The 115,343-nt window shown below is 71.9% G+C and carries 95 protein-coding genes, 1 other RNA gene and 1 pseudogene (2 of these 97 only partly in view); 48 read left to right on the top strand and 49 right to left on the bottom strand.

Annotated features, from left to right (window positions below; genetic code table 11):
• Positions 1–818: the 3' portion of an MFS transporter gene (locus ACI2K4_RS16760; RefSeq protein WP_404512231.1), read on the top strand. 748 nt of this gene lie to the left of the window's left edge; only the last 818 of its 1,566 coding nucleotides appear in the window; its start codon lies off the left edge, out of view; the stop codon is at positions 816–818.
• Between the two features lie 70 nt (positions 819–888).
• Here the strand turns inward: ACI2K4_RS16760 and ACI2K4_RS16755 are convergent, their stop codons facing one another.
• Complete coding sequence (locus tag ACI2K4_RS16755; RefSeq protein WP_404512229.1) at positions 889–2,043, bottom strand: glycerate kinase; 1,155 nt, start codon at positions 2,041–2,043, stop codon at positions 889–891.
• A gap of 67 nt (positions 2,044–2,110) precedes the next feature.
• Between ACI2K4_RS16755 and nadA the strand changes: the two genes are divergently transcribed.
• From nadA to ACI2K4_RS16740, 3 genes are all read left to right on the top strand, one after another.
• Positions 2,111–3,280 carry a quinolinate synthase NadA gene (gene nadA / locus ACI2K4_RS16750; RefSeq protein WP_404512227.1) on the top strand — a complete coding sequence of 390 codons (1,170 nt, stop codon included), beginning with the start codon at positions 2,111–2,113 and terminating at the stop codon, positions 3,278–3,280.
• Between the two features lie 236 nt (positions 3,281–3,516).
• Positions 3,517–4,872, top strand: coding sequence for a UDP-N-acetylglucosamine 1-carboxyvinyltransferase (gene murA, locus ACI2K4_RS16745; RefSeq protein WP_404512225.1), 1,356 nt, complete (start codon positions 3,517–3,519; stop codon positions 4,870–4,872).
• A gap of 115 nt (positions 4,873–4,987) precedes the next feature.
• Complete coding sequence (locus ACI2K4_RS16740; RefSeq protein ID WP_404512223.1) at positions 4,988–5,605, top strand: DUF3043 domain-containing protein; 618 nt, start codon at positions 4,988–4,990, stop codon at positions 5,603–5,605.
• Here the strand turns inward: ACI2K4_RS16740 and ACI2K4_RS16735 are convergent.
• Genes ACI2K4_RS16735 through ACI2K4_RS16725 form a run of 3 tightly spaced genes read right to left on the bottom strand, consistent with a single transcriptional unit; the run spans position 5,602 to position 8,283 of the window.
• Entirely contained in the window at positions 5,602–6,639 is a 1,038-nt protein-coding gene (locus ACI2K4_RS16735; protein WP_404512221.1) for an ATP-binding cassette domain-containing protein, read from the bottom strand. The two genes, ACI2K4_RS16740 and ACI2K4_RS16735, sit on opposite strands and share 4 nt — an antisense overlap.
• Positions 6,636–7,457 (bottom strand): ABC transporter permease, encoded by an 822-nt coding sequence (locus ACI2K4_RS16730; RefSeq protein ID WP_404512219.1) that lies wholly within the window; start codon positions 7,455–7,457, stop codon positions 6,636–6,638. The genes ACI2K4_RS16735 and ACI2K4_RS16730 overlap by 4 nt, the downstream gene beginning before the upstream one ends.
• Positions 7,450–8,283, bottom strand: a complete 834-nt coding sequence (locus ACI2K4_RS16725; protein WP_404512959.1) for an ABC transporter permease — start codon at positions 8,281–8,283, stop codon at positions 7,450–7,452. Before ACI2K4_RS16725 ends, ACI2K4_RS16730 begins: the two co-directional genes overlap by 8 nt.
• A gap of 186 nt (positions 8,284–8,469) precedes the next feature.
• Here ACI2K4_RS16725 and ACI2K4_RS16720 point away from each other — a divergent pair, with 186 nt between their 5' ends.
• A complete protein-coding gene (locus ACI2K4_RS16720) occupies positions 8,470–13,644 on the top strand; it encodes a WG repeat-containing protein (protein ID WP_404512217.1) in 5,175 nt (1,724 codons plus the stop codon).
• Positions 13,645–13,779: 135 nt separating this feature from the next.
• Positions 13,780–14,775 carry an aldo/keto reductase family protein gene (locus ACI2K4_RS16715; protein WP_404512215.1) on the top strand — a complete coding sequence of 332 codons (996 nt, stop codon included), beginning with the start codon at positions 13,780–13,782 and terminating at the stop codon, positions 14,773–14,775.
• A gap of 68 nt (positions 14,776–14,843) precedes the next feature.
• On the opposite strand, the gene ACI2K4_RS16710 is transcribed toward ACI2K4_RS16715, so the two are convergent.
• On the bottom strand, positions 14,844–15,641 hold the full coding sequence (locus ACI2K4_RS16710; protein ID WP_404512213.1) for a site-2 protease family protein: 798 nt from the start codon (positions 15,639–15,641) through the stop codon (positions 14,844–14,846).
• Positions 15,642–15,646: 5 nt separating this feature from the next.
• Entirely contained in the window at positions 15,647–15,847 is a 201-nt protein-coding gene (locus ACI2K4_RS16705) for a hypothetical protein (protein ID WP_404512211.1), read from the bottom strand.
• A gap of 105 nt (positions 15,848–15,952) precedes the next feature.
• Between ACI2K4_RS16705 and ACI2K4_RS16700 the strand changes: the two genes are divergently transcribed.
• The 4 genes and pseudogenes from ACI2K4_RS16700 (at position 15,953) to ACI2K4_RS16685 (ending at position 21,532) form a co-directional block, all read left to right on the top strand.
• Positions 15,953–16,924, top strand: coding sequence for a threonine/serine dehydratase (locus ACI2K4_RS16700; RefSeq protein ID WP_404512209.1), 972 nt, complete (start codon positions 15,953–15,955; stop codon positions 16,922–16,924).
• Between the two features lie 308 nt (positions 16,925–17,232).
• Positions 17,233–19,266 (top strand): annotated as a pseudogene (locus ACI2K4_RS16695) (bifunctional adenosylcobinamide kinase/adenosylcobinamide-phosphate guanylyltransferase); the annotation flags it as partial.
• 142 nt (positions 19,267–19,408) lie between these two features.
• Positions 19,409–20,182 (top strand): adenosylcobinamide-GDP ribazoletransferase, encoded by a 774-nt coding sequence (locus tag ACI2K4_RS16690; RefSeq protein WP_404512207.1) that lies wholly within the window; start codon positions 19,409–19,411, stop codon positions 20,180–20,182.
• 66 nt (positions 20,183–20,248) lie between these two features.
• Positions 20,249–21,532: a DUF2314 domain-containing protein gene (locus ACI2K4_RS16685; protein ID WP_404512205.1), complete on the top strand. Its 1,284-nt coding sequence runs from the start codon at positions 20,249–20,251 to the stop codon at positions 21,530–21,532.
• A 32-nt stretch (positions 21,533–21,564) separates the two neighbouring features.
• Here ACI2K4_RS16685 and gcvT read toward each other — a convergent pair whose 3' ends face one another.
• Positions 21,565–22,707, bottom strand: a complete 1,143-nt coding sequence (gene gcvT, locus ACI2K4_RS16680) for a glycine cleavage system aminomethyltransferase GcvT (protein WP_404512203.1) — start codon at positions 22,705–22,707, stop codon at positions 21,565–21,567.
• 185 nt (positions 22,708–22,892) lie between these two features.
• Here gcvT and ACI2K4_RS16675 point away from each other — a divergent pair, with 185 nt between their 5' ends.
• Positions 22,893–24,479 carry a leucyl aminopeptidase gene (locus ACI2K4_RS16675; RefSeq protein ID WP_404512201.1) on the top strand — a complete coding sequence of 529 codons (1,587 nt, stop codon included), beginning with the start codon at positions 22,893–22,895 and terminating at the stop codon, positions 24,477–24,479.
• Between the two features lie 95 nt (positions 24,480–24,574).
• On the opposite strand, the gene ACI2K4_RS16670 is transcribed toward ACI2K4_RS16675, so the two are convergent.
• Complete coding sequence (locus tag ACI2K4_RS16670; protein WP_404512199.1) at positions 24,575–24,898, bottom strand: hypothetical protein; 324 nt, start codon at positions 24,896–24,898, stop codon at positions 24,575–24,577.
• Between the two features lie 225 nt (positions 24,899–25,123).
• Between ACI2K4_RS16670 and lpdA the strand changes: the two genes are divergently transcribed.
• The 3 genes from lpdA (at position 25,124) to ACI2K4_RS16655 (ending at position 29,405) form a co-directional block, all read left to right on the top strand.
• The gene (gene lpdA / locus ACI2K4_RS16665) at positions 25,124–26,512 is read left to right on the top strand and encodes a dihydrolipoyl dehydrogenase (RefSeq protein WP_404512197.1); all 1,389 of its coding nucleotides are present in this window, start codon (positions 25,124–25,126) and stop codon (positions 26,510–26,512) included.
• 72 nt (positions 26,513–26,584) lie between these two features.
• Positions 26,585–28,360, top strand: a complete 1,776-nt coding sequence (gene sucB / locus ACI2K4_RS16660) for a 2-oxoglutarate dehydrogenase, E2 component, dihydrolipoamide succinyltransferase (RefSeq protein ID WP_404512195.1) — start codon at positions 26,585–26,587, stop codon at positions 28,358–28,360.
• A 145-nt stretch (positions 28,361–28,505) separates the two neighbouring features.
• Positions 28,506–29,405 carry a TIGR01777 family oxidoreductase gene (locus ACI2K4_RS16655; protein ID WP_404512193.1) on the top strand — a complete coding sequence of 300 codons (900 nt, stop codon included), beginning with the start codon at positions 28,506–28,508 and terminating at the stop codon, positions 29,403–29,405.
• Between the two features lie 294 nt (positions 29,406–29,699).
• Here the strand turns inward: ACI2K4_RS16655 and ACI2K4_RS16650 are convergent, their stop codons facing one another.
• The 3 genes from ACI2K4_RS16650 to ACI2K4_RS16640 all read right to left on the bottom strand — a co-directional run bounded on the left by ACI2K4_RS16650 (position 29,700) and on the right by ACI2K4_RS16640 (position 32,832).
• Positions 29,700–31,157: a PHB depolymerase family esterase gene (locus tag ACI2K4_RS16650; RefSeq protein WP_404512191.1), complete on the bottom strand. Its 1,458-nt coding sequence runs from the start codon at positions 31,155–31,157 to the stop codon at positions 29,700–29,702.
• A 182-nt stretch (positions 31,158–31,339) separates the two neighbouring features.
• Positions 31,340–31,732 (bottom strand): SCO5389 family protein, encoded by a 393-nt coding sequence (locus ACI2K4_RS16645; RefSeq protein ID WP_404512189.1) that lies wholly within the window; start codon positions 31,730–31,732, stop codon positions 31,340–31,342.
• 53 nt (positions 31,733–31,785) lie between these two features.
• A complete protein-coding gene (locus tag ACI2K4_RS16640; RefSeq protein ID WP_404512187.1) occupies positions 31,786–32,832 on the bottom strand; it encodes an ATP-binding protein in 1,047 nt (348 codons plus the stop codon).
• Between the two features lie 121 nt (positions 32,833–32,953).
• Between ACI2K4_RS16640 and ACI2K4_RS16635 the strand changes: the two genes are divergently transcribed.
• From ACI2K4_RS16635 to lipB, 3 genes are all read left to right on the top strand, one after another.
• Positions 32,954–34,804: a DUF2079 domain-containing protein gene (locus ACI2K4_RS16635; RefSeq protein ID WP_404512185.1), complete on the top strand. Its 1,851-nt coding sequence runs from the start codon at positions 32,954–32,956 to the stop codon at positions 34,802–34,804.
• A 215-nt stretch (positions 34,805–35,019) separates the two neighbouring features.
• Entirely contained in the window at positions 35,020–35,970 is a 951-nt protein-coding gene (locus tag ACI2K4_RS16630) for a hypothetical protein (protein WP_404512183.1), read from the top strand.
• A 157-nt stretch (positions 35,971–36,127) separates the two neighbouring features.
• The gene (lipB, locus tag ACI2K4_RS16625; protein WP_404512181.1) at positions 36,128–36,766 is read left to right on the top strand and encodes a lipoyl(octanoyl) transferase LipB; all 639 of its coding nucleotides are present in this window, start codon (positions 36,128–36,130) and stop codon (positions 36,764–36,766) included.
• Between the two features lie 63 nt (positions 36,767–36,829).
• Here lipB and aspS read toward each other — a convergent pair whose 3' ends face one another.
• Entirely contained in the window at positions 36,830–38,158 is a 1,329-nt protein-coding gene (aspS, locus tag ACI2K4_RS16620; protein ID WP_404512179.1) for an aspartate--tRNA(Asn) ligase, read from the bottom strand.
• A gap of 521 nt (positions 38,159–38,679) precedes the next feature.
• Between aspS and lipA the strand changes: the two genes are divergently transcribed.
• The 3 genes from lipA (at position 38,680) to ACI2K4_RS16605 (ending at position 42,360) form a co-directional block, all read left to right on the top strand.
• Complete coding sequence (gene lipA / locus ACI2K4_RS16615; protein ID WP_404512177.1) at positions 38,680–39,711, top strand: lipoyl synthase; 1,032 nt, start codon at positions 38,680–38,682, stop codon at positions 39,709–39,711.
• Positions 39,712–40,045: 334 nt separating this feature from the next.
• Entirely contained in the window at positions 40,046–41,578 is a 1,533-nt protein-coding gene (locus tag ACI2K4_RS16610) for an NAD(P)/FAD-dependent oxidoreductase (protein ID WP_404512175.1), read from the top strand.
• Between the two features lie 92 nt (positions 41,579–41,670).
• A complete protein-coding gene (locus ACI2K4_RS16605) occupies positions 41,671–42,360 on the top strand; it encodes a DUF4191 domain-containing protein (RefSeq protein ID WP_404512173.1) in 690 nt (229 codons plus the stop codon).
• Between the two features lie 79 nt (positions 42,361–42,439).
• Here the strand turns inward: ACI2K4_RS16605 and ACI2K4_RS16600 are convergent, their stop codons facing one another.
• Positions 42,440–42,808 (bottom strand): RDD family protein, encoded by a 369-nt coding sequence (locus ACI2K4_RS16600; RefSeq protein ID WP_404512958.1) that lies wholly within the window; start codon positions 42,806–42,808, stop codon positions 42,440–42,442.
• Positions 42,809–43,139: 331 nt separating this feature from the next.
• On the opposite strand from ACI2K4_RS16600, the gene glnA (ACI2K4_RS16595) reads away from it, so the two are divergent.
• On the top strand, positions 43,140–44,564 hold the full coding sequence (gene glnA / locus ACI2K4_RS16595) for a type I glutamate--ammonia ligase (protein WP_404512171.1): 1,425 nt from the start codon (positions 43,140–43,142) through the stop codon (positions 44,562–44,564).
• Positions 44,565–44,729: 165 nt separating this feature from the next.
• Here the strand turns inward: glnA (ACI2K4_RS16595) and mptB are convergent, their stop codons facing one another.
• The 4 genes from mptB to ACI2K4_RS16575 are packed head-to-tail and all read right to left on the bottom strand — an operon-like array spanning position 44,730 to position 51,955.
• Positions 44,730–46,208: a polyprenol phosphomannose-dependent alpha 1,6 mannosyltransferase MptB gene (mptB, locus tag ACI2K4_RS16590; RefSeq protein ID WP_404512169.1), complete on the bottom strand. Its 1,479-nt coding sequence runs from the start codon at positions 46,206–46,208 to the stop codon at positions 44,730–44,732.
• A gap of 5 nt (positions 46,209–46,213) precedes the next feature.
• The gene (locus ACI2K4_RS16585; RefSeq protein WP_404512167.1) at positions 46,214–47,932 is read right to left on the bottom strand and encodes a hypothetical protein; all 1,719 of its coding nucleotides are present in this window, start codon (positions 47,930–47,932) and stop codon (positions 46,214–46,216) included.
• Entirely contained in the window at positions 47,925–51,179 is a 3,255-nt protein-coding gene (locus tag ACI2K4_RS16580) for a bifunctional [glutamine synthetase] adenylyltransferase/[glutamine synthetase]-adenylyl-L-tyrosine phosphorylase (protein WP_404512166.1), read from the bottom strand. Before ACI2K4_RS16580 ends, ACI2K4_RS16585 begins: the two co-directional genes overlap by 8 nt.
• Positions 51,176–51,955: a type 1 glutamine amidotransferase gene (locus ACI2K4_RS16575; RefSeq protein ID WP_404512164.1), complete on the bottom strand. Its 780-nt coding sequence runs from the start codon at positions 51,953–51,955 to the stop codon at positions 51,176–51,178. The genes ACI2K4_RS16580 and ACI2K4_RS16575 overlap by 4 nt, the downstream gene beginning before the upstream one ends.
• Before the next feature lie 138 nt (positions 51,956–52,093).
• Between ACI2K4_RS16575 and ACI2K4_RS16570 the strand changes: the two genes are divergently transcribed.
• Positions 52,094–52,969: an LD-carboxypeptidase gene (locus ACI2K4_RS16570; protein WP_404512957.1), complete on the top strand. Its 876-nt coding sequence runs from the start codon at positions 52,094–52,096 to the stop codon at positions 52,967–52,969.
• Positions 52,970–53,127: 158 nt separating this feature from the next.
• Positions 53,128–53,610 (top strand): hypothetical protein, encoded by a 483-nt coding sequence (locus ACI2K4_RS16565; RefSeq protein WP_404512162.1) that lies wholly within the window; start codon positions 53,128–53,130, stop codon positions 53,608–53,610.
• A 175-nt stretch (positions 53,611–53,785) separates the two neighbouring features.
• On the opposite strand, the gene glnA (ACI2K4_RS16560) is transcribed toward ACI2K4_RS16565, so the two are convergent.
• On the bottom strand, positions 53,786–55,138 hold the full coding sequence (glnA, locus tag ACI2K4_RS16560) for a type I glutamate--ammonia ligase (protein ID WP_404512160.1): 1,353 nt from the start codon (positions 55,136–55,138) through the stop codon (positions 53,786–53,788).
• Between the two features lie 291 nt (positions 55,139–55,429).
• Between glnA (ACI2K4_RS16560) and ACI2K4_RS16555 the strand changes: the two genes are divergently transcribed.
• Both ACI2K4_RS16555 and panB read left to right on the top strand, forming a co-directional pair.
• Complete coding sequence (locus ACI2K4_RS16555; protein ID WP_404512158.1) at positions 55,430–57,385, top strand: NAD+ synthase; 1,956 nt, start codon at positions 55,430–55,432, stop codon at positions 57,383–57,385.
• A 116-nt stretch (positions 57,386–57,501) separates the two neighbouring features.
• Entirely contained in the window at positions 57,502–58,377 is an 876-nt protein-coding gene (gene panB, locus ACI2K4_RS16550; RefSeq protein WP_404512156.1) for a 3-methyl-2-oxobutanoate hydroxymethyltransferase, read from the top strand.
• Positions 58,378–58,421: 44 nt separating this feature from the next.
• Here panB and npdG read toward each other — a convergent pair whose 3' ends face one another.
• Together npdG and ACI2K4_RS16540 are read right to left on the bottom strand one after the other, a co-directional pair.
• On the bottom strand, positions 58,422–59,120 hold the full coding sequence (gene npdG, locus ACI2K4_RS16545; protein WP_404512154.1) for an NADPH-dependent F420 reductase: 699 nt from the start codon (positions 59,118–59,120) through the stop codon (positions 58,422–58,424).
• A gap of 41 nt (positions 59,121–59,161) precedes the next feature.
• Positions 59,162–60,709, bottom strand: a complete 1,548-nt coding sequence (locus ACI2K4_RS16540; protein ID WP_404512152.1) for an RNB domain-containing ribonuclease — start codon at positions 60,707–60,709, stop codon at positions 59,162–59,164.
• 155 nt (positions 60,710–60,864) lie between these two features.
• Here ACI2K4_RS16540 and ACI2K4_RS16535 point away from each other — a divergent pair, with 155 nt between their 5' ends.
• The 4 genes from ACI2K4_RS16535 (at position 60,865) to ACI2K4_RS16520 (ending at position 64,825) form a co-directional block, all read left to right on the top strand.
• Complete coding sequence (locus ACI2K4_RS16535; protein ID WP_404512150.1) at positions 60,865–61,728, top strand: hypothetical protein; 864 nt, start codon at positions 60,865–60,867, stop codon at positions 61,726–61,728.
• 445 nt (positions 61,729–62,173) lie between these two features.
• Complete coding sequence (locus ACI2K4_RS16530) at positions 62,174–62,392, top strand: hypothetical protein (RefSeq protein WP_404512148.1); 219 nt, start codon at positions 62,174–62,176, stop codon at positions 62,390–62,392.
• Positions 62,393–62,618: 226 nt separating this feature from the next.
• Positions 62,619–63,668, top strand: a complete 1,050-nt coding sequence (locus tag ACI2K4_RS16525; protein ID WP_404512146.1) for an iron-containing redox enzyme family protein — start codon at positions 62,619–62,621, stop codon at positions 63,666–63,668.
• A complete protein-coding gene (locus ACI2K4_RS16520; protein ID WP_404512144.1) occupies positions 63,665–64,825 on the top strand; it encodes a glycosyltransferase in 1,161 nt (386 codons plus the stop codon). The genes ACI2K4_RS16525 and ACI2K4_RS16520 overlap by 4 nt, the downstream gene beginning before the upstream one ends.
• A 182-nt stretch (positions 64,826–65,007) precedes the next feature.
• Here the strand turns inward: ACI2K4_RS16520 and ACI2K4_RS16515 are convergent, their stop codons facing one another.
• A complete protein-coding gene (locus ACI2K4_RS16515; RefSeq protein ID WP_404512142.1) occupies positions 65,008–65,307 on the bottom strand; it encodes a CDGSH iron-sulfur domain-containing protein in 300 nt (99 codons plus the stop codon).
• A 162-nt stretch (positions 65,308–65,469) separates the two neighbouring features.
• Here ACI2K4_RS16515 and ACI2K4_RS16510 point away from each other — a divergent pair, with 162 nt between their 5' ends.
• Entirely contained in the window at positions 65,470–65,931 is a 462-nt protein-coding gene (locus ACI2K4_RS16510; RefSeq protein ID WP_404512140.1) for a DUF6789 family protein, read from the top strand.
• A gap of 284 nt (positions 65,932–66,215) precedes the next feature.
• A complete protein-coding gene (locus tag ACI2K4_RS16505; RefSeq protein ID WP_404512138.1) occupies positions 66,216–66,875 on the top strand; it encodes a DUF6766 family protein in 660 nt (219 codons plus the stop codon).
• 58 nt (positions 66,876–66,933) lie between these two features.
• Here the strand turns inward: ACI2K4_RS16505 and ACI2K4_RS16500 are convergent, their stop codons facing one another.
• From ACI2K4_RS16500 to ACI2K4_RS16485, 4 genes are all read right to left on the bottom strand, one after another.
• Positions 66,934–67,575, bottom strand: a complete 642-nt coding sequence (locus tag ACI2K4_RS16500; RefSeq protein ID WP_404512136.1) for a DUF3618 domain-containing protein — start codon at positions 67,573–67,575, stop codon at positions 66,934–66,936.
• A complete protein-coding gene (locus ACI2K4_RS16495) occupies positions 67,572–68,021 on the bottom strand; it encodes a phage holin family protein (protein WP_404512134.1) in 450 nt (149 codons plus the stop codon). The genes ACI2K4_RS16500 and ACI2K4_RS16495 overlap by 4 nt, the downstream gene beginning before the upstream one ends.
• Positions 68,018–68,743 carry a hypothetical protein gene (locus tag ACI2K4_RS16490; RefSeq protein ID WP_404512132.1) on the bottom strand — a complete coding sequence of 242 codons (726 nt, stop codon included), beginning with the start codon at positions 68,741–68,743 and terminating at the stop codon, positions 68,018–68,020. Before ACI2K4_RS16490 ends, ACI2K4_RS16495 begins: the two co-directional genes overlap by 4 nt.
• A gap of 166 nt (positions 68,744–68,909) precedes the next feature.
• Positions 68,910–69,629: a TetR/AcrR family transcriptional regulator gene (locus ACI2K4_RS16485; protein WP_404512130.1), complete on the bottom strand. Its 720-nt coding sequence runs from the start codon at positions 69,627–69,629 to the stop codon at positions 68,910–68,912.
• A 32-nt stretch (positions 69,630–69,661) separates the two neighbouring features.
• On the opposite strand from ACI2K4_RS16485, the gene ACI2K4_RS16480 reads away from it, so the two are divergent.
• Complete coding sequence (locus ACI2K4_RS16480) at positions 69,662–69,799, top strand: hypothetical protein (protein WP_404512128.1); 138 nt, start codon at positions 69,662–69,664, stop codon at positions 69,797–69,799.
• Between the two features lie 181 nt (positions 69,800–69,980).
• Positions 69,981–70,715 (top strand): GNAT family N-acetyltransferase, encoded by a 735-nt coding sequence (locus tag ACI2K4_RS16475; RefSeq protein ID WP_404512126.1) that lies wholly within the window; start codon positions 69,981–69,983, stop codon positions 70,713–70,715.
• Positions 70,716–70,819: 104 nt separating this feature from the next.
• Here the strand turns inward: ACI2K4_RS16475 and rnpB are convergent.
• An RNA gene (gene rnpB / locus ACI2K4_RS16470) (RNase P RNA component class A) lies at positions 70,820–71,259 on the bottom strand.
• 92 nt (positions 71,260–71,351) lie between these two features.
• Between rnpB and ACI2K4_RS16465 the strand changes: the two genes are divergently transcribed.
• Entirely contained in the window at positions 71,352–72,098 is a 747-nt protein-coding gene (locus ACI2K4_RS16465; protein ID WP_404512124.1) for a sulfite exporter TauE/SafE family protein, read from the top strand.
• A 36-nt stretch (positions 72,099–72,134) separates the two neighbouring features.
• Positions 72,135–72,569 carry a GNAT family N-acetyltransferase gene (locus tag ACI2K4_RS16460; RefSeq protein ID WP_404512122.1) on the top strand — a complete coding sequence of 145 codons (435 nt, stop codon included), beginning with the start codon at positions 72,135–72,137 and terminating at the stop codon, positions 72,567–72,569.
• A gap of 15 nt (positions 72,570–72,584) precedes the next feature.
• On the opposite strand, the gene ACI2K4_RS16455 is transcribed toward ACI2K4_RS16460, so the two are convergent.
• Both ACI2K4_RS16455 and ACI2K4_RS16450 read right to left on the bottom strand, forming a co-directional pair.
• Positions 72,585–72,773, bottom strand: coding sequence for a DUF397 domain-containing protein (locus ACI2K4_RS16455; protein WP_404512120.1), 189 nt, complete (start codon positions 72,771–72,773; stop codon positions 72,585–72,587).
• The gene (locus ACI2K4_RS16450; RefSeq protein WP_404512956.1) at positions 72,764–73,507 is read right to left on the bottom strand and encodes a DUF5753 domain-containing protein; all 744 of its coding nucleotides are present in this window, start codon (positions 73,505–73,507) and stop codon (positions 72,764–72,766) included. Before ACI2K4_RS16450 ends, ACI2K4_RS16455 begins: the two co-directional genes overlap by 10 nt.
• A gap of 538 nt (positions 73,508–74,045) precedes the next feature.
• Here ACI2K4_RS16450 and ACI2K4_RS16445 point away from each other — a divergent pair.
• On the top strand, positions 74,046–75,023 hold the full coding sequence (locus ACI2K4_RS16445; protein ID WP_404512119.1) for a hypothetical protein: 978 nt from the start codon (positions 74,046–74,048) through the stop codon (positions 75,021–75,023).
• Positions 75,024–75,093: 70 nt separating this feature from the next.
• On the opposite strand, the gene mctP is transcribed toward ACI2K4_RS16445, so the two are convergent.
• From mctP to ACI2K4_RS16430, 3 genes are all read right to left on the bottom strand, one after another.
• Positions 75,094–76,752: a monocarboxylate uptake permease MctP gene (gene mctP, locus ACI2K4_RS16440; protein WP_404512117.1), complete on the bottom strand. Its 1,659-nt coding sequence runs from the start codon at positions 76,750–76,752 to the stop codon at positions 75,094–75,096.
• A 3-nt stretch (positions 76,753–76,755) separates the two neighbouring features.
• Positions 76,756–76,959: a DUF3311 domain-containing protein gene (locus ACI2K4_RS16435; RefSeq protein WP_404512955.1), complete on the bottom strand. Its 204-nt coding sequence runs from the start codon at positions 76,957–76,959 to the stop codon at positions 76,756–76,758.
• Between the two features lie 315 nt (positions 76,960–77,274).
• The gene (locus tag ACI2K4_RS16430; RefSeq protein ID WP_404512115.1) at positions 77,275–77,895 is read right to left on the bottom strand and encodes a hypothetical protein; all 621 of its coding nucleotides are present in this window, start codon (positions 77,893–77,895) and stop codon (positions 77,275–77,277) included.
• 60 nt (positions 77,896–77,955) lie between these two features.
• On the opposite strand from ACI2K4_RS16430, the gene ACI2K4_RS16425 reads away from it, so the two are divergent.
• Complete coding sequence (locus tag ACI2K4_RS16425) at positions 77,956–78,189, top strand: hypothetical protein (protein WP_404512113.1); 234 nt, start codon at positions 77,956–77,958, stop codon at positions 78,187–78,189.
• Here the strand turns inward: ACI2K4_RS16425 and ACI2K4_RS16420 are convergent.
• A complete protein-coding gene (locus ACI2K4_RS16420; protein ID WP_404512111.1) occupies positions 78,186–79,517 on the bottom strand; it encodes a glycoside hydrolase family 18 protein in 1,332 nt (443 codons plus the stop codon). The genes ACI2K4_RS16425 and ACI2K4_RS16420 overlap by 4 nt on opposite strands.
• A gap of 101 nt (positions 79,518–79,618) precedes the next feature.
• On the opposite strand from ACI2K4_RS16420, the gene ACI2K4_RS16415 reads away from it, so the two are divergent.
• Complete coding sequence (locus ACI2K4_RS16415; RefSeq protein WP_404512109.1) at positions 79,619–80,491, top strand: alpha/beta fold hydrolase; 873 nt, start codon at positions 79,619–79,621, stop codon at positions 80,489–80,491.
• Positions 80,492–80,518: 27 nt separating this feature from the next.
• On the opposite strand, the gene ACI2K4_RS16410 is transcribed toward ACI2K4_RS16415, so the two are convergent.
• From ACI2K4_RS16410 to ACI2K4_RS16390, 5 genes are all read right to left on the bottom strand, one after another.
• Positions 80,519–81,658 carry a bifunctional RNase H/acid phosphatase gene (locus ACI2K4_RS16410; protein ID WP_404512954.1) on the bottom strand — a complete coding sequence of 380 codons (1,140 nt, stop codon included), beginning with the start codon at positions 81,656–81,658 and terminating at the stop codon, positions 80,519–80,521.
• Positions 81,659–81,734: 76 nt separating this feature from the next.
• A complete protein-coding gene (locus ACI2K4_RS16405; protein ID WP_404512107.1) occupies positions 81,735–82,475 on the bottom strand; it encodes a zinc ribbon domain-containing protein in 741 nt (246 codons plus the stop codon).
• Entirely contained in the window at positions 82,472–83,359 is an 888-nt protein-coding gene (locus ACI2K4_RS16400; protein WP_404512953.1) for a Nif3-like dinuclear metal center hexameric protein, read from the bottom strand. The genes ACI2K4_RS16405 and ACI2K4_RS16400 overlap by 4 nt, the downstream gene beginning before the upstream one ends.
• Positions 83,360–83,525: 166 nt before the next feature.
• Positions 83,526–84,095, bottom strand: a complete 570-nt coding sequence (locus ACI2K4_RS16395; RefSeq protein ID WP_404512952.1) for a flavoprotein — start codon at positions 84,093–84,095, stop codon at positions 83,526–83,528.
• A 16-nt stretch (positions 84,096–84,111) separates the two neighbouring features.
• The gene (locus tag ACI2K4_RS16390) at positions 84,112–85,341 is read right to left on the bottom strand and encodes a helix-turn-helix domain-containing protein (protein ID WP_404512105.1); all 1,230 of its coding nucleotides are present in this window, start codon (positions 85,339–85,341) and stop codon (positions 84,112–84,114) included.
• A gap of 319 nt (positions 85,342–85,660) precedes the next feature.
• Here ACI2K4_RS16390 and ACI2K4_RS16385 point away from each other — a divergent pair, with 319 nt between their 5' ends.
• On the top strand, positions 85,661–86,347 hold the full coding sequence (locus ACI2K4_RS16385; RefSeq protein WP_404512103.1) for a bifunctional DNA primase/polymerase: 687 nt from the start codon (positions 85,661–85,663) through the stop codon (positions 86,345–86,347).
• A 323-nt stretch (positions 86,348–86,670) separates the two neighbouring features.
• On the opposite strand, the gene ACI2K4_RS16380 is transcribed toward ACI2K4_RS16385, so the two are convergent.
• From ACI2K4_RS16380 to ACI2K4_RS16360, 5 genes are read right to left on the bottom strand one after another with little or no spacing between them, the layout of a single operon-like run.
• On the bottom strand, positions 86,671–87,393 hold the full coding sequence (locus tag ACI2K4_RS16380) for an FAD:protein FMN transferase (protein ID WP_404512951.1): 723 nt from the start codon (positions 87,391–87,393) through the stop codon (positions 86,671–86,673).
• Between the two features lie 55 nt (positions 87,394–87,448).
• Complete coding sequence (locus ACI2K4_RS16375) at positions 87,449–88,069, bottom strand: FMN-binding protein (RefSeq protein WP_404512101.1); 621 nt, start codon at positions 88,067–88,069, stop codon at positions 87,449–87,451.
• 15 nt (positions 88,070–88,084) lie between these two features.
• Complete coding sequence (locus ACI2K4_RS16370; RefSeq protein WP_404512099.1) at positions 88,085–89,773, bottom strand: ferric reductase-like transmembrane domain-containing protein; 1,689 nt, start codon at positions 89,771–89,773, stop codon at positions 88,085–88,087.
• Positions 89,770–91,140 (bottom strand): DUF1501 domain-containing protein, encoded by a 1,371-nt coding sequence (locus tag ACI2K4_RS16365; RefSeq protein ID WP_404512097.1) that lies wholly within the window; start codon positions 91,138–91,140, stop codon positions 89,770–89,772. The genes ACI2K4_RS16370 and ACI2K4_RS16365 overlap by 4 nt, the downstream gene beginning before the upstream one ends.
• A 19-nt stretch (positions 91,141–91,159) precedes the next feature.
• Positions 91,160–93,337 carry a DUF1800 domain-containing protein gene (locus ACI2K4_RS16360; RefSeq protein ID WP_404512095.1) on the bottom strand — a complete coding sequence of 726 codons (2,178 nt, stop codon included), beginning with the start codon at positions 93,335–93,337 and terminating at the stop codon, positions 91,160–91,162.
• A gap of 438 nt (positions 93,338–93,775) precedes the next feature.
• On the opposite strand from ACI2K4_RS16360, the gene ACI2K4_RS16355 reads away from it, so the two are divergent.
• Positions 93,776–94,033 carry a DUF3040 domain-containing protein gene (locus tag ACI2K4_RS16355; protein WP_404512093.1) on the top strand — a complete coding sequence of 86 codons (258 nt, stop codon included), beginning with the start codon at positions 93,776–93,778 and terminating at the stop codon, positions 94,031–94,033.
• Positions 94,034–94,134: 101 nt separating this feature from the next.
• Here the strand turns inward: ACI2K4_RS16355 and ACI2K4_RS16350 are convergent, their stop codons facing one another.
• Together ACI2K4_RS16350 and ACI2K4_RS16345 are read right to left on the bottom strand one after the other, a co-directional pair.
• Entirely contained in the window at positions 94,135–95,133 is a 999-nt protein-coding gene (locus ACI2K4_RS16350; RefSeq protein ID WP_404512091.1) for a hypothetical protein, read from the bottom strand.
• Complete coding sequence (locus ACI2K4_RS16345; protein ID WP_404512089.1) at positions 95,130–98,264, bottom strand: DEAD/DEAH box helicase; 3,135 nt, start codon at positions 98,262–98,264, stop codon at positions 95,130–95,132. The genes ACI2K4_RS16350 and ACI2K4_RS16345 overlap by 4 nt, the downstream gene beginning before the upstream one ends.
• A gap of 135 nt (positions 98,265–98,399) precedes the next feature.
• On the opposite strand from ACI2K4_RS16345, the gene ACI2K4_RS16340 reads away from it, so the two are divergent.
• From ACI2K4_RS16340 to ACI2K4_RS16330, 3 genes are all read left to right on the top strand, one after another.
• A complete protein-coding gene (locus ACI2K4_RS16340) occupies positions 98,400–98,969 on the top strand; it encodes an alpha/beta hydrolase (RefSeq protein WP_404512087.1) in 570 nt (189 codons plus the stop codon).
• Positions 98,970–99,068: 99 nt separating this feature from the next.
• Positions 99,069–100,010, top strand: coding sequence for a GNAT family N-acetyltransferase (locus ACI2K4_RS16335; RefSeq protein WP_404512085.1), 942 nt, complete (start codon positions 99,069–99,071; stop codon positions 100,008–100,010).
• A 178-nt stretch (positions 100,011–100,188) separates the two neighbouring features.
• Positions 100,189–100,395: a hypothetical protein gene (locus tag ACI2K4_RS16330; protein ID WP_404512083.1), complete on the top strand. Its 207-nt coding sequence runs from the start codon at positions 100,189–100,191 to the stop codon at positions 100,393–100,395.
• Between the two features lie 125 nt (positions 100,396–100,520).
• Here the strand turns inward: ACI2K4_RS16330 and ACI2K4_RS16325 are convergent, their stop codons facing one another.
• Positions 100,521–101,636 (bottom strand): polysaccharide pyruvyl transferase family protein, encoded by a 1,116-nt coding sequence (locus tag ACI2K4_RS16325; protein ID WP_404512081.1) that lies wholly within the window; start codon positions 101,634–101,636, stop codon positions 100,521–100,523.
• Positions 101,637–101,748: 112 nt separating this feature from the next.
• Here ACI2K4_RS16325 and ACI2K4_RS16320 point away from each other — a divergent pair, with 112 nt between their 5' ends.
• Both ACI2K4_RS16320 and ACI2K4_RS16315 read left to right on the top strand, forming a co-directional pair.
• Positions 101,749–102,096 carry a PadR family transcriptional regulator gene (locus tag ACI2K4_RS16320; RefSeq protein ID WP_404512079.1) on the top strand — a complete coding sequence of 116 codons (348 nt, stop codon included), beginning with the start codon at positions 101,749–101,751 and terminating at the stop codon, positions 102,094–102,096.
• Positions 102,093–103,208, top strand: a complete 1,116-nt coding sequence (locus ACI2K4_RS16315; RefSeq protein WP_404512077.1) for a hypothetical protein — start codon at positions 102,093–102,095, stop codon at positions 103,206–103,208. Before ACI2K4_RS16320 ends, ACI2K4_RS16315 begins: the two co-directional genes overlap by 4 nt.
• A 27-nt stretch (positions 103,209–103,235) precedes the next feature.
• Here the strand turns inward: ACI2K4_RS16315 and ACI2K4_RS16310 are convergent, their stop codons facing one another.
• On the bottom strand, positions 103,236–104,195 hold the full coding sequence (locus tag ACI2K4_RS16310) for a TIGR03885 family FMN-dependent LLM class oxidoreductase (RefSeq protein WP_404512075.1): 960 nt from the start codon (positions 104,193–104,195) through the stop codon (positions 103,236–103,238).
• Between the two features lie 38 nt (positions 104,196–104,233).
• A complete protein-coding gene (locus ACI2K4_RS16305) occupies positions 104,234–105,628 on the bottom strand; it encodes a BTAD domain-containing putative transcriptional regulator (RefSeq protein WP_404512073.1) in 1,395 nt (464 codons plus the stop codon).
• Between the two features lie 123 nt (positions 105,629–105,751).
• Between ACI2K4_RS16305 and ACI2K4_RS16300 the strand changes: the two genes are divergently transcribed.
• A complete protein-coding gene (locus tag ACI2K4_RS16300) occupies positions 105,752–106,282 on the top strand; it encodes a hypothetical protein (RefSeq protein WP_404512071.1) in 531 nt (176 codons plus the stop codon).
• A gap of 17 nt (positions 106,283–106,299) precedes the next feature.
• Here the strand turns inward: ACI2K4_RS16300 and eccCb are convergent, their stop codons facing one another.
• Positions 106,300–110,682: a type VII secretion protein EccCb gene (gene eccCb / locus ACI2K4_RS16295; RefSeq protein WP_404512069.1), complete on the bottom strand. Its 4,383-nt coding sequence runs from the start codon at positions 110,680–110,682 to the stop codon at positions 106,300–106,302.
• 6 nt (positions 110,683–110,688) lie between these two features.
• Positions 110,689–111,144, bottom strand: coding sequence for a hypothetical protein (locus tag ACI2K4_RS16290; RefSeq protein WP_404512067.1), 456 nt, complete (start codon positions 111,142–111,144; stop codon positions 110,689–110,691).
• Between the two features lie 318 nt (positions 111,145–111,462).
• Here ACI2K4_RS16290 and ACI2K4_RS16285 point away from each other — a divergent pair, with 318 nt between their 5' ends.
• Together ACI2K4_RS16285 and ACI2K4_RS16280 are read left to right on the top strand one after the other, a co-directional pair.
• Positions 111,463–113,004, top strand: a complete 1,542-nt coding sequence (locus tag ACI2K4_RS16285; protein WP_404512065.1) for a CehA/McbA family metallohydrolase — start codon at positions 111,463–111,465, stop codon at positions 113,002–113,004.
• 265 nt (positions 113,005–113,269) lie between these two features.
• Positions 113,270–115,343 carry the 5' portion of a discoidin domain-containing protein gene (locus ACI2K4_RS16280; protein ID WP_404512063.1) on the top strand. Its footprint extends 1,421 nt past the window's final position, so the window shows 2,074 of its 3,495 coding nt (coding positions 1–2,074); its start codon is at positions 113,270–113,272; the stop codon falls past the right edge of the window.

Below are 115,343 nucleotides of genomic sequence, written 5' to 3'. Positions count from 1 at the left end.
TCCTGGTGTACGCCGTGGTCCAGGCGCCCAACGCCGGTTGGCTCTCGGCCCGTACGCTCGGCGCCTTCGCCCTGGTGGCGGTGCTGCTCGTCGCGTTCGTGGCGATCGAGCGGCGGGTGGCCCACCCGCTGGTACGCCTGGGCATCCTGCGCAACCGGGCCCTGGTCCGGGCCAACCTCGGTGCGCTCGCGGTGACCGGTTCCTACATCGGCTTCCAGTTCATCGGCACGCTCTACGTGCAGGTCGTGCTCGGCTGGTCGCCGCTGGCGATGGCGCTCGCGTTCCTGCCGGCCGGGCTGATCGTGGCGTTCGGCGGACCCCGGACCGGAGGACTGGTCAACCGGTTCGGCACCGCCCGGGTGGCGGCCGGCGGGTTCGTCGCCTTCCTCGCCGCGTACCTGCTCTTCCTGCGGATCGACGGCGAGGCCCACTACCTCGGCGTGATCCTGCCCACCATGCTGCTGCTCGGCGCCGGCTTCGCGCTCACCTTCCCGACCCTGAACATCCAGGCCACCTCCGGGGTCGCCGACGAGGAGCAGGGACTCGCCTCCGGGTTGGTGCAGACCGCGTTCCAGATCGGCGGGGCGATCGCCCTGGCCGGGGTGACCGCGGTCCTGGCCAGCGACGCGCCCGCGCCCGGACACGTACCGGACTCGTTCTACCCGGCGATCGGGCTGGTCAGCGGGATCGCGGTGTTCGGGCTGCTGATCGCGGCGATCGGCGTCTTCGACCGGCGGGGTCGCCGCCGGGGCACCCCGACCGACCGTCCCGGGGCCGACTACCGCCAGGCCGAACTGGAGCGCATCGGCCGCGCCTGAAAGCGAAGGAAGGGCCCCTTGTTAACGCATAGCGTTAACAAGGGGCCCTTCCTTACACCGCAAGCGCCGCTCAGCGGCTCCACTGGCGGGCCAGGCGGGCGGTGACCGCGCGCAGGCCCTCGGCGGGGCGGGTCATCGCCTGTTCGACCCCGCCATGCTCCTCGCCGCCGAAGTGGTCGACCAGGCTGTACGCCTCGGTCACCCCGGCCGCCGCCGCCTCGCGCCGACCGGTGCTGACCCGGCCGGCGAGCACCACGCAGGGCACGCCCCGGTCGCGGGCCGCACCGGCGATGCCGGCGACCACCTTGCCGCGCAGCGACTGGTGGTCGAACGACCCCTCGCCGGTGATCACCAGGTCCGCCCCGTCGAGCGCGGCGTCCAGGCCGATCATGTCGCTGACCAGCTTGATACCGGACTCGCAGCGGCCTCCGAGGGCCAGGATCGCCGCCCCGAGTCCCCCGGCCGCACCGGCACCGGGGAGCCCGGCCAGCTCCGGCGGGCAGGTTGACAGCTCCCGCTCCAGTACGGCGGCGAACCGCTCCAGCGCCGAGTCGAGCAGCAGTACGTCCTCGCGGCTGGCGCCCTTCTGCGGGCCGTACACGTTCGAGGCGCCGTGCAGGCCGGTCAGCGGGTTGTCCACGTCCGTGGCCGCGACCAGTTCCACCTGCCGCAGCAGGGGTGTGCCGCCCAGGGACGCGGCGGCGGTCAGCACGGCTCCGCCGTACGGCAGGGCGTGGCCGGTCTCGTCCAGCGGGGCGGCGCCGAGCGCGGCGAGCATTCCCGCACCGGCGTCGTTGGTGGCCGAGCCCCCCAGCCCGATCACCACCCGCCGGGCGCCCGCCTCGACCGCAGCCGCGACCAGCAGCCCGAGCCCGTACGAGGTGGTGACCTTCGGGTCACGCTCGTCGGTGGCGAGCAGGTGCAGCCCGCACGCCTGGGCGCTCTCCACGTAGGCGGTGGGTCCACCCACCGCAGCATCAAGATCAGTGACGAGGATCTCGCCCTCGACCGGACGGCCGAGCGGATCGACGGTCGACACCGGCAACCGGCGACCGGCCACCGCGCTGGCGAGCACCTCGACGAAGCCCGGACCCCCGTCGGCCAGCGGACGGGCGACCATGTCGTCCCCCGGGGCGGTGTCGTGCCAGCCGGCGATCACCGCGGCGGCCACCTCGGGGGCGGAGAGAGTACCGGCGAATTTGTCTGGACAGATCAGAACCCGCATCCCGGCAGTGTGGCAGCCCACATCGGTGAGCGCTGCGGCCGGCCCGTGCTGTGGGACCATGGGGGGCGTGACTTCGACCTGGGTAGAGCCGTCAAACACCGCTGCCGCCCTGCTCCTGCTGGGTCGCGGGACCGACCCGGACAGCGAGCGTGGCGTGGACTGTCCGGGGGAGCTTCCCCCGCCGAGCGACCCGAACCTGGTGGCCCGGGCCACCGCGGCGAAGGCGGCCCTCGGTCAGCGGGTGTTCGTGCTCGGCCACCACTACCAGCGCGACGAGGTGATCCAGTTCGCCGACGTGACCGGCGACTCGTTCAAGCTGGCCCGCGAGGCCGCCGCCCGGCCGGACGCGGAGTACATCCTCTTCTGCGGCGTGCACTTCATGGCCGAGAGCGCGGACATCCTCACCACCGACCGGCAGCGGGTGATCCTGCCCGACCTGGCCGCCGGCTGCTCGATGGCGGACATGGCCGTGCTGTCGCAGGTCGAGACGGCCTGGGAGCGGTTGGAGGAGTTGGGCGTCGCCGGCTCGACCGTGCCGGTGACGTACATGAACTCCTCGGCGGACATCAAGGGCTTCGTCGGCCGCAACGGCGGTGTGGTCTGCACCTCGTCGAACGCCGAGCGGGCGCTGCGTTGGGCGTTCGAGCGCGGCGAGCGGGTGCTCTTCCTGCCCGACCAGCACCTGGGCCGGAACACGGCGGTGCTGGAGATGGGGCTGGAGACGGGCGACTGCGTGCTCTACGACCCGCACAAGCCCGGCGGCGGGCTCACCGCCGAGCAGTTGCGCGGGGCCAAGATGATCCTCTGGCGCGGGCACTGCTCGGTGCACGGCCGGTTCACCCTGGACAGCGTGAACGAGGTCCGGTCCCGGGTGCCCGGGGTCAACGTGCTGGTCCACCCGGAGTGCCGGCACGAGGTGGTCACGGCCGCCGACTTCGTCGGTTCGACCGAGTACATCATCAAGACCATCGAGGCCGCGCCGGCCGGCACGGCCTGGGCCGTCGGCACCGAGCTGAATCTGGTACGCCGGCTCGCCAACGCGCACCCGGACAAACAGATCATGTTCCTCGACCGGGCCGTCTGCTACTGCTCGACGATGAACCGGATCGACCTGCCGCACCTGGTCTGGGCGCTCGAGGAGTTGGTCGCCGGCCGGGTCGTCAACCAGATCACGGTCGACCCCGACACCGCGCACCACGCTCGGGTGGCGTTGGACCAGATGCTCGCACTTCCGTGAGCAGAGGAAATTACCCAAAGTAATGATCGCTGTACCGATAAGCGCGGACGTCCCGATTTCATGCCACTTAGGTCGGGGTGACCAACGCCATTTCGGTCACGGAGCGCTATGCTGCCCAGGCGACACAGAGCCAGCCGTACGACGTGCGGCTGCGCCCCCCGACGGGCTACGGCCGTGAGTGACGCTCAGCCGCCCCGCACCCCTTACCCGGCAGCACCTATCCGCTGGAGGTTGCGTTGACCGACGACGTTCTGGTCGTACACGGAGGTACCCCGTTGTCGGGGAAGATCCGGGTCCGCGGCGCCAAGAATCTGGTCTCGAAGGCGATGGTCGCCGCCCTGCTCGGCGACACCCCGAGCCGCCTGTACGACGTGCCGCGCATCCGCGACGTCGAAATCGTCCGGGGACTGCTGGAGCTTCACGGCGTGAAGGTCAGCGACGGCGACGAGGACGGCGAGCTCGTCTTCGACCCCGCGAACGTGGAGAGCGCCAGCACGGACGAGATCAACGTGCACGCCGGGTCGAGCCGGATCCCGATCCTGTTCTGCGGGCCGCTGCTGCACCGGCTCGGCCACGCGTTCATCCCGGACCTCGGTGGTTGTCACATCGGCCCCCGGCCGATCGACTTCCACATCCAGGCGCTGCGACAGTTCGGCGCGGTCGTGGACAAGGCGCCGGAGGGCATGCACCTGACCGCCCCGAGCGGCCTGCACGGCACCAAGTTCGAACTGCCCTACCCGAGCGTCGGCGCGACCGAGCAGGTGCTGCTCACCGCCGTGATGGCCGAGGGCGTCACCGAGCTGCGCAACGCGGCGGTGGAGCCGGAGATCGTCGACCTGATCGCGATCCTGCAGAAGATGGGCGCGATCATCAAGGTCCACACCGACCGGGTGATCGAGATCCAGGGTGTGCCCCGGCTCAAGGGCTACACCCACCGGCCCATCCCGGACCGGATCGAGGCGGCGAGTTGGGCCGCGGCGGCCCTGGCGACCGGCGGCGACGTCGAGGTGCTCGGGGCCGAGCAGGTCGACATGATGACCTTCCTGAACGTGTTCCGCTCGGTCGGCGGCGCGTACGAGGTCACCGACGCCCGCGCGCCGAAGCTCGGCAACCCCGGCCAGGAGGGCGGCATCCGGTTCTGGCACCCGGGCGGCGAGCTCCAGGCGGTGGCGCTGGAGACCGACGTACACCCGGGGTTCATGACCGACTGGCAGCAGCCTCTCGTCGTCGCCCTGACCCAGGCCCGGGGCCTGTCGATCGTGCACGAGACGGTGTACGAGCAGCGCCTGGGCTACACCGAGGCGCTGAACAAGATGGGCGCCACGATCCAGGTCTACCGGGACTGCCTGGGCGGCACCCCGTGCCGGTTCGGCCGGCGCAACTTCAAGCACTCGGCGGTGATCGCCGGGCCGAGCAAGCTGCACGCCGCCGACCTGGTCATCCCCGACCTACGGGCCGGGTTCAGCCACCTGATCGCCGCACTGGCCGCCGAGGGCACCTCCCGGGTGTACGGGGTCGACCTGATCAACCGCGGGTACGAGGACTTCGAGGCGAAGCTCGCCGACCTCGGTGCCCACGTCGAGCGCCCGTAACCGGATCTTCACCGGACCGGCACCGGGTGCCCGTAGGGCACCCTGACGGCGGTCACGCTGACGCCTCCCGCACCGTGATGTGTGGGAGGCGTCAGCCGCCCGCTACCCTTCATCCGTGCCGTCGTTGTTTCGCCGTAAGTCAACCGACCTCGTCGAGGAGAACGTCACCCTGGTGACCACCTCCGACGAGGCGACCGAAGCCGCCCGCCCCCGGGGCTACACGCCCAGCAAGAAGGAACTCGGCAAGGAGACGCCGAAGCGTCCGAGCGCCGGGCGTCGACCGGGTGCCGTCGAGACGCGGCCACCGGCGAACAAGCAGGAGGCCCGGGAGCGTCGCCGGGCCGCCCGGGCCGAGGCGGCGGCCGAGTTCCGCCGCGAGGGCGGTCCCCGTGACCGGGGCCCGGAGAAGGTGCTGGCCCGTAACGTGGTCGACTCCCGGCGTACGGTCGGCACCTGGTTCTTCGGTGGCGCCCTGATCGTGCTGATCGGCTCGTCGGGTGCGATGCCGCCGGTGGTCCGGCTGGTGTCGAACCTGCTCTGGGGCGCGCTCGCGCTGGGTGTGGTGGTCGACTCGATCCTGATCTCCCGCAGGATCAGGAAGCTGGTCCAGGAGCGGTTCCCGAAGACCGGGCAGCGGATGGGCTCGCTCTACCTCTACGCGATCATGCGCTCGATCACCTTCCGCCGGATGCGGGCACCGACCCCCCAGGTCAACATCGGCGACAAGATCTAACCCTCGCCGCCGACCGCCGCGCGGTCCGGGTCCGTCCCCTGGGACGGGATCGGACCCGACGGCGGGACGGTCGGGGCCGGCGTGCGGTAGAGGCGGCTGACCACGTCCTCGATGTCCGGCTCGACGATCGCGATGTCCCGCAGCGACGCCAGCCCGGCGAGCCGGGCCACCACCGCCCCGGCGGTGACCGACTCCAGCTCGAAGACGAGCCGCCGGCCGTCCGCCTCGATCCGGCGTACCGGCGCCCCGGGCAGCACCGGTGGAGTGGCGAGCGGCTCGTCCAGGTCGACCACGACCAGGCGACGGGAGCCGTACCTGGCGTGCAGCGCCTCGATGTCGCCGTCGTGCACCACCTGGCCGTGATCGATCACCACCAGCCGCCGGCAGAGCCGCTCGATGTCGGCCAGGTCGTGCGTGGTGAGCAGCAGGGTGGTGTCGCCGGTCCGGCCCAGCTCGCCGAGGAACTCCCGGACCGCCTGCTTGCTGACCAGGTCGAGCCCGATCGTCGGCTCGTCCAGGAAGAGCACCTCCGGCCCGTGCAACAGTGCCGCGGTCAGCTCGCCGCGCATCCGCTGCCCGAGCGAGAGCTGGCGGACCGGGGTGTCCAGGAAGCCGTCCAGGTCGAGCAGGTCCCGGCAGCGGCGCAGCCGGGCGGCGTGCTCGGCGGCCGGCACCCGGTAGATGTGCCGCAGCAGGTCGAACGAGTCGCGTAGCGGCAGGTCCCACCAGAGCTGCGAACGCTGGCCGAAGACCACACCGATGCGCAACGCCAGCCGGGTACGCTGCGCCACCGGGGTCAGGCCGCAGACGCGTACCTCCCCGGCCGAGGGCATCAGCACGCCGGTCAGCATCTTCAGGGTGGTGGACTTGCCGGCGCCGTTCGGTCCGATGTAGCCGATCATCTCGCCCCGGGCCACGGTCAGGTCCACCCCGTCGACGGCGGCGACCACCTTCTTCGTCCGGCGCAGCCGACCGGCCTTCACCCGTACCGTGAACTCCTTGCGCAGTCCGCGCGCTTCGATGACGTCAGTCACGATCCCGTACTCCGGTAGTGCCTGATGCCGGTCCGCCAGACGGCGGCGGCGATGACGGCGGCGAGCAGCGCGACTCCGGGCGCGGCCCACCCGGCCCAGGCCGGCAGGCCGAGCGGGTCGGTGCGGCCGAGCAGCGCCAGCGCCGGGTAGTAGGCCACGAAGGCAAAGCCCAGGCCGTACGCGAAAATCGCCCGGAACCATCCACCGTAGACGGTGATCGGGTACGCGGTGAAGTCCCGACCACCGTACGTGAACGCGTTGCCGACCTCGCCCGAGTCGATCCACCAGAACGCCAGGGTGGCCGACGCCACGAAGATCGAGCCGAAGAAGACCGCCCCGGCCAGCGGGGTGACGACGACCAGCAGCGCCCGCCCGGGGGTCCAGTCGACGTCGGCCGCGACCACCGCGACGACCAGCACCGAGAGCGCGAACAGGGCCCGGGAGACCTTGCGCAGCGGCAGGTCCATCAGAAGCAACTGCGGCAGCGCGCCGAGCGGCCGGACCAGTACGGCGTCCATCAACCCGGACCGGACGTACTGCCGGACCCGCTCGATGTTTCCGACGGTCAGGTCGGCGGTGGCGAACGAGCAGGTGGAGAAGCCGACGATGACCATCGCCTCGCGTACGTCGAAGCCGCCCAGGGTCCGGGTCACCCCGAACAGCACCAGCACCGTGAGCACGTCCAGGACGGTGGCGCCGACGTTGCTGACCAGGTCCACCACGAACGAGGTGCGGTACGACGCCTGCGACCTCGCCTGCCCGCGCAACAGTGCCAGGTAGCCGGCGGCCGGGCCGGGGCCGCGTCCCCGGTCAGCCACCCTGCACCACCAGTCGACTCTCGGCCCGGCGTTGCACCGTCCGGCAGGCGAGCAGGATCACCAGGACCCAGAGCAGTTGCAGCCCGACCAGCCCGAGTTGGGTCCGCACACCGTCGCGTTCGACCAGCACGTCCAGCGGGGTCTGCATCAGACTCGGGAACGGCGTGGCCAGCCAGAGCGAGACGTACGCCCAGTCGGGCAGGAAGCGCAGCGGGAAGTAGAGACCGGCGAGGACGCCGGAACAGAGGGTCCAGAGCAGCATCGGACCGCGTACGTCGGCCAGCCAGTAGACGGAGGCGTTCACCAGGTACCGGCAACCGAACGAGAGCACCACCGCGAGCACCATCGAGACCAGGAAGAGCGGCGTCGTCGGCCACCGGGTCGGCAGGTAGACGTCGAAGAAGATCGGACCGGTGAGCACCGGCGGGACGAAGCGGGTGAGCACCGCGTACGCCGCCCGGCCGAGATCGGTGGCGAGGTAGCTGACCACCGGGGAGACCGGACGGAGCAGGTCGCTGGCGATGTCGCCGGTCCGGATCCGATCAGCCAACTCGGTCCAGCCCCAGAGCCCGACCACGGCGAGCAGCCCCTGTCCGACCCAGACGAAGGTGGCCAGTTGGGCCGCGTCGTAGCCACCCGCCCGCCCGCCGGCACCACTCGCCACGGCGAGGAAGATGTAGCAGTGGAGAAACCCGAAGACGATGTTCGTGAAGGCACCCGCGAACGTCGCCTGCCGGTACGTTGAATGGCGCCGGTACCCTGATCCGGTTATCGCAGTAAATGTCCGGAACCAGAGGATGATGTTTCCCGCGATCGAAGGTGGCACAGTGGCGGTGACCGAGCCCACGCCGTTACCCTCCTTCCGCGACCACGCTGCAGCAAGCCGGGTGACGATATCCGGCATCCCGGGCTGCCCACAGAGAATTTTCCGACGAGGTGACACCGCCGTGAGTGAGCGACGCGAGCCGTTCCGACGGCCGCGCCGCGCGCCCCACCTCAGCGGGGTCGAATCATGACGGATCGCTACCGCGACCGGTGGGGCGATCCACCCGAGCCCTCCTGGATGGTCGAACCCACCTCCGAGTGGGAGCCCGCGTTCCCCGGTCAGCGCTATCCCGGCGACCCCGGGCCGCAGCGCCGACCGCAGCGCCCCTCCGGGCGGGCGTCGGTCGTCTCGGGTCGGGCCGAGGTGCATCCGGCCGACGACCAGTCGTCACACTCCGACGAGCCGTACCCGTCCCACCCACGTGGCCAGCAGCAATACGGTCCCCGCTCGGGGTACGCGGACTCGGACCCGGCCGGTAACCGGTACGGCGATCGCGGCCGTGAACCCGCCGCCGGACACGATCGCGGCCGTGACCAGGCCGGTTACGACCGCGGTCGCGACACCGCCTCCGGTCGCGACCGCGGTCGCGACACCGGTTACGGACAGCCTTCCGAGTACGGCCGACCCGCCGCTCACGGACAGCCACCCGGTCAGCGGGATGCGCCCGGCTACGGGCAACCGAACGAGCGGGGACAGCGCCGGCCGGCGGACGGCGGGCCCTCCCGCTTCGACCGCGCCTATCCGCCCTCGGACGAACAGCGGCCACGCCGGGACGACCCGCGTTGGAATGACGACCAACGGCCGCGCCGCGACGATCCCCGCTGGAACGACGACCAACCAGCACGCCGCGACGACCCACGCTGGAACGACGACCAACCAGCACGCCGCGACGATCCCCGCTGGAACGACGAGCAGCCACCGCGCCGGGACGCCCCGCGCTGGAACGACGACCAACCAGCACGCCGGGACGACCCACGCTGGAACGACGAGCGAGCGCCCCGGCGGGAGAACCAGCGGGCGTGGTCGGACGAGCAAGCAGCACGCGGTGACGACCCGCGCAGACGGGCGGAGGAGCAACCGCCCCGGATGGACAGCCGCCGCCCGTCGGCGGAGGGTCAACGTCCGCCGGGCGAGGGCCGGCGTCCGGCCTCCGACGGCTGGAGCCCGCCGACCGCACCGGACCGGGCCGAACACTGGGGCGGTCCACTCCCCCCGCTACGCCCGGTCGGCCAACCGCAGCAGACCGGTCCCGCCCACCCGGTCAGCCCGGCCCATCCGGCAGGTCCGGCGCGCCCGGTCAGCCCGGCGGGTCCGCCGCACCCGGTCAGCCCGGCGGGTCCGCCGCACCCGGTCAGCCCGGCGGGTCCGCCGCACCCGGTCAGCCCGGCGGGTCCGGGACGCCCGGTCAGCCCGGCGGGTCCGCCGCACCCGGTCAGCCCGGCAGGTCCGCCGCACCCGGTCAGTCCGGCGGGTCCGGGACGCCCGGTCAGCCCGGCGGGTCCGCCGCACCCGGTCAGCCCGGCGGGTCCGCCGCACCCGGTCAGTCCGGCGGGCCCGGGACGCCCGGTCAGCCCCGACCGACCGATCAGCCCCGCCTACCCACCGGCTGCCACCGCCCCGGTCAGCCCGGCGCACCCGGCCAGCCCCACCTACCCGCCGGGTCCGGCGCACCCGGTCAGCCCGGCGCACCCGGGCGGATCCGGTCGTGTTGGACCAGCCGGGCCGGGTCAGGGCGAGTACCGCACGGGCGAGCGCCCGGACCAGCCACAACGGCCGGACCGCCGGCCCGCTGCCGGACCGCCGCCGGACTGGGAGCCCCGGGAGCACCCGCAGTATCGGGCTCGGGGCGGCCCCGCTCCCTCCGACCCGTACGAGCGGTCGGCCGGGCGCAGGCCCGAGCCCGGACCCGAGGAGACCCAGGCGCTGCCGGGACGTCGTCCGACCGCACCGGACACGAGGCAGACCGATGCCAGGTCGACCCCGCCGGACAGCCGGTCCGCGCCGCCCGCACCCCGGTCCGGCGCGCCCGACGGCACGGGTCGGCCCCACCCCGCCGCGCCGGGCTGGTCCGCGCCGGAACCCCGCCCGCCGGTCGCCCCGAGCGGTCCCGCCCGCGCCGGTCGGAACGACGGTCCGGTGGAGCGGCCCGATCGCGCCGAACCGGGCTACCCACCGGCCGCCGAGGCCCCGCGCCGACCGGGTCCCGGCACCGGGGGCCACGAGCCTGGCGTCCTGCCGCAGCGTGACCGCCGTACGGGCAACGGGCCCGCACCGGACGCCGCCCGGTCCCCCGACCGTGGTCCGGCCGTACGCCGGGATCCGTCCTCGCCGGACGGTCAGCGCCTGCCCGACCCCGGCCCCCGGCCCCCACTCCCCGAGCGCGGACCCGTCCCGGGTCAGCACCCCACCGCGCCCGTTCGCCCCGACCGGCCGGCGGATCAGGGGCGCGGCACGGAACCGCGCCCCGAGGCGGGTTGGCCGATGCCCGAGGTCCCGTCGACGTACCGGGACCGGTCGGCCGACCCGGTGTCCGGACCGCCGGTCCCGAACGAGCCACTGCTCAGCGGTGCCGACCTCTTCACACCACCGCGCGAGCGGCGCAAGCAGCCGGCCGCCGAACCTCCGGTCGAGCCGGCGGTGCCGAGCCAGCGTCCGGCCGAGCGGGACGGTGACCCGACACCGACCGGTGCACCCGTGTCCGCCTGGCTCGCGCCGAAGACCGAGCCGGAGCCACCAGCCCCGCAGGCGCCACCGACGCGCCCGGCCGACGACGAGCAACCGCGTACGCCGGTCGCCGTGCCACCGGCGGCCGGACTACGCCTGGAGTTCCTGCCCGCGCCCCAACCGCCACCCTCCCCGGCCACGTCCGTAGCCTCCGCCGGCCCCTCCACTCCCGCTCCGGCGGAACCGGCGGACACGCGTACGCCGGTCGAGCCGACGCCGCCACCGGCGGCCCCGCCCGACTCCTTCGAGCAGCCCGAGCCCGCCCCGCAGTCGCCCGCCCCGGCCGTCGCCACGACCACGGAGCCGTCCTCGGTGGACGGCCACTCGGGCGGCCCCACGGACCTGGACGCGAACCGGGACCCGACGGCCGAGGAGCGGTACGACGACGGCACGACCGAACCATCCGCAAGCGCCACGCCCGGCACGACTGCGGAGTGGTACGACGGCGGCACGTCCGAACCCTCCGCGAGCGCCACGCCCGGCGGCGATCTGGGACACCAGTCCGGACCGGACGCCGGGATCACGATCGAGCCGGCCGGCAGCATCGCGGTCGAGCCCTTCGACACCACCGCCGTCGAGCCGGCGGCGGGAAGCGGCCGACCCGGCGAAGCGTCCACCTCCGGCGGACCGGCACGACCCGCTGACGAGGTACGGCAGCCGGCGGACCCGCGTGCGGCGGAGGCCGACGCGACAGCCCCCGGCGCGACGAACTTCGGTACAGCGAAGGCCGATGCGGCAAACCCCGGTGCGACGGAGACCGGGCCGACGGCAGCGGGCGCCGGTGGTCCGACCACCACGATCGGCGACCTGCCGGCGACGGAGGCCCCCTGGACGGGAGCCGGCACGTCTGACGTCGCCCCCACCGGACCCACCCCGCCGGACCCCGTAGGACCAACCGAGACCGGACCAGCCCACACCGGACCGGCCGACACCGAGCTGCCCGCCACCGGACCGGTCGGCAGCGGACCGGCCACCACCGAATCCACCCCGGACGACAACGGCACGCCCGCTCCCGACGAGCACCCGTCGCCGGTCGCACCCGCCTCCCAGACCGCCCCGGCGGAACACCCGACCGGCGGCGGTGAGGACCCGGACGACGGTCCGATGCCGGAGGACCCGGTGCCGGTGTCGGGGCCGCCGCTCGCCACCTCCGCACCGGGCTCGCCGGTGGCCGAGGCAAGCCCGGACACCGTGCTGCCAGCACCGGAGGGTCCGGCCGCCGGTGCCGCCACCGCACTGCGCGCGCCGACCATGCTCACCCCGATCATCACGCCGGACGAGCCGGCCGAGGCGGAGGACTCCTCGACGGAGGAGGCGGCCGAGGCACCGGTCGTGGACCCGGAGCAGGTGCTCTCGTCGTACCGTTGGCGCTTTCACCACGAGACGCTGCGTGAGTTGGTCGAGGACCCGGACGAGTTGCGGGCGATCCGGGACCGGTTGACCGAGAAGCTCGAACCGGCGCAGGACGACCCGACCCGGGCCCGGCTGCTCAGCCTCCGCGCGGTGGTCTCCCGGATTCTCGGCGACCTGGGCAAGGCGCTCGCCGACGGCAAGCTCGCCCTGGGGCACGCGGAGGCGACCGGCCAGTTGCGGCGGATCGCCATCGCCCAGGCACGGCTGGCGCACGTGCTCCAGTGGCGCGGGGACTTCGCCGAGGCCGACCGGCTGTTCGAGGAGGCGAACTCCTCGGAGTTGCCGGACCGGCTGCGGGCGACGATGCACGAGCACGCCGGGCGGTCCTGCTACGACCAGGGCCGTTACATCGAGGCGTGCAACCACTTCGAGAAGGCGCTGGAGCTGCGCAAGGTCGAGGACCCGGACCTGATCGCCCGGACCGAACTCGCCCTCGACGCGGTGTTCAGCAAGGTGGCCCAGCAGGGCTGGGGGCCGTACCCCCGGGACCGGGACGTGATCCTCCAGGTGCACCAGCCGCCGGTGCCGACGTTCAGCGAGAAGATGCAGCGGTGGGGTTACACCACACCGGACGGCGAGCCGGCGGTGGCACCGAGCTACGCCGACGCCCAGCCGTTCCACGGCGGGGTGGCCTGGGTACGCCGGCCCGAGGCCCGCACCTGGGAGCTGATCGACGAGTCCGGTGAGCTGCTGATCGGGTCGGACGCGGGTTACCTCGGCGTCGGTTCCTTCGCCGACGGGCTGGCCTGGGTGTCCCGGGACGGCACCGGGGGCTGGATCGCGATCGACCGGACCAACCGGGTGGTGATCGGGCAGGGCTGCGACGACGTACGGCCGTTCCGGCGCGGTGTGGCGGCGGTCCGACGTGGTGGCTGGGGTGCGGTCGACAAGACCGGTCGGGTGGTGCTGCCGACCCGGTACGCCGCGTTTGTCACCGCCCTGACCGACGGGCGCTACGTCGAGGGTTTCACCGACGAGGGGCTCGCCATCGTGGACCTGGGCGGCCGGAAGGGCGTGGTCGACCGGAGCGGACGGATGATCGTGTCGCCGACGTACCCCGCGATGGTGATCCACCCGGTGGCGTTCCTGATCGCCACACCGGACGGACAGTGGGGAGCGCTCGACCGGCGCGGCGAACTGCTGGTGGATCCGGTCCACGCGAGCCGCAACGACGTGATGGACGAGATCGACCGGCTGCTGGCCGACACCAAGCCGGTGCTGTGATCGGGACGTCCCCGCAGACCGAGCCGATGCTCTGATCTGGAGGGTTCCGGCGGACCGAGCCGGTACTCAGATCGGTAGATTCCGGCAAACCAAGTCGATCATTGAACGGACATCGGCAACCGTTAAGGTCTGGGCATGGACTTCCGACACCTCGGCCGTTCGGGTCTCCGGGTCAGCGAGATCTCGTACGGCAACTGGATCACCCACGGCTCCCAGATCGAGGAGGACGCGGCGCTGGCCTGCGTCCAAGCCGCCCTGGAACACGGCATCACCACGTTCGACACCGCCGACGTCTACGCCGGCACCAGGGCCGAGTCGGTGCTCGGCCGGGCCCTCCAGGGCCAGCGCCGCGAGGGAATCGAGATCCTCACCAAGGTCTACTGGCCGACCGGCCCCGGACCGAACGACCGGGGTCTGTCCCGCAAGCACATCATGGAGTCGATCAACGGCTCGCTGCGCCGCCTGCAGACCGACTACGTCGACCTCTACCAGGCCCACCGCTACGACTACACCACTCCGCTCGAGGAGACGATGGAGGCCTTCGCCGACGTCGTGCACTCGGGCAAGGCGCTCTACATCGGCGTCTCCGAGTGGCGGGCCGAGGAGATCCGCGAGGCGTACGAGCTGGCCCGGCAGCTCAAGATCCACCTGGTCTCGAACCAGCCGCAGTACTCGATGCTGTGGAGGGTGATCGAGGCCGAGGTGGTGCCAACGAGCGAGGAACTCGGCATCGGTCAGATCGTCTTCTCGCCGATGGCCCAGGGTGTCCTCTCCGGCAAGTACCTGCCCGGCCAGCCGCCGCCGGCCGGCTCCCGGGCCACGGACGAGAAGAGCGGGGCCTCCACCATCGCCCGGTTCATGACCGACGGGGTGCTGACCACCGTGCAGCGGCTCAAGCCCCTCGCCGAGCAGGCCGGGCTGAGCATGGCGCAGCTCGCGGTCGCCTGGGTGTTGCAGAACCCGAACGTGTCGTCGGCGATCGTCGGCGCCACCCGGCCGGAGCAGGTCGCGGACAACGTCAAGGCGGCCGGCGTCAGACTCGACGCCGACCTGCTCAAGGCGATCGACGAGATCGTCGCGCCGATCACCGAGCGGGACCCGGCCAGGACCAAGAGCCCGGCCCGCCCGTAACACCGCCGCCGGGTAAGGAAGGGCCCCTTGTTAACGCATAGCGTTAACAAGGGGCCCTTCCTTACCTCTCAGCCCTGCCAGAAGCGGATCAGGTCGTAGCCGAGGGCGTAGAGATTGGCGGGCAGGCCGATCCAGTCTCCGACGGTGAAGACGACGGTGAAGAACCAGCCACTGATCCGCGGATTCCAGAGCAGGGCGAACAGCAGCAGGAACCCGTACGGGGCCATCAGGTCGTAGCCGCGCCGCCACTGCGGCGACAGCCACGGGTAGAGCATGTTGCCGCCGTCGAGCCCGGGAACCGGCAGCAGGTTCAGCACGCTCGCGGTGAGTTGCAGGAAGCCGAGCAGCGCGACGCCGGACCAGAACTCCGGGTGCGCGGCCACGTCCGGGTCGAACGCGAACGGCAGCACCAGCGCCAGGGCGAAGAGCACGTTTGTCGCCGGGCCGGCGAGGCTGACCAGGGTGTGCCGGAGCCGGCCGGGGATCCGGTGGTGGTCGACCCAGACCGCGCCGCCGGGCAGGCCGACACCGCCGAGCAGCACGATCGCCACCGGCAGGATGATCGACAGCAGCGGGTTGGTGTACTTCAACGGGTTCAGGGTCAGGTAACCCCGGTGGGCCACCCCCCGGTCGCCGGCCCGGAAGGCCACGATCGCGTGCGCGTACTCGTGCAGGCAGAGGGAGACCAGCCAACCCGAGACGACAAAGAGGAAGACGTCGAACCGGACGTTGCCGAACCCGTTCCAGGCCATCACGCCGCTCGCCACGAAGAGGGCGACCAGGGCCAGGAAGATGGGGCTGGGCCGGAACGCCTCCCTCGGTACGCCGAGGACGAGCCGGTCCCGTCCCGGCTGTTCGTAGCCCATCAGGCTCACTCGGTTACCGGTTGCAGGCTCATCCGGTACTCCGTCCGGTCGTCCTCCATCAGGATCACGGTGGCGACCCCGGCCGCCGACAACTCACGCCAGGTCTGGCCGATCCAGGACTCGGCGTCGGCCTGGCTGCCGAACGTCTCGTCCGGCCCGCTCACCGCCTGGCCGTCCGGGCCCTCGTACCGCCAGCTCCACGGCATATCGTGTCTCCCCTCACCGATGTCCCCGACGGACCCCGCAAGCCTAGCCGTCCGGGACCCGGCGTCGATCGCCAGCGGCCGCGCGGGCGGACGTAGGGTGCCGGGATGCGATTGGTGAGCGGCTCCGACATCACCGCGGCGATCGACCGCCTGGCCGGCCGGGTCGTACGCACCCCGCTGCTCGGGTCGGCCCGGCTCGGCGACAGCCTCGGGGTACAGGTCCTGTTGAAGGCCGAGAATCTGCAGCACACCGGGAGTTTCAAGGTCCGGGGCGTACTCAACGCGCTGCTCGCCCGACAGGCCCGGGGCGAGCTGCCGACCGGGGTGGCGACGTTCTCGGCCGGCAACCACGCGGCGGCCACCGCCTTCGGCGGGCGGTCGCTGGGACTCCCGGTCGTGGTCTGCATGCCACCCCGGGCCGTGGTGACAAAGGTGGAGGCGGTACGCCGCTACGGCGGCGAGGTCATCTTCACCGACGACCTGCTCGGCACCTGCCGGACGGTGGCGCAGGAGCGGGGCTACCCGATCCTGCACCCGTTCGACGACCCAGACGTGATCGCCGGCCAGGCCACCGTCGGGGCTGAACTGGCGGAGCAGCTCGCGGGACCGGGGGTCGACCCGGCGGAGGTGGACCTGGTGCTGGTGCCGGTGGGTGGCGGCGGGCTGATCAGCGGGGTGGCGGCGGCGGTCCGGCAGGCGCTGCCGTCGGCCCGGGTGGTCGGCGTGCAGCCGACGGGCGCGAACGCGGTGGCGTACGCCCTGCGGGTCGGCGAGCCGGCCACGCTGCCGAACCGTCCGGTGTCGCTCGCCGACGGGCTGACCGCGCCCTTCGCGGGTGTGCACACCCTGGCTCACGTACGGGACCTGGTCGACGAGGTGGTGGAGGTGGCGGAGGAGGCCATCGCACCGGCCTGGTGGGAGTTGCTGGACAGCACGAAGCTCCTGGTCGAGCCGGCGGCGGCGGTCGGGCTCGCGGCGCTGCGTCAGGGCCTGGTGCGGACCCGGCCGGGCGGGACGGTGGTGTTCGTCCTCTCCGGCGGCAACGTGGCGCCGGCCAGCCTGGCCGGGCTCGGGTGATTGACGTTTGATCACGCTGGTCTTGGCTGCGGGGGTGGGGTCGGGGGCGGCGTGCCCCACTCTGGGCGGTCAAGCTTGATCCCGTCGTGGGGCACGCCGCCCCCGGCCCCTGGGGCACGCCAGGTCGTCGGTCCTGGAAGGCACGCCGTCTCGACGTTGCGGAGGAGATGTTCCGGGGGGGTGGGAGGCGTGAGGTGGCACGCTGCGAAGTAGTACAAAACAGCACAGCTCACGGTCGAGGTCGGGTAATCCCGGTCGGTGGCCGACCTCTCAGGTGCGTCCCCGACCGGGCGCTCTAAGGTACGGGCATGTCCGTTGACGGGTGGAGCACGGTTCTCGTACTCGGCGGGATCCGGTCCGGCAAATCCGAGTTCGCCGAGTCGCTCGTTGGCGAGGCAGCCGCTGTCCGTTATGTCGCGACAGCGCGGCGCCCGGAAGCGGACGAACCCGACGATCCGGAATGGGCCGCCCGGATCGAGGCGCACCAGCGGCGCCGGCCCCAGGGCTGGACCACCGAGGAGACCGCCGCCGACCCGTCCCGGCTGGCCGAGTTGATCGCCGGGGCCGGTCCGGACGAGACGTTGCTCGTCGACGACCTCGGCGGCTGGGTGACCGTGCTGCTCGACCCGGTCCACCAGCCGGCCGACGACCAGGCGACCATCGCCGAGCTGGCCGCCGCGATCCGCGACTGCGCCGCCCGGGTGGTGCTGGTCAGTCCCGAGGTGGGGCTCTCCCTGGTGCCGACGACCACGCTCGGGCGGGTCTTCACCGACGCGCTCGGCACCACCAACCGCGCGGTCGCCGAGGTCTGCGACGCGGTTGTGCTGGTGGTGGCCGGGCAACCGGCCTGGCTCAAGCCGGCCCCACCCGCCCGGTCCGCCGCCAACGGATCGAATCAAGCCGCCGCAGAGGGCCAGGTCGCCACGCCAGGCCGGCTGGTGCCGAACCAGTCCGGCCCGGCCCGGCCCGCCGCCGACGCGGCGCTGTCCCAACCGGCGCCGACCGCCTCGCCGGCCGTGCTCACGCCGCACCTGCCGGACCCGGAGCCGGAGCCACCGGTCGACGGTTCGCCGTGGACCGCGCCGACCATGATGCTGCCGATGGTCGCCACCGGCCTGGTCATCCAGACCGGGATGGACCTGCCGATGCCGGACGAGTACGCCGGACCGCAGGCGATCGACCGGCTCGCCACGCTCGACCTGCCCGGTGCCGGGCTCGGCAACCTCGAACGGGTGATCGGTTTCGCCGCCGGCACCCAGGGCACGGCGACCCCGCGCCCGTGGCGGGCGGTACGCGTACTCCTGCTCCACGGTGACCACGACGGCGGCGCGTCGGCCGGCAGCGTGCCCAGCGAGTCCGGCCGTCGGGCCGACCAGGCGCGGGCCGGTGAGGGCCCGCTCGCCCGGCTCGCCGCCGAGGTCGGCGCGAGCCTGCAGGTGGTGGACGCGCCGACCGCCGCGCCGATCGAACACGGACCCGCGTTGACCCCGGAAGCCGTCGAGTCGGCCCTGCGCTACGGCTGGCGGCTGGCCGAGGAGGCGGTTGACGCCGGGGTGGAGGTGATCGTGCTGGCCGCCTGTGGCGCCGGCACCGAGGCCGCGACCGCGGCGGTGCTGGCCGCCACCGCGGGAGCCGAGGCCGCCGCCGTGCTGGGTCGGGTGATCGGCCCCGGCGGCCAGGTGGACGACGCGGCCTGGATGATCCGCTGCGGGGCGGTACGCGACGCGCTGCACCGCACCCGGCGCAGCCCGCGTGGCCCCAAGGACATCCTGGCCGAACTCGGTGGCGGCGACATCGCCATCGCCGCCGGCATCCTGCTCGGCGCCACCGCCCGGCGTACGCCGGTGCTGCTCGACGGCCCGGTCGGGGTGGCCGCCGGCCTGGTCACCCGGGACCTCGCCGGCCAGTCCCGGCACTGGTGCCTGCTGCCCGACCACGGCAACCACCCGGCGGTCCGGCTCGCGGCCGACGTGCTCGGTCTGACCCCCCTGCTCGACCTGCGGATGGACCTGGGCGAGGGAGCGACCGCGCTGGCCACCCTGCCACTGCTGCGTACGGCGCTGACCCTGGCCGGCTCGGTCAGGGAACACCCGTCCCTGGCCGGCTCGGCCGGCGAACCCCCGTCCCCGGCCAGCACCGGCTGGGACGACCCGGCCACCACCGGCTGGAGCAACCCGACGGCTCCCGGGCGGGACGACTTGACGGCCGCCGGGCGGGACGGGCAGGCGTCCGACGACGGAGAGCCGGGACCGGACGACCGGCGGGCCGGTGGCGACCGTACAGCGGGCGGCGGGGAGTTCGGCGAGCCGGAACCGGCTGGTCCGGGACCCGCGCGTACCGACTGGTTCCCGGGCGGCGACGACCCGGCCGAGCCCACGCCGGACGGTGGGACCGACCCGGACCGGCCGTCGCAGCCGACGACCGGCGGTTACGGCACACCGGGAGACGGGATCGACGCGCGGACCGGCGACGGCGCCCCGCGCGGTGCCTGACCGGCTGATCCCGTCCGGCGCCCGGCTGGCGCTCACCACCTTCACGATCGCGCCGGTGCGTGCCGGCCGGGTGGACCGGGCCACGGCGGCGGTGGCGATGGCGCTCGCCCCGGCCGTCGGTGCCCTGCTCGGCGCGGTGCTCGCCGCGATCCTGCTCGCCGCCGCCGGTGCCGGCGCCCCGGCACTGGTCGGCGGCGCGCTGACCGTGACGGCCGGCGCGCTGCTCACCCGGGGGCTGCACCTGGACGGGCTGGCCGACACGGTGGACGCGCTCGGGTCCTACCGCTCCGGCCCGGCCGCCCTGGAGATCATGAAAAAGCCGGACGTGGGCCCGTTCGGCGTCGCCGCCCTGGTGCTCGTACTGCTGCTCCAGGCCGGGGCGCTCGCGGCCCTGCCGGACCGGCGCTGGCCGGCGCTGCTCGCCACGGTGGTCACCGCCGTCGCGGCGGGTCGGCTCGCGGTGAGCTGGGCCTGCCGGCGGGGCGTGCCGGCGGCCCGACCGGACGGGCTCGGCGCGCTGGTCGCCGGCACCGTCGGCCCGGTGCCGCTGACGGTGGCCACCCTCGCCGTCGCGGGCGTCGCGGTGGCGGCCGTGCCGGGCCGCCCGTGGCAGGGACCGGTCGTGGTCGGGGTCGCGCTGGTCGCCGGTTTGGTGCTGTTGCGGCACACGGTACGGCGTCTCGGTGGCGTCACCGGCGACGTGCTCGGTGCCCAGGTCGAGGTGACCACCACGCTGGTCTACCTCGGTCTCGTGCTGACCGGCTGATCCGGACGGCCATCTTCGGTAGCGTTCGCGAAAGAGAATCACTACTTTCGGCGAGCGGGGCGCGTCATGATCATCACGGACGATTTCCTGCCTCTTCCGGTACCGGAGTCGCTCACCGCGACCTACCTGGTACCGGTCTCGACCCCGCCCGAGGTGACCCCGGCCCAGGCCATGGCGGCGCTCGGCGACCGGGTCACCGAACTCGTCCACGACCTGGCCCGGCAGATGCTCGACAGCCCGCTGATGACGGTCGACCTGCGGCCGGTCGCCGAGTTCCCGCAGTTGCCGCCGGACCTGCTGACCGCGTTCGGCGCCACCGACGAACAGCTTGGCCGGCTGGCCAACGCCAACAACCTGGTCGTGGTCCAGGCGAGCTACCGGCCGGGCTGGCCACCGGCGCACGAGTGGGCCGCCCGGGCGGTCGGCGCGGCGATGGCGGAGGCGGTCGGCGGCGACCTGGTCGACGTCTTCGGCCTGCGGTTCCTCGACCCGGCGAGCGCGCTGCGCTCACTGCCCGACCCGGAGGGCCGGGTACGGCTGGTGGACTGGGTGCTGGTGCCGTACTCCACCGCCGAGGGCGGGCTCTGGTTCACCACCAAGGGGCTGCGCCGGTTCGGACTGCTGGAGTTGCAGGCGCAGGAGGTGCCGACCCACCTCACCCGGGGCTGGGGAGCGGTGATGACCGGGGTGGCCCGGCGGCTGTTGCGTACCTGGACGGACGGGCTCTCCGGGATCGAGGTGCCCGCGTTCGTCCAGCTTCCGGTGGTTACCACGGTCACCGACCACGACATCGCCGTGGCGTACGGCTATCCCCGGCAGTCCGACGCCGCCGGCCCGGCCGCGCTGCGGCTGGAGCTGGACCCGGCCACCGACCCCGAGGCCGACTCGTTCCTGACCCTGCTGCCGCCGATCGGCCACCCCGGTCCGGCCAGCCGGTACTTCGCCGGGGTCTGCACCACCCTGTTCGGCGCGCCCCGCTCGGACGTCCGGTACGACCGCAGCGACGACGCGATGGCCCGGGCGGTCGCCACCGCCCGCGCCGGGCTCTCCGCGATCCGCGAGCGGTTCCTCGGCGGTTCGCTCGTCGGTGACCTGCAACTGCTGGTCAAGTACGGCCTCGCCACCGCCGAGGGGCCGGAGTTCGTCTGGGCCGGCGTCGACTCGTGGCAGCGGCCGGAGCAGATCCTCTGCACCAGCGCCTGCGACGCGGTCGCCGACCCGACGGTGCGGATCGGCGCCGCCGTGGTGGTGGAGACCGCCGACGTGGTCGACTGGGCGTTGCTCGACCGGGGCAACGTGATCGAGGGCGGCTGGACCCAGGCGGTGCTCGACGCCGGCCAGCGCGGCTGACCGGACGCCGACCCGGGGAAGGGGAAGGCGGCTCAGCGCACCGAAGGCCGTACGAACGGGGGCTTGACCACCCGCATCACCGAGCGGCGCCCCCGTACGTCGACCTCCACGGTCGCGCCCTCGGCGAGCCCGGCGGCGGTGTCGAGCAGGGCGAGCCCGATGCCGGCCTTGTTGGTCGGCGAGAAGGTGCCGCTGGTGACCGTGCCGACCCCGGTCTCGCCGTCGAGCACCCGCATCCCCGGGCGCGGGATGCCCCGGTCCTGCGCGGCCAGGCCCCAGAGCAGCCGGCGCGGCCCGGCCGCCTTCTCCGCCAGCAGCGCCTCCCGGCCCCAGAAGGCCGGCTTGCCCCAGCCCACCGCCCAGCCGGACCGGGCCTGGACCGGGGTGATCTCCAGGGAAAGGTCCTGCCCGTGCAGCGGGTAGCCCATCTCGGTGCGCAGCGTGTCCCGGGCGGCCAGGCCACAGGCGCGCAGGCCGTACGGCTCGCCGACGGCGAAGAGCGCGTCCCAGACGGCGGTCGCCCCGGCCACCGGGACCACCAGTTCGTAACCGTGCTCGCCGGTGTAGCCGGTCCGGCAGACCACCAGCTCGACCGGCTCGGCGACGGAGGTGGTGAGGGTGGCGGCGGAGAAGCTCATGTAGTCGTGCCCGGTGGGGAGCCCGAGCGTGTCGAGCAGTTCGGCCGAGCGCGGCCCCTGCACCGCCAGTACGGCGTACGCCCGGTGCTCGTCGGTGACGGTGATCCCGGCCGGGGCGGCGGCCCGGAGGCGACGTACCACCTCGGCGGTGTTCGCGGCGTTGGGGATCAGGAAGACGTGCTCGTCGCCGTGCAGGTAGGCGATGATGTCGTCGACCACGCCGCCGGTCTCGTCGTCGCAGCAGAGCGTGTACTGCGCCTGGCCGGGGCCGATCCGGCCCAGGTCGTTGCTGAGGCAGGCGTTGACGAAGTCGGCCGCGCCGGCCCCGGTGACCCGGGCCTTGCCCAGGTGGGAGACGTCGAACACACCGACCGCCTCGCGTACCGCGCCGTGCTCCTTGAGCACCCCGCCGCCGGCGTACTCCAGCGGCATCGACCAGCCGCCGAAGGCGGCGAACTTGGCGCCGAGCGCGGCGTGCCGATCATGCAGGGGCGAGCGGTGCAACTGGTCGGCGGCGGCCGTGGTCAGGTCGGTCATGGGTGGCAACTTACCGGGGCCTGACCTCCTGCCCCACCTCGGCTCGACCTCCTGGTTAGCATCGGCGGAATCCCTTCGGCGACAGTCGCTGGGACATCCGACCTCTCCGGCGGGTAGGTTCGCCGGAGACCTTCGTCGCCGGACCGCGCACAACGCGGCCGGCCAAGCCCGTCCGGAGACGCCGAGTGACATCGCCCAGCACCACCCTCAGCTTGGTCGACACCGACCCCGCCGAGCTTGCCGTCGACGCTCTTGTGATCGGCGTGCACAGCCAGACCGGGTCCGCGGACACCGGGGGTGAGGGGCCCGGCGGGTACGCGGGCACGCTGCTGCTGGCGACCGGGGCGGAGAGCATCGCCGCCGCGTTCGACGGGAAGCTCACCGAGACCCTGGCCCTGCTCGGCGCCACCGGCGCCCAGGGCGAGGTGATCAAGCTCGCCACCCTCGGTACGGTGACCGCCCCGCTGGTCGTCGCGGTGGGCCTGGGCGCGGAGCCGACCGGCGCCGCCCCGGCACCGGAGACGCTGCGTCGGGCCGCCGGGTCGGCGATCCGCGCCCTCGCCGGTGCCGACCGGGTCGCGCTGAGCCTGCCCGTGCCGGACGACGAGGACGCCCCGGCCGCGCTGCGCGCGGTGGCCGAGGGCGCGCTGATCGGTGGTTACCGGTTCGCCGGCTACAAGACCCGCCCGCAGCCGACCCGCCGTAACCCGGTGGCGGAGATCGCGGTGCACGTACCGGACGCCGCCGACCAGCAGGCCGGGGCCGAGATCGCCCGGGCGACCGTGGTCGCCGCCGCCGTGGCCCGGACCCGGGACTGGGTCAACACCGCGCCGAACGAGCTGCGCCCGCCGTCGTTCGCCGAGGCGGTGGCGACCGCCGCCGACGCGGCCGGGCTCACCGTCGAGGTGCTGGACGAGAAGGCGCTCGCGGCCGGTGGCTACGGCGGCATCATCGCGGTCGGCCAGGGCTCGGACGCCCCGCCCCGGATGGTCAAGCTGACCTACCAGCCGCCGGCCGGCACCGCCGCCGCCAAGCGGATCGCGCTGGTCGGCAAGGGCATCACCTTCGACACCGGCGGTGTCTCGATCAAGCCGGCCCAGGGCATGTGGGAGATGAAGTCCGACATGGCCGGCGCGGCGGCGGTGGCGGCGACCATGCTCGCCGTCGCCGAGCTCAAGCCGGCGGTGTCGGTGCAGGCGTACCTCCCGATGGCGGAGAACATGCCGTCGGCGAGCAGCTACCGCCCGGGTGACGTGATCACGATGTTCGACGGCAAGCGGGTCGAGGTGCTCAACACCGACGCCGAGGGCCGGATGATCCTGGCCGACGCGATCGCCCGCGCCTGCGCCGACGGCTGTGACTACCTGCTGGAGACCTCCACCCTCACCGGCGGCCAGGTGGTCGCGCTCGGCAAGCGGGTCGCCGGGGTGATGGGTACGCCGGAGTTCTGCACCCGGGTCCGGGACGCTGGCGACGCGGTCGGCGAGCCGACCTGGCCGATGCCGCTGCCGGAGGACGTACGCAACGGCATGGACTCCGACGTCGCCGACATCTCGCAGGTGAACGCGGGAATGGACCGGGCCGGGCACATGCTCCAGGGTGGCGTGTTCCTGCGCGAGTTCGTCACCGACGGGGTCGACTGGGCGCACATCGACATCGCCGGGCCGAGCTACCACTCGGGCGAGCCGACCGGCTACTGGACCAAGGGCGGCACGGCGGTGCCGGTGCGTACGCTGCTGCACCTGGTCGAGGAGATCGCGGCCGAGAGCTGACCGACGGCACCGACGACGGACCCCCGGCCATCCGGCCGGGGGTCAATCTTGTTCCGGGGCCCGGGGCCCGCGCCGACCCGCACGGCGTACGCCGGTCACCCGGTCCTTCGTTTGCGGCGCTCGTTGAAGTCGCGCATCCGCTGCGGATAGCCGACCAGCCGGACGTCGTAGATCGGGATCGCCATCTTGTGCGCGAACCGCCGGGCGCCCTCCGGGCTGTCGACCCGGCGGCGGGTCCACTCACCGTCGTACGCGATCAACATCACTGTCGTCTCGGTCACGGTCGTGCGTGGTTCGATGAACGCCTCGACACCCCGCCGCGACCTGACGAACTCCTCCAGGTGCTCGAAATCGCCCCGGTTGGCGATGCGGTCACCTGCCGCGCCAACACCCTGCTTGCGCCGCCGAAACCAGGCCACCCGTCAATCTCCTCCCGCCCGCCCGTGCCGGCCGTGTCCGGTGATTGGGCAAGCGTACGTGGAACGGACGTGTCCTTGGGCACCTCAGTTACGCGGCGCGGGAGTACAAGTGACAAGATGGCCCAGGTAGAAGGTATCCGGCCGGAATGCAACGGCCGGTGAGGACGAAATGCCCGTTTCCATTGGCATGGCCCTCGTGGCAGCGACGCGACCTGGGAGTTAACTGTGAGCGAGCCGAACGGCGGAACCTTCGATGTCGTCATTCTCGGGGGTGGCAGCGGGGGGTACGCGGCGGCGCTGCGCGCCGCCCAGCTTGACCTCTCGGTCGCACTGATCGAGAAGGGCAAGCTCGGCGGGACCTGCCTGCACAACGGTTGCATCCCGACCAAGGCGCTGCTGCACGCGGCGGAGATCGCCGACCAGACCCGCGAGTCGGAGCAGTTCGGCATCAAGGCCGAGCTGGTCGGCATCGACATGTCCGGGGTCAACTCCTACAAGGACGGGGTCATCTCCCGCCTGTACAAGGGCCTCCAGGGTCTGATCAAGAGCGCCAAGATCACTGTCGTGGAGGGGCACGGCAAGCTGGTCGGGCCGGACACCGTCGAGGTCGAGGGGCGCCGCTACACCGGCCGCAACATCATCCTCGCCAGCGGTTCGTACGCCCGCAGCCTGCCCGGCCTGGAGATCGACGGCGAGCGGGTGATCACCAGTGACCACGCCCTGGTGATGGACCGGGTGCCCAGCTCGGCGATCGTGCTCGGCGGCGGCGTCATCGGCGTCGAGTTCGCCAGCGTGTGGCGCTCGTTCGGGGTCGACGTGACCATCATCGAGGCGCTGCCCCGACTCGTCGCCGCCGAGGACGAGGAGTCCTCGAAGGCGCTCGAGCGGGCCTTCCGCAAGCGCGGCATCAACTTCAAGACCGGCAAGCGCTTCGAGAAGGTCGAGCGGACCGAGTCCGGCGTGAAGGCGACCATCGAGGGCGGCGAGACCTTCGAGGCCGAGGTGCTCCTGGTCGCCGTCGGCCGGGGCCCGACCACGGCCAACCTCGGTTACGAGGAGCAGGGCATCAAGGTCGACCGGGGCTTCGTGCTGACCGACGAGCGGCTGCGTACCGGCGTGGCGAACATCTTCGCCGTCGGCGACATCGTGCCCGGCCTCCAACTCGCCCACCGCGGCTTCCAGCAGGGCATCTTCGTCGCCGAGGAGATCGCCGGGCTGAACCCCGCCGTGATCGACGAGAACGGCATCCCGCGCGTCACCTACTGCGACCCGGAGCTGGCCTCGGTTGGTCTGACCGAGGCGAAGGCCAAGGAGAAGTACGGCGCGGAGAAGGTCTCGACGTACAACTACAACCTGGGCGGCAACGGCAAGAGCCAGATCCTCAAGACGGCCGGCTTCGTCAAGCTGGTTCGGGTCGAGGACGGTCCGGTGGTCGGCGTGCACATGGTCGGCGCCCGGGTCGGCGAGTTGGTCGGCGAGGCCCAGTTGATCTACAACTGGGAGGCTTACCCGGCCGAGGTGGCGCAGCTCGTACACGCCCACCCGACGCAGACCGAGGCGCTCGGCGAGGCGTTCCTCGCCCTGGCCGGCAAGCCGCTGCACGCGCACGCCTGACACGACAGATCTTCCGCGACACCCGGCGGCAACCGGGTGACGATCGCACAGGCCACGAAGGAGTCTTGAGAGATGCCGGTATCGGTCACCATGCCCCGGCTCGGCGAGAGCGTCACCGAGGGCACCGTCACGCGCTGGCTGAAGCAGGAGGGCGACCGGGTCGAGGTCGACGAGCCGCTGCTCGAGGTCTCGACCGACAAGGTCGACACCGAGATCCCCTCCCCCGCGGCCGGCGTGCTGAGCCGGATCGTGGTGAGCGAGGACGAGACCGCCGAGGTCGGCAGCGAGCTTGCCGTCATCGCCGGTGAGGGCGAGTCGGCGGGCGAGAGCACGCCGGCCGCCGCCCCCGCTCAGCAGGCCCCCGCCGAGGACGAGCCGGTCGCGCAGCAGGCGCCGGCTCCGCAGGCGGCGCCCGAGCCCGCCGCGGCCGAGCCCAGCCCGGCGCCGACCACGCCGGCCACCGGCGGCGGCACCGTGCTGAAGATGCCCGCACTGGGCGAGAGCGTCACCGAGGGCACGGTCACCCGCTGGCTCAAGGCCGTCGGCGACCAGGTCGAGGCCGACGAGCCGCTGCTCGAGGTCTCCACCGACAAGGTGGACACCGAGATCCCGTCCCCGGCGGCGGGCACGCTGCTGGAGATCAAGGTCGCCGAGGACGAGACCGCCGCCGTTGGCGCCGACCTCGCGGTGATCGGGACCGCCGGTGCGGCTCCGGCCGCCACCCCGGCGCCCGAGGCGAAGCCGGCACCGAAGGCCGAGCCGGCGGCGGCCGACCCCGAGCCGGTCTCCGGCGCGTCGTACGCCGCACCGGTGGCCGAGGCGGAGCAGTCCACCAAGCCGGCGCAGACCGAGCGGGCGGCCCAGCCGGCCCCGGTGAGCCAGCAGGCGGCTCCCCCGGCGCCCGCGCCGACCGGCGACGAGGCGGGTTACGTCACCCCGCTGGTCCGCCGGCTCGCCAACGACCAGGGCGTGGACCTGTCGACGGTGACCGGCACCGGTGTCGGTGGCCGGATCCGCAAGCAGGACGTGCTGGAGGCGGCGGAGAAGGCCCGCGCCGCCGCGGCCCGTCCGGCGGCGGCCCCCGCCGCAGCTCCGAAGCCGGCACCGGCGAAGGCCGAGCCGAGCCCGCTGCGGGGCCGGACCGAGAAGATGACCCGGACCCGGGCCACCATCGCCCGGCGGATGTTCGAGTCGCTGCAGAGTTCGGCACAGCTCACCACGGTGGTCGAGGTCGACGTAACCAAGATCGCCCGGTTGCGCCAGCAGGCCAAGAACGACTTCGTCGCCAAGCACGGGGTCAAGCTCTCCTTCCTGCCCTTCTTCGCGCTCGCCGCGGTGGAGGCGCTGAAGACGTACCCGGTGGTGAACGCCTCGATCGACCTGGAGGCGGGCACGATCACCTACCCGGCGGGCGAGAACCTGGGCATCGCGGTCGACACCGAGAAGGGCCTGCTCGTCCCGGTGATCAAGGAGGCCGGCGACCTCAACCTGGCCGGCCTGGCCCGGCGGATCGCGGACGTCGCCGAGCGGACCCGGACCAACAAGATCGGTCCGGACGAGATCTCCGGTGCCACCTTCACGATCACCAACACCGGCAGCCGGGGTGCGCTCTTCGACACCCCGATCGTGCCGGCACCGCAGGCGGCCATTCTCGGCACCGGCGCGGTGGTCAAGCGGGCCGTGGTGGTGAACGACCCGGAGCTGGGTGAGATCATCGCCCCGCGTTCGATGGTCTACCTGGCGCTCTCCTACGACCACCGGCTGGTCGACGGGGCCGACGCGGCCCGCTTCCTCACCTCGGTGAAGGAGCGGCTGGAGGCCGGTAACTTCGAGGCCGAGCTGGGCTGACCGGCTCGATCGGCAACCGGGGACCGTGGGGCGGACGCCTCGCGGTCCCCGTCGTCTTGCACCCTGCCGCACCCACGACCTTCGCTGTCTCGCGCTCTGCCGGGCTCGGGGTCCCCGTCGTTTTGCCCTCTGCCAGGATGGACGCATGCGGATCCTGGCCGCCGGCGTGTCCGGCTTCCTCGGCAGCCGACTCGTCGACCGGCTGCGGGCCGAGGGCCACGAGGTCGTCCAACTGGTACGCCGACCGGCGCCCGGCGCCGCCCAGGTGCGATGGAATCCGTCGGCCGGAGAACTCGACCCGGCGGTGGTGGCCAACGCCGACGCGGTGGTCAACCTGGCCGGTGCCGGTGTCGGCGACCGCCGGTGGAACGACCGGTACCGCGAGTTGTTGCGGACCAGCCGGGTGGACACCACCCGTACCCTGGCCCGGACGATCGCCGGACTGCCGGCGGCCGACCGACCGAAGGTGCTGCTCAACGCCTCCGCGATCGGCTGGTACGGCGACACCGGCGACCGCCCGGTCACCGAGGAGACACCGGCCGGCGAGGGCTTTCTCGCCGACATGTGCCGGGTCTGGGAGGCGGCCACCGGCCCGGCCGAGGATGCCGGCGTACGCGTGGTCCGGCTCCGTACCGGATACGCACTGGACCGCGAGGCCGGGTTCCTCAAGCCGCAACTGTTGCCGTTCCGGCTCGGCATCGGCGGCCCGCTGGCCGGCGGTCGGCAGTGGATGCCCTGGATCTCGCTCGCCGACTGGCTCGCGGCGGCGGAGTTCCTGCTGGTCCGTGACGACCTCGCCGGATCGGTCAACGTGGTCGCTCCGGCCCCGGTGACCAACGCCGAGTTCACCCGGGAACTCGGCCGGGCGCTGCACCGGCCCGCGGTGATGCCGGTTCCCGCCTTCGCCCTGCGGATCCTGCTCGGCGGGCTGGCCACCGAGGCGCTGACCAGCGCCCGGGTGCTGCCCGGGGTGCTGCCCGAGGCCGGCTTCAGCTACCAGCACCCCGACCTGCGCTCCGCGCTGCGGGTCGCGCTCGACGGCTGACCCCGCACCACCCCGCTCCTCGGATCGCGCTCGACGACTGACCCCGCACCACGCCGCTCCTCGAATCGTGCTCGACGACTGACCCCGCACCACCCTGCCCCTCGGACAAAGCGGACCCCCTGCCGTCGCCTTCCGGCTGGCAGGGGGTCCGTCGTGATCGGGGGTCGATCGGCCGGTGCCGACGATGCGCTCGGCCGGGGTGTCGACCGTTTCAACGGCGGGCTCGGCCGGGGGTGGGCCGCCCGACCCGGTGGCGGGCTCGACCGGAGGTGGGCCGCCCGATCGGTGGCGGGTTCAGCAGCCGATCACCCAGTAGTTCGGGCCGGTCTGCTTCAGTGCCGAGGTGTAGAAGGTGTTGTAGAGGCCCATCCGCTGGCCGGAGCCGTTGGCATAGGCGTAGCCGCCGGACTGGTAGGCCCGACCGGCCTGCACGTGCGCGTAGTTGGTCGCGGTGACGCAGACCGGGGGCGTACCACCGCCGGTGGTGGTGGCGGAGACGGTGGCGGAGCGGGCGCTCTCGGTGCCGGCGGCGTTCACCGCGCTGACCGCGTACGCGTAGGTGGTCCCGGCGGTGAGGCCGGAGTCGGTGAAGCCGGTGCTGCCGAGCGCCGCCGAGGTGACCCGGGTGCCGTTGCGGTAGACGTGGTAGCCGCTCGCACCGCTCGACGCGCCCCAGCTCAGCGAGACCGAGGTCTCCGTGGTGCCGCTGACCGCCAGGCCGCCCGGGGTGGCCGGGGCACCCGGTTCGCCGGGGTTGCCCGGTCCCGAGGAGCCGCCGTCCAGGCCGAAGAAGAGCGCGTCGCGGTACGCCGAGCAGATGGTGTCCAGGAAGAACGCGGCGGCGGTGCCGCACTGGTCGGCGCCGGTGCCCGGATCGACCGGGGTGCCGTGACCCATGTTGGCGACCCGGTAGAGCCGGACGGCGTCGTTGCCGTACACCTCGAGGCTGGTTCCGGCCGGCAGCGACGAGGTGCTGGTCGGGGTCTGGGAGACCCCGGCGACGTTGGTGAACTGGTCACGCAGTTCGGTGCCGTTCGCCGGCACCACGACCGCATCCGAACTGCCGTGCCAGATCGCCACCCGGGGACGCGGGCCGGTGTAGCCGGAGTGGCCGGCGCGGACCAGGTCCCCCCACTGCTGCGGGGTCTTGCTGACCGCGGAGTACATGCAGGTGTACGCGTTGGTCTGGGAGGTGGCGCAGCGGTACGGCAGCCCGGCCACCACCGAGCCGGCGGCGAAGACGTCGGGATAGGTGGCGAGCATGGCCGCGCTCATCGCACCACCGGCGGAGAGCCCGGTGACAAAGACCCGGGCGGGGTTGGACCCGTAGTTCGCCACCGAGTAGTCGATCATTTGCTTGATCGAGGCCGGCTCGCCCTGGCCCCGGCTGGTGTCGCCGGGCAGGAACCAGTTGAAGCAGGCGTTGGCCCCGTTGGCGGCACTGGTCTGCGGGAAGACCACGGTGAACTTCCACTGGTCGGCGAACTTCTTCCAACCGGAGTTGGTGTAGTAGCCGTTCGCGTCCTGGGTGCACCCGTGCAGCGCGACCACCAGGGGCGCGTTCGACGGCAGGCCGTCCGGACGGTAGGCGTACATGCTCAGGTTGCCGGGGTTGCTGCCGAAGCCGGTGACCTGGGTGAGGCTGGCGGCCTGGGCGGGAGCGGCACCGGTGAGGACCGCCGCGGCGACGAGCACGGGTACGGCTGCGGCGCGGGCGATCCGGGTGAGTAGTGCGGGTGGGCGGCGGCGCACGGGCGGTCTCCTGACTACGAATTGTGAACTGAGTCACCCCCGAGTTGCCGAGACGTTACGTCCACATCACGACGTCATGACATGGCTGCCGCTCACACATTCACCCGCCCCACCATGTGCCCGGGTGTAAGGAAGGGCCCCTTGTTAACGCTATGCGTTAACAAGGGGCCCTTCCTTACACCTCAGCAGTCGCGGAGGTCGGGGGACTGGTTGCGGACCTGGGCGGTCGGCGAGATGAACCGCTGGTACGTCTCGCCACCGACCGCGCCGAGCTTGAACGCCGCGACCCGGTGGCAGTTCTGGAAGGCCAGTTTGACCCCGAAGTGGCGCTCCAGCCCACCCCGGATGGCGTCGCTGGCCAGCGCGCGCAGCAGTTGCCCGCGCTCGGCCTCGCTCGGCGGCGGCACCGCGTGGTCGGCGAACTCGGCGCCGGTCTGCGCCGAACGGGCGGCAACGTCGGAGACGACGGTCCAGGCGTACGGCAGTGACGTCCGGACACAGTCGACGAACTCGGCGTCGTCGACCTGACCGGCCTCGGCCCGCTCCAGCAGCGCGGCGGAAACCTCGAGGGACATGTTCTCTCCTTCTGTACGGGCTGTACGGATCGTGTTCTGGCGGTACGGGATCGCTATCCCGCCCGACCGGCGAGGTCAACCGCGGTCGGGCCGAGTACGAAGTCCGGGTCGACCTGGCCGGCGAGGTCCTCGCCGACCCGGTCGTTGGCCCAGGCGGTCGCGTTGCGCAGGTGGAACTCGACCGCCTGCCGGGTGTACGTGGCCCAGTCCTTGGTTCCGGAGTCGACGGCGCCGCGCATCAGGTCGAGCGCGTCACGGTTGGCCGGCTCCAGGGCGGTGATCGGCTGCGGGGTGCCCCGTTCGGCGGCTTTGACGTACGACGACCGGCCGATCCAGGTGAGCAGGTCCTCCCCCACGTGCTCGGTGAGGAAGTCCACGTCGGAGGCGTCGTCGACCTTGTTGCCGACCACGTGTACGCGCACGCCGTACTCGCGGGCGTGGCCGACGTACTGGCGGTAGACGCCGATGCTGCGCAGGGTCGGCTCGCAGACCAGGAAGGTGGTGTCGAAGCGGGTGAACAGGCCGGAGGCGAACGAGTCGGCGCCGGCGGTCATGTCCACCACGACGTACTCGCCGGGACCGTCGACCAGGTGGTTGAGCAGCAGTTCCACCGCGCCGACCTTCGAGTGGTAGCAGGCGACGCCGAGATCCTCGGTGGCGAACGGCCCGGTCACCGCCAGCCGGATCCCGCCGACCTCGCGGACCAGGCTGTCGTAGAGCGGGTTCGCGCCGCCGACCCCGAGCAGCCGCGATCCCCGGCCGGGCGGGGTGGTCTTGACCATCGCGGCGGCCGAGGAGATGAGCGGGTTGTCGCCGCGCAGGTATTCCTTGATCTCGCCGAGATGGTCACCGAGGGCGGGCAGCAGGACGGCCTCGTGCTCGCTCGCGCCGAGCGCGGCGGCGAGGTGCTGGTTGATGTCCGCGTCGATGGCGAGCAGCGGCGCCGTCGTACCGGCGAGCAGCGGCGCCGGCATACCGACGGGCAAGGGCGCCGTCGCGTCGGCGAGCAGCGGCGCCGTCGTGCCGGCGAGGTGCCGGGCGAAGAGGGCGGCGAGGGTGGTCTTGCCACTGCCGCCCTTGCCGACAAAAGAGATTTTCACGATTTGCTGCCCTTCCCGTACCCGAACCGGTTGTCAATTGAATTGATAGTCATTTTCAGTAACTACGTCAAGGCTAGGCTGCACACGGGCGTGTCGGACGAAAATTGGTAACGTCCGGCGGGTGCCGATCTCCTCGTCCCTGGTCGCCGGGCCGACACCGGCGGAATCCGACCCGCCCCGCCCGCCCGCCGGGTCCACCGGCGACCGCTCCGGCCGCCGGGCCGACCTGTTCGCCCTCGTCGTGGCGGTGCTGCTCGCGATCTGGGTGACCAGCGGCCTCTGGCGCGACCCGAACGGCCGGGCCATCACGGTGAACTCCAGCGACCAGGCCCTCTTCGAATGGCTGCTGGCGTACGGGGCGCACGCGCTCACCCACGGCACCGACCCGTTCTTCACCTCGCTGCTCAACGTCCCGGACGGGGTCAACCTCGCGGTCAACACCTCGATCACCGTGTACGCCGTGGTCTTCGCACCGCTGACGTACCTGGTCGGGCCACCGGCGACCTTCCTGGTGGTGCTCACGCTCAACCTGGCCGCGACCGCCCTGGCCTGGTACTGGCTGCTCTCCCGCCACCTGGTCCGGCACCGGGTGGCGGCACTGGTCGGCGGGCTCTTCGTCGGCTTCGCGCCGGGCATGGTCTCGCACGCCAACGCACACCTGAACTGGACCGCCGGCTGGCTCGTCCCACTGCTGCTCTGGCGGGTGCTGCGACTGCGTGAACCCGGGCGCTGGGTACGCAACGGTCTGCTGCTCGGCGTACTGGTCGCGGTGACCTTCTCGATCGCCGCCGAGGCCCTCTTCTTCACCGCCCTGGCCTGCGGGGTGTGGCTGGTCACCTGGGCCCTGACGCCGAGCCAGCGGGACGAGGCACGAGCCGCGCTCCCCACCTTCCTGCGCGGACTCGGGGTCGCCGGGGCGGCGGCGTTCGTGCTGCTGGCGTACCCGTTGTGGCTGCACTTCCTCGGCCCGCAGCGGTATCACGGCACCGGATTCGACCCCCGGATCCACGCCGAGGACATCCTCGCCTTCGGCGCGTTCCCGGCCCGCTCGCTGGCCGGCGTGGCCGGACTGGACAGCTCGCTCGCGCCGAACCCGACCGAGGAGAACTCGTTCTTCGGGGTGCCGCTACTGATCCTCGCGGTCGCCTGCGTGGTGCTGCTCTGGCGCCGGGCCGCACCGGGCCGACGGGCCACCGTACGCGCCCTCGCGGTCACCGCCGGTCTCTTCGCCGTCCTCTCCTGGGGACCGAGGATCAAGGTCGACGGGCACGTCATCGACGTTCCGCTGCCGTACGCGCTGCTCGGCAAGCTGCCGGTGTTCGACGCGGCACTGCCCTCGCGACTCGCCCTGGTGGTGGCACCCGTGATCGGGCTGCTGCTGGCGTACACGGTGCAACAGCTCGCCGCGACCAGCCCGCGCCGACCGGCCCGGATCGGCTGGACCCTCGGGTTCGCCGTCGCGCTGCTGCCCCTGCTGCCGGTCAGTCTGCTCACCGTGGCCCGGGAACCGGTGCCGACCTTCATCACCTCCGGCGACTGGCGGGAGTACGTCTCCCCCGGCGGTGTACTCACCCCGCTGCCGCTCACCCTCGACGTGACGCCGGACGGACAACGCTGGCAGGCGTACGCGCTCGCCCACCGGCAGGGCGAGTTCGCCATCCCGTCCGGCTTCTTCCTCGGCCCCGGCGGCCCGGACGGGCGGGGTCGGATCGGACCCGTGCCCCGGGCCACCGACGCGCTGCTGGCGACGGTGGCCGAGACCGGCGAGGTGCCGTCGATCACCGACGCCGACCGGGCCGCCGCCCGGGCCGACCTGCGGCACTGGCGGGTCGAGATCGTGGTGCTCGCCGACCGGGTGCACGGCGCCAAGTTCCCGGTGCACGTCGACGCGCTCCGGCAGGCCGCCACCGACCTTCTCGGCCCACCCGAACGCGTGGGCGACGTCTGGCTCTGGCGCGTACCCACCTCGTAACGACCACGAGCCTCATAACGACCGCGAACCTCAGAACGACCACGAACCTCATAACGACCGCGAACCTCGTGGTGATCGTGAAGAGTTCGGCCGGCTGTGGCGAGCCGAACTCTTCACGATCATGGGAGGAGCCGCCTGTGGACGAGGCGGCGTGTCGTCCACAGGCTGGCGGGAGCGCGTCGCCGCCGTGATGGCGGCCGGACAGGATGTGCCGCGTGTTCGACGAGTTGATCGCGCGGCAGCACGGCGTACTGACCCGACAGCAGGCGTACGCGTGCGGGCTGAGCAAAGCGCAGGTCGAGGCCCGCCTGCGGGGTGCTCGCTGGCGGTTTCTCTTCGGCCGGGTGCTCGCCACCTTCACCGGTCCTCCGTCCCGGACCGCGCTGCTCTGGGCTGCGGTGCTGCGGGCGGGCGACGGCGCGATGCTCAGCCACGAGACAGCGGCGGAGGTGCAGGGGCTGGCCGACCGGTGCATCGCCCCGATCCAGGTGACGGTGCCGGCCGACCGCAGGGTCAGTCCGGTCGCCGGGATCAGGGTGCACCTGCGCGGCCGGGCCGGGGTCGCCCGGCATCCCAGTCGACTGCCGCCCCAGACCCGGGTCGAGGAGACGGTGCTCGACCTGGCCGAACGCGCACACACCCCGGACGACGCGCTGGGGTGGCTGGCGAGGTCGTTGGGGCGACGGCTCACCACCACCGAGCGGCTGCGCCGGGCGATCGGGCGGCGGGTGAGGATGCGCTGGCGTACGGAACTGCTCGCCGCGCTCGCCGACGACGCGGGCGGTTGCCACTCGCTGCTGGAGCTGCGTTACCTGCGCGACGTCGAGCGGGCCCACGGCCTGCCGCCCGGCGTGCGTCAGGCGGTTCGTCCCCGGCGCGGCGGGCGGTGGTACGACGATGTCAGCTACCGCGACTACCGGACCCGGGTGGAGTTGGACGGACGGGCGGCGCATCCGGCCGAGCGACGCTGGCAGGATGCTCGCCGCGACAATGCGGCGGCCGCCGAGGGCGAAACCACCCTCCGGTACGGCTGGACCGACGTCACCCGCTCGCCCTGCACGACCGCCGACCAGGTGGCCCAGGTCCTGCGCCGCCACGGCTGGCTGACGCCACCCCGACGCTGCGGCCCGTCCTGCATGATCGTGAAGAGCCCAACCGCATCGTGAAGAGCCCAACCGGATCGTGAAGAGCCCAACCGGGATCGTGAAGGGTTCGGCCGGCTGTGGCGAGCCGAACTCTTCAGGATCATGAAAAGACCGGGGTGTGGGGGCGGTGAGGATGGTCACCGGGGGCGGAGGGGGTCGGCGGGATTACTCTGGGGGCGTGACCAGCACTATTTCCGGCCTGAAGGCCGTCCACGTCGGCGAGATCGACTATCTGGCCGCCTGGGAGGAACAGCGCCGCCTGCACGCAGCGGTGGTCGCCGGTGAGCAGCCGGACACGGTGCTGCTCCTGGAGCACCCGAGCGTGTACACCGCCGGCAAGCGCACCAAACCGCAGGACCGGCCCTTCGACGGCACGCCGGTGATCGACGTCGACCGGGGCGGCGAGATCACCTGGCACGGGCCGGGCCAGCTCGTCGGCTACCCGATCCTCAAGCTCCCGGCCCCGGTGGACGTGGTGGCGTACGTCCGGCGTACCGAAGAGATGTTGATGGAGGTCTGCGCCGAGGTGGGCCTGGCCACGGTCCAGATCGAGGGTCGCAGTGGTGTCTGGGTGCCGCAGGACGACCGAGGCCCGGCCCGCAAGGTCGCCGCGCTCGGCATCCGGGTCTCCCGTGGGGTGACCCTGCACGGCTTCTCCATCAACTGTGACTGCGACCTGGCCGCGTTCGGCCAGATCGTGGCGTGTGGCATCCCCGACGCCGGGGTCACCTCGCTCACCGCCGAACTCGGTCGTCGGGTCACCGTGGCCGAGGTGCTGCCGCTGGTCGAGCGCCGCCTGCCCAACCTCCTCGGCTGAGGTGTAAGGAAGGGCCCCTTCTTAACGCTATGCGTTAAGAAGGGGCCCTTCCTTACACCCGGGCTACGGGGTGAGGCGGTGCAGGTCGCGGGGGAAGGCGGAGACCTCGCGTACGTTCGCGGCACCGACGAGCCGGGAGACAAACCGTTCCAGGCCGATCGCAAAGCCCCCGTGCGGCGGCATGCCGTGCTGGAAGGCTGCCACGTAGTCCGCCACCGGCCCGAGCGGCTCACCCCGGGCGGCCAACGCGGCCAGGTAGTCGCCGTGCCGGTGCAGGCGCTGCCCGCCGGTGACCAGTTCGACCCCACGGAAGAGCAGGTCAAACCCGTTCGAGTACGCCGGCTCGGCGTCACCCGGACGTAGCGGCGGGCGGTGCTCGACGCTGCCCGGACGGGCCGGGTGGGTGTAGAACGGCCGCTTCGCCATCGGGTAGCCGGTGACAAAGAGGAAGTCCGAACCGTACGTCTCGCGCGCCCACTCGCCGAGCGCCCGCTCGTGCGCCGGGGCCAGGTCCGGTTCGTCCGGCGCCGCCCCGCCGATCCGCAGCGCCTCGGTGAAGTGCACCGAGGGGATCTCGGCCGGCACCGACGGCAGTTCCACCCCGAGGGTGGCCAGCGCCCCACCGGCCCGCTCGGCGACCGAGGCGAGCATGCCGGCCAGCACGTCGCGCAGCATCGCCATCACGTCCCGGTGGTCGTCGACAAAGCCGAACTCGACGTCCAGCGAGGTGTACTGCGCCAGGTGGCGGGCGGTGTCGTGCGGCTCGGCCCGGAAGACCGGCCCGACCTCGTACACCCGCTCGAAGACGCCGACCATCAACTGCTTGTAGAACTGCGGCGACTGGGCCAGGTACGCCGGGCGGCCGAAGTAGTCGAGCGCGAAGACGTTCGCCCCGCTCTCGGTCGCGCTGGCCACGACCTTCGGGGTGTGCACCTCGACGAAGTCGCGGGCGTCCAGGGTGGCCCGGAAGCCGGACACCGCCGCCGCCGAGATCCGCAGCGCGGCCGAACGGGTGGGATGGCGCAGCGCCACCGGGGCGTGGTCGAGCTGGGTCGGCAGGGTCGCCGCCAACGCCGGTCGGTACAGGTCGAACGGGGGCGGTACGGCGGGTTCGCCGAGCAGTCGTACCGATGGTTCGACCAGCTCGACCCCGGCGGGCGCGGCCTCGTTCGCGGTGACCTTCGCGGTCACCTCCAGCACGGTCTCCTCCGGCACGTCGGCCAACCAGGACCGCAGCTCCGGGTCGCCGACGACCACCTGGGTCAGCCCGGCGGCGTCGCGCAGGATCAGGAACGCCACCGACTTGAGCATCCGGCGGCGGTGTGTCCACCCGGCGACGGTCACCACGTGACCGACGTGGCTGGGCAGGGAGGTGGAAAGGACGCGTCGCATGTGGTGTTACCTCCTCGTCAATCGCAACGCGATCCCCAGGGAGGCGTGGGCGAGCGGGATCCTCGCGGTACCACCACACCTTCACCGTCGGTGGCCGGAGCCGCCGACGGCCTCGTTCGTCGCCCGTGACGGGGGCCAGACGGCGGGCTCTACTGGGCCGCGCGACCGGTGGTGCGGCTCTCCGTCGGTCGCGAAACCGTTCTTCCCGCAGCTCAGGAGGGTCTTCACGGCACGGGCCGGGGTCACCTTCGCAGCTACCGGTGACTCTCTCGTTGCCCCGCTTGTCGCACCGCTACTCGGCTCCGTCGTCGCCGTTGCGCCAGACCATAGCAGCGCCGCGGACCGGCCCGGTACATGGTTTACCGCCGGGCCGGTAGGCCCGCCTCGAGGCCGCCACCCGGGGCGACAGCGGGGTGAACAGCCGGGCGTACGGTGGCTGGTGAGGGCGATCACAACCCGCCGGTAGTGAGCCCCGTCGCCTCCGCCGCCACCGACGCTCCGCTACGCGTAGGCTCGGATTCGTGACCATCGAGCAATCCGGAACGCCGACTGCCGCGCCGCAGCCGGCAGGCAGCGTCGCCACCGCTTCGGCCCCTCGGACCACCGGCCCGGCCGCCCCCGAGGGACGTCGTCTGCTCCGCGTCGAGGCGCGCAACGCGGCGACGCCGATCGAGCGGAAGCCGCCGTGGATCAAGGTCAAGGCGAAGATGGGTCCGGAGTACACCCAGCTACGCGGCCTGGTCTCCCGCGAGGGGCTGCACACGGTCTGTCAGGAGGCCGGCTGCCCGAACATCTACGAGTGCTGGGAGGACCGCGAGGCGACCTTCCTCATCGGCGGCGACCAGTGCACCCGGCGTTGCGACTTCTGCCAGATCGACACCGGCAAGCCGGCCGAGTTCGACGCCGACGAGCCCCGCCGGGTCGGCGAGTCGGTGGCGTCGATGGGCCTGCGGTACGCGACCGTGACCGGGGTGGCCCGCGACGACCTGCCCGACGGTGGCGCCTGGCTCTACGCCGAGACGGTCCGCCAGATCCACGCGTTGCAGCAGGGCTGCGGTGTCGAGCTGCTGATCCCCGACTTCAACGGTGACCCGAGGCAGCTCGCCGAGGTGTTCGGTTCCCGCCCCGAGGTGCTCGCGCACAACGTGGAGACCGTGCCCCGCATCTTCAAGCGGATCCGGCCCGGATTCCGCTACGAGCGGTCGCTCGACGTGATCACGCAGGCCCGTGCCGCCGGTCTGGTGACCAAGTCCAACCTGATCCTCGGCATGGGCGAGGAGCGCGCCGAGGTGTCGCAGGCCCTGCGGGACCTGCACGCCGCCGGCTGCGAGCTGGTGACCATCACCCAGTACCTGCGGCCGACCCCCCGGCACCACCCGGTCGAGCGGTGGGTGAAGCCGGAGGAGTTCGTGGAGCTGGCCGCCGAGGCGGAGCAGATCGGTTTCGCCGGGGTGATGAGCGGGCCGCTGGTGCGTTCGTCGTACCGGGCCGGTCGGCTCTACCAGCAGGCGCTCGACGCCCGGCAGGGCAACGTCGCCGCGCTGACCAACTGACCTTCGAGGAGTCGTCCCGCCGGGTGCTTCCGGCGGTGCGGCCGGCCGCCGGGTCCGACGGCAACCGGCCATCAGGCCGACGAGGTCGGGCCGGGCCACCAAGACGATGACAAGCATCGATGTCCTGGGCCCCCCACGGGTTCCGGGACATCGTGCGTCGGGACAGCGAAAAACGACATCGGGACCGGCCGGAGATTGCGGTTGTAGCCCGGTCGAAACGCGTTGGACGTGTTAGATTCCGGCCGTCCAGCCCCGATCCCGCAGACCCACGACCGCCACGCACCGCGCGGATGGCGGCCGGTTGGGTCGCGGGATCGCCGCCAACGCGTCGAAGGTGACAGATACCAACATGGCGACCTCGCCCCGTACCGTGATCATCGGAGCCGGCCCGGCCGGGCTGACCGCGGCGTACGCGCTGACCAAGCGAAACGCCTCGGTGGAGGTGTTCGAGGCCGACGACGTGGTCGGTGGGATCAGCCGGACGGTGGAGCGGGACGGGTGGCGGTTCGACATCGGCGGGCACCGCTTCTTCACCAAGGTCTCGCAGGTCGAGGCGTTGTGGCACGAGATCCTGCCGGACGAGGACTTCCTGCTCCGGCCCCGGATGAGCCGGATCCACTACGACGGCAAGCTCTTCGATTACCCGCTCAAGGCCGGCAACGCGCTGCGCAACCTGGGCGTGTTCGAGGCGGTCCGCTGCGTCGGCTCGTACGCGTGGGCCCGGATCCGGCCGCCGAAGGACCAGAGCCACTTCGAGGGCTGGACCACGGCCCGGTTCGGCACCCGGCTCTACGAGAAGTTCTTCAAGACGTACACCGAGAAGCTCTGGGGCATGCCGGCCACCGAGTTGCAGGCCGCCTGGGCCGCGCAGCGGATCAAGAACCTCTCCCTCTCCAACGCCGTGGTCAACGCGCTGATGCCGAAGCGGAACCAGAAGGAGATCACCAGCCTGATCGAGGAGTTCCAGTACCCGAAGTTCGGCCCCGGCATGATGTGGGAGCGCTGCGCCGAGCACGTCACCAAGGCCGGCGGCACGGTCACCATGAACACCTGGGCGACCGCCGTACACCGGGGTGACGGTGGCGCGGTCGCGGTCACCGTGACCGACGCCGTGGGCAGCCAGCGGCACGAGGCCGACCACGTGGTGTCGACCATGCCGCTCTCCCAGCTCGTACGGATCATGGAACCGCCCGCGCCGCCGGAGGTGCGGCAGGCGGCCGACGCGCTGCGTTACCGCGACTTCCTCACCATCGCCCTGGTCGTCCCGGCCGAGGCCGGCTTCCCGGACAACTGGATCTACGTGCACACCCCCGGCGTACGGGTCGGCCGGATCCAGAACTTCGGCTCCTGGTCGCCGTACATGGTCCGGGACGGGTTCACCTGCCTGGGGCTGGAGTACTTCGTCTTCGAGGGCGACGACCTGTGGGAGAAGGCGGACGAGGACCTGATCGCGCTCGGCACCGCCGAACTGGAACAACTCGGCCTGGTCAGCCCGGGCGCGGTCAGCGCCGGTTACGTGGTCCGGATGCCGAAGGCGTACCCGGTCTACGACGAGGGTTACGAGCAGGCCGTCGACACCATCCGGCACTGGCTCGCCGACGAGGTGCCGAACGTGCACCCGGTCGGCCGCAACGGCATGCACCGCTACAACAACCAGGACCACTCGATGCTCACCGCCATGCTCACGGCGGAGAACATCCTCGACGGCACCGACCACGACGTCTGGCAGGTCAACGTCGAGGAGGAGTACCACGAGGAGAAGGGCTCGGATTCGGCGGGCGGCTCGGGCAACCACGGCACCGGACGGTCCGCGCCGGTCCTGCCGAAGCAGCCCGGCGGCAGCCGGACGGCCGAACGGACGAGTTGAGCGACGCCGACGAGACGGGGCCGGCGGGCGGCCCGGGTGCACCCGGTAGCCACGGGTGAACGAGATCCGAGCCGCCCACTACACTTCCACGCATGGCAAAACCCGAGGAGAAGGTATCGTTCGGCCAGCGGCTGAAGCAGATCGGCATGGTGTTCTCGTTCACCGCCAAACAGGACAAGTGGTTTGTCCCGCTGGCCGTAGCCGCCGTGCTGATCCCGCTCGCGCTGACCGTGGTCGCGGTGCTGGCCTGGGGTTGGATCTGGATTCCGATCGGCATCCTGCTGACCGTGCTCGCCCTGCTGGTCGTGCTGAACCTGCGCTCGAACCGGGCGATGATGAACGCCGCCGAGGGGCAGCCGGGCGCCGCCGCCTCGATCCTGGAGAGCATGCGGGGAGACTGGCGGGTGACCCCGGCGGTCAGCTCGACCACCCAGATGGACATGGTGCACCTGGTCCTCTGCCGGGCCGGCGTGGTCTTGCTGGCCGAGGGGAACCCGCAGCGGGTCCGTGGGCTGCTCGGCCAGGAGAAGCGCCGGCTGGCAAAGGTGATCGGCAACGCCCCGCTCTACGACTACACGCTCGGCCAGGGCGAGGGTGAGCTGCCGATCCGCAAGCTGCGGATGACGCTGATGCGGCTGCCGCGCAACCTCAGCGGCAAGGACGTCAACGCGCTCGACCGTCGGTTGAAGGCGCTGACCGCCCGGCCGCAGATGCCCAAGGGCGCGATCCCGAAGAACATGCGTCCGGCCAAGGGCGCCTTCCGGCAGACCCGGGGTCGCTGACCGGCCCGGCCCGGTGACCCGGCCGAACGGCCGGGTCAGGGTCCGCTCCGGGCGGCGTCGACCAGTCGGGCTACCCCGGTCAGCCGCCCGTGGCGGGCCTGGCCGGTTCGAGCGGCACGATCACCGAACCGACCGCCCGATCCTGCCAGCCACGCCGACGCCCGTCCATCACCAGCACCGGAATCACCAGGCAGACCAGTACGCCGCGCAGCAGTCCCCGGATCACCCCGATCCGTCCCCCGTCGGCGTACGCGACACAGCGCAGTTTGGTGACGAACATGCCCGGGGTCTGGGCGAAGAGTCCGACGAAGAAGCCGTACACCCCGATCAGCACCAGGACCGGTGGCCAGCCGTCGCGCACCGGGTCGCCGAAGAAGTTCGCCACCAGCAGGCAGAGCACCCAGTCGATGACCAACGCGCCGAACCGGCGGGCCAGGGTCGGCGGCACGAAGTCCGGGTCCGACGCCGGGCTCGGGGCAATGAATTCATCCTGTCTCGCCACGGAGAGTCAGGGTATCGGTGCCGATCCGGCGCCCGCGCACCGGCCGGCACCGGGACGGCTCGGGTCCGCTCCGGTCCGCGACACGGAGGCCGAGCACTCCTGCCGCGCGGGCCGGCGGAGTATCGTCCGAGCGGGGGACCCGAGCATGGCCGGCCAGCGGGGATCACGCTCCGCAGATGACGTAACACGGCAGAAACGTAAGAGACATGCTCGGGCAACCGGGTGGTCATAACGTCCCCACCAGCCTAGCCACCCCGTGGACGTGCCAGGAGGATGTGTGTTCGCCAATCCCGAGGAACTCCTGCGATACCTCAAGAACGAGGACGTGAAGTTCGTCGACGTACGTTTCTGTGACCTGCCGGGCGTGATGCAGCACTTCAACCTGCCGGTCGAGTCGTTCGACGACAGTGTCTTCACCGACGGTCTCGCCTTCGACGGATCGTCGATCCGTGGTTTCCAGGCGATCCACGAGTCGGACATGCTGCTGCTCCCCGACGTCGCCACCGCCTTCATCGACCCGTTCCGGGCGCAGAAGACGCTGGCCCTCAACTTCTTCATCCACGACCCGTTCACCCGCGAGGCGTACTCGCGTGACCCGCGCAACGTGGCGAAGAAGGCCGAGGCCTACCTGGCCGCCAGCGGCATCGCCGACACCGCCTACTTCGGCGCCGAGGCCGAGTTCTACATCTTCGACTCGATCCGGCACGAGACCTCGGCGAACCAGGCCTTCTACTACATCGACTCGATCGAGGGCGCCTGGAACACCGGCCGCGAGGAAGAGGGCGGCAACCGGGGTTACAAGACCGCGTACAAGGGCGGTTACTTCCCCGTGCCGCCGGTCGACCACTACGCCGACCTGCGTGACCAGATCGTGCGCAAGCTGGTCGACACCGGCTTCACCGTCGAGCGCTCGCACCACGAGGTCGGCACCGCCGGCCAGGCCGAGATCAACTACCGGTTCTCCACCCTGCTGCACGCGGGCGACCAGCTCCAGCTCTTCAAGTACATCGTGAAGAACCAGGCCTGGGCCGCCGGCAAGACCGCGACCTTCATGCCCAAGCCGCTCTTCGGCGACAACGGCTCCGGCATGCACACCCACCAGAGCCTCTGGCTCGGCGGCGAGCCGCTGTTCTACGACGAGACCGGTTACGCCGGCCTGTCCGACACCGCGCGCTGGTACATCGGCGGTCTGCTGCACCACGCCCCGTCGCTGCTCGCGTTCACCAACCCGACGGTCAACTCGTACCGCCGCCTGGTCCCGGGCTTCGAGGCGCCGGTCAACCTGGTCTACTCGCAGCGCAACCGCTCCGCCTGCACCCGCATCCCGGTCACCGGCAGCAACCCGAAGGCCAAGCGGGTCGAGTTCCGGGTGCCGGACCCGTCCGCCAACGTCTACCTCGCCTTCTCGGCGATGATGATGGCCGGCCTGGACGGCATCAAGAGCAAGATCGAGCCGCCGACGCCGATCGACAAGGACCTCTACGACCTCCCGCCGGAGGAGTGGGGCTCGGTCAAGCAGGTTCCGGGCTCGCTGCCCGAGGTGCTCGACTCGCTCGAGGCCGACCACGACTACCTGCTCGAGGGTGGCGTCTTCACCCCCGACCTGATCTCCACCTGGGTCGACTACAAGCGGACCAACGAGGTCGACCCGGTGCGTCTGCGCCCGACCCCGCACGAGTTCGCCATGTACTACGACTGCTGATCACGCAGCTCGATCAGAAAGCGAGCCACCGACCGCCCCGGATTCGGCGCGGTCGGTGGCTCGCTTTTTCGTGATCGCGAAGAGTCCGGCCGGCCACAGCGAGCCGAACTCTTCACGATCATCACGGAACCCGCCTTCTGGTGCCGTCGAGGCCGTGGAGGGAGATCATTTGGCGGCGGTTCGCCCCAGCTCGACCGGACGGGGTGAGGCGGGGCGGTGGCGTGCCTGGCGGAGGGCGAGCAGGGTCAGGGCCAGCGCCAGCGCGGTCATCCCGAGGGCGCCGGGGAGTTTGGTGAAGCGGGCCAGGTTGGTGCCGTCGGGCAGGGTCAGGAACGAGATCAACAATCCGGGTACGACCAGCCAGCGCCCCGCGATCGTGGTCGCGGCCAGGACCGCCAGGGGCCAGGTCGCGTACCAGGGGTGGAAGACCGGGGCGAGGGCGACGGTGGCGGCCAGCGCCAGTCCCGCGCCGAGCAGCGGGTCGCCGTGCCGGGCCCGCCACCAGAGCAGCACCAGCAGTACGGCGAGCACTCCCATCCCGACCAGCCGGGTCACCGGTACCGCGTCGGTCTCCGCCCCGAGGAGCCGGGCGGCGTAGTCGACGGTGAGCCCGAACGCGGTCGGCGGCGAGGTCCACTGGACCGAGTCGCCGCTGCGGGCGAGCCCGTCCACCCAACCCCAGCCGAGCCCGGACGCCCCGGTCACGGCGAGCACGGCGGAGAGCGCCCCGGCCGCCACCGGTACGCCGTCGCGCAGCAGCGCCCGCAGCCGGTACGGCCCGGTCAGCGCGGCGAGCACGGCGAACGGGACCACCACCCCGGCGGTCGCCTTCACCCCGATCGCGAGCCCGAGCAGCACTCCCCCGGCGTACAGCGGCAGCGGGCGGCCCGGTCGGGCCAGCACCACCAGCAGCCCGGCGGTGACCAGGCCCAGCATCAGCGCGTCGTTGTGTGCCCCGGCGACCAGGTGTACCGCGACCAGCGGGCAGCCGAGCAGCAACCAGAGCGCGCGCTGGGGTGGCACTCCCGCCCGGCGGGCCAGGGCGGGCAGACAGGCGGCGGTGAGCGCCACCCCGAGCAGGGCGTACAGCCGCAGCACCGCGAGGGTGCCGGCGAGCGTGCCGCCGACCAGCACCGCGAGCCCGGCGAGCAGGACGAAGACCGGACCGTACGGTGCCGGGGTGTCCTGCCAGGTCGGCGAGACCGAGTCCAGCCACGGGCAGCCGAGTTCGCGTACGCCGCTGGTGTACGGGTTGCCGCCGTCGGCCAGCACCGCCCCCTGGCAGGCGTACGAGTAGACGTCACGGCTGCCCAGCGGCGGCGCGGCGAGCAGCGGCAGCAGCCACAGCCCGACGGTGACGTACGTCCAGCGGGTCGACGGGACCCCGTGCCGGGCGGCCCACCAGGCGCCGGCCAGCAACGCGGTGCCGACCAGCCAGGTGGTCAGGATCAGTGGGCCGTGTTCGCCCTGCCAGATGCCGACCGGGGTGACCCCGGGCCGCCACTGCGGCAGCACCCCGCCGAACCAGGCTCCGACCGCCAGCAGGACCGCCCCGGCCAGGCCGGTGTAGCGGACGAGACGGTACCGGGGCACGGCGACCATCGTTTCATGCCGGCCGGATTGCCTGGTCGGGGGCGGTGTCACGGGGCTCAGCAGCGCGGCCCGGGATCGAGCAGGTCGCTGCCGAGCCGGTGTTCGCCGGGTGCGGTGACCCGGACCGTGGTCCAGCCGTCCGGGGTCTGTCCCAGGCAGGCGCCCGGCCCGGTCACGGTGAGGAAACGCGACCAGTGCACCCGGACCAGCACCTCGCCCGGGGCATCGGCGACAAAGCTCACCGCGTGCTGGTCGGAGTCGACCAGCCGCCCCGGCGCGCTCACCAGCGGTGACGACTCCGATACGGCGTACAGTCGCCAGTTCGCGTTCCGCCACACCTCACGCAACCCGGGCAACCCCGCGTCGACCAGGGTCGCCTCCTGTCGGGCGTACCGGTCGAGCGGGCTGTCCGGGGCGGACGCGACAAAGCTGACGGCGTTGCGGCGCAGCCAGTCGACGTACTCCGGCGGGTCGAGCCGGTCGCGGTAGAACAGCGGGTTCCGGTCGACGTCGACCTGGCGTTCCCAGCCCCGGGCGAGCGGGGCGGCCGGTGCGACGTACGCCGCTTCCCAGTGGTCACGCAGCGGCACCACCTCGACCCGACCGACCGGGTCGCGCCGGTCCAGTTCGTCCAGGAGCGGCCGGTAGAACCCGGCCTGGTTCTCCCGCGCCCCGGCGTTGGTGAGGTCGCCGACCATCACCGGGTTCTGCCACCAGACCGCCGCCACCAGCAGCGGCACCAGCCAGCGCCAGCGCAGGTCGGCGAAGGCGGCGAGCACCGGCAGCGCGAAGAGCATCGACAGCCGCAGCGCGTTCGAGCCGATCGGGCTCTCCAGGTAGTACGCGCCGACCAGCAGCAGGGCGGTCAGCCCGGCACCGATCCGGATCACCGGCCAGCGGCGCGGCACGACCACCAGCACCACCAGCGCCAGCACCACGTTCGTCCGCATCGAGGGGAAGCTGTACGGCTGCACCCCGCCGTTGCCGAACAGCAGCGCCATCGGGGCCAGCGCCACCGCCGGGGCGAGACAGAGCACCAACGTGCCGACCAGGTGTCGCCCGGTACGCCAGCGCACCGGCCGCCATCGCCCGGACCGCCGTACGCCGGCCGGTGGTGGCCCCGGGCGCACCGGGCGGCGCAGGTTGGCCAGGAGCGCGGCGCCACCGGCCAGGCCGACGAAGAGTCCCGCGACCGGGCTGGCCCAGGTCGCCAACGCGGCCAGCACCCCGGCCGCCACCAGCCAGCCAACCCGGGCACGTCGCCGGCCCTCACCGCCGGCCGCCAGCACCGCGCAGAGGGCGAGCAGGCCGAGCAGGAGCCCGACGGCGAAGGTGATCCGGCCGCTGACCAGGTTGCCGACCAGCACCACCGCACCGAGCAGCGCACCGAGCAGCGGGCGCCGGGCACCGGCCCGGACCAGCAACCAGGCGAACGCCAGCGCCGACCCGACCGCCGCGACCGCGCCGAGCACGCGTACGCCGAGCGTGGCGCCGAGGGCGGCGGTGAAGAGGCTGTAGCCGAACTGGTTGATCCCGCCGTACCAGCCGAGGTCGATCGGGGTGGCGCCGTACCGGTCGACAAAACCGGCCCGCGCCACCTGGGCGGCCAGGTCGGTGCCCATGGTCGGGGCGAGCAGGAACCCGACCGCCAGCAGCAGCCCGGCCAGCCCGGCAAGTTGCACCGGCCCGGCCGGTCGCGCCGGCCCGCCCGCGCCCAACCGGCCAGCCGCGGCAGGGGCCGGGCCGGTCACCGCCGGACGGCGCCGGTCAGGCATCGAGTACGCGCTCCACCGCGGCCCGGGAGCGCCGCGCGGTACGCAGGTACTCGTCGAGCCACTCGCCGGGGTCGTCGCCGCCGAGCAGTCGCACCACACCGGCCAGCTCCACTCCGTGCCGGGGCAGTTGGTCGCCGGCCCGGCCCCGGACCAGCATCAACGCGTTGCGTACCCGGGCGGCGAGGGTCCAGCCGGCGGCCATGACGTCCGCGTCGGCCGGGTCGATCAGCCCGGCGTCGCGGGCGGCGGCGAGCGCGTCGAGGGTACGGGTGTCGCGCAGCTCCGGTATCTGCCCGGCGTGCCGGAGCTGGACGAGTTGCACCGCCCACTCCACATCGGCCAGTCCGCCCCGGCCAAGCTTGGTGTGGGTGGCCGGGTCGGCGCCCCGGGGCAACCGCTCGGTCTCCACCCGGGCCTTGATCCGCCGGATCTCGGTCACCTGGGCCCGGGTCAGGCCGTGTTCCGGGTAACGCACCGGGTCGACCATCAGCTCGAACTCGCGACCGAGGTCGGCGTCGCCGCAGACGTACCGGGCGCGCAGCAGCGCCTGCGCCTCCCACACCTTCGACCAGCGGGCGTAGTACTGCTGGTAGGCGGCGAGGCTGCGGACCAGCGGCCCCTGGCGGCCCTCCGGGCGCAGGTCGGCGTCGACGCCGAGCGGTGGGTCGGGTGCGGGCATGCCGAGCAGTCGGCGCAGTTCCTCGGCTACGGCGTGCGCGGCGGCACTGGCCTCGCTCTCCGAGGCCCCGGCCGGCGGGTCGTAGACGAACAGCACGTCGGCGTCGGAGAAGTAGTTCTGTTCGTAGCCGCCGAGCCGGCCCATGCCGATGACGGCGAACCGCAACCCGGGCAGTTCCGGCACGACTGCACGGGCGACCTGGAGCGCGCCGGCCAGGGTCGCGTCGGTCACCGCGCTCAGCGCCGCCCCGGTGGCGGTGACGGCGACCTCGCCGACCCGGGACGGTTCGAGTTGTTCGTCCGCGAGTGGTGCCGGGGCGAGCGGCCCGGCGCTGCGCAGCGCGTCGGCACAGGCGATCCGGATCAGCTCGCGGCGGCGCAGGGCCCGTACCGCGCCGATCGCGGCGGTCGGGTCGGCCGCGTCGGTGCCGCGTCCGGGCAGGTGCCGGCTGGCGGCGGCGGTGACCCCATCGCGCAGCACCGCCGGGTCGCGCGGAACGAGTTCGGTGTCGTCGGCGAGCAGCCGTAGCGACTCCGGGTCCCGGGCGAGCAGGTCGGCGACGTACCGGGAGAGGGCGAGGGTACGGGCGAGCCGGCGGGCGACCGGCCCCTCGTCGCGGAGCAGTCGCAGGTACCACGGGGTGCCGCCGAGCTTGTCCGAGACCTGGCGGTAGTTGAGCAGTCCCCGGTCCGGCTCGGGCGCGTCGGCGAACTCCTGGAGCAGCACCGGCAACAGGGTGCGCTGGATCGCGGCGGTCCGGCTCACCCCGCCGATGAGTGCCTGGAGGTGTTGCAGCGCGCGGTTGGGGTCGCCGAAGCCGAGGATCTCCAGCCGGTGCTTGGCCGCCTCCGGGGTCAGTCGCAGCCCGTCGGCGGAGACCCGGGCGACCGCCTCCAGCAGCGGCCGGTAGAAGATCTTGACGTGCAGCCGGCGTACCTCGCTGGCGTGGCTGACCCAGTCGGCCCGGAACGCCTCGACCGCGTCCCGTTCGGGGGTGGCGGTGTAACCGAGCGCGTGCGCCAGCCAGCGCAGCCCCTGCGGCTCGGCCGGCACGGTGTGCGTACGCCGCAGTCCCTGGAGTTGCAGCCGGTGCTCGACCGAGCGCAGGAACCGGTAGCCACGCAGCAGCGACTCCCCGTCGGCCCGCCCGACGTAACCCCCGGCGACCAGTGCCCGCAGCGCCGGGATGGTGCCACTGGAACGCAGCGACTCGTCGCCCCGTCCGTGCACCAGTTGCAGCAACTGGATCGCGAACTCGATGTCGCGCAGCCCACCCGAACCCCGCTTGATCTCGCGATCCAACTCCCGGGCCGGGATGTTGTCGATGATGCGCCGACGCATCGCCCGTACGTCCTCGACCGCCTCCGGCCGCTCGGCGGCGGTCCAGACCAGCGGCGCGAGTTGGTCGATCCACTCCCGGGCCAGGGCCAGGTCACCGGCGGACGGGCGGGCCTTGAGCAGCGCCTGGAACTCCCAGGTGCGGGCCCAGCGCCGGTAGTAGGCGAGGTGACTGGCGAGGGTGCGGACCAGCGGTCCCCGGCTCCCCTCGGGACGCAGCGCGGCGTCGACCGGCCAGGCGACCAGCCCGCAGATGTGGATCAGCCGGGTGGCGACGGTGGTCGCCGCGCCGAGATCCTCGTCGGTGCCGGCGACGAAGATGACGTCGACGTCGGAGACGTAGTTCAGCTCCCCGCCACCGCACTTGCCCATGGCCACCACGGCCAGCCGGGGCACCGCCGTGCCGGCGGGCAGTTCCGCCACGGCGACGTCGTAGGCGGCGGTCAGGGTGGCGTCGGCGAGCGCGGAGAGCGCGGCCATCGTCTGCTCCAGGCCCTGCCCGCCGGTCAGGTCGGCCGCCGCGATCCGCAACAGCGCCAACCGGTACGCCCGCCGCAGCGCGGCCACCACCGGCAGCGGCGGCAGCACCGGCGGCTCCAGTGCCGGCCCGGCCCGGCCCGCGACCGTCCCACCCGGTGCCGGTGCCGGTGCCGGTGCCGGTGCCGGTGCGGATGCCGATGCCGGTGCTGCTGCTGCCGGTGCCGGTGCCGGTGCCGGTGCCGGTGCCGCGCCGATCGGCGCGGTCCGGTTCGCCGGGGCGGTCGAGGGTGGCAGCAGGCCGTCCAGGCCGTCGCGCAGGGTGCCGTCGGCGCGCGGCGCCAACCCGTCCGCCCCGGTGGCGAGCACCCGCCACTGGTCCGGGTTGGCCACCAGGTGGTCACCGAGCGCGGACGAGGCCCCGAGCACCGCCACCAGCCGCCGCCGCAGGCCCGGGTCGTCGTAGAGGGCGCGGAGCAGGACCGATTCCGGCCCGGCGTCCGGGGCGGCGACCCGCCGTTCCGCCTCGACCAGCCGGTGCAACTGGCGCAGTGCCAGGTCGGCGTCGGCGGCCCGGGACAGCGTCTGGATCAGGTCGGCGGCGTGGCCGTCGACCGGCTCCTGGGCGGTGGTCTCCCAGAGCCCGAGTCCGGTCGGCCCGAGCAGGTCGGCCGCGCGCGAGCCGTGGTCGCCGTCGGCGCTGCCGAAGCCGTACCGGGCCAGCCGGGTGCGCGCACTGGTCGGTCTGGTCAACGCGGCTCCTGCGGCCCGAGCAGCGGCAGGTCCCGCCGGGGCGACGGTACGTCCAGTTCGCCCTGGGCCAGGGCGGCGAAGCGTACGGCGAACGGCTGCCAGACCTCCTCGACGTCGGCCATCACCGCGTCGGCGGCGGCGATCACCGCGTCCCGGTCGTAGCCGAGTTGGTCCAGGAGGGTCGGGTCCTCGGCCCATCCGGCGACCATCGCGGTGTCGGCCTCGATGTGGAACTGCAACGCCCAGGCCCGGTCGCCGAGCCGGAACGCCTGGTGCGGGTAGCGGGTCGAGGCGGCGAGCAGCACCGCGCCGCGCGGCAGCTCGGTGATCTCGTCCTGGTGCCACTGGACCACGTCCGGAATCAGCGGCACCCACTTGAACAGCGGGTCGCCGTCGGCGGCGTCGCGTTTGCCGACCACGCCCGGCCCCACCTCCGGCCCGGCCTCGCTGAGCGCGACCGTGCCGGCGTGCGCGGTGGCGAGCAGTTGCGCGCCGAGGCAGACGGCCAGGGTGGGCAGGTGGTGCCGTACCGCCTTGCGCAGCAGCCCCTCCAGCGCCGGGAACCAGGGCGCGTCCGGGCTGCCGTCGGGCAGCGGGTACGCCTGCTGCCGACCGCCGAGCACGATCAGCGCCTCGAAGCCGGTCAGCTCCCCCGGCAGGGCGTCCCCGGCGTACGGACGCAGTACGTGCAGGTCGAGGCCGGCCTCGGTCAGCCACTCCCCCAGCCGTCGGAGGTCGTCCTTCGGGTCATTCTCGATCACCAGCGCGGTTGCCACGACGTCGAGGCTATCCGGTGCCCGAAGATGATCCGGATAGGCTGGCACCCCGTGACCGACGTCCGACCCGTGACCACCGTCCCGCTGGTGCGGGCCCAGCCCGTACGCCCGGCCGCCCTGCGCCCCGGTGACCAGGTGATGCTGGTCTCGCCCTCCGGCCCGACCAACCCGGAGCGGATGGTCCGGGGGCTGGAACTTCTCGCCGGCTGGGGACTGCGGCCGGTGCTGGCACCGCACGCGTACGCCCGCCAGGGTTACCTGGCCGGGTCCGACGAGTCGCGCGCCGCCGACATCAACGCCGCCTTCGCCGACCCGGAGGTACGCGGCATCGTCTGCACCCGGGGCGGCTACGGCGCGCAGCGGATGGTCGACGCGATCGACATGGCGGCGGTCCGCGCCGACCCGAAGGTGGTGGCCGGTTTCTCCGACATCACCGCGTTGCAGCTCGCGCTCTGGCGCGGCGCCCGGCTCGCCAGCGTGCACGGTCCGGGTGCGGCCTGGCTGGACCAGCGCACCCCGGAAAACTCCGCCGAGTCGCTGCGCCGGGCGCTGATGACGACCGAGCCGGCGACACTCAGCCGGTTGCCGGAGGAGGAGACGGCCTCGGTGGTCGTGCCGGGTGTGGCGAGCGGACCGCTGATCGGCGGCAACCTCTGTCTGGTCGTGGCGACGCTCGGCACCCCGGACATGCCCGACCTGACCGGGGCGATCCTGCTGATCGAGGACGTCGGGGAGCCGCCGTACAAGGTGGACCGGATGCTCACCCAGCTCCGGCGTACCGGGGTGCTGGCCGGGGTCGCCGGGGTGGCGGTGGGCCAGTTCACCGACTGCGCGGACGGCTGGGCGGTGAGCGTCGCCGACGTGATCGCCGAACGCCTCGGTGACCTGGGTGTTCCGGTTCTCGGCGGGCTGCCGATCGGGCACGGTCACGGGCAGCTCACCGTCGCTGTCGGTACGTCGGCCACCCTGGACGCCACCGCCGGCACCCTGACCGTCTCGTCCGCCGTACGCTGACCTCCGCCGCGCCAACACCATCACCTTGCCCGATTTATGCGCTCAATTCGGTTTTCATGACTGATTCACAGGCTGCGCATAGGTTCGGCACGGTGTTCGTCCAGGCCGGTGAGCGACGGTGGACCGGTCAGATTCACCAATGCGAGACGGGGGTTTCGATGTTGAGGAACATTTCCAGGAAGACCGCGCTCGGCGGGCTGGCTGCCGCCGGCGCGCTGGCGGTCGGGATCGCGGTGCCGACCGTCGCGTTCGCCGACGACCCCACCCCGGCACCGTCGTCGAGCGCGACCACCGCGCCCGCGCCGGCCACCGACGACCAGGGCGGCAAGCCGGCCGCCGCCGGTCGCGGCGCGTTCGCCGAGGATTTGGCCAAGGAGCTGGGCATCCCCACCGACAAGGTGACGGCGGCCCTGGACAAGGTGCGCGAGCAGCACCGTTCCGACGCCAAGCCGGAAAACTGGAAGCCGGGCGAGAAGGGCGCCGACTGGAAGGCCAGGATCCAGGAGCGGCTGGACCAGGCGGTCAAGGACGGCAAGCTGACCCAGGCGCAGGCCGACGCGATCAAGGCGGCGCTCGACGCCAACGTACTGCCGGGCGGCTTCGGCGGCCACTGGCGCGGCGGCCCGGGACAGCCGAAGTAACACCCCGCCCAAGGCAAGACCTCGGCCCGGAAACAGCACCCTCACGCTGTTTCCGGGCCGTCCACCGTCCCCACCCACCCCTCTCCCGCCCCGTCGATCGTGAAGTTGTCGCAGAGATTCGATAAAGAACCATGCGACAACTTCATGAGCAACGGGGTGAGGGGGTGGGGGTGGGTCAGAGGGCGCCGAGGTAGCGCTGGCGCTCGTACGGGGTGACCTCGCGGCGGTACTGCTCCCACTCGGCGCGCTTGTTACGCAGGAAGAAGTCGAAGACGTGCTCGCCGAGCACCTCGGCGACCAGTTCCGAACCGGCCATCACCTCGATCGCCTCGGAGAGGTTCTCCGGCAGCGCTTCGTACCCCATGGCCTTGCGCTCGGCGTTGGAGAGCGACCAGACGTCGTCCTCGGCCCCCGGCGGCAGCTCGTAGCCCTCCTCGATGCCCTTGAGCCCGGCGCCGAGCAGCACCGCGAAGGCGAGGTACGGGTTGGTCGCCGAGTCGAGCGAACGCACCTCGACCCGGGCCGAGTTCGGCTTGCCGTACGCCGGGACCCGGACCAGCGCGGACCGGTTCAGGTGCCCCCAGCAGACGTACGCCGGGGACTCGGTGATCCGGTCCGGCAGGGCCTGCGGGAAGAGCCGCTTGTACGAGTTGACCCACTGGTTGGTGACCGCAGTGTACTCGCGGGCGTGCACCAGCAGCCCGGCGATGAAGGCGCGGGCCACCTTGGAGAGCTTCGACGGGTCGCTGCCGTCGTGGAAGGCGTTGCGCTCCCCCTCGAACAGCGACAGGTGGGTGTGCATCCCGCTGCCCGGCTGGTCGGTGAAGGGCTTCGGCATGAAGCTGGCCTGGACCCCGGTGGAGAGCGCCACCTCCTTGATCACGTGCCGGAAGGTCATGATGTTGTCGGCGGTGGTGAGCGCGTCGGCGTAGCGCAGGTCGATCTCCTGCTGGCCGGGGGCGACCTCGTGGTGGCTGAACTCGACCGAGATGCCGATCCGCTCCAGCGACAGCACCGCCTGCCGGCGGAAGTCGCGGGCGATGGCGTGGGTGGTGTGCTCGAAGTAGCCACCGGCGTCGACCGGGACCGGCACCGAGCCGTCGTTGGGGCCGTTTTCGAGCAGGAAGAACTCGATCTCGGGGTGGGTGTAGAAGGTGAAGCCCTTCTCCGCCGCCCGGGACAGCGCGCGGCGCAGCACGTGGCGCGGGTCGGCCCAGGAGGGGGTGCCGTCGGGGAGCAGGATGTCGCAGAACATCCGGGCGCTCTCGCCGCTGACGCCGCCCTCGAACGGGAAGACCTGGAACGTGGTCGGGTCGGGCATGGCGACCATGTCGGACTCGAAGACGCGGGCGAAGCCCTCGATCGCGGAACCGTCGAAGCCGATCCCCTCCTCGAAGGCGGCCTCAAGTTCGGCCGGCGCGACCGAGACGCTCTTCAGCGTGCCGAGCACGTCGGTGAACCACAACCGGACGAAACGGATGTCGCGCTCTTCCAGGGTACGGAGCACGAACTCCTGCTGACGGTCCACTTCTACCCCTCGTGACACTCCTGCTCGACCTGGCCAGCCGACCCCCGACCTAGCGGACCAGTCTTACCCGACCTCGTTACGCCGACGTTACGTGATCTCCGTCGCGCCCGCCGCGCCGGGACGCCTCCTGTCCCGTTCATGGTTGTCCATCCCCAAAGATACGAGGACAAGCGTTTTCCAGCAGCCCCCGTGCGCAATCCGACGCCGGGTCGGCCAGGTCCACGGTGCCGCGCCGGGACGGCTTACACCCCGGCCCGAGCGGGCGGCCCGGCTGCGCGGTTAGATGAGGACATGCCCATCCTGCGCCTCGCCCTCGCCCAGGTGAACCCCACCGTCGGAGACCTCGACGGCAACGCCGAGACGGTACGCCGCACCACCCGTACGGCACGCTCGGCCGGCGCGCAGGTCGTCGTCTTCCCGGAGATGATGCTGACCGGCTACCCGGTCGAGGACCTGGTGTTCCGCAAGTCCTTCGTGACCGCCTCGCAGCACGCGCTGCGCCGACTCGCCGCCGACCTCGACGCCGACGGCCTGGGCGACGTGCCGGTGCTGCTCGGTTACCTGGACTCGGACGAGTTCGGCGAAACCGCCGACGGGGGCACGGCGCAGCACCCGCAGACCGCCTCCGGCGCCGGGCCGACCCGGACCCGGGGGCCGCGCAACGCGCTCGCCGTTCTGCACCGGGGCGCGGTGGTCGCCACCTACTTCAAGCACCACCTGCCCAACTACGGCGTCTTCGACGAGGACCGGTATTTCCTGCCCGGGGACACCCTCACCGTGGTCCGGCTCGGCGGGGTCGACGTCGGCCTGACCATCTGCGAGGACCTGTGGCAGACCGGGGGGCCGTTCGCGGTCGCCCGGCAGGCCGGGGTCGGGCTGGTCGTGAACATCAACGGCTCGCCGTACGAGCGGAACAAGGACGACGTACGGCTGCCGCTGGTCCGGCGCCGGGCCGCCGAGGCGGGCGCCACGGTGGCGTACGTCAACATGGTCGGCGGTCAGGACGAGCTGGTCTTCGACGGCGACTCGATGATCGTGGCGGCGAACGGCGAACTGCTCGCCCGCGCCCCGCAGTTCGTCGAGCACCTGCTCGTACACGACCTGGAACTGCCGGCCGCGAACACCGACGCGCCGACCGCCGACCGGACCAGCGCCGCCGGCCCCGCCCTCGGCACCGGGAGCGGGAGTGGGACCGGCACCGGCTTGGGGACGGCCGACGGGGACGCGGCCGTCGGTGAGGTGGTCACCTCGGTCGAGACCACCGACGAGGTCGCCGCCGGTGGCAGGTACGCCGCCGCCGGTGGCCGTACCACCATGCGGATCGCCCGGGTGGCGGTCGGCGACGCGCTGCCCGCGCCCACCGGACCGGCCGCCGACGCCCGCGTCGCCGAGCGGGTCGGCGACGAGGCGGAGGTCTGGGCCGCGCTCGTGCTCGGGCTGCGCGACTACGTCAACAAGAACGGCTTCCCGTCGGTCGTGCTCGGGCTCTCCGGCGGCATCGACTCCGCCGTCGTCGCCACGATCGCGGTCGACGCGCTCGGGCCGGAGCGGGTGGTCGCGGTCTCGCTGCCCAGCCAGCACTCCTCCGAGCACTCCCGGGAGGACGCCGCCGACCTGGCCAAGCGGACCGGGTTGGACTTCCGGGTCGAACCGGTGCAGCCAATGGTCGACGCGTTCCTGGCCAACATGTCGCTCTCCGGTCTGGCGGTGGAGAACCTCCAGGCCCGGGTACGCGGCGTGGTGCTGATGGCGCTGTCGAACCAGGAGGGGCACCTGGTCCTCACCACCGGCAACAAGAGCGAACTGGCGGTCGGTTACTCCACCCTCTACGGCGACTCGGTCGGCGGCTTCAACCCGATCAAGGATGTCTGGAAGTCGCTGGTCTGGAAGCTGGCCAACTGGCGCAACGCGGACGCGCTCACCCGGGGTGAGCAGCCGCCGATCCCGGAGAACTCGATCCGGAAGCCGCCGAGCGCCGAACTGAGCCCGGGACAGCTCGACAGCGACTCGCTGCCGGACTACTCGGTGCTCGACCCGATCCTGGTCGGTTACGTCGACGGCGACCAGGGCCGAGAGGACCTGGTCGCGGCCGGGCACGACCCGGCGGTGCTGGACCGGGTGCTGCGGATGGTGGATACCGCCGAGTACAAGCGCCGCCAGTCGGCGCCGGGCAGCAAAATCAGCATCAAGGCGTTCGGCCGGGACCGCCGGTTGCCGATCACCAACCGGTGGCGGGAGCGCGGCTGAACCGGGCGTACGGTGTGACATCCTCCACTGCGCTCTGACCTGACCCCATAACGTGGTGCGACGATCGACGCGAACCCGGGGACCGCGAGCGCGGCCTCGAGGCGAGAGGAGTCGTGATGTCCGAGTCAGGAGTGAACCCGACGCCGGGGATCGAGCCGGCGGCGACCGAGGTGACCGCCCTGTACGGCGGGACGGCGAGTCGACGCGTCCGTACCCGTGATCTGGTCGCGGCCCGCGAGCGCGGCGAGCGGTGGGCGATGCTCACCTCGTACGACCAGTACACCGCGTCGATCTTCGACCAGGCCGGCATCCCGGTGCTGTTGGTCGGCGACTCGGCGGCCAACAACGTCTTCGGTTACGAGACCACCGTCCCGGTGACCGTGGACGAGTTGCTTCCGCTGGTCCGGGCGGTGGTCCGGGCGACCCGGTACGCGCTGGTCGTCGCCGACCTGCCGTTCGGCTCGTACGAGGAGGGGCCGACCCAGGCGCTGCGGACCGCCGTACGGTTCATGAAGGAGGGCGGCTGCCACGCGGTGAAGCTGGAGGGCGGCCGGCGGGTCGCCGACCAGATCGCCGCGTTGACCACCGCCGGCATCCCGGTGATGGGCCACATCGGCTTCACCCCGCAGAGCGAGCACACCATCGGCGGCTACCGGGTGCAGGGGCGCGGTGACGCGGCCAGCGAGGTGCTGGCCGACGCGCGTGCGGTGGCGGAGGCGGGCGCCTTCTCGGTGGTGCTGGAGATGGTGCCGGGCGAGGTCGCCAAGCGGGTGACCCACGAGGTGGGGATCCCGACGATCGGCATCGGCGCCGGTCCCGACACCGACGCCCAGGTGCTGGTCTGGCAGGACATGGCCGGTCTGCGTACGGGCCGGGCGCCCCGGTTCGTCAAGCGGTACGCCGACCTGTCCGGCGTACTCACCACGGCCACCCGCCAGTTCGCCGCCGAGGTACGCGACGGCGGCTTCCCCGCCGCCGAACACACCTTCTGACCCGCGCCGTACGGGGGTGTGGCGACACACCCCCGGACGGACGGTCAGACGTCGGTGACCCGGATGCCGGCGTGGGCCCGGTAGCGCTTGTTGATGGCGATCAGGTTGGCGGTGAACGCCTCGATCTGGTGCGCGTTGCGCAGCCGTCCGGCGTAGATCCCGCGCATGCCCGGGATCCGGGCGGCGAGCGCCGCGACGATGCCGACCAGTTCCCGTTCCTCGGTACAGATCAGCACGTCCAGGTCGATCCGGTCGATCTCCGGGTCGGCCAGCAGCGGCGCGCTGACGTGGTTGAACGCGGCGCAGACCCGGGACTCCGGCAGCAACGCGGCGGCCTGCTGTACGGCGCTGCCCTCCTCGACCCGCAGCGCGTACGGGCCCTGCTTGTCGAAGCCGAGTGGGTTGACGCAGTCGACCACCACCTTGCCGGCGAGCGGCTCGCGCAGCGCGGCGACGGTGGCGGCGTGCCCGTCCCACGGTACGGCGATGATGACCACGTCGGCGGCGGCGCAGACGGCGGCGTTGTCGTCCCCGGCGATGTCGACGTCGGCCGGGAGCCCGGCGAGGCCGGCGATCTCCTTGGCCGACTGCTCAGCCCGTTCCGCCGACCGGGAGCCGATCAGCACCCGCTGTCCGGCGCGGGCGAACCGGTAGGCCAGCCCCCGCCCCTGATCGCCGGTGCCGCCGATGATGCCGACGGTGAGCCCGGAAACGTCGGGCAGGTCGCTCGCGTCGTATGCCATGCCGTCATCCTGCCAAATCCCGACCGGCGGGAACGGGCCGGTCAGTCGCGGACGAAGAGCACCTTGCGCGCGACCGGGTCGGCACTGACCAGACGGACCCGGACCCGTTCGCCGAGCGGCAGGTCGCCCTCGCAGCGGGCCCGCACCGGCGGGTCGTCGAGCGCGACCGTGCCGCCGGGGCGGCGGGCGGCTCGGCCGGGGCCAGCCGTCGGCTTGCGCGCGGCCGGAACCGCCGGCACCGATACCGACGCGTCGGCATCGGCCGGTCCAGCGGCGCTCGGCGCTGCCGTCGCGCCGCCGGACGCGGTGGCGTTCGCCTGGGACGGGCGGTCGACGTCGAGTACGGCCACCTCGAAGGTCTCCCCCACCCGGTCGGCCAACAACACCGCCTCGGTCAGGTCGACGGCGGCCCGGGTGGCGGCCGAGGCGATCCGGTCGGTGCCGGACATCACGGCGGGCAGTTTCGGCAGCGCGGCACGCGCCCACTGCGGGACCTCGGTGCCGGCGTACAGGGCCAGGCAGACCTCGGTGGCGTACCGGTCGGCGAGGCGGCGCAGCGGGGCGGTCACGTGCGCGTACGCGGCACCGACCCCGCCGTGACCGGGGTCGGCGGGCGGTTCCCCGTCGAAGGCGGTGTAACCCGAGCCGCGCATCAGCTCGGCCGCGTGGTCGAGGAACGCGGCGGCCCGGGGCTGGGCCGGATCGATGGTGGCGAGCACGTGGCCGACGCTGGCGCCGTCCGGCCACTCGATGCCCAGCCCCGCCGCGGCGACCCGCAGCCCGTGCACCGCCTCCGGCTTCGGGCTCGGCATCGTACGCAGCAAGCCAATCCGGCCGGCGAGCATCAGGTCGGCCGCGGCCATCCCGGTGAGCAGGGAGATCTGCGCGTTGTAGTCCTCCATCGGCACCGGCGCCCGGAGCACCAGGCGCCAACCGTCGCCGTCCGGCTCGATGTCCTGCTCCGGCAGCGGCAGGTTGATCGCCCCCCGGTCCAGGCCACGGGCGATCAGCAGTTTGCCGAGTTCGGGCAGGAGTCCGATCGGTTCGGCGAGCCGGCCCGCGTCCGCGTCGGCCTGGACCCCGAGGTAGTCGAGCTTCGCCCGGCTGCGGACCCGGGCCCGTTCCAGGTCGACCGAGACGGTGCCCCCGTCGGCGTCGAGGTCGATGGTCCAGACCACGGCGGCGCGCTCGACGTCGGGCAGCAGGCTCGCCGCGCCCTCGCTGAGCGTCGTCGGGTGCAGTGGGATGTTGCCGTCGGGCAGGTAGACGGTCTGCCCCCGGCGCCATGTCTCGGCGGCGAGTTCGCCGTCCGGGCGGACGTGGGCGGCCACGTCGGCGATCGCGTACCGCACCCGGTATCCGCCGCCGGGTCGCCGGCTCAGGCACATCGCCTGGTCCAGATCGCGTGAGCTGGCCGGGTCGATGGTGACGAACGGGATGTCGGTCCGGTCGGCGGCCGGTCTCGGGCCGGCGGCGGCGGACTCGTCGGCCTCGCGTTGCGCCGCGAGCGGGAACCGTGTCGGCAGTTCCAGTTCGCGGCGCAACGCGCTGAAGTCGATGCGGGGCGCCACTACACGTCGGATCACCACGGATCATTCCTATCAGCGTGGCGCCAGCGCGGGCAGGGCGCCCGGCATCGTTCGGTCAGCCGGCCGCCTTGCGGACGGTGGCCCGCGTCGACTTCTTGGCCGGAGCCTTACGCGCGGCGACCTTCTTGGCGGGCGCCTTGCGCGCGGTGATCTTCTTGGCCGGCGTACCCGCGGTGGTGCGGGTGCCCGCCTTCTTCGCGGTCGTCTTCTTGGTCGCGCCGACCGTGCTCTTCCTCGCCCCGGTGGCCGCGCGCGAGGTGGTCGACTTCGCGGTGGTGGCCTTCCTCGCCGGGGCCTTCTTCGCCGTGGCCCGGGTGCCCGGAGCCGTCGACCGGGCCGCGGTGGTCTTCTTCGCCGGGGCCTTCTTGGCGGGCGCCTTCTTCGCCGTGCTCCGCGCTCCCACGGTCTTCTTCACCGCGGACCTGGTGCCGGTGGCCTTGGTCGCGGTGGACCTGGTCCCGGTGGACCTGGCCGCCGTCGTGCGCTTGGCGGGCGCCTTCTTCGCGGCCTTCTTCACCGCACCCGCGGCTCGGGTCGCCGCCGAGGTCGCCTTCTTCCGGGCGGTGGTGGCCTTCGACGCCACGGTCTTCTTCGCCGTCGTCGACTTGGCCGCGGCCTTCTTCGCCGGGGCCTTCTTCGCCGGAGCCTTCTTGGCCGCCGCCGGTCGGGTCGCCGACGTACGGGTTGCCGCGCCGGTGCTCTTGCGCGCCGCCGTGGTCTTCTTCGCGCCGGTGGTGCTACGTGCCGCCGTGGTCTTCTTCACGCCGGTGCGTTTGGCAGCCGGGCGGCTGGTGGCCTTTGATGCTTCGGCCATCTGGGTCCTCCTTGCGGGACATGCTCTCGGGGGTCTCCTGGTGGAGACCGCGGAGTACTTCGACGACGCGGGCTCTGTGCCGCGCCGCTACCTCTCCTCCCCGGCCCAACGGGCATCCTCGGCGTCCCACTCCTCGTTGCGTTGCCGGACCTTCTCCAGCGCGTGCTCCGCGTCATGGGCCGAGGCGTACGGCCCGAGGACGTAACGCGCCGCACAAACGTCGGCGTCCGTCTCGACCCGGTGGTGTCGCAGGCACCAGTAGTACCTTTCACCACTTCCGCTGTCGCTCATGTGATAACTGTGCACCGCAAAGTAACTACAGCGCTACCTTTTCGCACAAAAAGTCGGAGTCTTCTCCACAATAGACCCGGTTTGTTTCCGCAGGTGAGGAATCTGCGGAGACAACTCCTTTCCGGAAAATGCTTGTCAGGAAAGGGAATCGAGTCACGTTGACGGTCCGAGCGGGTCCGGCGACGGTCGGTCCGGAGCTGGAAAAAAATATTTGACGCGATCAGCCTCCACGGCCGTGTCGGCGTCCCCGAACGGCTCTCCGGCCCGCCCCGGTGCCGTCCGGGTGCCGTCCCGCCCCGACCGCCGGATCGGCTGGTCGGCTGATGGTCGATGTCGCCGGCCGGTCAGATCATCGGGTCATGCCCGGCTACGAGTACGCGGAAATCGTCGCCCAGTGTGCGCTGCACGGTCCGGCCGTGGTGCGGGAGTGGATCGACTCGGACGGCCGTACACACCCGCTCGGCAAAATCCATCCCGTCGCCCTGCTGACCGCGTGGTCGGCCGAGGGTTGGGACCTCGTCACCGCCACCACCTACGGCAACCTGCGCGTCTACACGGTGCGTCGACCGATGGAATGAACCGCACGGACGAACCAGGCAGACGAACCAGGAGACTGACCAGGCAGACGAACCAGGCGGGTCAGCCTGGCAGTCGAACCGGGCCGGGCCTGGCGACGTGAGTGTTCGAACCGACGCCACCGCCGGGAGCCGACCGCGCGTGGTTTGACCGGCCGCGCGACGGGCATCTCCGGGCATCGTCACCGTCAGGGGGGCCAGTGTCCGACACAGCGGAGTGGGCAGCCGGATGAGACTTCCCGTAGCCCGTGGTCCGGCCTCGGCGATGCTGGTCGAGGCGCTCTCGGGCGTACCGGCGCGGACGACGTTCGACGTCACCGAACTGTGGGACGCCGACCGGTCGGACGACGGGGGACGCGCCTCCGGGACCAACGCCGACGCCGATCCGATCCGGGACGAGGATCTGCAACTGTTCCTCTTCACCTGTTACGAGTTGCACTACCGGGGCTTCGACGGTGTCGACGAACGGTGGGAGTGGGACCCGTCGCTGCTCGCCGTACGCGCGGTGGCGGAACAGCGGTTCGAGTCGGCGCTGCGTCGCCTGGTGGGACCGCTGGCGGCGGTGGAGCCGGACGACGTACCCCGGGCTCTGACCTCGCTGGTGGCCGACGACGACGGGCCGTCGCTCGCGACCGAACTGCACCGGCGGGGTGACCTGGCGCGGTTCCGGGAGTTTGTCACCCAACGTTCCGTCTACCACCTGAAGGAGGCCGATCCGCACACCTGGGGCATCCCCCGGCTCGGCGGCGAGACCAAGGCGGCGCTGGTCGAGATCCAGATGGACGAGTACGGCCGGGGCCGGTTGTCCCGGATGCACGCCGAACTCTTCCGCGACACGATGCGCTGGCTCGGGCTGGACAGCGACTACGGCGCGTACGTCGACGCGGTCCCGGCGGTCACCCTGGCGGCCAACAATCTCATCTCCCTGTTCGGCCTGCACCGTCGCTGGCGGGGTGCGCTGCTCGGCCACCTCGCCGCCTTCGAGATGACCTCGTCGCTACCGAACCGCCGGTACGGCGACGCGCTGCGCCGGCTCGGCGGGACGCCCGGGGCGACCCGGTTCTACGACGAGCACGTCGAGGCCGACGCGGTGCACGAGCAGATCGCGGCGTACGACCTGTGCGGTTCGTTCGCGCTGACCGAACCGGCCCGCGCGTCGGACGTACTCTTCGGCGCCGCCTGCTGCCTGGCGCTCGACCGGCTGGTTGCCGAGCACGTGCTGTCGAGTTGGGCGGCCGAGCGTTCCTCGTTGCGGCTACCGCTGGCGCTGGGGCATTGAGCCCGGCCGCCCGTACCGGTCCGGATCCGGCGACCCCACCGGCCGAACCGAAGGCACCGTTGGCCGGACCGGTGTCCGCGCTGGCGGCCGAACCAGCGACGGCGCCGCCGGCCGTGCCGGTGGCCGAACCGGTGGCCGTGGCGGTGGCCGAACCGGTCCGGGTCCCGGTGGCCGGACCGGTGTTCGGGGCCGCACCCGGCCGACTCCCGGTCGAGTACGTCCTGCCGCTGCGCTGGTCGGACGAGGAGGGCTGTGCGGAGCTGACCGACTACCTGCGCTGGTTGTCCGCACGGGTCTCGGTGACCGTGGTCGACGGTTCGCCGCCGGAGCTGTTCGCCCGGCACGCGCGGCGCTGGGCGACCCTGGTCCGGCACCTCACCCCGGACCCGACGCTGCACTTCCTCAACGGCAAGGTGAACGGCGTGCTGACCGGCGTGCACCTGGCCCGCCACGAACGGATCGTCGTCGCCGACGACGACGTGCGCTACGACGAGGAGGCGTTGCGCGTGGTGCACCGGCTGCTCGCGCACGCCGATCTCGTACGCCCGCAGAACTACTTCGACCCGCTGCCCTGGCACGCTTGCTGGGACACCGGACGTACCCTGCTCAACCGGGCGTTCGGCGCGGACTACCCGGGCACCTTCGGGCTGCGCCGCTCGACCGTGCTGGCGATGGGCGGCTACGACGGAGACGTACTCTTCGAGAACCTGGAGCTGCTCCGCACCGTACGCGGATTCGGTGGTGTCGAGGCATGCCCGCCGGACCTCTACGTCCGTCGCCTGCCGCCGACCGCCGGCCGGTTCTGGTCCCAACGGGTACGTCAGGCGTACGACGATTTTGCCGTGCCGCCCCGGATGCTGCTCTTCCTCGCGGTCCTGCCGGCGGCGACCGCGCTGGCGGTGCGCGACCGTCGGGCGCTGCTCGTGGCGGCGGCCGGGGTGGTGGCCCTGGCCGAGCTGGGTCGGCGGGGTCGGGGCGCCCGCGCGGTCTTCCCACTGCGCGGCGCGCTGCTCGCCCCGGCCTGGGTGCTGGAGCGGGCGGTGTGTAGCTGGGCCGCGGTCGGCCTACGCTTCGGCCGCGGCGGTATCCGGTACGCCGACCACCGCATCCGTACCGCCGCGCACAGCCAGCGCCAACTACAAGCCACCCGGCACTGACCCGCCCCCGCCCACCCGTCGTCGTGAACCTCCGCGCGGGCATCGGCGTCGGCATGCACGTCAGCACCGTCAGCCCCGGCGGTGGACATACGCATCGACACGCGCGCCAGCACCGTCAACCTCGGCGGTCAACATGCACCCAGCACCGTCAGCCTCGGCGGTCGACATGCACCTCAGCACCGTCAGCCTCGGCGGTCGACATGCACGTCAGCGGCGTCGGCATCGGCATCGGCGTGCGCGCTGCCGTGTGCGTTGGAGCGGGGATCGGGATCGGCGGTGGCGAGGAAGCCGATCGCCTTGTGCGTACCGTCGCAGAACGGTTTGATCGACGACTTGCCGCACCGGCAGAGCGCGATCGTGTCCCGCCCCGGATCCACGGCCACCCCCAGGGCCGTACGCAGCTCGAAATCGCCCCGGACCAGCAACGGCCCGTTCTCGTACACGGTCACGGTGGCGCCTGGAACGCCTGCGTCCTGCGTCATACCGCCTACTGCCCCACGCCACCGCACCGAAACCCACCGCTGTTAGGAAGGGCCCCTTCCTCTACAAAAAGCGATAACAAGGGGCCCTTCCTTGCGTTTGGGTGGGGGGTGGGTGGGTAGGCGCGGCCGGGGCCGTACGGCGGTGCCGGGTGAGGGGGCCGGGTGGACGCGAGGAAGCGGATCAGGGGGACCGTGGACGCGACCGCGCGGGCCGCCGCCCGGGGCGCGATCGCCGCGATGGCGATGTCCGGGGTACGGCAGGCCACCACCTCGCTCGGCCTGGTCGAGCACACGCCTCCGGAACAGTTGCTCAAGCATGCCGCCCCGGCGGTCTTCTACCGGGTCCCGGTGAACCGGAGGCCGGCGCTGGTGGAGCTCATCCACTGGGGCGTCGGGGCCGCCGGTGGGGCCATGTTCGGCCTGCTGCCCCGCCCGATCCGCCGACGCGCCTGGTCCGGGCCGTTGTTCGGCTTTCTCTTCTGGGCCGGCTTCGAGGCGACGGCCGCGAAGAAGCTCGGCATCGACCCGCGCCGGCAGGGGCTGGGCGGACAGGTCGCCCTGCTCCTCGACCACACCCTGTACGGGGCCGTGGTCGGATCGTCACCCTGGCCGCACGCCGACTGACGGCGTCAACTCGGCCGCACGCCGACTGACGGCGTCAACCTGGCCACACGCCGACTGACTCCCGGCGATCGACCTCCTCCGACTCGGCCGTGATTATTACGGCAACACGCTGAGCTGCTCGTTTCCGCCGCGTCGTGGCAGGGAAGGAGTTCCCTCGTTCGGCGGAGGGACGCGTTCGGTGAAGGGGACGCGTTCGGTCAAGGGGACGCGTTCGGTCAAGGGGACGCGTTCGGTCAAGGGGACGCGTTCGGTCAAGGGGACGCGTTCGGCGGAGGGGGCCGGAAATGAGACGCTGGCTACGGGCGAACGCGCTCTCGGTGACGATGTTCGGGGCTTTTCTGCTCTTTCTGGTGCTACAGAGTGTTTTCGGGTGGCAAACCCGGAACGAGGAGTTGACCCAGTACGGCCTGCCCCCGGAGGCTTATCTTGCCTACCTCGGTACGGGACACTTCGCCGAGGCGGTCTTCGAGAACTGGGAGTCGGAGTTCCTCCAGATGGGCGGTTATGTCCTGCTCACCGCGTACCTGGTGCAGCGCGGCTCGTCGGAGTCGAAGCCGGAGCAGGGCTCGGACCGCCCGGACGACCACGCCGATCACGCGAAGCCCGACTCGCCCTGGCCGGTGCACGCGCGCGGGCTGGCGCTGAAGGTCTACCGCAACAGCCTCTCGCTGGCCCTGCTGCTGCTCTTCGCCGGCTCGTTCGTGGGGCACCTGCTCGGCGGGACCGCCGAGTACAACGAGCAGCAGGCGCTGGCGAGCGGCGCCGCCCCGGTCAACGCCTGGCAGTTCCTCGGGACCAGCGACTTCTGGTTCCAGTCGATGCAAAACTGGCAGAGCGAGTTCCTCGCCGTGGGCGTGCTCGTCGTACTGAGCATCTTCCTGCGGCAGCACGGGTCACCGGAGTCGAAACCGGTGACCGCTCCGCACGCCATGACCGGCGACTGAGCGGCCGTACCGGTCCCTCGGCGGCGCGTACCGTCGGGTCAGCGCTGACACGTACGTCTCAGCGCTGACGTACGTCGTTCGCCTTCTGCTGGGCCTGGCCACGCAGGTCCTGTCCGGCCGACTGAGCCTGGTCGCGCAGGTTGCCGGCGCTCTGCCCGGCCTTGGACTTCACCGACTCGGCGGCCTGCTGGGCCGGCTCGCGGAGATTGTCCTGAGCCTGGCGGGCCGCACCCATCGCCTGCTGCTTGAGGTCGCCCGAGTGCTCGGACGCCTTGTTCCTGAGCTGGCCGGCTGCGCGGCGCTCCGGTTCACTCGGCGGCAGCAGCGACGAGGCGAGCACGCCGAGCCCGAAGGCGACCAGGCCGGCGGCGAGCGGGTGGCCCTGCGCCCGCTGCCCCATGTCGTGCACCCGGTCACCTGCCGCGTGGCCTATACCCTGCATTCGGTCGCTCGCCGCCGACGACGCGTCGGAGAGGCGTGCCTGTCCGACGTCGCGGGCGTGCATCGAGGCGTCGCGTGCGTGTGAGGCGCTGCCCATCACGTTCTCCCTCAGTTTTTGCCAGGTGCCACGGGCGCGGTCGACCTGGTGCCGGGCCGCCCGTCGCGGGTTCACCCGGTCGCTCAGCGCGTTGATGTTCTGGCTCAGGTCGTCCTGGGTGTCCTCGATACGGGCGCGAATCTGGTCCGGATCCATGCTCATGGCTGTCCCCCCGCTCGGTGGTCTGCCTGTCCCTTCACCGCGTCCGGTATCCGCCGGACGGTTCCCGATGTCTGCGGCAACCTGCCCAGGCTGCGTACCCGAGCCCGGGCCATGGCGATCAGCACCCCGGCGATCACCGCCCAGACGGCCGCCACGATCAGCGCGGACCAGCCCTGGTCGATGACGTTCGACAGGCCCCACCACATCGCGTAGGAAAGAAACAGCAACACCATGAAACCGCCGAGGGCGGCGCCGCCGAACATCCCCGCGGCCTTGGCCGCCGTACGTATCTCAGCCCTCGCCTCGGCCTTGGCCAGCTCGATCTCCTGACGGACCAGGCTCGAGGTGTCCCGGGTGATCGCCGTGAGCAACTCCCCGATCGACGCCTGTCGCGGATCGCGCTCGCGCTCCCGGGTGGCCCTGGCTCCGTCGGTCGCGGCACTCATCGCGGTGGCCAGTCGTGTTGTGCGGCCGAGGCGGCTCCGCCGCCGGGGTCGGCTTCCTCGTCGACCGTGCCGGCACCGGTGGCGCGGTAGGAACCGCCGGGCGCGTTGGAGGTGGACTGGAACGCGGGCATGTCCCGGGGCTGCGAACCCTGTCGGTGCCCGTCGCCGTGCTGACCGCCCGGCCGGTGCCCGTCGCCGTGCTCGGCCATGCCACCACCGCTGTACGTGCCGCCGCCGTCCTGCATGCTCCGCATGCTCTTGCCCAGCCGGCCGACGAGCACTCCGGCGACCGCCGCGCCGGCGAGGAAGAGGCCGGGGTTGCGGCGCGCGTAGTCGCGTACCTCGTGCACCACCGTGCCCGGCTCGCGCTGGTTGAGCCATTCGGCGGCCTGGTGGGCGCGGCCGGCGGCGTGCCGTACCAGGTCCCCCGCCATGCCCGGCTGGTCGTTCCGGTCGGACATCGCCTGGAGTTGGTCGCCGAGTGCCCGCAGTCCGTCGGCGGCCCGGTGCTGCTGGGCCATCGCCTGCTCCTTGAGCTGCGAGGACGCCTGCCCCATCAGCTCCCGTGCCTGGCGGCTGGCCTCGCCGGCCACGTCCTTGCCCTGCGCGGCGGCGCTCTGCGCGAGCTGGCCGCCGGCCTGGGACACCTGCTGGCCGGTCTGCGCGGCGCCCTGTTTGGCCGCCTGAACCTTGCCGTCGCCGACCCCAGTGCTCTGCGTCATCGAGACTCCCAACAGCGGCGCGATCCGCCCCGACCGGACGGCCGAGACAACGCCTGGCTACCCGGCAGGCGGTGGCTTATACGTCTCCCCTGGTCACGGCACCTGTCTCGGCGGAGCAGGAGCAGGCACCTCTCGCGCTAGCCTGGACCACCCACCTCGGTGCGGCTCAGGCACCGATCCGGCTGAGCAACTCGCGCATCAGGGCCAATTCGCCCGGGGTGAGACCGTCGGGTTCCCGGTCCAGGGCGACGAGCAGCGCGATAGCCGAGGTGGTACGCGATTCCCTCCCCCGCGCCTGCTCTCCAACGGCGGTGCTGAGCACGGATGCGAGGATCGTGTCGCGTACGTCCCCGGAGAGGCGCCTGTCGCGATCGTGCTCCGGTTGGGTGATCAGGGTGAGCGTCACGCCGACGTTGGCGGCGAGGATCCGCGCCGCCGCCTCGGCCGGCGGCACCCGGAGCAGACCTCGCCGGGCGACCTCGTCCAGGAGTCCGACCAGCATGTCGGTGGCGGGTCCGGTGATCGCGCAAGGGCGCCCCGGCTCGACGTTGCCGTAGAGCAGGGCATAAAAATTCGGGTGCGCGAGGCCGAAGGCGACGTGCCGGTCCCAGCCGTCACTCAGGTCACGGACCGGGTCGTCGGAGAGTTCGGGCGAACCCGCGGGTGAGACATACTGCGTGAAGCCGTGCTGGATCACCGCGTCGACCAGCCCCTGCCTGCTGCCGAAGTGGTGGTAGAGCGTCGGCGCGGTCACCCCGGCGAGTTCGCAGACCGCCCGGGTGGAGAAGGACCGGTCGCCACTGTCCAGCAACCGCGCGGCGGCCAGCAACAGCCGGTCCCGCGCCGGAGCGGCCTCGTCGGTCGGCACCGCCTGATCCGATTGCACGGCGCTATATTAACCCGCCTAGCAGCGCGTACGTGATCGAGCTGGGCCGTCGTGGGTACTACCGGAGGATGTTCGTCTTCTTCTCGAACCGACTGGGTTGCCTCGGCTCGATCCTGGTGTCGCTGGCCCTCACCGCCCTGCTCATCCTGGTGGTCTCACTGATCTGGTGAACTCACACCTCTGGTGAAATCACACCGTCCTGACCACTGGCCGCCGGGCGTTGCCTGGTCGGGCTGCGGTCTCCGGCTGGTCGGGCTGCGGTCTCCGGTCGCGGCGATAGGACGGCCGGACCCTGATCGATGCCGTCGGCGACGTGCAGCGGTTCACCGCGAGCCGTTTAAGATCAATTTCGTGGAACCGGTCGAAACACTGCTCGCCGCGCATCGCGCGTACCTCCTCGGGTGGAACGTCGGAATTGCCGGCGGGTCGGATCTGGTGACGTACCGCAGCGACGTTCGGCACGCGACGCTCAACGGCGTGTTACGCGTCTCCGGGCGTACGCCGGATAATGCTCTCGCCGAGGCGCGCGAGCGGCTGGACGGCGTACCCAGAATCTGGTGGGCTGGTCCGGACAGCGACGCCGGCACGGCCGACGGCCTGGTCGCTCTCGGCGCGGTGCCGATCGCCAACCTGCCGATCATGACGATGGAGGTCGATCGCGTCGCCCCGGTTCCCACCCCCGTCGGGTTCCGCATCGCCGAAACCACCGACATGGACAAATTCGTTCCGGCCTACGGCCGGGTATCGGGAATTCCCGCCGAGGAAATGGCAACCGCGATCGCCCGGGAGAAGGCCTTCGCCGGGGATGGCACGGTAATCCGGCTCGCCGGTCGCTTCGACGACGGCCCTGTTGCCGGCACAGCCGTGGCCTGGCTGAGCCATGGCCTGCTAACCCTTTACTTCGTCGGCACGCAGCCGGAGCACCGCCGACGCGGCGTCGGCGCGGCGATGACGGTGGCCGCGATCGACCTGGCCCGCGAGCGCGGCGTCGGTACGGTCGCCCTCACGTCGAGCGAGGTCGGCAAGCCGCTGTACGGCCGCCTCGGCTTCCGCACCGTCGGCACGTTCCAACTCCTGTCGTTCTGAGGATCATGCTCCACCGGGTTGCCGGACCAGATGACAGGAGCAGCGCACGACGGTACGGGAGCCAGCGGGGTTGCCCGTAGTCGTGGCTCTGACCTGGTGGGCGACGGACGAGTCGACCTGTACGCCGGATTCTGTGCCCGGCGGCACCGTTGCCGGTGTCGCCGGCGGCGGCCATCCATCTCGGCCTACCGTCGCCGGCAGGCTCCAGCGGCCTACCCGCAGACATCGGGCGGGCAGCCCTCGAGCGTCTGCGCGGGCCGTCACCTCGCGGTGATGGCCCTGTCTTGGCCTTGCTCCGGGTGGGGTTTACCTAGCCACCCCGGTCACCCGGGATGCTGGTGGGCTCTTACCCCACCGTTTCACCCTTACCTGGCGTCACCCACCGAACTGTTCGGCTCGGCGGGCTCGGCCGGGCGGTCTGTTTTCTGTGGCACTTTCCCGCGGGTCGCCCCGGGTTGCCGTTAACAACCACCCTGCCCTGTGGAGTCCGGACGTTCCTCGGTGACGGGCTCGCACCCGCCGACGCGACCGCCCGGTCAACTCGTCCGTCGCCCGGCAAGTCTACTTGTCGACACCGTCACAGAGCGGCCGGGAGTAAGGGCGTCCCGACCTGCCGTCTGACTACTCTCAGCAGCGATGGATCTCCTCGACGCGGGCCTGCTGCTCGCCGCCGGGCTCGCCGCGGGCACCATCAACGCGGTTGCCGGCGGTGGGTCGCTGATCACCTTCCCGGCACTGATCGCGATCGGCATGCCGCCGATCCAGGCGAACGTGACCAATTCCGTGTCGGTTTGTCCGGGTTATCTGGCGGCGGTCGCCGGCAGCAAGGATGATCTGCCGCCGTACAGCCGGTTGTTGCCCTTGATCCCCACGGCCGCGCTCGGCGCCGCCGCCGGTGGCCTGCTGCTGCTCAACACCTCGGAGGACGCCTTCAAGGTTGTCATCCCGATTCTGGTGCTCGGGGCGACGGCCGTACTCGCCTTCCAGGATCGTCTTCGCCGGCTGGTCGGCCACCCGGCGGAGCTCAGCCCGCGCCGCCGTACGCTCACCCTTCAGGGCATGGTCGCGGTCGGCTCGGTGTACGGGGGCTACTTCGGTGCCGCCCTCGGCGTGATGCTGGTGGCCGGTCTCGCCCTGGTGCTGGACGAGTCGCTGGCCCGGGTGAGCGCCCTCAAGAACGTGATCTCGGCGGTGGTCGGGCTGACCACGATCGCGATCTTCTCCGCCTTCGGTCCGGTCGACTGGGCCGCCGTGGCGATCGTCGCACCGGCAACCCTGGTCGGCGGCTACTTCGGCGCCCGGTTGGCCCGTCAGCTACCGCCGGCCGTACTCAAGGGCGTGATCGTCGCCTTCGGTACGACCATCGGCGTACTCCTCATCTAGGGTCTGGGGACCCAGCCCGCTCCCGGGAGACACCACATGATCACTATCGGCAAACTCGTTCCGGAGGATCGTCCGGACTGGGAGGCGCTGTTCCGCGCCTACATCGAGTTTTACCAGCGCGGGTTGTCGCCCGAGATGTACGACAGGGCCTGGCGTGCGTTCCAGGACGACACCCGGATGCACGCCTTCGGCGCGAAGCTCGACGGCAAGCTCGTAGGGATCGCGCACTTCCTGATCCACGCCAACACCTCGGCGCCGGACGTCTGCTATCTCCAGGACCTGTTCACCGCGCCGGAGGCCCGGGGCAGGGGTGTGGCCCGCGCGTTGATCGGCGCGGTGACCGAGTGGGCGCGCGAGCAGGACTGCTACCGGGTCTACTGGTCGACGGAGGAGACCAACATCATCGCGCGCCGGCTCTACGACCAGGTCGCGATCAACCGGGGCTTCATCCTCTACCAGATCAACCTGTAGCCGCTCGGCCGAACGTCAGCGGCTGGCGACCCGGCCGACGAACGCGCGCCAGGCGGCCGGGGCGAAGGTCAGGGTGCCGCCGTCGCGGTTCTTGGTGTCCCGGACCAGCACCCGGCCGGGCAGGTTGTCGGCCACCTCGACACAGTCGCCGCCGTTGTTGGAGCTGCGGGTGGACGTGCGCCAGGTGGCGCCGGTCAGGTCCATGTCTTCGCCACTTCCTTGATCAGCTCGATCGACCGTCGATGCGGGAGGGCTTCCCCGGTAACACTTTCCCACCGCTTCCCAAGGCTCACAAGGTCGCTGCTCAGCTTCACCATCTCGCCGCGCAACTGGGTGTCGACGTGGCCCGCCTCGGTCCCGTCCGGCATCGTGGCGAGCACGAACGGACCGGCCAGGCCGGTGTGCCACGGGGTGTCGGACGGGATGACCCGGATCTGGACGTGCTCCCACTCGCCGATCGTGACCAGGTGTTCGAGCTGTTCCCGCATCACCGCCGGCCCACCGACCATCCGCCGGAGCACCACCTCGTCGAAGATGGCGATGAACTGCGGCGGCCTCTCCCCCGACAGGATGGCCTGTCGCTGGAGTCGCGAGGCCACCAACTCCTCGACCTCCTCGGGCGGGGTCACCGATCCCACCCGGAGCATGGCTCGGGCGTAACGCTCGGTCTGGAGCAGCCCTTGCAGCACGAGCGGTTGATAGGACCGGATCAGGGTCGCCGAGCGTTCGGCCTCGGCCCAGGGGCGGAACCAGGCCAGGTCGCGGCGGCGGAACGGCTCGGGCCAGAGCTCCGCCTGCTCGCAGCCGAGGATCTTGGCCACGGCAAGCCGGGTACGCGGATGCGGGGTCCGCCCCGGCGAGAGCCAGCGAGCCGCCGTCTTGGGGTCGACGTGAACCTTGTGCGCGAGGGACTCGGTCGTCTCCCCCGCCGCTGCCATCGCCAACCGTAGGGCCTCGTTGTGCACGATGCGGCTCCCCAAAGGACGCTCGGATTCGGTAGGGACACCTTAAATGGGAGGGCCAGGAAAAGAACAGCACGGGATTTCCGATGATCACGAAGAGTTCGGCCGGCTATAGCGAGCAAAACTCTTCACGATCATGGGAGGGACCGGATTTTGCGGCAGGCGGGAGGCTCTGCTCCAGCAGGGGTTATGGCTTGTGTACGTCCACTGGGGACTGTCATGTTCAAACGCTTCCCGATTGACGTGGTCCGGTTCGGCATGGAAAGAAATGACCTCATTCCGTCGGTGAAGTGACCGGTAAACGTCCCCGATTCCGACACGCCGAACCTCCGTCAACCGGATACGCCGATACGCGACACCAAAGACGACAGACAAGACGCCCGGCGAAGCGGCTCCCGTACGCCGACACCGGCCCCGGGCGCAGGATCGGCACCACCCCGGGGAGCGGGGCTGAACCGATTCCGGGCGGCGTCCGTGACGGTGGTGAACCTCGTTCACCAAGATGGAGTTACCGATGTCGGATTCGACTGATCCTTCCCAGGGCACACCCCAGGCTGACCTTTCGCAGGGCACGACGCCCCAAGCTGTTCTCTCCCAGGACACACCCCAGGCTGATCTCCCCCAGGACACACCCCAGGCTGCTTTCTCCCGGGACACACCCCAAGGTGATCTCCCCCAGGACACACCCCCGGCTGATCTCCCGCAGGGCGCACCGGCGCGGGAGCAGGCCATCCCGCAACCGGCGCGTCGGTGGTCACCGGCTCGCAAGATCCTGATCGCCCTCGCCGCACTGGTCGCACTGGCGCTCGCCGCGACCGGTGGGGCGTACGCGGCCGCGCCCGAGAAGGTGACCGGGGCGTTCGGCCACTCGACGCAACCGTCCACGTCACACCCGGCGACAACACCACCGGCGACCGGGGAGCAGACGAACGGGGAGCAGACGAACGGTCAGCCGTCGAACGTACCGTCGGCGGGGTCGACGGCGCCGGGCGGCGGGGTCGGCTCCCCGCCGACCGGGCCGACCCCGGGCGGTCCCATCGCCGGTGGTGCGATCACCGTCGTGGCACCCGCCACCCTGGGCGGACGGCCCAGGATCGGCGACGAGAGCACCGGTGGCACCGGCATGCCCGACGATTCCGGGGTGCCCGAGGTCACCGCCACCGCACGGGGCATCTACGGGAACGCGGCGACCCAGGACATCGTGATCGTCACGGCGGTGGCGTCGACCAGCGGCACCCCGGAAAGTCGCCTGTCGCAGTTTATTTCCGGGGTGAGCCAGGAACTCGACGTCCACAATTTCACCGAGGCCGATCCCGGCCCGCTGGGCGGGTTGGCCCGGTGCGGTGACGGGCGACTGAACGGCGTACCGGTGGCGGTTTGTGTGTGGTCCGACGCGGGCAGCGCGGGCGCGCTCGTACGAGTGTTGCAGAGCTCCCCGCTCTTCCGGGCCGACTTCCCCGCACTCCGCGCCGAGGTCGAGCGCCGCGCGTGAAAGGAAGGGCCCCTTATTAACGCTATGCGTTAATAAGGGGCCCTTCCTTTCACGCTTCACGCTTCACGCTTCACGCGACGGGTTCGGTCGGGACCTGCTCGGTCTCGCGGCGTTGGGCTGGGACGATCCGGGCATCGCCCTCGTCGGCGAAGTAGTCGTCGCGGGCGGTCCCGTCCTCACCCTCGGCGACCTTGGCCGCCCGCAGGATCAGCGTGAAGATGACCGCGACCAGCAGGTTGACCGCGACCGCCACCAGGCCGACGTAGATCGTCTTCGGGGTGTCGAAGCCGAACTTCTCCAGCGCGAAGGCGCTGCCGCCGAAGTGTTCCCGCTTTGTCGCCGGGTTCGGGATCTGGTAGAGCATCCACATGCCCAGCCCCATGCCGGCGATCCAGCCGACGATCAGGCCGCCCCGGTGGAACCAGCGGGTGTAGAGGCCCAGCGCCACCGCGGGCAGCGTCTGGAGGATGATCACGCCACCGATGAGTTGCAGGTCGATGGAGAACTGCGGGTCGAGGAAGACGATGCAGGCGACCGCGCCGACCTTGACCACCAGCGAGGCGATCTTCGAGACGTTCGCCTCCTGGGCGGCGCTGGCATCCCGCTTCAGGTACTCCTTGTAGATGTTGCGGGTGAACAGGTTCGCCGCGGCGATGGACATGATCGCGGCGGGGACCAGGGCGCCGATGCCGATGGCCGCGAACGCGATGCCGGCGAACCAGCTCGGGAACTGCTGCTCGAAGAGCAACGGCACGACGGTGTTGTTGTCGACGCTCCCCTCGGTGGCGCCGGGCAGCGGCGTCACCCCGGCCGCGATGGCCATGTAGCCGAGCAGCGCGATCAGCCCGAGCAGCAGGCTGTAGGCCGGCAGCGCGGACATGTTCCGCTTGATCACGTCGCGGTTCTTGCTGGCCAGCACGCCGGTGATGCTGTGCGGATAGAGGAAGAGCGCGAGCGCGGAGCCGAGGGCCAGGGTGATGTACTGGAGCTGGTTGTTCTGGTTGAGCAGGATGCCGTCGCCGGGTGCCGGGCTCGCGTCGAACTTGGCGTCCGCCGCGTCGAAGATCTCCCCCCAACCCCCCAATTTGTACGGCAGGTAGATGACCGCCACCAGGATCACGATGTAGATCAGTGTGTCCTTGACAAACGCGATCAGCGCCGGTGCCCGCAGCCCGGACTGGTACGTGTACGCGGCCAGGATGGCGAACGCGACGATGATCGGCAGGTGCCGGGCGAGCGTGCTCTCCCCGGTCACGCCCATGGTCTTGAGCACCGCCTCGATGCCGACCAGTTGCAGCGCGATGTAGGGCATGGTGGCGGCGATGCCGGTGATCGCGATGATCAGGGCGAGCGTCGGTGAGCCGAACCGCTGCCGGACGAAGTCGGCCGGGGTGACAAAGCCGTGCCGGTGCGAGACCGACCAGAGCCGGACCAGCAGCAGGAAGACCAACGGATAGATGATCACCGTGTACGGCACCGCGAAGAACCCGGCGGCGCCGGCCCCGAAGAGCAGCGCCGGCACGGCCACGAAGGTGTACGCGGTGTAGAGGTCGCCGCCGACCAGGAACCAGGTGATCCAGCCGCCGAAGCTGCGCCCGCCCAGCCCCCACTCGTCCAGGTGGGCCATGTCCTTGGGTGCCCGCCACCGGGCGGCCACGAAGCCCATCACGCTGACCAGCAGGAAGAGCAGCGTGAAGATGATGATCTCAGTGAGATGGTCGCGCCACATGGTTCACCCCCGCCGCTTCGTCATCTGGTAGACCAGCGTGGTGCTGGCGACCCCGAGCAGGACGAAGGCAAGTTGTAGCCAGTAGAAGACCGGGAAGCCGAAGAGCCTCGGCGTGTCCTGGTTGAACAGCAGGGTGACCAGCGGCACCACGATAGGGACGAAGAGCAGCCAGTTCCACGGGCTGCGGTCACCCGCCCTCGACTCCACGACGGCCGTCGGGACGGAGGCGTCGGCGGTGCCGGTGCCGGCCGGATCCGGTGGGTCCGCCGTACCGGGATTGGCCGATTCTGGTTCGCTCATCGCACACCTCCGCCAGCGTCGTGATCTCGTACGCGGGCGGAGGTTATCGGGACTGTGACTGCGGTCACGGTCCGGAAACAGGAGTGGTGCGCCGAACGGCGAGCGCGCTGCGCCGAACGGCGAGCACACCGGGCCGAACGGCCAGCGGAAGCGCTTTCCCGCAGCCCACCCGCTATCCACACCCGAACCGGGACAGCGCCGGGACGTGAACGTCCGTCACGCTCAGTCGTGTACGTTCCACACGGTCGCGTGGATCTCCCACGCGCCGTCCCTGGGTCGCAGGAACTTGACCAGGACGACCCGACCATTCCCCGTACGGACGCAGAAGCTGCTGTTCTCGTCGAATGTCGCGACGCGCACCGCGTACCGAGCGAGGAGATCGGCACAGTCGGCCGGCGTCGGGTCACTGGCGCCGGACCACCTGGCCACGTTCTTGCTGCTCGCCCCGAAGGTGACCAGTTGGTTGCTCGACCCGTCGTAGATGTCGATCTCCGGTCCGGCACGATCGTTTGACGGCGGGGTGACGTCGAAGTCGATGCCGTTGTTGTCGAACAGCAGGGTGTCGCTCCACACCGGGGCGTAGGCGGGTCGGACCGGGAGTTCCGCCGAGGGGGTGACCCACCCTGGTCCGCCGGACGGCCCGTTGGGCGGCTCAAGGGACGGTCCGCCGGACGGCCCCGCGGTCTGCGCCGACCGCGCCGGCTCGGCCTGCCTGACCTGGTAGAAGAGAGTGAGCCCACCGACAACAGCCGTGATCAGAGTGGCCACCGCTCCGAGAACCGCTACCACGATCTGCCAGAGGGGTGTCCCGGCCGCCTGACCGGGTGGTGGTGCGGGGATCACGGACTCACCCCTCCCCTCGGCACGGTGGCGACCGCCTGAATTCTGGCACGCCCGACCGAGGTGAGGGTCCACGGCAACGGCAACAGCAACAGCAACAGCAACGGCAACGGCAACGGCCAGGGCGACGGCGACGGCGACGACCGCGACGGCCACGACAACGACAACGGCAACGGCGACCGCGACGACAACGACGACAACGACCGCGCGGCCGGGTCGGGCCGTGCGGTCGTTGTCGGTGTCGTGCCGGGCGGTCCGGAGGGTCCGGCCCGGCGATGGGCCAGAGCGACGGGCTAGAAGGTCCAGAGGCCGATCGAGAGGGCCTTGGTCAGTGACGCGTTGTCGTCATCACCGTCGAGCGACCAGACCATCGCCCCGCCCAGTCCCTCCTTGCGGATGTAGAGCGCCTTCTGCAACAGCACCGCCGGGTCGTCGTACGTCCAGAGGGTGGTGCCGTCGAACAGCCAGGCGTGCCCGGCCCGCAGGTCGCGGTGGAGCGTGTAGCCGTTGCCGACCAGGTTCTTCAGCACCTTGTAGTCCTCGGAGCCGGCCTCGAAGGTGGCCGGCGCCGGGCCGGTGGCGGGTCCGAAGAGGCCGTTGCCGCCGCTGGTGATCCCGGTCCAGCCCCGACCGTAGTACGGGACGCCGAGCACCAGCTTGCGGGCCGGCGCACCCCGGTCGAGCCAGGTGTCGATCGCCACCTCGACGGAGAAGTCGGGGTTGTCCGGGGCACCGGCCGGCACCCGCAGCGCGGACTGCTGGTTGGCCCGCGCGTCCCAGCCGCCGTGGAAGTCGTAGCCCTGTACGGTGGCGAAGTCCAGGTACTTGAAGATCTTGTTGCCCTCGAAACCGGCGTCGATGGTCGCCGGGGCGGCCGGCAGGAACGCGGTCAGCTCATAGTGCTCACGCGTCTTCTTGCCGTACGCGTCGAGCTGCTTGCGGAACTCGGCGAGCAGCTTGGTGAAGTTCTGCTTGTCCTCCGGGCGGATCACGTTGCCCGGCTCACCGGGCGAGCCCGGCCACTCCCAGTCCAGGTCGATGCCGTCGAAGACGCCGGCCCCGGTGCCGGGGGCGGTGCCCGGCAGGTTGCCCTTGAGGTAGAGGTCGATGCAGGAGGCGACAAACGCCTTGCGCGAGGCGTCGGTGGCGGCGGCGTTGGAGAAGTACGTCGACCAGCTCCAGCCGCCGAGCGAGATCAGCACCCGCAGGTCGCGGTGCTTCGCCTTGAGCTTGGCGAGCTGGTTGAAGTTGCCGTTGAGCGCCTGTCCCGGTGCGTCGGCGACCCCGTCCACACTCTCCTCGGCGGGAACCGGCCGCTGGTAGTCGGCCCAGGGGTCACCCTCGCCGGGTCCGCCGTCGATGAAGCACTTGCCGTCCTCGCTCACGTTGCCGAAGGCGTAGTTGATGTGGGTGAGTCGGGCGGCGGCGCCGGAGGTGTCGAGCTTCTTGACCGGGAAGCCCCGGCCGTAGATGCCCCACTGGGTGAAGTAGCCGACCTTGTAGTAGCCGTCCGTTCCCCGCTCCCGCCCGCCGGAAGCACTGGCGGCGGTCGGCGGAGCAACGGTGAACAGTACGGACGCGGTGGCGATCAGGACACCGAGTCGACGGACGAGACGGTTGTTCATCCACACTCCTGAGGGACCTGCGATCTGTAAGGAAACCTTGCAGATCGATGATGTGGGCAGCGCTTGCTGCGGTCAAGCATTCTCTCTGGCATGCTGGTCCGGTGCCGAGGTTTCCCTCGTACGACGCGACCGGGTTGGCCTACCACGTGCACGGAGCCGGGCCGCCCCTGGTCTGCCTGCCAGGTGGCCCCGGACGCGCATCGTCCTATCTGGACGATCTGGGCGGGCTCTCGGCGTACCGGACACTGATCATGTTGGATCACCGGGGCACCGGTGAGTCCGAGGTGCCGGCCGACCCCGGGAGCTACCGCGCCGACCGACTGGTCGACGACGTCGAGGCGCTCCGTACGCACCTCGGGCTGGACCGGATGAGCCTGCTCGGCCACTCGGCCGGCGGCGACCTGGCCCAGCTCTACGCGGCCCGCTTCCCCGACCGGCTGGACCAGCTACTGCTGATCACCCCGGCGCTCTGGGCGACCCGGACCGAACTCGCCGGCCTGGTCGACGCGCTCGACGCCCGCGCCGACGAGTGGTGGTACCGGGAAGCACGGGCGGCCTGGAACGCTCTGACGGAGGCGATGGCGGGCGGTGCGACCCTGACCGAGACCGCCCCGCTCCGGCGCGCCGCCGCGCCGTTGCACTACGGCCGCTGGGACGAGCGCGCCCGCGCCCACAACGACACCGACGCCTGGGAACGCGCTCACCCCGCCTCCGAGGGCTTCTACGCCGGCTTCGAGCCGGACAGCGAGGCGGTCCGCGCCGGGCTCGCCGCGCTCGACGTACCGGTGCTGGTGCTGGCCGGTGCGCTGGACCCGATGCCCGCCCCGCCGGCCGCCCGGCTGCTGGCCGACCTCTTCCGCCGGGCCGACCTGGTGGTGCAGGAACGGGCCGGACACTTCCCCTGGGTCGACGACGCACCCGGCTTCACCCGGTTGCTGCTCGACTTCCTCACCGCCCGTCCGGTCGCGCGCTGACCGGCGGCCCGACCGGGCGGCGAGGGGTCAGAGGTCGGCCAGGTGCGCGGTGTCGTTGACGGTCCGGACCGCTACCCCGCCGTCCGGCCAGAAGTCCACCGTGGACAGCCCCGCCGGTTCGAGGTAGAGCCGGTGCAGGAACGCGTCCCCGGCCGCGAGTGCGTCCCGGAGCAGGATCTTCAGCGGCGAGACGTGCGAGACCACCACCACGGTCTCCCCCGGGTACGCGGCCAGCAGCGCCGCCACCGCGCGCCGCACCCGGGTGGTGACCGCCCGGAACGACTCCCCACCGGGCGGCGCGACGCTCGGCGAGGCGAGCCAGGCGTTCATCTCGCCCGGCCAGCGCGCCTGCACCTCGGCGAAGGTCTGTCCCTCCCAGGCGCCGAAGTCGCACTCGATCAGGTCCTGGTCGACCGTCACCGGCTTGCCGGCGAGCTGGCCGCTGATGATCTCGGCGGTCGCCGTACAACGGGACAGCGGTGAGCTGACCACGGCCGCCGCCGAGGGTGCCAGCCGGGCCACCCGGGCGGCCGTCGCGCGGGCCTGGGCCAGGCCCCGCTCGGAGAGCGGCACGTCGCCGCGACCCGAGTAGCGCCGCTGCGCGGTCCGCTCGGTCTCGCCGTGCCGGACCAGCAGCAGCCGGGTGGCGGTCGACGCCGGCCTCGGCTCCCAGGCGGTACGGGTGGTCGAGCCCTGCGCGGCCACCTCCTGGGCACGGGCCCGGGTGGACGGCTCCGACCCGGCCGCCGCGCCCGCCTCGACCACCGCCGGCCTGCCGGCGGCCAGGTCCATCGCCGCGTTCGCCAGCGCGTCGGCGTGCCGGTTCTGCTCGCGCGGGATCCACTGGTAGCGCACCGCGTCGAACTTGCGGACCAGCCCGGCGGCCTGTGCCGCCAACGGGCGCAGGCCGTGGTTCTTGATCTGCCAACGGCCGGACATCTGCTCGATGACGAGCTTGGAGTCCATCCGTACGTCGATCTCGGCGGCCCCCAGCTCGACCGCGGCCTCCAGGCCGGCGATCAGCCCCCGGTACTCGGCGACGTTGTTGGTGGCGACCCCGATCGACTCGGAGCGCTCGGCCAGGACCTCGCCGGAGTCGGTGTCCCGGACCACCGCGCCGAACCCGGCCGGGCCGGGATTGCCCCGCGCCCCGCCGTCGGCCTCCATCACGACCCGCAACCGGCCGCTCACCGGGCCACTCCGTCCGTGTTCCGCTCCGGGGTGGGGCGACCGGCGGGCACCGTCACAACCCCGACTCGGAGGTCCGCACCATGATCCGTCGACACTCCTCGCAGCGGACCACGTCGTCCGGGGCCGCCGCCCTGATCCGGGCCAGGTCGGCGCCGTACAGTTCGAGCCGGCAGCCGCCGCAGCGGCCGGCGGTGAACAGCGCCGCGCCGAGCCCGCCGGAGACGTCGCGGATCTTGTCGTAGAGGGAGACCAGGTCCGCCGGCAGGTCCGCCGCGAGGGGCTGGCGGGCACCCGCCTTGAACTCCTCCTCCTTGGCGATCTCGGCCAGCGCCTGGGCACGCCGCTCCTCGGTCGCCGCCCGGGTCTCCCGGGTCGTGGTCAGCCGCCCCTGGACACCGTCGAGCACGCTCTGCGCCGCCTCGCGCTGCTCCATCAGCTCCAGTTCGGCGTCCTCCAGCTCGCTCTGCCGCCGGTTGAGCGAGGCGAGTTCGTGTTGCAGCGCCTCCAACTCGCGGGCCGGGCCGGAGCCGAGGGTCAGCCGCGCCTGGTCCCGGTCCTTGCGGGCCCGGACCTGGTCGACGTCCTTCTCCATCCGGGCGATGTCCCGGTCGAGGTCGTCGACCGCGACCTGGGCGCGCACCCGTTCGTCCTCCAGGGCGGAGAGCTGCCGGGCCTGCGCCTCCAGCTCGGCGATCTCCGGCAGGGTCCGACGCCGGTGCGCGAGCTGTGCCAACGTGGTGTCGATCGCTTGCAGGTCCAGCAGGCGACGCTGGGCTTTCGGGTCTGCCTTCACAGGCGGTGCTCCTTGTCCACGGGGGATGCGGCATGCCCGTCAGACGTGGCGGCCACAGGCTGGGGTACGGGGGTGACGGTCGACGGCGATCCGGCCTGGACCGTCCACGGGTCGGTGTCCAGGTCGGACACGTACGCGTCGAGGCGCAGGTGATCCCGCAGGTGGGCGGCGAGCTCGTCCAACCAGGGCCGCTCGGTGGCCCAGTGGGCGGCGTCCAGCAGGGCCGGGCCGCCGTCGGCCAGGTATTCGCTCGCCGGGTGGTGCCGCAGGTCCGCGGTGAGGAAGGCGTCCACCCCGGCGGCCCGCGCGTCGTCGAGGTAACCGTCGCCGGCACCGCCGCTGACCGCCACGGTCTGGATCACCCGCTCCGGGTCACCGGCGGCGCGTACGCCCCAGGCGGTGGCGGGCAGCACGGCGGCGGCGTGCCGGGTCAGCTCGGTCAGGGTCATCGGCCGGGTGAGCCGGCCGACCCGACCGATCCCCCGGCCCTGCCCCGCCGCCGGGCTGCCGGGCGCGGCCGGGCGCAACGGGCGCAGATCGACCAGGCCGAGCCGGGCCGCCAGCGCGTCGGAGACGCCCGGCTGGGCCACGTCGGCGTTGGTGTGCGCCACGTAGAGGGCGACGTCATTCTTGATCAACTGGTGCACGATCCGACCCTTGTACGTGGTCGGCGCGACCGACGACACCCCGCGCAGCAGCAGCGGGTGGTGCGCGACGATCAGGTCCGCCCCCTCGGCCAACGCCTCGGCGACGGTCTCCGGCACGGTGTCGACCACGCAGGCGACCCGGCGCACCGGCAGCGCCGGGTCACCGAGCACCAGTCCGACCCGGTCCCAGGACTCGGCCCAGGACGGCGGGTAGCGACGGTCCAGCGCGGCCACCACCTCGGCCACACTCGGCGTCTCGGATCCAGTTATGCCCACGACGGCCCAGCTTACCGGCGCAAGCCCGTCGACCGCGCCGCCGGCTCCGACAGCCGGCGCAAGCCCGCCGACCGCGCCGCGGGCTCCGACAGCCCGGCCGGCGCGGTCGGCCGCCCGACGGGCGCGGTCAGCCGGGTCGGCCGTTGACCGCGCATCTGGTCCGCAGGGCGTCGAGCCCCAGGTGCCACGGGTACTGGTCCAGGTAGCGGGCGCCGCTGCCGGGTGGGAACGGCGGCAGCACCTCGTCGCCGAAGAGCACCGTGATGTCCCAGGTCCGCAGGCGGGCGAGGCTGGACTGGAAGGCCGGGTGCCGGGCCATGGCCGCGTTGGTGAACGGCATCGCCACGATCGGCAGGTCCAGCCCCTGCGCCTCGACCAGCAGCCCGAGGGCCAGGCTGTCGGTGATCCCGACCGCCCACTTGTTGACCGTGTTGACGGTGGCCGGTGCGACGATCATGGCGTCCGCCGGGGGCAGGACGTCCGGATCATCGGGCTGTTTGTACGCCGTACGCACCGGATATCCGGTCTGCTGCTCGAGGGCCGTGACGTCGACGAACTTCCGCCCGTCCGGCGTACTGACCACGCAGACCGTCCAGTCGTCGGACTGGGCCAGCGCGACCAGCCGGTCGACGTACCGGGCCAGCGGCGAGCCACAGGTGATCACGTACAGGACTCGTTGTCGGGTGCGGCCGGTCATCCGGCCGTCGACCCGGTCATATGCCAACTCCCATGTGCTCAGCCAACTCCGCAATCGGCGCGGGCGGCGCACCCCTTGTGCGACGGAGGATGTCGGACATCACCTCGTGTGCGATCGGTCGGCACCGGATCTCCGAGGGGGCCAGCCGGTCACCGTCGACCAGCATCTCGCCCGCGCTGTGCACGTCCCCGATCTGGGCGAAGCCACGGGCGATGTCGAGCAGGTGGTGGGCCCGCCGCTCGGGCAGCAGGGCGGCGAACCGCCGCTTGTCGATCCGCTGCTCGTGGGTCTCGACCGCCTGCCGGCCCTCGCCCAACTCGACCGCCGCCGCCGCCCGGTGCAGCTCCAGGTTGGTCGGGCCGAAGCTGGTCCAGTAGTGGTTCTGGTCCGAGCCGAGCGCGTTCGCCGCCTCCTCCGCGCCCCGGATCAGGTCCTTCACGGTGGCGCTGTCGCCCAGCCGGGCGGCGGCCATGGCGCCCTGGAGCAGCAGCATTCCGTAGACCGAGAGCCGGTCCGGGTCGGCGCCGTTGGTGCCGCCGGGGGCGAGCCGGTTGGCGATGTTGACGTTCACCTCCAGCGCGGAGCGGGCCCGTCCGAGCGCGAGCAGGGCGTTGCCGACCCGGTAGGTGGCCACCCCGGCCAGCAACTGGTCGTCGGCGCGGACCGCGACCGCCATCGAACGGTCGGCGGCGAGCCAGGCCAGTTCGTGCTCGCCCAGCTTGCGCAGGGCCGACGAGGCGATCTGGTAGACCTGCCCGAGCAGGCTGGCGGCGAGTTGTCCGTCGTCCCCGCTGTAGTAGGCGTCCGCCGCCTGGGCGTCACGCAGCAGCTTCGGCAGCGCCCGGGTCAACACCCCGTAGCGCGCGTACTGGTAGGTCAGCCAGGCGTGGCCGACCGCTTTGCGGAACTCGGGCAACGGCGGCGGGACCACCTGGGCGTGGAAGTACTTGCTCATCGAGACGTACCGCTCCAGCGCGGCCCGGATCTCCTCCACCTCGACCTCGTCGATGCAGTTGAGCGCATCGGTACGTCGTTCCGGGTCCTTGCCGAGCAGCAGTTGTACGTCGATCGTGAGCACGTCCGCGATCTCGTAGAGCACGGAGAACTTGTCGAGCCGGCGTACGCCCCGCTCGACCTTGTCGACCCAGCTCTTCGACTTGCCGAGCCGGTCGGCGAAGACCTGCTGGGAGAGCTTTCGCCGACCGCGCCAATAGGCGACGCGGCGCCCGATGGGCAGCTCGTCCACGTCCGTTCCTCCCCTTTTTGCCATGCCGGCGGTTCCGGGCCGGTCGAGCTCGTAACGGGTAGTGGTTCAACTCGCTGTTCAGGTGTGGCACGGTCCGGCGGGGCCGGACCCGGGCAGCGGCGGCCCGTGGAGCATCTGTGCGATTTGTTCGGTTATGTGGCGGTCGCACAGCGTGTGCGTCAGGTACGGGGGCAGTGCTCGTACTTTTCGATGCAAGTTGCAAGTGGCTTTATGCCAGGAGCAACGAATCCACCCGGCGCCGGTGACGGCGCGACGCCATCGATCTCGTACTGATCGATCCCGGAAGGAGCCGCGTGCCATGTGGGGGACTACCCGACCGCCTATCACCCGTCTGACGTCGCTGGAACGGGTACGCCTGCGGCGCGTGGCGGTGCGCTACGCCATGCACGGCTGGGAGGTCACGCCCGGCGCGTTCCTGGCCCGTCACCGCTTCGTCTGTGGCCGCGCCGGCTGCCCCACCACCGGCTGCCACCCGGCGCTGGAGGAGTGGGAGGGTGCGGCCACCGCCGATCCGGCCCGGGTCGCCGCCTGGTGGCGGGTACGGCCGCACGCCGTCCTGCTCGCCACCGGGCACAGCTTCGACGTGCTGGAGGTGCCGGCCTACCTCGGCCAGCACGTGCTGGAGGCCAGCCGACCCCATCCCGGAGTGATCATTCCCGGTCATGACCGGGTACGCGGACCGGTCGCGCTGACCCCGGGCGGGCGGTGGATGTTCCTGGTCCGCCCCGGCGACCCGCTCCGGCCGGAACTGGACCAGTGCCTCTACGTGGTCCGGCACGGTCTCGGATCGTGGATCCCCGCCCCGCCGACCCGGCTCCCCGAGGGGACCGTGCGCTGGGTGGTGCCGCCGGAGGAGGCCCGCTGGCGACTTCCCGACTCGTACGCCGTACAGGAACTGCTGGTCGACGCCCTCCAGGCGCACACCCCGGCGCTCCCGGTGGCGTTGCTCCCGGGCCGGCTGCCCGCCCCGCGCCGGGGCTACTGACACGAGGCCACCGGTGACCGGCGAGTCGGCACGCGGCACCCAGCGTCCGGCCGTCGCCAAGCTCGTTAACGCAGGTGACACAGGCACGGTCGGGGCCGCGTACGGCGGTCCGGACCGGCGCGCAAACGGGGGAAGAGATGCGAACCGACGAAACACTGCCGCCACCGGGCGGACCGGACGGGGCGGAGCCGGCCACCGGCGCACCGCCGTGCCGCTGGGCGGGGACCCGACCGAAGGGCTCCCGCCCCGGCGGCGCCCGACCGATGGGCTCCCGACCGGCCGGCACCCATCGCCCGGTGCGCTGAGCCGACCCGCCACTCGGATCAGTCCACGACCGGCAGGCGGTCCGAGCGCGGCGTACGGCGGTCGTCGGTGACCACCGCCCACTCGTGACCGGCGAGCCGACCGAGCCAGCCGACTCCGGCCTGCCCCATCGCCAACGCGGCGGTCGCGTACGCGTCGGCGGTGCCGAGGTCGGTGCCGACCACGGTCACCGACCGCAGCCCCCTGGCCGGCGTACCCCGGCGCGGGTCGATCACGTGGTGCCCGCGCTCGTACACCCCGGAGGTGGCGACCGCCAGGTCGGTGCCGGTCAGCACCAGCGCGACCCGGGTCGGGTCCCACGGGTCCTGGATGCCGACCCGCCACGGTTCGCCGCCGCTGGAGTGGCCCCGCACCCGTACGTCGCCACCGGCGTTCACGCAGTGGTTCGGCGCCCCGGCGGCGAGCAGCCGGTCCGAGGCGACCTGCGCGGACCAGCCCTTGACGTAACCGGACGGGTCGAACCGGCCGGTGGCGTACGCGTCGAAGAAGCCGTCGGTGTCGCCCCACAGGTCGGCGCAGCGTTCCAGGGTCGCCCGCAGGTCGGCCGACGCCTGCGAGAGCAGCAGCTCGCCCCGGTCGAAGCGGCTCACCTCGCTGTCGGACATGAAGGTGCTGAACCGCCGGTCCACCTCGCGCAGCCAGCCGAAGACCTGCTCGGCCAGTTCGTCGAGGCGGGCGCCCGGCAGGTCGTCGGCGAGGTCGAGGCTGATCGCCGTACCCATGACGAACTCGACCCGGCGCAGACCCGGCCGGGTTCCGACGCTGCTCAACCGGTCCTCACATCTTGTCCAGCGCGGCCTGCAACGACCGCTTGTACGCACTGCTGGTCGCGGTGGCGCCGCTGACCGTGTCCGGCATCCGGCCCTGGTTCGCCGCCGCGACCGCCGCCCCGCCGGTCCCGCTGTAGGCCCGGTCGACCCGGTCGCTGTTGCCGTCCGAGGTGGCCGTCTCGCGCGGCAACTCCAGCGCGGTCACGTTGGTGACCTTCCCACCGGAGACGGTTATCTGCACCTGGACCAGGCCGAAGTCGGCCGCCGGGGTGACCGAACCGTCGATCTTGCGGGGTCCGGTGGCCGGCGGCGGCGCCTTGCTGGTGCCCGGTGCCCCGGCCGGCGGCTTCACGCTGGGCTTGCCGCTCGGGGCCTTCGACCTGTTCGCGGAGGCGCTGGGGGCACCGGAGCGGCCCGGCACGCCGGCCGCGCCGGACGGCTGCGCACCGCCCTGCGCCGGGTCCGGGGTCGGCTCCGGCGGCGCACCGGCACCCGGGTCGGTCGACGCACCCGCCGTCCCGACCGGTACGTCCTGGGCGGTCGCGGTGGTCGCCGGCCCGCCCTTGAGCACCACCAGCAGGGTGGTGCTGGCGGCGAGGCCGGTGATGCCGAGAATGGCGCGACGCAACGAGGGAACCTCCGCCTAGAATTCGAACGAGGCCAGGTGGATCTGCCGGCGCGGCACCCCGGCCCGGCGCAGTGCCCGTACCGACTCGCGGACCAGGCCGGACGGTCCACAGAGGTAGACGTCCCGGTCGGTCAGGTCGGGCACCAGCCGGCGCAGCCCGCGCGGGTTGAGCACCTGTCGCGGACCCGGGTCGTCGCGGGAACCGACCACGTACCACAGGTCGGTCTCCCGGCTCTCGGCCAGCCAGTCCAGCTCCCGCCGGAGCAGCAGGTCGTCCGGGGTGCTGGCCCGGTAGATCAGCGCCGCACCGGGCGGCAACTCCTCCAGCAGGGCCCGGATCGGCGCGATCCCGCTCCCCCCGGCGATCAGCAACGCCCGCTCGGCGACCCGGTGCGCGGCGGTGAACGTACCGGCGGGGCCGGCGGCCCAGACCCGGGTGCCGGGACGCAACCGGCGCAGCTCGGCGGTGTGCGTGCCGACCACCTTGACGGTCAGCCGCAGCCAGCGGCCGTTACGCGCGGCCGAGAGCGAGAACGGGTGCGACTGCCACCACCGCCCGGCGGAGAGGAAACGCCAGCGGAAGAACTGTCCGGCGAGCACCGGCATCCGGTCCAGCTTCCGGCCGGTCAGGTAGATCGAGATGGTGTCCGGCCCCTCGGCCACCACGTCGGCCACCCGGAGCCGGTAGCGCAGGTTCGTCGCCAGCGGCACCAGCACCCGGCCCCAGAGCACGGCGGCCACCACCAGGACGTACATGGCGATCCAACCGGTCCGCACCGGACCGGGCCGGAAGAGCTGCTGACCGTACGTGAACTGGTGGCCGAAGCCGAGCAGCAGCACCGCGTAACTGCTCAGGTGCAGGTAGTACCAGAACTCGTACGGCAGCGCGTTGCGGACGAACCGGATGCCGGTGAAGCCGAGCACCACGACGATCGTGGCGGCGGCGAACGCGCCGAGCATGTCCTCGTAGTCGCGCAGCAGTGTGGTCGCCTCGGCGAGCACGGACTTGTGCTCCATCGCGGCGTAGCCGGCGAGGATCAACCCCACGTGCGCCACCACCGCGACAAACAGGATGGCCCCGATGTCGCGGTGCCAGCGGCTGAGCTGCTCGGTGCCGATCCACCGCTCCAGCAGCCGCAGCCGGCTCATCAGCAGCACCTGGACCAGCAGCAGGTAACCGGCGACCAGGCCGCCGATCCGGCCGGCGGCGTTGAGGATCGCGAACTGGCTGTTCACCGAGCCGGCCTCGGTCTCCAGCCACCACGGCACCACCGAGGCCAGCAGCCCCACCCAGAGCAGCAGCACCACCAGCCAGCGCCCCACCGGCCCGCGTCGGCGCGGCAGGTCGGTCGTCGGCAGGACGGTCGGCACGGCGGCGGCCTCGGGGCGCGGCCGGGTGACCGAACCGGTCCGGCCCCGCCGCTCGTCCCGCCCGTCGCTCCAGCCCCGCCGCTCCTCCCGGCCGTCGCTCCAGTCCCGCCGCTCCTCCCGGCCGTCGCTCCGGTGACGCTCCTCGCCGGGGTGGCCCTGCTCGGTGCGGCGGGGACGGCGGTAGAGGTCGTCGGTCCGGCTCTCCGGGCGCCGGTAGAGGTCGTCGGGATAGCCGTCGGTCCGGTAACGCCGCTCGTAGGCGGAAGCCTGCTGGCCACCGTCCCGGGAATCGCTCCCGGAACGGTGGCCAGTCTCGGTCGACCAGGTCGTCACGCGTACAGCTTCACCGGGGTGATGGCCTGACGCGGGAACATCTTCTTCACCTCGGCATCGGTCAGGCCGAATCGGCCCTGGGCCACCGACCCGTACACGTTGAACATGTTGTTGTACTCGGGCACGTCGCCGCTGTCCAACTGCTCCAGCCCGTTCCAGGTGCCGAGCAGCGAGCCGGCGAGCTTCTTGCCCGAGAGCAGGGTGACGACGCCGCCGTGGCCGTGGTCGGTGCCGTTGTTGTTGGAGGCGACCCGGCGACCGAACTCGCTGCTCACCATGACGGTGACGTTCGCGGCGAGGGTCGGTCCGAGGTCGTTGAAGAACGCCGCCATGCCGCCGGCCAGCTCGTTGAGCCGGTTGTACAACTGGCCGCCCTTGGCCGTGCCCTGGTTCTCGTGGGTGTCGTAGCCGCCCATGCCGACGGTGGCCACCCGTACGTTGGCGCCACCCTTGATGAGCTGGGCCAGGGTACGGAACGAGTTGCCGATCCCGGTGTACTCGACCCCCGCCGCCGGCTGGTACGGCTTCGCGGCGAGTTGCTGCGCGGTCTGCAACGCGCCCAGGCCGGCGATGACCGACTCCTCCACCGGGTGGTGGATGCCGGTGAACAGCCCCTGGATGGCCTTGGCGGTGGCGTCCTTGTACTTGCCGTCGCCGTTGAAGCCGAGCGAGCCGACGCTGTTCAGCGACAGCGCGCCGTTGTTGCCGACCAGCGACCGGGGCAGCGTGCTGCCGACCCCGACGCTGCGGAACGCGGTGCCCGGTCCGAGCGCGTCGACCAGGGTGTCCAGCCAGCCCCGGCCACCGGTCTCGTTCGGCAGCCCGCCGAGGTTGCAGGCGTCGGCGGCCTGGAAGTGGCTGCGCGACACCCGGGGGTCGGATGCGGCCGGGACGAAGCCGAGCTGGCCGGCATCCAGGAACTTCTGCAACGGGGAAAAAGCGCTGGTCAGCTTGAAGCCCCGGTCGAGTGCGATCGAGTCGGTGCCGAGCAGCAGGTCGGGCCGGGCCTTGGCGAGCGCCGGGTCGTTGTCCGGCGCGACCAGGCTCAGTCCGTCCAGTCCGCCGTAGAGGAAGACGTGGATCAGCGTGCCGCCGGGGGTGGCGGCGAAGGACGCCTGGGTGGAGACGAACTGGGTGGTGGCGAGCGCGGTCACCGTGGCCGCGGCCCCGGCGACGAAGGTACGGCGGGTGACGCCGCGACCGTCCTGCTGGGCCTCCTCCACCTCGGAGAGGTTGAGGAAGTCATCGCGTACGGCGGCGTTCTCGGCCAGCACCGCGGCGTGCTCCGCGCGCAGCACCGCCTCGGTCCGGTTCGGTGCGAGACGCCGCAGGTCGGGGCAGTCGGGGTGCAGGGGGTACGAGTGCACAGTCTTCTCCACTGTTAGCTCACCGGAGGTGGTGCTGGGGGGAGGCGAGGAGGGCCCGCGCGATCGCGGTGATCGCGCCGTTGAACGTGGGGTCGACCTTCGTCCCCGAGGTCACTCCGGCGATGCCGAGGATCAGGTTCTTCTCCCGGTCGGTCAGCTTCTGGTGGACCAGCCGCTGGGCCAGGAGGTCGAGGTACGCCCCGGCGGTGGCCGGCGGGGCGGCGACCAGGTTCTGCGGCGCGGTGTAGGAGAACATCTTCCGGTTGCCGTTGATCACGTCGTGGGCTTCGTTCCAGCCGCTGACCATGGTCCCGGCCGAGGTCCAGGCGACGTACACGTCCGGGTAGCCGTTCGGGGTGGACAGACCCGCCGGGAACTGGCCGAGCTGCTCCATCTTGTTCTTGATCTGGCTCAGCCCGTCGGCGAACGGGGTCCGCCTGAGGTTGGCCGGCTTCTGGTAGCCCGGCGACGGGTCCGGCTGCACGCCGAGCACCCGGTACGTGGCGACCAGGTACTCCATCGGGCGGCGTACCTTCTGGCCCACCGAGCCCCAGAACTCGGTGGAGCTGAACAGGGTCATCAGCACCGGCTTGATCGCGCCCTTGTTCGCGCTGTACGACTTGGCCAGCCGGTCGACCAGCGTCTTCGGCGGGGTGTCCGAGACGAAGCGGGTGGCCAGGCTCTGCGCGACGTAGTTCGCGGTCGACGGGTGCAGCGCCAGGTGCCGCAGGTACGCCTTGATCACCGCCTCGCCGCCCTCGGCCGAGCTGTTGTCGCTCTTGAAGCCGAGGATGCTCACCTTGCCGACGTAGTGCCGGTTGGCCCGGTAGAGGTACTCGTCCTTGTCCACGCCGAGGCCGGTCTGCAACATCGCGGCCTGCCGTACGTCCATCTCGGTGTAACCGCCGTCGACGCCGACCGAGTACAGCTCCAGGTTCTCCCGGGCCAGGTTCTCGTTGATCGCGTCCTTGTGCGACTGGCTCTGGTTGAGATAGGTCAGCAGCGCCGGGTGGGTGTTCGCGGCGACCAGCATGTCGGCGTAGTTGCCGAGCGCGTGCTTGCGGATCACGTCCCGGTCGAACGAGGAACGCTGGATGTCGCTGCCGTCGTAGTACGCCGCCACGTGCAGGAAGTCGTTCCAGAAGTCGACCATCACCTCGTAGAGCTGCCGCTCCGACCAGATCTGCCGGGCGATCGTCGCCCAGACGAACTCGTGGTCGGCGTTGTCGACGTCCTTGACCGTGTCGCGGCGCTCGCGGAGCTGCTTGATCGACATGTTCAGCGTGGGCAGTTCGGAGAGCTTCAGCTCGGCCTTGGTCGGCGCGATCTTCTCCGGGTCGAGCTGCCGGCGCAGCCACTCGTCGATGCCGAGCAGCTTGATCTCGGCGAGCAGTTTCGGCGTGGCACCGAAGGTGGCCCGGGTGGCGAGGTGCCGGATCGGGTCCTTGGCCAGCACGGTCTTGACCGTGACCTCGGTCTGCGCGGCCGCGATGCCGGGCCCGCCGAGGGTGCGCCCGCTGGCCGGCGAGTTCTTCTTCAGCTCCTGGCCCGCCTTGGAGCCCATGTAGCTTTCGTTCTGCTCGGTGTAGGTGCGCACCGTGCTGGGCTGCTGGCCGCTGGGGCGGTCGGCGCTGCCGTCGGTGACCGCGGCGGCGGTGGCATTGCCGTTGCCGTTGCCGAACGGCGTGTGACCGAGGAACCGGTCCACCAGGTCGCCGTTGCGGGAGGCCACCGCGATGGCACCGGCACCGGCCACCACCGCCGCCGCACCGGTCAGCGTGATCAGTGCCCGGCGCCGGCCGTTCGACCTGCCCGGTTCCTGCTCGTCCTCGAGTTCGGGCAGCTCACCCGGACCGGCGTACGGGCCGGGCTCGGGTGCCTCGAGCCCCTCCGGGCCGACCCACTGCGGGCCGCGCCGACCCGGTCCACCGGCCCGGTGCTCCTGGGTCCACTGGTCGACCTGCTGGCCGGACTGCTGATGTGCCCACTGGGCGGCCGGCTGGGAGTAGCCCGCGTACTGCTGGTGCCCCGCCGACTGCGGGTAGCGCGCGTCCGGGCGGTCTCCGTTGCCCGCGGCCTTGCGGCGGTACGACGGGGCGTCGGGCGCGGCCCGGTATCCGTCGGCGCCGGGCTGGGGTCGACCGTCCCAGGGGCTGTCGTCACGCGATCGGCGTGGTGGCACATTCTGGTCAGCCATGTACCAATCCGTCTGCTGAGGCACGCCGGATCGGCTCCGCGACACAACGGCAGGTGCGGGTGGTCCGGCGGCGGTTCTAGGGGGTTGCTACGGCAAGGTAGCCAAGCCGGGTATGTGCTTCAAGGTCGCCGAATCCCACCGCCGGAGCCACTTAAGACGCGGTTCAGGGGAATCACCGGTGAACGGTATCCACCGGACCGGCCGATCACGGCCGCCAGCAGCGACGATGCCCCCAGCCCGACCGCCGCGACATTGTCTGTAACCTGCGCGGATCTTCTTGATGGATCCGGCCACAAAGGCAAACTTAAGGATGGATTAAGCAAAATCTGCGGCTGTTTGTGGTGCGTACGAAGTCGCTGTTCCGAGCAGGAGTGAGAGCGGCGCCGGATCGGGTATCCCCGCGCCAGACCGTTGACGCGTGAGGGGAAGGCTGCCGCCATGCTCAGCAAAGAGGATCAGCGTCGGTTCGACGAGATCACCCGACAGCTGAGAATCAGCGACCCGGACTTCGTCGCCCGGCTCAGCGATCGTGCGCAGGCCCGCCGGGGCAGGCTTCTGCTCCTGCTGACCGTCATACTCTGGAGCGCCGTACCGGCCGTCGTGGTGATCGGCGGTTGGGTGGCGGCGGTCGCCGCCCCGGTGGTGCTCGCCGCCGCCAGCGTGCTCGCCTGGCGGGTGCGCCGCCTGCACCATTGACCTCCCGACCGGTCACTGCGGCGGTTCGCCGCGACGACCGGTCACTCCGGGGTGACTCACCGAACCGGGTGGTCACTCCGGTGGCTCGCCGCGACGGCTGGTCACTCGGGTGGCTCACCGAACCGGGTGTACGCCCGGCGTAGCCGCTCGACCAGCCCGGGGCCGCCGATCGCCGCACCGGGCGGACCGAGCTGACGCAGCAGCAGGTCCGGTTCGGTGGCCAGGATCGGCACCGGCTCCGGCAACGGCACGGGCGGCACCCAGTACCGGTCGACCACCGCGCCGAGCGGGACGTCGGGCAGGTCGGCCAGGGCCAGTCCAGCACCGGCCACCGGGGACGGGGACGGGGTACTGCCGGGCAACGGTTCGACCACGTGCTCGGGGACCCGGTCGACCGCACGTCCGCCGCCACCGGGGCGATCCCCGGCCGGCGCCGCCGCCGACCCGGCACCGGACGCTCCAGCCGCCGCGCGCAGCGTACGCAGGCGGTCGAGCAGTTCTTCCCGGGTCCGGCCCCGCCAGTGCAACAACTGGAACGGGTCGGCGTCGAACGCCTCGGCGAGCAGGTAGAACGAGGCGGCGAGATGCTTGCACGGCACCGCGAAGTCCGGGCAGTTGCAGCGCATCGCCAGGTCGCCGATCGCGGCCGGGAAGAGCGGCGCGTCCGCCTCGGCGAACACCCGCTCCAACTCCGGCGGCAGGTCCCCGGCGAGAAGCTGGGCGCTGAACAACGCCTGCCCGGCGAGCACCGTCTCGATCCGACCCCAGACCTCCGCGTCGTACGGACGCAGCCGCACCGTGACCGCGTACGGCCGGGGTCGGGAACCCTGCACCACGGCGGAGACCACGCCCGGCGCGACCTCCAGCGAGAGCACCTGACCGGCGCGGGCGTACGCCCGACCACGGGTGAGCCGGGTGCCGAGCGCGAACGACTCCAGTACGTCGACGAACCGGCGGGACCACCAGGACGCGCCGATCGACCCCCGGGCGGTACGCGCCCGCAGCCCGCCGTCGACCTTGCGCGGCCGACCGAACTCGGCGAACCGACCGCCGCCACCCTGCTCGCTCACCGCACCGCCACCGCCACCCTGCTCGCTCACTCGACCACCGCCCCGGCCTCCAGCGCGAACAGTCCGCGCAGCTCCGACGTGGACAGTTCGGTCACCCACTGCTCGCCGGTGCCGACGATCCTCGCGGCCAGGCCGCGCTTCTCCGCGATCATCGTGGAGATCTTCTCCTCCACCGTGCCGGCGCAGACGAACTTGCGCACCTGCACCGCCCGGCGCTGGCCGATCCGGAACGCCCGGTCGGTCGCCTGGTCCTCCACCGCCGGGTTCCACCAGCGGTCCACGTGCACCACGTGGTTCGCCGCGGTGAGGGTCAACCCGGTGCCGCCGGCCTTGAGCGACAGGACGAACAGCGGCGGCCCGGCCTCGGCCTGGAACCGGGTCACCAGGTCGTCCCGCTCGGCCTTGCCGACTCCGCCGTGCAGGTAGAGCACCTCGCGCCCGAGCCGGGCCGAGAGTTGCGCCCGGAGCATGTTGCCGAACTCGGCGTACTGGGTGAAGAGCAGGGCCTTCTCCCCCGCCGCGAGCACCTCGTCGACGATCTCCTCCAGCCGGGCCAGCTTGCCCGACCGGCCGGTCAACGCGGAGCCGTCGCGCAGCAGTTGCGCCGGATGGTTGCAGACCTGCTTGAGCTTGGTCATGGTGGCCAGCACCAGTCCGCGCCGCTCGATTCCGCTGCTGGACTCGATCCGGGCCATCATGTCGTCCACCACCGCCTGGTAGAGCGAGCCCTGTTCGGCGGTGAGGTTGCAGAGCACCTCCATCTCCAGCTTCTCCGGCAGGTCGGAGATGATCGACCGGTCGGTCTTGACCCGCCGCAGCACAAACGGGCCGGTGATCCGGCGCAGCCGCTGCGCCGCGTCGTCGTCGGCGTGCCGCTCGATCGGCACCGCGTACCGCTTCTTGAACTCCGTGGCGGTGCCGAGCAGGCCGGGGTTGGCGAACTCCATGATCGACCAGAGGTCGGCGAGGCGGTTCTCCACCGGCGTACCGGTGACCGCGATCCGGTGTCGGGCGGGCAGCGCGCGGACCGCCTCGGCCTGCCGGGTCGCCGCGTTCTTGATCGCCTGCGCCTCGTCCACCACCAGCCGGTGCCAGTCGACCTCGGCCAGCTCCGCCGCGTCCCGCGCCGCCACCGAGTACGTGGTCAACACCAGGTCCGCGTCCCGCATCGCCGCCGCGAACGTCGCCCCGCGCGCCCGCTCGGCCCCGTGGTGCACGTGTACGCGCAGCTCCGGCGCGAACTTCGCCGCCTCCCGTTGCCAGTTGCCGACCAGCGACATCGGGCAGACCAGCAGCGTCGGCCCGTCGGTCGGCTCGTCCCCGGCGAGCAGGGCCAGCAACTGCACGGTCTTGCCCAGCCCCATGTCGTCGGCGAGCACCCCGCCCAGGCCGAGCGACTGGAGGAACGCCAGCCAGGCCAAACCCCGCTTCTGGTACGGCCGCAGCGCGCCCCGGAACCCGGGCGGCTCGTCCCTCGGGGTCAGGTGCCGCTCGGCCTGCCCGGCCAGCAGGTCGCCGAGCGGACCGTCGGCGGCGACGGTGAGCACCGGCAGCGCGTCCGGCTCGTCCGGGCTGGCCAGCCCCATCCGGAGCAGGTCGCCGACGGTCAGCTCGCCACCGTCGCGGAGCAGTTTCAGTCCGGCGGCCAGCCGCCGGGCGTCCAGCTCGACCCACTGGCCACCCAGGCGTACCAGCGGGGACTTGAGCTTGGCCAGGTCACGCAGCTCCCTGGCGGAGAGCGGCTGGTCGCCGAGGGCCAGCTCCCACCTGTAGTCGACCAGCGCGTCCAGCCCGAGCGAGCCGCGTACGGCGACCGTACCCGGCGCGGTCCGGCTCTTCGCCTGCAACCTGGCCCCGAGCCGGGCGCTCGGCCGGGACCACCAGGAGGGCAGCAGCACCCCGAAGCCGGCCGCGTGCAGCACCGGCGCCCCGTCGCGCAGGAACCGGTGCGCCCCCTCGGTGTCCAACGTGAGCCCAGCCGGCATGGCCGTACGCAGCGCGTCGGTCAGCTCCGGCCAGAGCCGGCTGGCCCGGCCGAGTTCGGCCAGCAACGTCTCCTGCGGCGCGTCGAGGTGCAGGGCCAGCGCACGCAGCCCGCCCCGGGCCTGCCAGATCCGGTCCGCGCCGACGACCAGGCTCGGCTCCTCGGCGGACTGGAGCGCGAACTCCAACCGCCAGCCGTCCCCCTGGTCCACCTCGATCCCGACCCCGTCGGCCGCGCCCTGCGGGTCATCGTCATCCGGGCCGTCGCCCTCCGACAACGGCGGTTCGACCAGCCGGAAACAGGCCCGTACCGGGCTGCCGGCGGCGTCGCGCTGCCACCCGCTCACCTCCCCGGTCAACGTGGCCAACGCCGCCGCCGAGATGGTGAACCGCCGTTGCCGGCCGGTCAGCGCCCGCAACCAGGCCCGTACGCCGGGCGAGACGCCGGTGGCCCGGGAGTCGATCAGGCGTACCCCCTCCAGCGCGGTCCGGGCGGCGGCATCGGTCAACGCGTCCAGGGCGTCGGCGACCAGCGCCGAGGCCGAGACCTGCGGCTGCGCCGCCCGTACGGCGGGCGGCAGGGCCATGGCCAGGGACCGTACCCGGGCCGCGTCCGCGCCGCTGAGCAACGGGCGCCAGACCGCGACCGCGTCACCGCCCCCGCCACCGTCCCCGTCCTCGCCACCGCCACCGTCCTCGTCCCGGGCGGACAGCACGCCGGGCAGCGTACGGCCCCGGACGACCAGATCGGCGGCGCAGCCGGCCAACTCCTCGATCAGCCGAAGGGTGCCACCCCGGACCACGGTCGGCTCGTCGGCCAACGCCCGCAACACCGACAGCGCGTGGTCGGCGTCGTACTCCAGGGTCGGCACCCGCCAGCCGGCCAGGGTGAGCCGCCCGCCGACCGGTTCGGCGGCGTCCGCGCCGCGTACCAGTTCGGGCGAGTCGGCCGGGGCCCCGCCCCGGGTCGGCAGGGTGAGCAGCGCGGTGCTGGTGGCAGCCTTCGCGGCGAGTTCGCCGAGCGTCTCGGCGAGCGCGGCGTGCCCGGCGGCGAACGGGTGCGGCCGATCCCGGGGCGGTCGCCCCGCCCGCCGCACCACCGACACCGCCGCCCCCGACTCCTCCCCCCAGAGCGCAAGCGTCCCCCCCACCACCCACACCCCATGCACCACCCGCAAGGAAGGGCCCCTTCTTATCGTTTTTGGTAGAGGAAGGGTCCCTTCCTAACACCTGAGGCTAGTCGCGCGGCGGAGCCACCCGGACGTACGCGCGGTCCGGTGTTATCCGCCTCTCGGCCTCGATAGCCTCGCAGGATGACCGAGTCGACGAGGAACCGGAACGCCGTCGTGATCCCCGGTGGGGGCTACGGTCCCCAGGCGCCGCTGCTGGCGTACGCCTCGGACGCGGCACAGGCACGGGGTGCCCGAGTGCGGCCGGTCTCCTGGACGACCGATCCGAGGCAGGTGTCGCCGGACGACCGGCAGGCATGGGTGGCCGGGCACGTCACCCCCGTGTTGGACGAGGTGACCGCCGAGGCCGCCGGCACCCCGCCGCTGCTGATCGGCAAGTCGCTGGGCACGTACGCGACCGCGCTCGCCGCCGAACAGGGGCTGCCGGCGGTCTGGCTCACCCCGCTGCTGTCCGTCGAGCCGCTGGTGGTGGACGCGCTGCGTCGGGCCACCGCACCGGCCCTGCTGATCGGCGGCACCGCCGACCTCGCCTGGGACGGCGCGCTCGCCCGCGAACTGTCGCCGTACGTGCTGGAGGTGCCCGACGCCGACCACGGCATGTACGTCCCCGGCCCACTGGCCGGCTCGGCGGCGGTGCTGGGCCGGGTCGTCACCGCGATCGAGGAGTTCCTGGACCAGGTGCTCTGGCGCTGACCGTGCCACGAGGAGCTGCTGTGCCGGTTGGCCGGCGTGCGATGCCGCGGGGCAAAAATGACGGGCGCGCCGCGCCGTCGATCCGTACCGTGCCAGCACATGACGGTAACCATCCGCGAGTTCGATCCGCCCGGCCCGGGCGCGGCCGTCGATGCCGAGGCCGCCGCCGAGGTGCTACGCGCGGTGTTGCCGTACCTCGTGCTGACCCCACGGACGCTGAGCTGGCAGGCGGAGACGGCGCCGCCCGCCCAGCACCACCGGTTGTTGCTGGCCGAGGCGGACGGGTTGCTGCTCGGCGCCGCCCGGACCGGGATCTACTACGACAGCAGCGAGCCGGGCCAGGCGTACCTGAACATCTACGTCCATCCCGAGCGACGCGGCAGGGGCGCCGGCCGCGCCCTGCTCGATGCCGGTGAGGCGTACGTGACCGGCCTCGACGCCCGGACCGTCTACTGCTGGTCGCTGGAGGACGAGCGGTCGCTGGCCTTCGCCGAGCGCCACGGCTACCGGCGTGGCCGGTCGGCGCACTTCCAGCGGTTGGCGTTGGCCGACGGCGGGCTGCCGCCGCTGCCACCGAGCCCGCCCGGAGTGCGGGTGCGCACCGGGGCGAGCTTCGGCGACGACCTGCGGGAGATCTGGGCGGCGGACAACGAGGCGGCGGCGGACGAGCCGGACGACGTGGCCGTGGACGCGATCGACTACGACCTGTGGTTGAGGCTGTACTGGCAGCACCCGGACCACGATCCGGAACTCACGTCGGTGGTGACGGTCGACGGTGCGGTGGCCGCGTTCAGCTTCGCGGTGACCGACGGCGGGACCCGCTACATGTCCGGCATGGCGGGCACGCTGCGGGCCCACCGGGGACGGGGGCTGGCAAAGCTGGCGAAGTCCTCGTCGCTGCATCGGGCCCGAGCGGCCGGCTACGTCGAGGCGTTCACCAACAACGACTCCGGCAACGCGCCGATGCTCGCGATCAACAGGTGGTTCGGGTACGAGCAGTGCGCCACCGAGGTCCGCTGGATGCGGGACCTCACCGACTGAGACCGTCGGCCCCAGGCCGAGCCTGCCCGCCCACTGAGACTGTCGGCCCCAGGGCCAAGCCTGCCCGCCCACTGAGACTGTCGGCCCGGACCGGCCCGCCCCGGCCGGCGAACCGTAGCGGTGAGGGTGACCGGCGCGATCGGCTGCGGGCCGGTCCGGGCCCGGGTTAGATGAGGGCATGGGAGCGACCGCGCAGGTCCCGCTGGTCGGTGGGGTGGCCGACGGTGCGGTGGTCACCGTCGAACTCGACGGCCACGGACGCCCGCCGCTGGTCCATCCGCATCTCGGCGAGGGCGGCCTGGCCCAGGCGCAGATGTACGAGTTGGAATCGGCGCGCGACGAGGGGCCGCCCTGGGTCTACCGATGGCGCGGACCGGCCACCTGAGCCAGGGTGATCAGAGCCGCCCGAGCCGAGGTGATCGGAGCCCGCGAGCCGAGGTGATCAGAGCCCACGAGCCGAGGTGATCAGAGCCCGACCTCGGCGATCGAAAGCCGAGCCGGGCGTGGTGGTCAGAGGCGCTTCAGCAGTGGTGTGATGAGCTGACTGGTGAGCCGGGCCTGGTCGCGTACCTCGTCGACCCGGCGCGCGGTGTCCCCGGCCCGCGCCTCCCGCTCGTCCCAGAGCTGGTCGACCTCGGCCAGCAGCGGGCCCTCGACCTCCCGGGCCAGGCCGCTCAGCGCCGGCACCCCGACCCGCTGGGCGAAGTCGAAGACCTTGCCCGCGTACGGCAACGGCAGGAACGGCACACCGGACATCGCGGCGAAGATCAGGAAGTGCAGGCGCATTCCGACGGCCATGTCGAAATGTGGCATCAGGCCCAGAAGTTGCCGGGGCGAGTAGTCGCCGTTGAGGATGCGGCCCCGGTCCGCCGCGGTCATGTGCGAGAGCACGCCGTGGGAGTGTTTGATGTCGTCGCGCTCCATCGGCACGAAGAGCACGTTCGCGTCGAGCCGCCAGACCAGGAAGTCGCCGATCTGGGCCAGCAGGCGGTGGTAGCCGTCGACGTCGAGCCGGGACGCGGCCCGCCCCGGCTCGCGTACGCTCATGCCGACCAGCCGTCGTCCCCGGCGTACCCCCTCGCGGTGCAGCAGCGACACCGGAAACTCCTCCGGTTCGAGCAGGAAGGCCGGGTCGGCGGTGACGTTGATCCGCCGGTTGACCCCGACCTCCTCCAGCACGAGTTGTGACTCGTCGTCGCGTACGGTCACCTCGACCGCGTGTTCGAGGCTCTGCTGCACCATCGAGCAGTCGACCGGGTCGCTCAACGGGCCGGCGCCCACCGCGTAGCTGAAAACCGGCAGGCCGCGCTCCTGGGCAGCCAGGACCAGCCGCAGGTAACGCCGGGCCTCGCTGTCGTACAGGATGCCGCCGCCGCCGAGGATGAGCAGGTCGAGGCGGGCGAGGGTGGCCGCCGAGTCGGCCCGCCTGACCCCGTCCCAGGCGGCCGGTTCGACCCCGGGGTGGGTCCGGCCGGTGTGCTCCGGGTTCCGGGAGAACACGATGATGTGCGCGTCCGGACGCACGGACCGTACGTCGGCCAGCAGTCCGGTCAGGATCGCCTCGTCACCGAGATTGCGTCCGCCGTACGAGCCGATCACGCCGATGGTCGGTCCACCGCCCGACATCCTCACCCCCCGGTGCTGGGCCTGCGCCTACCCACTTCGGCGACCTCCATGCCCGGCTGACGGGATCACGGACACGGTCTTAATATACCGTCGATCGGTATATGCTCCCAACATGAGCCTCCCGCCCCTGACGGAACCGACGTTCCTGATCCTCACCGCCCTGGCGGAGACACCGCAGCACGGCTACGCCGTGATCGGGGACGTGCAACGAATCTCCGACGGCCGGGTGCAACTGCGTGCCGGCACGCTCTACGCCGTACTCGACCGGCTCCGGACCGACGGCCTGATCGAGGTCGACCGGGAGGAGGTGGTCCAGTCGCGGCTGCGTCGCTACTACCGCCTCACCGCCCTCGGCGCTCAACGGCTCGCCGAGGAGGCCGCCCGGCTGCGACACAACGCGGACACGGCCGGCGACCGGCTGCGCCGCGCCGGCCTGCTCCCCGAGGCGGGTCTCGCGTGACCGCCCGCGACCTGGAGAGCCGCTACCGCCGGCTGCTCGCCGTCTACCCGTGGGAACACCGCCGCCGGTACGAGGAGGAGATGCTCGCCGTCCTGTTGGAGGGCGCCCGACCCGGTCAGCGCCGACCGGGGATCGGCGACGTCGCCGACCTGGTCGTCACCGGGCTGCGGGTCCGACTCGGCAGGACCGCCCGTGGTCTCGCCAGCCCCACCTGGTCCGACGCGGCGACGGTGACCGGCCTGCTTGCCGCGCTCGCCCTGCTCACCCTCGCCGGTCACGCGGTGGTGATGGAGCTACCCGTGGAGCCGGGATCGTACGGCTACCGGATGTACGCGCCCCTGGACCTCGTCGAGTGGCTCCGGCTTGCCGGCTGGGGGCTGGTCTGCGTCGCCGTACTCGTCGGGCTGCGCTGGCCCGCCGCCGGCCTCGCCGGGACCGCGGTGGTCGCCGAGACCATCCTGCTGCTGTGGCGCTACGGCGCCGAGCCGGTCCCGGTGGTCGGCGGCCTGTGGCAACTCGCGCTCACGGTCGTCGCGGCAGTCGCGCTGGGCGTGCCCGCGCCGCCTCGCCGGGCCCTTGCCGTGCTCGGCACCGGGCGTCTGGTCCGGGTGGTCCTCGCCCTGGTCGTGGTGGACACGGTCTTCCTGGTCAACCGGGTCGCCAGTGCCGGCATGGGCCGTCACCCCGGGGAGGCGTGGCATGGGCGGAGGTTCGACCTGCTTCTGCTGGAGGACGGACTTATCGGACGCCCGGACCTCGTCGCCACGTCACCCACCGTGCTCTCGCTCTACACCGCCGTCCTCGCCGTGGCCTGTCTGACCCTGCTGTTCACGATCGCCACCACCGACGCCCCGGTACGACGCCGGATCATCGTCCTGCTGGCACCGGTCGTCGCGCTGGTCGTCGTGCTGGAGTCGACCCTCGGCGGGTGGGCCGCCGCCAACGTCCACAGGGGACCCGCGATCTACCTGGTGCCGGCCCAGTGGGTGGCGCTGGCGACCGTACCGGTGCTGACCCTCGCGATCGGTGTACTGCTGGTCCGGCGACGCGAACAGACGCTGCGGATGCTCGCTCTCGGCCGCGACGCCGACCGGGAGCGACCGGCCGACTGAACCCGACACGGTCGCACGGCACCCGGGTCAGGCCAGTTCCGGCAGGATCCGGGTGCCGAAGACGTCGAGGAAGTCGCGCTGGTCCAGCCCGACATGGTGCAGGAAGATCTCGTCCACCCCTAGATCGGCGTACTCCCGCAGCCAGGCGACGAACCGGTCCGGGTCGTTGCCGACCAGGACGTGCTCGCGCATGTCGTCGGGGCGGACGTACGCGGTGGCCCGGGCGAACTCGGCCGGCATGGTCAGGTCCCAGGCGACGTCACTGCCGAGAATTCCGGTACGCCACTGCTCGTGCGCGATCCGCAGTGCCTTCTCCTCGTCCCGGTCCCAGCTCAGGTGCACCTGGAGCTTCACCGGCCTGCCCTGCCCACCACCTTCCCGGTACGCCTCGATCACCGGCCGGAGCTGCTCCACCGGACGGTTGACGGTGATCAGACCGTCCGCCCAGCCACCGACCCAGCGGGCGGTCTCCGGGCTGACCGCCGCTCCGAAGATCGGCGGTGGGGACGCCGGCCGGGTCCACAGTGTGGCCCGGTCGACGGTGACCAGCCCCCGGTGGCTGACACACTCACCCGCGAAGAGTGCCCGCATCACCTCGACCGATTCGAGCAGCCGGGCGTTGCGTTCGTCCTTCGCCGGCCAGCGCTCGCCGGTGATGTGCTCGTTGACCGCCTCGCCGCTGCCGACCGCCATCCAGAACCGGTCCGGGAACATCTCGGCCAGGGTCGCGGCGGCCTGCGCCACGATCGCCGGGTGGTAACGCTGACCGGGTGCGTTCACGACGCCGAACGGCAGATTGGTGGTGGCCAGCGCGGCGCCGAGCCAGGACCAGGCGAAGCCCGACTCGCCCTGCTCGGGACCGAACGGCGCGAAGTGGTCGGAGCACATCGCCCGGGTGAAGCCGGCCTGCTCGGCGGCCTGCACCTGGCGTAGCAGCTCGCTCGGCGGAAGCTGCTCGTGCGATGCGTGGAACCCGTACGTGGTCACCCGGACCTCCCGGCCGTTGAACGGACACCTGTTCCGTCCTAGTGCCCGCCGCGCCGAGATCCCGAAACCCGACCAGCGCTCCCCGGTCGACCGACCGGCGCACACGGAGCCGCCCCGGTTGGTCGGCCGCAGGCCGCGAGACTGCACCAGCGGCGCTGACCGGTCTCGTCCAGGAAGAGCCAGCCGCAGGTCGGCTCCGTGCAGACCCGCACGGTGGACCGGCGCAGGTCGGCCAGGAGTTCGGCCGCGCTCCACGCGACGGCGTGCAGCGGTACGCGGAGCCCGGTCGCCGGGTCCGGCCGCCACCGTCCCCGACCGTCCGCGTCCCGCCCGAACACCAGCGTCCTCGCGGCGGCCTCGGCGAACCGCCCCACGTCGGCGAACGCCCGCTCGTCCCGGTCGGTGAGGCAGGCGTAGAGCCGGGTACGCAGGACGCGGGCGTCGTCGAGGGCGGCGGCGGCCTGGGCCGGTTCACGCCGCGCGAGGGTCTCCAGTCGGTCCACCTCGACATCGTCGACAAGACCCAGGTACCCGGCCCACACCGCCAGCGTGCGGTAACCGCGCAGCCACTCCGCGCCGGGCAGCGGGGTGCCGAGCCCCCAACCGGCGAAGGTGTTGCAGAAATCCAGGGCCGGGTGCCCGCCGACGGCCCACGGCAGCGCCTCGTCACGCACCCGCACCTCGTACGCGGGCCGATCGAGCGGGTGGTCGTCGCGCAGAATCCGACGGTGCGTCTCGCGCAGCCGCGATCCCGGCTCCACCCCGAGGTCGTCGACGAGCCGCTGTCGCGTCGTCCGGTACAGCGCCAGGGCGTCGCCCTGGCGGGAGGCCCGGTGCAGGGCCGTCATCAGGGTCGAGACCAGCCGTTCCCGGGTCGGGAACTGACCGACCAGCGGGTTCAGCTCGCTGACCACGAGCGCGTGCTGCCCCAGGGCGAGCCGCGCCTCGGCCCTCAGTTCGATGCCGACCAACCGCAGTTCCTCGGTCGGGCCGTGCAGCCGTTGCCGTAGCTCCTCGTCGGCACTGTCGGCGAGCAGGGGGCCGCGCCACAGCGCCAGTGCCCGGTCGAGCAGCCGTACCCGTTCGGTGGGGTCGGTGAGCACGCCGGCCCGGGAGACGAGCCGGCCGAACTCCTCGACGTCGACCTGGTGTCCGTCGGCCTCCACCAGGTAACCGTCCCCGACGGTACGGATGTGCACGCCGTACGGGGTCAGTGAGCTACGGAGCCGACCGACGTACGTCTGCACGACACCGCGCGACGCGGCCGGGGGGCGACCGTGCCAGAGCAGGTCGACCAGGCGCTCGGTGGTGACCAGGCGGCCCGCGGCGAGCAGCAGCACGGCGAGGACGCACCGCTCCTGACGGCGTCTGCCGATCTCGACGGGCTGGCCGTCGTGGCGCGCTTCGAACGGGCCGAGTAACCGGAATTCCATACCAACCGAAACCTCCTGGCCGCCCCCGACGGTTGCCGGCCCGGCCAGTCGTGGTGAGGACGTGGTGAGCGGTGCCGGTGATCCTGGCCGGGCCGAACTGCCGGTGGGAGAGGGAGAGTGGTCATGCGTTGGAGACTGAGGATCGGCGCCGTGCTGGCGGTCGTACTGGTGGCGACCGCGCCCGGCACGGCGTCCGCCGCGACCGGCGGCGACCTGGGCGGAGACGGCGGTTGGGTGCCGGCGCCGCAGGAGGCGTTCGAGATGCCGGCCGGTGCCCGCTGTGACTTCGCCGTTCGGGTCAGGCCGGTGGTGGACGAGGTACGCAAACTGGTGCTGGCGGTGTATCCGGACGGTTCGCCGAGGCGGGAGCTGTACACGGGTGCGCTGCTCAACGAGGTGACGAACCTGGAAACCGGGGTGACGAGCCTGGCTGACGCGGGTGGCAGCTCGCTGGTCGAGTACGCCACCGACGGCTCGATGACCTGGTACGTCACCGGCCCGGTGCTGCTCGGCTTCCGGGAGAACGCCGGCTCCCTGCCACGGGGTCTCTGGATCGTCGACGGGGTGTTCCGGGTGGCGTTCACCCCGACCTTCGACAAGACCATCACGATGGTGCACGGCACGACGCACAACGTCTGTACCGACGTGGACTGAGCAGCGCGGGCCCGGTCTCAGGCTTCGGTGAGCGCGGTCTGGACGAGCTGTGCGCCGTCGCGGCGGCGTACCAGGGTGCCCCGGCCAGGCGGCAGCGCGCTCGGCCGGATGGTGCCGAGCACCGCGCCCTCCTCCCGCCTGCCCGACATCAGCAGTCCCGGGGTCTCGATGTCGCGCAGGCGTTGCAGGACCGGTTCGTACAGCGCGCGGGCCAGGCCGCCGACCCGCCGGGCCAGGATCAGGTGCAGGCCGATGTCGCGGGCCTGCGGCAGCAGTTCGAGCAGTACGGTCAGCGGGTTGCTGCCGCCGGTCGCGACCAGGTCGTAGTCGTCGACCAGGAGGTACAGCTCGGGGCCCGTCCACCAGGAGCGGGTGCGCAACTGCTCGGGGGTGACATCCGGCGGTGGGAGCCGGGCCTCCATCGAGAGCCGGACGTGGCCGAGCAGTTCGCCGAAGACCTGGTTGGAGGAGGCATAGCCGATCAGGTGCTCGCTCTCGACCACCCCGAGCAGGCTGCGCCGGTAGTCCGCGACGACGACCCGTGCCTGCGCCGGGCTGTACCGCTCGACGATGCCGCGTGCGATCAGCCGCAGCAGGTTGGACTTGCCGCACTCCGCGTCGCCGAAGACGGTCAGGTGCGGGTCGAGCGCGGGTTCGAGGTAGACGGGTGCGAGGGCGGTCTCGTTCACCCCGATCGGGATTCCGGGCCGGAGCGGGTCGGCGAGCCGGTGCAGCTCGTCCGCGGTGAGCATCCGGGGCAGCCGGCGTACGGCCGGCGCCGGCTCGCCGGGCCAGAAGGTGCGTACCTTCCGGGCGAGCTTACCGATGGCGCCGCCGACGTCCTCCCCCATCGCTCCGCCGTCGATCCGGGGCGCGGCGGCGACGAAGTGCATCCGCTCGGGGGTGATGCCCCGGCCGGGTACGGCGCTCGGCACGTTCCGGGCGGCCCGGCGGTCGATCTCCGAGTCGGCCGGGTCGGTCAGCCGCAGCTCCAGCCGGAGCCCGAACTGCTCGCGCGTACTCAACCGGATCTCCGCCCAGCGTACGGCGGTGACGATCACGTGCACCCCGAAGCCGAGCCCCCGCGAGGCCAGGGTGGCGACGGTCTGTTCGAGTTCCTCGTGCTCCTGGCGCAGCAGGCTCCAGCCGTCGACCACGAGGAAGACGTCGCCGAACGGGTCGTCCGGGAACTCTCCGGCCGCCCGGAGCTGGCGGTACTCGGCCATCGAGGCGATGTCCGCATCGACGAACGTCTTCTCCCTCGCCTCCAGGATGTTCACCACCTCGGCGACGGTCCGCCGGATTCCCTCCGGGTCGCGCCGGTTGGCGATCCCGCAGACGTGTGGCAGCGGCGCCAGCCCGGAGAGCACGCCACCACCGAAGTCCAGGCCGAAGAACTGCACCTCACGTGGTGTGTGGGTGAGTGCGAGCGCGGCGACGGTGGTGGTCACCAGCATGCTCTTGCCGGAGCGCGGGCCACCGACCACGGCGACGTTCCCGGCCGGGCCGGTGAGGTCGAGCACGAGCCGGTCCCGTCGCTGCTCGGCGGGGAGGTCGACCAGTCCGACCGGTGCCGTCAGCGGTACGCGTTCGGGGGTACGGAGCCCGTGTGCCGTGTCCTCGACCAGGTCCAGCAGTGTGTCGAGGGCCGGCGGTTCACCGAGCGGCGGTAGCCACACCCGGTGCACCGGGGGGCCGGAGGAGTTCAGCCGCAGCGCCAGCACCACGATGTCGAGCACGCTGCGTCCGGCGTACTCCGCGCTCTCGGAGAGCCGCTCCGGCAACCGTCCCTGGTACGGCGCGGAGAGGTACGCGGCACGGAACCGGGTGAGCGTACTGGTGCCGATCTTGAGGTAGCCGTGGCCGGGCGCGTTGGGCAGCTCGTACGCGTCCGGCACCCCGATCACGGTCCGGCTCTCCACGGCGGAGAACGTACGCAGCGCGATCCGGTACGACAGCTGGGAGTCGAGCCCGCGCAGCTTGCCCTCCTCCAACCGCTGGCTGGCCAGGAGCAGGTGCACCCCGAGCGATCGGCCGAGCCGACCGATCAGGACGAAGACCTCGACGAAGTCCGGCCTGGCGGCGAGCAGTTCGGTGAACTCGTCGCAGACGACCAGCAGCGACGGCATCGGTGCCAGGCCGGGATTGTCGACCCGGAGACGCTCGTAGTCCGACCGGCTGCTCACATTTCCGGCCCGGCGCAACATCTCCTGGCGGCGCCGCAGCTCACTCTCCAGGGCCTCGGCCGCCCGGTCGACCAGCGACAGGTCGTCGGCGAGGTTGGTGATCACCGCGCTGGTCTGCGGCAGCAGCGCCAGTGGTGCGAAGGTCGCTCCGCCCTTGTAGTCGACCAGCAGGAAGTTCAGTTGCTCCGGGGTGTGCCGGACCGCGAGGGCGGCGACGATCGTACGCAGCAGTTCGCTCTTGCCGGAGCCGGTCGCCCCGACCAGCAGCCCGTGCGGACCCATCCCCTCCTGGGCCGCCTCCTTCAGGTCGAGCAGGACCGGCGCACCGTTCTCGTCGAGACCGATCGGTACGCGCAGTTGGTCCGGCCCGAGCCGGGTGCCGGTCCCGCCGGATTCCAGCAACTCGGGGTAGCCCGGCACGCCGAGCACGGTGAGCACGTCGTCGCGGGACGGCACCTGGTTGCCCGGCCACTGGGTCGGGCCCGTCTCCGGCAGCGGCGGTGTCCCCCACGACGGCAGGCCCCCCGACACCGGCGGGCTGCCCCACGCCTGCGAGATGGTGGTGACCATCAGCGCGGCCCCGTCGGGCGCCTGTTCGACCACCTCGGTTTCGCCGTCGACCTCGCTCGGGGTGAGGTCGGGCAGCGCGATCCGGAACGTCTGCCGGCCGTGCAGGGCCCAGCCGGGCAGGTTGACCGGGAGGCGACCGGCCTGGTCGGGGTTGACCAGGGACTCGGCCGGCTGGGTCAGCCGGGTCTCGATCCGCGACTGCGGCAGTTCGAGCAGTTCCTCGGGGATGCTCTGCCAGTTCCGGTCGATCACGGCGACGTGGACGCCGTACCCGAGGCCCTTGTTGGCCAGGCCGATGACCCGGGGGACGAAGTCGTGCACCAGACTGGCGAAGTCCTGCCAGCGGTCGACAACGAGGAACACGTCCGGGTACGGCCCACCGCCGAGCGTGGCGCGCTTGGCCCGCAGGCTCGTCGGTGACTCCAACTCGTGCTCGCGGAACAGCCGCTTGCGGTGCAGCACGTCGAGTTCGAGCTGGTCGAGCAGTTTGCTGACCTCGCTCACCTCGTCGTCGCCGACCACCGCCCGTACGTGTGGCAGCCGGCGCATCGGGCCGAGCCAGTTGCCGCCGGATTCGAGGCAGTAGAAGGCGACCTCGCTGTCGGTGTGGGTGAGTGCGAGCCCGCCGATGATGGTGCGCAGCAGGGTGGTCTTGCCCGTGCCGGCCCGACCGACGACGAGCAGGTGCCCCTCGGTCGAGGCGAGGTCGAGCCAGACCGGTTCGCCGGCCGGCTGGTCGATCCGTTGGGCCTGGCCGACCGGCACCTTGAGCAGTCCCCGGCGGCGCCACTCGGTGGCGCAGAGGCGTACGTCGTCGGCTGGTTCGAGCGGGCCGAGCAGGTCGCCGAGGCGCACCTCCCGCTGGTCGCGGTGGCGTCGCTGGCGGTGGTGCCCGTCCCGGGAGAGGGCGAGGTGGATCTCGTCGCTGGCCCGGCCGAACTGGCACGGGGACTGGTTCGGCGCCCGCCGGGGCAGTTCCATCCGGACGTACCGCCAGAGGTCCTCCGGGGTGATCCGGCCGTTGCCGGTGATGTCGGCGGCGCCGGTGCTCAGTCCCTGGATGATCGTCTCGGTGAAGGCGGACCGGAGCCGGGGCGTGACCTCGGTCGCCGGCCGCCCGTCGTCGGCCCGCTCGACGGAGTTGGTGGCGGTGATGACGTACCGGCCGTAGCCGGCGCTCAGTTCGCCGTCGATCGGCAGGTCGTCGGTGGACTTGAGCCCGTGCCCCTCGAACGCGCCGCTGTAACAGCAGTCGAGCAGGATGACGGAGCTTGCGGCGTCGGACTCGTCGAGCAGTTCGCGGACGAAGGAGGCGGAGACCGCGGTGGAGGACAACGCGTCCAGCTCGGTGTTGGCGACCGCCAGGTAGAGCCGTCCGCGTTTGGTGCTGCGGATGCCGTGGCCGGAGAAGTAGAGCAGGATCAGGTCTTCCGGGCCGGCGGTGCGCAGCATCGTCTCGATCGCCCGCTCGACCGCGCTCTTCGACTCGTTCTCCAGCAGCACGGTGTGGTCGAAGGCGCCGACGTCCGCGTCCGCGAGCAGACTGTGCAGGTCGCGGGCCTCCTCGCGCGGGGCGTAGAGGTCGGCCAGCGACTCGTCGATGTAACGGTCGTTCGCGATCAGCAGGGCGAGTCGCTGTCCCATGGTCGCTCAGCGGCCGGCGTGGTCGGCCCGCCCGCCCTCGACGGCGGGCCGCGCCTCCCGGTCGGCGACGCCGGTCGGCCCGGCGGCTGCCGGTGCCGCAGCGAAGATCTGCTCCAGCTTGGCGACCAGGACCGGATCGTCGATCCGGCTGGAGCCGGTGATGACAAGTTCGTGGTCGCCGCTGCGCAGCCGGATCGAGCGCGCCTTGGCCCGCTCGGCGTACGCGATGGCGATCTGGGCGATCGTGCGCATGGTGGTGGCCGAGAAGACCCCGCCGACCAGGAGCATGCCCAGCTCCCACGCCTGGGGCGACTTGCCGGGGCCGACCGCGGTGGAGCCGGCGTTGCCGACCCGGAGTCCCGGCACGGCCCGCAGGTCCTCGGCCAGCCCTCGGGCGAGGGAGTCGAGCCGTTCGGCGGCGACGGACGCGTGCGTCTCGATCGCGACGGCAACCTCGGACATCGTGACCCCTCCCACGGTTCGAACGCGTCTACATTGAACACCACTTTCCCGGCGCCGGTCGCCGATGCATCCGGCGGGTCGGCACCGGTCCGGTCACGAGTCGGTGCCGGCCGGGTTCGCGGTCCAGCCGGTCGCCGCCGGTCGCCGCCGGTCGCTGCGGCAAAGCGGACATGTCCGGCGGCCGAACATCCGGTCGACTCCCGGGGCGCACCGCGCTCGACCGGCCCCACATCTCCGGCATTGTTTACTTTCCAGTGGTTTCTGCGTACCTCTGCGGGCCTAGCGTCGGGCCCACTGTCCACCAATGCGGAGGTACGCATGACTTCCGGAGACCTGACCCGTCGTAATCTCCTGGCGACGGGAAGTGTCCTGGCCGCCGGCGCCACGATCAACCTGCTGCCCGGCGTCGCGTTCGCCGCGCCCGCGTCCGACGAGACCGGTTCGGCCGGCGCGACCGGTACGACCGAGCAGACCAAGACCGTCACCGGCACCTTCACCCCGAGCATCTCGGACTGGTACTACCTGCCGGTCCAGGTGCCGCGCGGGGTGAACCAGATCGACGTCGTCTACTCGTACGACAAGCCGGCCGTGCCCGCCGGCACCCGGGGCAACGCCTGCGACATCGGCATGTTCGGCCCCGAGGGGCACCAGATCGGCAACGAGCGCGGCTTCCGGGGCTGGTCCGGCGGCTTCCGCGACCGCTTCTCGATCAGCGCCACCGAGGCGACGCCCGGTTACCTCGCCGGCCCGATCACCCCCGGCACCTGGCACGTCATCCTCGGCCCGTACACGGTCGCGCCGCAGGGACTGAACTACCAGGTGACGATCACCCTGCACTTCGGCCCGCAGGGCAAGCCGTTCAAGCCGAACCCGGCCCCGCTGACCGCGCCGACCAAGCAGCGCGGCAAGGCGTGGTACCGGGGCGACGCGCACCTGCACACGGTCCACTCCGACGGTCGCCGTACGCCGCCGGAGCTGGTCGCCGAGGCGCGCGCCGCCGGCCTGGACTTCATGGTTTCCACCGACCACAACACCTCCAGCTCGGCCTTGCAGTGGGGCGAGCACGCCACCGACGACCTGCTGATCCTCAACGGTGAGGAGGTCACCACCCGGTCCGGGCACTGGCCCGCGATCGGGCTGCCGGCCGGCAAGTGGATCGACTGGCGTTACCGCGCCGCCGACCCGGCCGACTTCCGCCGCTTCGCCGAGCAGGTACACAGGGCCGGTGGTCTGGTGACCGCCGCGCACCCGTTCGCCAACTGCTTCGGTTGCAGCTACGAGTTCGCGTACGAGATCGCCGACCTGGTCGAGGTCTGGAACGGGCCGTGGACCGACGAGGACCAGCAGACGGTCAACCACTGGGACGGGCTGCTCCGCGCCGGCCAGTTCATCCCGGCGATCGGCAACTCCGACGCGCACAGCCCCGGCCAGACCGTGGCGCTGCCACACACCGTGGTCTACGCCGACAACCTGCGCCGGGAGCCGCTGCTCGCCGGGCTGAAGGCGGGCCGCTCCTGGCTGGCCGAGTCGGCGGCGGTGAACCTCTCCCTGACCGCGAGCGCGGACGGGCGTACCGCCGGCATCGGCGAGCGGCTGAAGGCCGAGATCGGCACCCCGGTCACGGTCGAGGTCGCGGTCTCCGGCGTGCCGGGCACCACCGTCACCATCCTCGACCAGCTCGGCAAGGAGTACAGCGAGGCGGTGCCGGAGACCGGCGGCGCGACCATCCGCTGGACCACCTACCCGCGCTACAGCCGCTGGGTGCGGGCCGAGGTCCGCCGCGCCTCGGGTGGCCCGAACACCACCACGCCGAACGCGATGGTGGCGATGACCAACCCGATCTTCCTCGGCCGCGACTGATCATTGCGTCACACGGCCGCACGGGCCCGGGGACCAGCACGGTTCCCGGGCCCTTTTGTAACAACGGTACGGAAGTTCCGCCGGCACTCTCGAAAGGTGTAGCGATTTCGACGAATGTCAATTAGTGTGACGCCAACCTCAACGCGGCGTATCGGCGAAGCCCAATCGTCGGCAGGACGGTCCCCCGAGTCGGCGTCTCCCGGGGACCCCTTCCGACACCGTCGCTTGTGGACCGTCCCGCACCACCCATCGCCCAGGAGACGCCATGGACAGACGATCGTTTCGTCATGCCCTCGTAGCCACCGCCCTCACCCTGCTCGTCCCCACCGCCCTACCGTCGGTCGCGTACGCGGCACCGGTCGAAGCCGCGCCGGTCGCGCTGGCCCCGAACGCCGCCGACGTGCCACCGCAGGAACCCGGCGTCACGTTGCGGGTCTTCGACGTACAGGTGCCGCTGGACGAGATCTGCGTCCTCAAGCCCGGCCAGACCCCGAACGTCGACAAGCTGATGCCGACCATCAACTGGACCACCACCACGGACTTCGGCGGCATCTCCGACAACTTCGTGAGCCAGGTGATCGGCAACGTCAACATCGCCCAGGCGGGCACGTACAACTTCCGTCTCTTCAGCGACGACGGGTCACGGCTGACCATCGACAACACGGTGGTGATCGACCACGACGGCCTGCACGGCGCCAACCCGCCGGCCGAGGGCGCGATCACCCTGACCGCCGGCTACCACTCGCTGCGCATCGACCACTTCGACCGTACGGTCGACCAGCAGATCACCCTGCACTGGCAGCCGCCCGGCGCCTCGTCCTTCGTGCTGGTGCCGAACTCGGTGCTGAGCACCGACGCCGGGGTGGTACGCGTGACCGCTCCCGGCCAGAAGCAGTGCGAGGCGAGCACCGACACCCCCGGTGACGGCCTGCCGCTGACCTCGGTGCACCCGAACTACACCCTGACCAACCTGCGCCCGAGCGGCTTCCAGCCGCAGGTGACCGGGATGGACTTCTTCCCGGACGGCCGGCTCGCCATCACCACCTGGGGCGGCACCGACAACGTGCTCGGCGAGGTCTGGGTGCTGCGCAACGCCACCGGCAACACCGGCCCCGGCCAGGTGACCACCCAACGGGTGGCGAGCGGGCTGCGCGAACCGCAGGGCATCAAGATCGTTGACGGCAAGATCTACGTGTCGGAGAAACATCGGCTGACCGAGCTCAACGACACCAACGGCGACGGCGTCACCGACAACTACCGTACGGTCGCCACCTGGCCCTTCGGCGGTAACTTCCACGAGTTCGGCTTCGGCCTGCTCTACCAGGACGGGTTCTTCTACCTGAACCTCTCCGTCTCGATCAACCTGGGCGGCAACACCACCGACCCGCAGCCGGCACCGAACCGGGGCACCACCATCAAGGTGGACCGCAACACCGGCGCGGTGTCGTACGTCGCGGGCGGTCTGCGTACGCCGCACGGCATCGGCTGGGGGCCGGAGGGCGGCATCTTCGTCACCGACAACCAGGGCGGCTGGCTCCCCTCGTCGAAGCTGCTGCACGTCAAGCAGGACCGGTTCTTCAACCACTACATGAACCCGGCTGGCCCGTTCGACAACCGCCCGGTGACCAAGCCGGTGCTCTGGATGCCGCAGAACGAGATCGCCAACTCGCCGAGCACCCCGGTCTTCCTCAACAGCGGCACCTTCGCCGGCCAGATGCTGATCTCCGACGTGACGTACGGCGGCATCCAGCGGGCGTACCTGGAGAAGGTCAACGGTGAGTACCAGGGCGCGCTGTTCCGGCTCACCCAGGGGCTGGAGGCCGGTGTCACCGAGCTGACCCAGGGACCGGACGGCGCGATCTACGCCGGTGGGCTCGGCGCGGGCGGCAACTGGGGCCAGGAGGGCAAGCTCAGCTACGGCCTGCAGAAGCTGACCCCGAACGGCGCGAACACCTTCGACATCCTGGCCATGCGGGCGACCGCCACCGGCTTCGAGATGGAGTACACCCAGCCCCTGTCGGCGGCCACCGCAGCGGCGCTGGCCACGGCGTACAAGGTGCAGCAGTGGCGCTACCAGCCCACCTCCGCGTACGGCGGGCCGAAGCTGAACCTGCAGAACCTGACCGTCTCCTCGGCCACCCTGTCGGCGGACGGCAGGAAGGTCAACCTGGTGATCAACGGTCTCCAGGCCGACCGGGTGGTGTACGTCCGCTCGCCCCGGCCGTTCACCTCGAACACCGGCCAGGCGCTCTGGAGCACGGAAGCCTGGTACACCCTGAACAACCTGCCCGGCACCGCCAACCAGACCAACCTGGCGCTGGGCAAGCCGGCCACCGCCG

The sequence above is a fragment of the Micromonospora sp. NPDC050397 genome, assembly GCF_044901685.1.
Classification (GTDB): domain Bacteria; phylum Actinomycetota; class Actinomycetes; order Mycobacteriales; family Micromonosporaceae; genus Micromonospora_G.
The sequence above is the reverse complement of the archived record's forward strand: the minus strand, read 5'-3'. Positions and strand labels throughout refer to the sequence as shown.

Coding starts and splice junctions, on each gene's coding strand:
- sucB (WP_404512195.1), top strand. CDS start 26,585: ATGCCGGTATCGGTCACCATGCCCCGGCTCGGCGAGAGCGTCACCGAG.
- panB (WP_404512156.1), top strand. CDS start 57,502: ATGTCCGAGTCAGGAGTGAACCCGACGCCGGGGATCGAGCCGGCGGCG.
- npdG (WP_404512154.1), bottom strand. CDS start 59,120: ATGGCATACGACGCGAGCGACCTGCCCGACGTTTCCGGGCTCACCGTC.
- ACI2K4_RS16655 (WP_404512193.1), top strand. CDS start 28,506: ATGCGGATCCTGGCCGCCGGCGTGTCCGGCTTCCTCGGCAGCCGACTC.
- ACI2K4_RS16420 (WP_404512111.1), bottom strand. CDS start 79,517: ATGAACAACCGTCTCGTCCGTCGACTCGGTGTCCTGATCGCCACCGCG.
- ACI2K4_RS16380 (WP_404512951.1), bottom strand. CDS start 87,393: ATGGGTACGGCGATCAGCCTCGACCTCGCCGACGACCTGCCGGGCGCC.
- ACI2K4_RS16490 (WP_404512132.1), bottom strand. CDS start 68,743: ATGACGCAGAGCACTGGGGTCGGCGACGGCAAGGTTCAGGCGGCCAAA.
- ACI2K4_RS16305 (WP_404512073.1), bottom strand. CDS start 105,628: ATGGAATTCCGGTTACTCGGCCCGTTCGAAGCGCGCCACGACGGCCAG.
- ACI2K4_RS16515 (WP_404512142.1), bottom strand. CDS start 65,307: ATGACGCAGGACGCAGGCGTTCCAGGCGCCACCGTGACCGTGTACGAG.
- ACI2K4_RS16385 (WP_404512103.1), top strand. CDS start 85,661: ATGTGGGGGACTACCCGACCGCCTATCACCCGTCTGACGTCGCTGGAA.
- ACI2K4_RS16460 (WP_404512122.1), top strand. CDS start 72,135: ATGATCACTATCGGCAAACTCGTTCCGGAGGATCGTCCGGACTGGGAG.
- ACI2K4_RS16325 (WP_404512081.1), bottom strand. CDS start 101,636: ATGTCGGGCGGTGGACCGACCATCGGCGTGATCGGCTCGTACGGCGGA.
- ACI2K4_RS16450 (WP_404512956.1), bottom strand. CDS start 73,507: ATGGCAGCGGCGGGGGAGACGACCGAGTCCCTCGCGCACAAGGTTCAC.
- ACI2K4_RS16525 (WP_404512146.1), top strand. CDS start 62,619: ATGAGACTTCCCGTAGCCCGTGGTCCGGCCTCGGCGATGCTGGTCGAG.
- gcvT (WP_404512203.1), bottom strand. CDS start 22,707: ATGACCGACCTGACCACGGCCGCCGCCGACCAGTTGCACCGCTCGCCC.
- ACI2K4_RS16585 (WP_404512167.1), bottom strand. CDS start 47,932: ATGCCTGACCGGCGCCGTCCGGCGGTGACCGGCCCGGCCCCTGCCGCG.
- ACI2K4_RS16570 (WP_404512957.1), top strand. CDS start 52,094: ATGCTGGTCTCGCCCTCCGGCCCGACCAACCCGGAGCGGATGGTCCGG.
- ACI2K4_RS16605 (WP_404512173.1), top strand. CDS start 41,671: ATGGCAAAACCCGAGGAGAAGGTATCGTTCGGCCAGCGGCTGAAGCAG.
- ACI2K4_RS16720 (WP_404512217.1), top strand. CDS start 8,470: ATGACGGATCGCTACCGCGACCGGTGGGGCGATCCACCCGAGCCCTCC.
- ACI2K4_RS16710 (WP_404512213.1), bottom strand. CDS start 15,641: ATGGGCTACGAACAGCCGGGACGGGACCGGCTCGTCCTCGGCGTACCG.
- aspS (WP_404512179.1), bottom strand. CDS start 38,158: ATGCGACGCGTCCTTTCCACCTCCCTGCCCAGCCACGTCGGTCACGTG.
- ACI2K4_RS16290 (WP_404512067.1), bottom strand. CDS start 111,144: ATGTCCGAGGTTGCCGTCGCGATCGAGACGCACGCGTCCGTCGCCGCC.
- ACI2K4_RS16705 (WP_404512211.1), bottom strand. CDS start 15,847: ATGCCGTGGAGCTGGCGGTACGAGGGCCCGGACGGCCAGGCGGTGAGC.
- ACI2K4_RS16410 (WP_404512954.1), bottom strand. CDS start 81,658: ATGGAGGCCGACGGCGGGGCGCGGGGCAATCCCGGCCCGGCCGGGTTC.
- ACI2K4_RS16495 (WP_404512134.1), bottom strand. CDS start 68,021: ATGAGTGCCGCGACCGACGGAGCCAGGGCCACCCGGGAGCGCGAGCGC.
- ACI2K4_RS16340 (WP_404512087.1), top strand. CDS start 98,400: ATGACCGAGTCGACGAGGAACCGGAACGCCGTCGTGATCCCCGGTGGG.
- ACI2K4_RS16530 (WP_404512148.1), top strand. CDS start 62,174: ATGCCCGGCTACGAGTACGCGGAAATCGTCGCCCAGTGTGCGCTGCAC.
- ACI2K4_RS16320 (WP_404512079.1), top strand. CDS start 101,749: ATGAGCCTCCCGCCCCTGACGGAACCGACGTTCCTGATCCTCACCGCC.
- ACI2K4_RS16505 (WP_404512138.1), top strand. CDS start 66,216: ATGAGACGCTGGCTACGGGCGAACGCGCTCTCGGTGACGATGTTCGGG.
- ACI2K4_RS16715 (WP_404512215.1), top strand. CDS start 13,780: ATGGACTTCCGACACCTCGGCCGTTCGGGTCTCCGGGTCAGCGAGATC.
- eccCb (WP_404512069.1), bottom strand. CDS start 110,682: ATGGGACAGCGACTCGCCCTGCTGATCGCGAACGACCGTTACATCGAC.
- ACI2K4_RS16700 (WP_404512209.1), top strand. CDS start 15,953: ATGCGATTGGTGAGCGGCTCCGACATCACCGCGGCGATCGACCGCCTG.
- ACI2K4_RS16300 (WP_404512071.1), top strand. CDS start 105,752: ATGCGTTGGAGACTGAGGATCGGCGCCGTGCTGGCGGTCGTACTGGTG.
- ACI2K4_RS16565 (WP_404512162.1), top strand. CDS start 53,128: ATGTTGAGGAACATTTCCAGGAAGACCGCGCTCGGCGGGCTGGCTGCC.
- ACI2K4_RS16335 (WP_404512085.1), top strand. CDS start 99,069: ATGACGGTAACCATCCGCGAGTTCGATCCGCCCGGCCCGGGCGCGGCC.
- ACI2K4_RS16330 (WP_404512083.1), top strand. CDS start 100,189: ATGGGAGCGACCGCGCAGGTCCCGCTGGTCGGTGGGGTGGCCGACGGT.
- ACI2K4_RS16645 (WP_404512189.1), bottom strand. CDS start 31,732: ATGTCCCTCGAGGTTTCCGCCGCGCTGCTGGAGCGGGCCGAGGCCGGT.
- ACI2K4_RS16285 (WP_404512065.1), top strand. CDS start 111,463: ATGACTTCCGGAGACCTGACCCGTCGTAATCTCCTGGCGACGGGAAGT.
- ACI2K4_RS16500 (WP_404512136.1), bottom strand. CDS start 67,575: ATGAGCATGGATCCGGACCAGATTCGCGCCCGTATCGAGGACACCCAG.
- ACI2K4_RS16555 (WP_404512158.1), top strand. CDS start 55,430: ATGCCCATCCTGCGCCTCGCCCTCGCCCAGGTGAACCCCACCGTCGGA.
- mctP (WP_404512117.1), bottom strand. CDS start 76,752: ATGTGGCGCGACCATCTCACTGAGATCATCATCTTCACGCTGCTCTTC.
- ACI2K4_RS16685 (WP_404512205.1), top strand. CDS start 20,249: ATGATCATCACGGACGATTTCCTGCCTCTTCCGGTACCGGAGTCGCTC.
- ACI2K4_RS16755 (WP_404512229.1), bottom strand. CDS start 2,043: ATGCGGGTTCTGATCTGTCCAGACAAATTCGCCGGTACTCTCTCCGCC.
- ACI2K4_RS16360 (WP_404512095.1), bottom strand. CDS start 93,337: ATGGCTGACCAGAATGTGCCACCACGCCGATCGCGTGACGACAGCCCC.
- ACI2K4_RS16355 (WP_404512093.1), top strand. CDS start 93,776: ATGCTCAGCAAAGAGGATCAGCGTCGGTTCGACGAGATCACCCGACAG.
- ACI2K4_RS16455 (WP_404512120.1), bottom strand. CDS start 72,773: ATGGACCTGACCGGCGCCACCTGGCGCACGTCCACCCGCAGCTCCAAC.
- ACI2K4_RS16395 (WP_404512952.1), bottom strand. CDS start 84,095: ATGACCGGCCGCACCCGACAACGAGTCCTGTACGTGATCACCTGTGGC.
- ACI2K4_RS16465 (WP_404512124.1), top strand. CDS start 71,352: ATGGATCTCCTCGACGCGGGCCTGCTGCTCGCCGCCGGGCTCGCCGCG.
- ACI2K4_RS16445 (WP_404512119.1), top strand. CDS start 74,046: ATGTCGGATTCGACTGATCCTTCCCAGGGCACACCCCAGGCTGACCTT.